A 111,129-nucleotide genomic window follows, 5' to 3' on the forward strand; every position below is an offset into this window, starting at 1 on the left:
TGGAAAATATTGAATATCAGCATCCTACTAAGAACAAAAATTGCAGAATTGTACTTGGGGGAGATTACATCACAACAGAATCAGGTACTGGTATTGTTCATACTGCACCAGGTCATGGCATGGATGATTTTAATGTGGGGCAAAAATACAATCTACCCACAACTTGCGTTGTTGATGAAAAAGGAAACTTAAATGAAGATGCAGGACAATTCAAAGGATCTAACGTTCTTAAGGATGCCAATGATTTAATTATTGAACATTTAAAGGGAAATAATATGCTTTTATTAAAGGAAAATTATAAGCATAGATATCCTTATGATTGGCGAACCAAAAAACCAACTATTTTTAGAGCAACAGAACAATGGTTTGCATCTGTAAATGGCTTTAGATCATCTGCATTAAAGGCAATAGAAGATGTTGAATGGATGCCAAACACAGGAAAGAAAAGAATTTTTTCTATGGTGGTTGGTAGAGGAGATTGGTGTATTTCTAGGCAAAGGTCGTGGGGGGTACCAATACCAGTTTTTTATAAAAAAAATGGTAATGAAATTCTTTTAAATAGTGAGATAATTAATCATATTCAAGAACTTTTTAGTGAACACGGAGCAGATATTTGGTGGGATTGGGATGTGAAGAATCTATTACCAGAAAAATATTCAAAAGAATCTGATCTATGGGAAAAAGGAACTGATACAATGGATGTTTGGTTCGATTCGGGATCTAGCTGGGCAGCAGTATGTGAAAAAAGAAGTGAATTAAAGTATCCAGCCGATCTTTACTTAGAGGGTTCAGATCAACATCGAGGTTGGTTCCAGTCTTCTTTACTGACATCTGTTGCAGTTAATAATAAACCTCCATATAAGAAAGTTTTAACTCATGGTTTTGCGCTTGATGAAAATGGAAGAAAAATGAGTAAATCATTAGGTAACGTTGTCGATCCAAATATAATTATTAATGGAGGTAATAATAAGAAAGCTGAACCTGCTTATGGCGCTGATGTTTTAAGGCTATGGGTCAGCTCCGTAGATTATTCTGTAGATGTTCCAATAGGTTCAAATATACTTAAGCAATTATCAGATGTTTACAGAAAAGTTCGAAATACTGCAAGATATCTTCTAGGAAATATTCATGATTATGACCCTAGTGTTGATAGCTTTGAGATAGATCAATTACCGCTTTTAGATCAATGGATGTTGAGCAGATTAGTTGAGGTTACAGATCAAATATCAAATGCTTATGAGAATTATGAATTTTCAAAATTTTTTCAAATCTTACAAAGTTTTTGCGTTGTAGATCTATCAAATTTCTATCTAGATATTGCAAAGGATAGGTTATATGTAAGTTCTAAATCACAATTCAGGAGAAGATCATGTCAGTTTGTCATGTCTAAAGTTGTTGAAAATTTAGCTGTTCTTATTTCTCCAGTACTTTGTCATATGGCTGAAGATATTTGGCAAAATATTCCATATCCAATTAAGGAGAAATCAGTATTTCAAAGAGGATGGCCAATCTTTTCACAGTCATGGAAAAATGAAAGTCTTAATGAGCACATTGCAAATTTAAGAAAATTGCGAGTTGAAATTAATAAAGCTATAGAAGTATGTAGAAATAAACAAATAGTTGGAGCAGCTTTAGAGACAGAAGTGAATTATTTACCTGAAGATAAAGTTGTAAAAGATTCTCTAATTTGGCTTAAAAATTTTGGTAATGAAGACGTAGATTTATTTAGGGATTGGCTTATAGTTTCACAGTTTGAAGTAGTATCCAATTTGGTGGAAGATTCTCTAATTAGTGAAAAAAATGAACTTGGTCAAATTCAAATTCTTAAAGCTCATGGTCAAAAATGCGATAGATGTTGGCATTATCAAAAAGAAACTTTTAGTGGAATTCAAAATACAAAATTATGCAAAAGATGTTTAACTATTATCAATCATGAATTTATTTAAATCCAGTTTTCTTGATTTAAAAAGAAAACTGAGTTTTGATTCTCTCTTATAAAATTATCTTTGGTTTCTGTTAAGGGAGACTTGTAAAGTTTAAATTTTTTAATTATATAACTAAATTCTATAACTTTTTTTTCTAAATCTATTTCAATTGGATGTGTAGTAGAGCTACTGAAACCTTTGAAAATTATTATTTCTAGTTTTTCTTTTTGGTTATTTTTTAGAATATAACCTTCTAGTTTAAGAATCCTATTAGGAATCTTGGAACTTATTTTTTCTAAGTTATTTATTAAATCAATTTCTGCCATTTTCGGAGAAGCATGAATTTCTTCCATTTTTAGGTAATTTAATTATTGACCATTGAATTAAGCCTAAAATATAAATTAGTAATGAAAATAATCCTAAAAACTTTGCGATGGGTTGAGTAAAGTTAGCTCCGAAGAAAAAATTAAATAAATTTTTGATAATAATAAATAAATTTGAAGAGGGCTGAAGCCAAATTGCACATGCTTCCGAATTAATAAAAGAAAAACAGCTAAGGTTTTGTAAACTTTGAATTAAGAAATTTAGAGATATAAAAGTTAGTGACCATCGCCATACTTTTGTAGTTGTGGTAAGTGAGTATGATAAATCATATTCTTTTAGTTCATCATTAATATCATTCCAAAACCAGACTGAAATTGTCATCAATAATGTTGAAATATTTGTAACAAGCAGAGCATAATTATATTTGCCTATCAAAAGTAAAAGGCTTATAAAAAACAAAAGGGATATTTTCCAATAAATAGATAAAAGTTTATTAACAGCTTTGTTGTTTTTTTTAATTGACCAAAAGAATAATGAAAGAGGAATACCTATAAGGAAAATTATTGAAAGTTGAAAAGATAGCCAAACAGAAAGTTGATTAATAAAGTTCAAAACTTTTTCTTTTTACATACATAATAATTAAACATCAAACTTTTACTTTTTAACTTATTATTGTCATAGTTATGAATATTATGCATCTTTCTACTATTGCGAAGAAATAAATTTATAATTTTATGAGACAGCATGTTAATCCTTTAAGTAAAAATTTTGATGAAGTTAAGATAATTCCTTCTTTGTCTCAAATGTTTGATAATACTAAATTGAATCTTCATTTGGATATAGGTTGTGCTGCTGGTCAATTTTTATTCGATCTAGCCTTAGCTAACCATAATTGGAATTATTTGGGAATCGAAATCCGTGAGAGATTAGTTATGGTTGCTAAATCAAAAGTGCAAGAAAGTGAAATTAAAAATTTGTATTTTATATTTAGTAATGCCAACAACTTTGTGAATGATTTCCAAAGTAAATTTATATTAAGTAATCTAAAAAGCATTTCTTTTAATTTTCCAGATCCATGGTTTAAAAAAAGACATTATAAAAGGCGTGTAATTCAACCAGAGTTTATTAATAATCTTTCAAATTCAATGCAAAAAGGATCCCTAATTTTTATTAAGACGGATGTAAAGGATTTATTTGATTATATGGATCGCACCATATTAAGTAATTTAAATTTTAAAAAAATAGATAAAAAGGATTTTAATTATTCCGAAAGTTTCAATCCAAATAGATTTCAAACTAGTAGGGAAAAGTATGTTATTGATAATGAACTTGATGTATTTGAGAGGATTTATATAAAATTTGATTTATGATTAATTCAGTATTTTATTAATTTCTAAACAAATTTTGCTTGTTATTTCGCTTGATAAACAATCAACATTTTTCTGATTCTTGGCCTCCACAAGTACTCTAATAAGAGGTTCTGTGCCGCTAGGTCTTATGTAGACTCTACAATTATCGGAATAAATTGAGTGATATTTTTCTATGGTTTGATTAATTAAGTCTCTAGATTTTTGATTTATTTTATTAATATTGCAATCTAAATTAATGTTGGTTAATTTCTGTGGAAAAGGTTCGAAACTACTTTTAAGCCATTCATTTAAAGTGATTTTTTTCTTTTTACAGTATTTAGAAATTTGAATTGCAGTCAATATCCCGTCTCCAGAAAAGTTATTAATTTCTGAGAGTATATGACCGGACTGTTCACCTCCTAAGACAGCATTTTGTTCCTTAATTGCGTCATAAACAAATTTATCTCCCACATCAGTTCTATATAAAATTCCACCAATTTTGTTCCAAGCTTTTTCAAAACCCATATTTGCCATTTCAGTTGAGATTATTAAATTATTTGTAAGAACTTTTTGTTCCTTAAGTTCTCTACCCCACAGAAAGAGGATATGATCTCCATTCAATTCATTGCCCATAGAATCTAATCCAATTACTCTATCGGCATCCCCATCGAAACTAAATCCCATATCTGCAGGATTATCTATTAGTGTTTTTTTTAATGGTAAGAGGTTAGTAGAACCACAATTAAGATTAATTTTTAATCCATTTTTAGAGTTATTAATAACTCTTACATCTGCACCAAGATTTTGAAAAATATTTTTTGCGCAGGTGGTCGCTGATCCATAGCATGTATCTAAAATAATTTTCATGCCGCTTAAATCCTCTCCTCCCATTGTTTGGATTAAGCTTTGCACATAACTATCAATAAGCTCTTTATGAGGTTTTAAAGAGATCTCATTTGTAGTATCTGATAAATTTTGATTTGAATCTTTAATTAATTTTTGAATTTTATTTTCATGGTTTTTGGTAATTTTATGACCATTTTGATCAAAGATTTTTATGCCATTGTATTCGGGCGGATTATGACTGGCAGATATCATTATTCCGCTACCCATTTTCTCTTGTTTTATTAAAAAAGGAATTGCTGGGGTAGGGCAGATTCCAACATTAATAAATTTTTTGCCACTCGCATTTATTCCTCTTCCTATTGCCTGAAGCAGAATATTTCCACTAATCCTGGTATCTCTTCCAATTAATATTGGATTATTATTTTCTAAAGACAAACCGAGAGCATATCCAACTTTATATGCTAAGGAATAGGTAATCTCTTTATTAAATCTTCCCCTTATTCCATCAGTTCCAAAGATTGATTGCATAATGATATTTCAGGAATTAAATATACTTTTCATATTATTTAGTTCACATTTTATCAGTTGATTAAAAGTTAAGAGATTAAAATTCTCTTTATTTGTTTAACTTATATAAGATGTTTTTAGATATCAAGTACTTATAGTGCAATCTGAGGGTAGAGAAACATTTGTAAATCTAAACTTAAAAGCGATCATCATTTTGCTTGTTTCTATTTTAATTGTTTTTTTGATTTTATTTAGAAACCTTTTTTTTCAAGCTAATTACCTTCTTAAGAGTTTTGGGGAATTATCTATTGATCCTGAAATAGCTTTTAATAACAATAAGCCTACTTTTCTTGAATTTTATGCTGAGTGGTGTGAAGTTTGCAAAGAAATGGCTCCCAAAGTATCTTCTTTGAAAGATGAATATGAAAAAGATATTAATTTTGTTTTTTTAAATGTTGATAATCAAAAATGGGATAATTACATCCGAAGATTTAAGGTAAATGGAATACCTCAAGTTAACCTCTTTGATAAAAAAGGTAATTTACAATCAACTTTTATTGGTAAACAAGAAGAAATTACAATAAAAGATTCTATTGATAATCTTAAGAGAGATGCTAAACATCAAGAAGAAATTTTTAATTCTGAATTTTCAGTTATCAAGGAAAATAAAATTCATCAAGTCGACCCTCGAAGTCATGGATAATTTCACCACTCTAGAGATTTTGATACAATTGGAAAACTTTTTTTAAAAATAGACTTACAGGCTTGAGCAATTGATTTATGCTCTTTTTGAGTACCATGAGCTGATCTTAAATTAATGTAATGTATCCATGATCTGCATGATCCCGACATGTAAATTCTTGTTGGAGTTGCTAATGGTAAAACAAATCTCGCACATTCTTTAGCTATACCTTCAGCAAGTAATTCTTCATATAATTCTGAAGCGGCTTGAAAATGTGAAGAAATTTTTTGATTGAATCTTTTTTTTAACTCATAAGGAAGGTCAGGAATGGAATTCTGTCTATTTTTAAAATCTTGTCTTCTCAAATCTGGCAGTGGGATATCTCCTAATTGCGAGCTATCAGCATATCTCTGGGAAAATTCCTGGAAAGTAAATGATCTATGCCTCAAAATTTGAGCTGCAATTCCTCTATTTGTTTCTATTTGTAATGTCATAAATGACTGTTCAAAGACACTCCAATGTTCATTTTTAATGCAATAACTCAATAGCTTAGAATAGTCTTCATTTTTCTGATTTTTTGGATTACTAACTCGTGCAATATAAGCCATTGTTTTTTCTGCATCAGGAGTTAGCGAAATTAGCTCAACTTTACTCATTTTAGATCTTTGCGAGAGTTACCTTTTCTGGTTGATTTTGATATTTGCCTTTTCTATCTTCATAAGTTGTAGAGCAAGGATCACCTTCAAAAAAGAGTAATTGGCAGATTCCTTCATTAGCATAAATCCTGCAATCTGCACCTGAACTATTACTAAACTCTAAAGTGAGGTGACCTTCCCATCCTGCTTCTGCGGGGGTTGTATTAACAATAATTCCTAGTCGTGCATAAGTACTTTTGCCGATACAAATTACAGTTATATTTTCAGGTACTTTCATCTTTTCTAAAGCCACTCCTAATCCATAGGAGTGAGCAGGAAGAATGAAAAACTCTCCATCTTCATCATGATGAAGAATAGTTTTTTCTAGGTTATCAGGATTAAATTTTTTAGGATTCATCACTGTTCCTGGGACATGTCTAAAAATTAAAAATTCTTTTGATGAAAGTCTTAAGTCATATCCATAAGAAGAACATCCGTAACTCAAAACTGGCTTTTGTTGATTATTAGGCTCAAGATGCCTAACTAAATTAGATTGGAAGGGATTTATCATTCCTTCCGAAGCTTTTTGATTTATCCAGAGATCATTTTTAAGCATTGTTTTATGAGCGAAGTTCAGTGATTTGGTTAGCCATTAATAATAAATCTTTAGGAATGCTTGTACCTGTAAGGATTACATCTCCAGATATAAATCGGTTTTCAAGTGTTGAAATCAAATCATCCTTATCTATAATTTTCATCTCAATTGCAAGAAAAATTTCATCAAGAATGATTTGATCATATTTGCCAGAAAGTAACTCTTTTTTGCAAAAAATCCATAATTCATAAATAGATTCATGAATAATTTCTTTTAAATTTTTATTTTTTTCAATTTCTTCAGAATTAAATTCATCGTAGGATTGTGATGCTCTGATCCAAGTTAAATTTCCACAAAGCTTAACAGCATTAGCAAGCCCTTGTTTAACCCCTCCCTTCATAATTTGTACTAAAAGTACTTTTCTACCGAGAGCAGCATTTCTTAGAGAGTCTCTAATAATAGAGGAATAATTTCCTCTATAAGAAGATTGATAGATTTGTATTTGCCCATTCTGTTTAAGTTTTTTGACATTTGTTTTATTGGGAGCACTTATTTCTACAACATCAAGATTACTTTCGGAATAATTATGAGCTGAACTAATGACCATTATTTTAGATTTTTTTCTACATGCAGTATAATTTGAATTTGATTACACTGCATATAGTGTAATTTTACTTAAAAAAGCGTTGGTAAACTTGGAGACATTGGCAGAGAAATTTATAAAAATTAAAAAATGTTACTGTTGATACAAGATATTTTTAGGTGACTTCTTAAGTTTTTTAATAGTTAGAATATTTATGATACCTTCTTCTCGAGGATTCAGCAGATTTAGTTCGCAACTGTCCGGCCAAAGTAAAATCAACTCAGTTGGAGAACGTTTTCCAATAAATAGAACTTTAATGGAAGTAATTAAAGGTCTTGATGGTGCAAGCACAGAAATGGTTGAAAGATCGAAAACAATATTTTTCCCAGGTGATCCTGCAGAGAGGGTTTATCTAATAAGAAGAGGAGCAGTAAGACTATCAAGAGTTTATGAGTCAGGTGAAGAGATAACTGTAGCTCTTTTAAGAGAGAACAGTCTTTTTGGTGTTTTATCTCTTCTAACAGGCCATAGATCTGATCGGTTTTATCATGCCATAGCTTTTACAAGAGTTGAAATGATAACAGCACCTGCGAACTCAGTGTTAAGAGCGATAGAGGAAGACGCGTCAGTAGGATTATTATTGTTGCAAGGCCTTTCAAGTAGGATCCTTCAAACAGAAACAATGATAGAAACTCTTACTCATAGAGATATGTCTTCTCGTCTTGTAAGCTTCTTAATGGTTCTTTGCAGAGACTTTGGAGTTGCAAGTGAAAAAGGAATTACAATAGATTTAAAGCTTTCTCATCAAGCTATCGCTGAAGCTATTGGATCAACCCGAGTTACGATAACAAGATTATTAGGAGATTTAAAGGATTCTGGTCTACTCACTATTGAAAGAAAAAAGATTACAGTATTTGATCCTATAGCTCTTGCAAAAAGATTTAATTGATACATCATTAAATTATGATGTATCCAGAATATGCTATTAAGTGGCTTGGATTTTAATTGTTTTTTTAATATTGCTTGGAGGTTTAATTGCGCCATTTGGTGACCTGCTTGGGACAAAAATTGGTAAATCAAGATTTAGTATATTTAAATTAAGACCAAAGAAAACAGCTACAATTGTCACTGTAATAACTGGAGGGTTTATTAGTTCAATATCAATAGGGCTATTGATTTTGGTTAGTGAAGAATTTAGGCAAAGACTTTTTGTCGATATTCCTTTTTTGCAAAAAACTTTAGATGAAAGTAAAAAGGCTCTTATACCACTGCAAGAAGAACGAGAAAAACTTGAAGATAAAATTATTAAGAAAGAAAAGGAATTAAATTTACTAAAAAATAGTATTAGTGAATTTAGAAGAGGGAATATTGTTATTAAAAGAGGTCAAACTTTATTTATCGCTGAGGTTAGTTCAAGTTCTAACATAAAATTAGACTTAGCAAAAATTTATAATGAAGCTGATAAATTTGTTCGAAGAATTGTTGTGCCAAGTAATAAAGAAGCAAAAAATATTCTTTTGTGGAAACCTAGTGATATTACAAAAATCGAGACTGTAGCTGCCCAAGGGGGTAATTGGATCTTATCAATTAAATCGGCAACAAATGTCTTAAGAGGGGATAATTATGTTTTTGTATCACCTGATTTGTTAGAGAATAAATTTATAGTCAAAAAAGGAGAGGTTATTAAAAGCTCCATTCTGGGGAAAAGTGATTTTAATCGTAAATCTATAAACTTAAAAATTAAGTCATTATTAAGAGAAACAAGAGATGAAATAAAATCTAAAGGCTCACAAGCTAATGAAATTAAAACTAGTGGAAATTTTGTAAAAAAAATCACAGACTTCCTCAAAGACAATCAAAATGTAAAATTTAAGTTAGAAGTAGTCTCTTTGAGGGATAGTAAAACCGCAGAACCCATAGTTGTTGAAATTAATATTTTAAAGGTATTGCCTTGAATGCCTAAAGTAATAACTATTGATCCCGGGAAAAGTAAATGTGGCTTAGTTTTAGCTGAAATAAGTGAAAAAAAAATTTATAAAGCCATCATTCTTAAAAGTGAGCTAATTGAAGATTATGTAAAAAATTTAATTAAAGTTGAAGACATATCTAAAATTATTATTGGTAACGGCACGACCAGTGGAGATATCATAAAAAAAATAAATCTTTTTACAAAAGAAATAATAACTTTTGAAGAAAAAAATACTACTTATAGAGCCAAAGAAAGATATTTTGAACTGTTCCCAATTAGAGGTTTGATGTTTTTGATACCTAGGGAGGTTTTTATTCTTAATAAAAATCTTGATGCGATATCAGCATTAATTATTCTAGAAGATTATTACAAAATAAAGTTTACTTTTAATCAAAATATAGACTTTAAAACTTGGCTGAAATAAGGAACTTATATTCATTGCCTGCTTCAAGTTCATAATCTTTTTTCAATAAAAATCTTAATAGGGAGTCCTCAATTAATGCTCTTCCCAAAGGAGGATTTACTAACAATACGCCTTTATAAAAAGACCATGTAAAATCCCATTTAAATTGACTGGCCTGTACAACACCCTTAATTTGCTTTTTTGTAAAGCAATATTCTTTAATACTTACATGGGCAATTGTTTCTGGTTTGGATCGCATTTTTTATAATTGGTCTTGATTAAAAGAATTTAATTCGTTTATTATCAATTCTTCATTTTTAGTGTTTAATTGCTCTAGTGATTCAATTACCTTTTTATATACTTTATCGAGGATTGATTTTTCTTCTAGCGAAATATTCCCTAATACATGAGAAATAGTATTGAAATTATTTGTACTGCTAATTAATGGAGGTGAACCAATACCAATTCTTATTCTATTAAAGTTTTGAGTATGCAATTTTTCAATTATGCTTTTGAGACCATTATGACCACCTGAGCTGCCTTTCTTCCTAAATCTTATTTTTCCAATTGGAAGATCCTTATCATCTACTACTATAAATATCTTATCTAAGTTAATTTTGTACCAATCTACTATTGCTTTGACAGCATCACCACTATTGTTCATAAACGTATTTGGTAAAAATAACCTGTAAGTGGAATTATCGATTTTGAATTCAGAGCATGAACTTTTAAGTTTATCCTTTAAAATAAAATTTGAATTATATTTTTTTGCGAGACTTTCAAGTATCAAAAAACCAATATTATGTCTATTTTTAGAATATTTTTTTCCAGGATTACCCAATCCTATTAAATATATATCATTCATGATGTATTTCTAAATCTCTTTTCATTGAGAATAATATATAAGCAAACTATAACTAAGTAAATTTAAACCTTAATCCCAAAGAGTTAGTTTAAAAATTTTTAGATTGATAAAGTAGCTCCTCGAGAGAGTCTCAGTCGTTTAGTTTCCGTTCCAATCTACTGAGAAACCTTGTAGTAGTAGAGATTGGTTATAAATTTGTAGAAGAATAACTAAAAAGACTAAAAGTAAAAGACCTATAACTGTCATAACTGGAACAGCTCCCCAACCAGGAACAACTTTACCTTGACCAGAATTGCCAATTGCTTTTAAAAGGCTTCCTAAAGCAGTTTTTTGACCCATGATGAATTCACAAAATCGAATATTATTTCGTTATTGTATAAGAACTAATACATAATTTGTTTACAAACTTATCAAAATTGATGCAAACTTTATCATCAGCTCCAGATCCCGCTGTTTCTATAGCAGTTACAATACTGGCAATATTACTGGCTTTAACAGGCTTTGGTCTTTGGACTGCTTTCGGACCCAAAGCAGCCAAGCTTTCAGATCCTTGGGATGATCATGATGATTGAACCAGTAATACTCTGATAACTGCAGAAAAAAGTATTTCAAAATTTACCAAAAATACAAAAAGTAAACCTTTTACCATAATTTAAATATAAATTTAATAGGATATAAATCTATTTAGCCTAATTAATTAGTTTCATGCTCGCTCTTAAAATTTCTGTTTACACGATTGTTTTTTTCTTTGTAGGAATATTTCTTTTCGGATTTTTGGCAAGTGATCCAACAAGAACCCCTAATAGAAAAGATCTAGAAAGTCCTCAAGATTAAACTTTTAATTTTTATAAATTGACTTTAGGAATAGCAAAAAAGTTTATTTTTACATCTTTTTTATTTATTAATTTTATACAGCCAACAAAATCTGCTGATTTACAAAAAATTAATAATGGTTCTACTAAAGGGAATTTATCAAAAAAGGTAGATATTAAAAAATCATTTAATTTCTCAAATTCATTTTCTAATACTTTTCATATAATATCTTCTAATCATAAACTGTTAAATAAAAATTCTGGGCCATTAAAAGCTGATATTCAAGACAATTACAATCAGATATTAATCCAATCCGATCAACAATCTGAATTAAATGGTATTATTTATGCAGAGGGTAACGTAATCGTTGAATACCGAGGAAAAATTCTTAAAGCTGATAATTTAATTTATGATAAGTCGTTAAAAAAAATTAGTGCGAATGGCAATATTGCTTTAGTAATTGAGGATCAAGTTTTTAAAACTTCCGAGCTAGAATACAGCTTTATTGATGAAAAAGGTTATTTGTTAGACGTTAAGGGATCTTTTAATACTGATACCTTAATGGATGACTTATCCGCAAATTTTAGTTCATCAGATCTTAACAAGATAAAAACTTTACTGGAATTTAAAAAATCGGAAGTATTAAATACCCCTGGAAAGGTTGTAAATTGGTTGTTTTCCACAGATAAAATAACTATAGATGGTGAAAAATGGAGAAGTAAAAAGGCTGTATTTAGTAATGATTTACTTGAATTTAAACAAGTTAGAATAGTAATCAATTCATTAGAAGTGATTCCTGAGGCAGAGAAATTACGATTTAAGTCATCTATAAATCATTTAATTTTTGATGAAAAATTATCAATTCCATTTTGGGTTGGAGATAGAACTTTAAGTAGGGCTGGAGGAATCTCTAACGTTGATAACAGATGGAATTTAGGATATGAAAATTTAGATAAGGATGGGTATTTTATAGGGAGAAAATTTAACCCTATAGATATATCTGATGATTTTACTCTTGATTTAGAGCCGCAATTCCTAATTCAACGCTCACTAAAGGGTTATACAAAAAGCTTTGTAAATAATGGCGAATCAATAACTTCAGAGAGGGTGAAGAGAAATGCAAATTTAGAAGATTATTTCGCCCTAAAATCTAAAATAAAAGGCAGAATAAATAATTGGGACTTAGAAATAGACAAGAATTTGAGTTCTTTTAGTTTTGAAAAATTTTCAGATGCTTTTAGGTTAAAAACTAAATTTAGTAAAGAAATAAATTTTTTAGATTCAAATTGGGATAAAAGCCTTTACGGAATTTATAGAGAAAGGGTTTGGAATGGTTCACTGGGTGAAGCTGAAATTTACTCAGGTTATGGTTCAAAATTACAAAAAGAAAATAGTTGGGTGGTTAATGGCATTAAAAAGAGAGAAACTTTTTCTTTAGGTTTGGCAGATATAACAGCAGAGGCTTTAAATACAAAAATTCTTGTAACAAACCTAAAAGGTAATGTATTTTATGCTTTAGACCAAGAATTCCCTTTGAGTATCAAAGATCCGAAAAGTAAATCTGTAGATGTTTCATATAAGTATATTTCTGAACCAATCACAAAAGGATTAACTCTTAATACAAGATTAGAAGCTTCTTATTCTTTCTATGAAAATGGAGAACATCAAGACTATTTAGGTTTAGGTATGGGCCCAGAATTAACATTGGGAAATTTTAAAAATAAAACTTTCGACTATACTCGTATTAGCCTTTTTCCTTTTTATAGATTTAACAGTGGAGAGAGTGTTTTTAAATTCGATCAAAATAATGATAATTTCACTTTAAATATTGCTTATGATCAGCAATTATTTGGACCAATTATTCTAAAAAGTGAAGGTACTTTGAACTTAACAAGTGATGCAGAAAATTACGGTGAGTTTATAAATTCGAAAATATCATTAAATTGGAAAAAAAGAAGCTATGAATTAGGCATTTACTATCAACCTCACAACCAAGCAGGTGGTGTTTCTTTTAATCTTTTTGGATTTAGATAGCTAAAAGAGATGAGCATTAAATTTTAAATAGGGCAAATTATTATATTTATTTTCAATAAGATTTTCATTCTCAAGGAGTGTTGAAGTTGCGTCCCATTCTCCTGATAAAAACATTTTTTTTGTGCTTTCCTTAATATCAAGGTCAAAATTTAAATATTTTGATTTTGCTAATGAATTTTTAAGATCAATTTCGAAAAACAAACTTTTATTATAGTTATATTTTTGAATATCTTGTATTGATTTTTTTGAAAGTGTGAAACAAGGAATTCCAATAGCAATACAATTGCTATAAAAAATTTCGGCAAAACTCTCTCCTATAATCGCTTTTATACCCCATCTAATGAGTGCTTGGGGGGCATGTTCCCTGCTGGAACCGCATCCAAAATTGCTATTAACAATAAGTATTGAGGCATTCTTATTTTTATCTAGGTCGAATGGATGCTCTCCCTTTAAATTTTTTCTATCATCCGCAAAAACTGATTTCCCCAGTGAATCAAAATTAACACACTTTAAGAAACGGGCAGGTATTATTCGATCCGTATCAATGTCGTTACCAATCAATGAAATGCATTTCCCTTTTATTTGTGAAATTTTTCCAATTGGTGAGCTAAATTGCGAATTCATTTGTTTATAAATTCCCTAACGTCACTTACTTTGCCATTAATTGCAGCAGCGGCAACCATTGCTGGACTCATTAGAAGTGTTCTTCCGCTTGGAGATCCTTGTCTGCCTTTGAAATTTCTATTACTCGAACTAGCACTAACTTGATTACCTACTAGCTTATCTGAATTCATTGCTAAACACATTGAGCAGCCTGGCTCTCTCCATTGAAATCCAGAATCCTCAAAGATCTTATCAAGACCTTCTTTTTTTGCCTCAATAGCTACTTTTTCCGAACCGGGCACTACAAATGCTTTTACTTTCTTAGATACTTTTTTGTGTTTCAAAATCTTAGCAGCAACTCTTAAATCGCTTATTCTACCGTTGGTGCAACTACCTATAAAACAAACATCAACTGGAGTATCTTTTATTGATTGGCCTGGCTTGAAACCCATATATTCATATGCCTCTTCAGCAATAAATTGGTCATTTGAGGATAAATCATCGATAAGAGGTATCTGTTGATTAATGCCTATACTTTGACCGGGAGTAATCCCCCAAGTTACGGTTGGTTCTACTTTCGAAGCATCTAATTTAACTACATCATCATAAATAGAATTTTCATTGCTTTTTAATGATTTCCACCACAAGAGTGCTTTGTTCCAATTTTCATTTTTGGGAGCACATAATTTATTTTGAATATAATTGAAGGTTTTTTCATCAGGATTTATATAACCGCATCTCGCTCCCCCTTCAATTGACATATTGCATATAGTCATCCTCTCTTCCATTGATAAAGCATCAATAGCAGGTCCTGCAAATTCGTATGCAAAACCTACACCAGCCTTTACACCGAGTTCATTAATAATATGAAGCACTAGATCCTTAGCATAAACCCCATGAGATAGTTTATTTTCACACCAAATTTGCCTTACCTTCAATTTGTTCATCGCGATGGTTTGGGTAGCAAGAACATCTCTCACTTGGCTTGTACCTATGCCAAAAGCAATTGAGCCAAAAGCTCCATGAGTTGAAGTATGAGAATCTCCACAAGCTATTGTCATACCAGGCTGTGTCAATCCCAATTCTGGAGCCACTACATGAACTATTCCTTGATTTCCACTACCAATATTAAAAAATTTTATTTTATGTTGTAAGCAGTTCTTTTCAAGTGTTTCAATCATTTGCTCTGCAAGATTATCTTTGAAAGGTCTGCTTTGATTATCTGTTGGCACAATATGATCAACTGTAGCAACAGTTCTACTAGGGAATTTTACTTTTAAATTTTTGTCTTTTAAAGCGCCAAATGCTTGAGGACTTGTTACTTCGTGGATGAGGTGAAGACCAATAAAAATTTGGTCCGAGCCGCCAGGAAGACTGGAGACTTTGTGTAAATCCCAAACTTTATCAAATAATGTATCTCGACTCAATTTGTAAAAAAAGCTACTTACTATTCGATAATAGGATTAATCTTAAGCTGTTCAAACACACATTTACACTTAGTGTTTGAATTTCAATTCTATTTCGGGTTGCGTTAAATATTTTTTTGATATTGGTAATATGGTTATTTGGTCCTGCAATCGAAATATATACTAGTCCAATAGGTTTCTCTTGAGTTCCTCCATTTGGACCAGCAATTCCACTGATAGCAATTGCCCAGTCTGCTTTTAATGTATTTTTGACATTAATTGCCATAGCCTCACAAACCTCTTCAGAAACAGCTCCATATTTATTAAGCTTTTCTTCCGAAATATTTAATAATGAATTTTTTAGCTCATTACTGTAGGAAACAATGCTCCCTTTAAAAACTTGAGACGAGCCTGATATTGATGTTAGTGATGATGATAGGAGGCCTCCCGTACAGGATTCGGCAAAAACAATAGTTTGGTTCCTCTTGGTTAATTCTTTTATTAAAACGCTAGGAAGCGTATCATTATCTTCTCCAAAAATAAACTTTGAAAACTTTTTTTTTAATTTTTCCTTTATGGGTTTAATAATATTCTTTGCTTCCACTTCATTCTTTGCTTTAGCAGTGATTCTTAGTTTAACTTCCCCCAAATTTGCGTATGGAGCTACAGTAGGATTTTTAAGATTTAATAGATCATTAATTTTTTCTGCAACACTAGATTCTCCAATACCTGCAAATTTAAGAGTATTTGAAAAAAAGGAAGAATTATCTGAGAATTTGGTTTTAATGAAATCACACGCCGTCTCTTCCCACATAGTTTTCATTTCACTTGGTACTCCAGGGAAAGTAAGAATAGTAAATCCTTTTATTGGTTCCCATATCATTCCTGGGGCAGTACCCCTTGGATTATTAATTATTTGAGCATTTTTTGGGAAGAGACATTGTTTCCTTAAGCTAGATGAATCGTCCTGGAGTTTTGAGGTTGGCATTTTTTGTTTTATTTCATCCCATAAGTGCGGTCTTTCAAAAAGAGTTACATTAAAAGATTTGGCTATTGCTTCAGTAGTTAAGTCATCTGGGGTGGGTCCCAAGCCACCAGTTGTAATTAGAAGATTACTTCTTTTCGATATTTCTTGAATTACTTTTATAATTCGATCATAATTATCGCCTACAGTTGATTGCCTAAAGTGATTTAAGCCTAATTGAGATAACTGTTCAGAAATCCATTGAGCATTGGTATTGATAATATTTCCTAAGAGTAGCTCTGTTCCAATAGAAAGAATTTCAACTCCTTTGGAGTTAGGACTCATTTAATTGATGCTTCAAGTTTGCCTTCATAAAGAGGAAAACGATTACATAAGGTTAATACTCTTTCTTTACATTGACTTTCAATGAGTGAATCGTCTGGGTTTAGTAATCTATCAGCAATAATTTCGCCAACTTCAGCAAAAGCATTCTCATTAAAGCCTCTAGTAGTTAAGGCGGCAGTTCCCAACCTTAGTCCGCTGGTTACAAAAGGTGATTCAGGGTCAAATGGAACAGTATTTTTATTTGCAGTAATATTCACTTCACTTACAAGCAAGTCAGCAATTTTACCAGTCATATTTATACTTCTTAAATCGAGTAAAACAATATGGTTGTCAGTTCCTCCACTCACGATATTGATACCTCTATTCATTAAAGTTGAAGCTAGAACTTTTGCATTTTTTATTACTTGTTGGGAATAATTAACGAAATCTGGCTGCAAGGCTTCTCCAAATGCAACTGCTTTAGCTGCAATTATATGTTCGAGGGGACCACCCTGAGTTCCAGGGAAAACAGATTTATCAAATTTCTTTCCAAATTCTGCATCTTTACATAAGATAAGTCCCCCTCTAGGACCTCTTAATGTTTTATGAGTAGTTGTAGTTACTACATCACAATAAGGGATCGGATTTGGGTGAAGTTTACTTGCTACAAGACCGGCAATATGTGCAATATCAGCCATTAAGAAAGCACCAACTTCATCTGCAATATTTCTAAATGATTCAAAATCGATTTTTCTTGGATAAGCAGAATATCCGCAAATGATCAATTTTGGTTTTGTTTCAAGTGCTATATCTCTTATTTCATCAAAATTTAATTCACTAGTTTCTTTATTTACACCATAGTGAACTGCATTGAACCACTTACCACTCATATTTACTGGAGACCCATGAGTTAGGTGTCCACCATGAGATAAATCCATCCCCATGATTGTGTCACCAGGTTTAAGTAGACTTAGGAAAACAGCAGCATTTGCCTGTGCTCCACTATGGGGTTGAACATTAGCCCAATTTGCATTAAATAATTTTTTCGCTCTCTGAATCGCTAATTCTTCGATTTCATCAACAAATTCACATCCTCCGTAGTATCTTTTTTGAGGTAATCCCTCGGCGTATTTATTTGTAAGGACGGAACCTTGAGCCTGCATAACGGCAATTGATGCGAAATTTTCGCTTGCGATTAACTCAAGATGAGTTTCCTGCCTATTTTTTTCAGAGTTGATAAAATTTGATATTACTGGATCACTTTCTTTAAGATTTTGAAGAATATTCATTGAATTTGATAAGTAATACCCATAATATAGACGATATTTTTTAGAAAAATATAAAAAGAATATTTCATAATTTTAAACGCGCCTGGAGAGATTCGAACTCCCGACACCCTGATCCGTAGTCAGGTGCTCTAATCCACTGAGCTACAGGCGCATAATTATGTAATATCTCTGTTTCAGGGTCTCTTAGTCAACTAGATTTCAGGTAAAATATCTATTATTAACAATCTTATTATTAATATGCCTATAAAGTGGTACGGAAATGGTGATTTAGAAGATCCCATCTATAAACATTTTTCTCGAATAGTAAATTTTGTTATTCACTGCATGATATTTACTGCGATAGTAAGCGGCACTTGGCTTTTAAAAGAAATTAAATATGAAATAGCTTTTTTTAATAATTTTGCAATTTTCTGGTCAATTCTTTTAGCCTCCCATTTACTATTTGTAATTATGAAAAAACCTAAAGATACTTCAAAACAATCAATTTAATTAATTTTTAATTTATGGACTATCAGGTACGAATAAGTGATCTAGAAAATATTATTTCAGAAAAGGTTTTTATAAAAATAGAAAAGTGGAATTTATATCTTGGAGATGCTGGCCTAGCAAGAAATCTCGCTATTGAATGTATAAGCAATAAAGATCAAGGGCCATTGGAGGCTGCGAAAATAAGTTTGAAAGCAATAAATGTAAAAGTAGGGGATGGTGTTAACAGTATTCCACTGATAAATTTAATAACTAACTCACAAATTCTAGAATTAGAGGAGATTTTGGAAAGTTTTTTTGCAAACTAAATCTTTTTTTTATAAACTTTAAATTTATTTACTTTCAGGAATTTTGTAAGAAAAAAATAGATTACAAAAAAAGTTAGAGATCCAAATATTAATAATAAAAATTCTCCGAGATTTGAATTGAAGTTATTTGTAGTTTTAAGAATACTAAAACAAAGGGAGCTGTCTATAAATGCCGCTAATGTCATGAGGGTAATTTTCTTAAATAAATCCAAGTTAGGCAAGTGGATATTTTCATTTCTCAGATTAAAAGAAAGCAAAACACAAACTATAAAGTTGACTATTACTGAAGATAAAATTATTCCTATTACTCCGAAATTATATGGAGAAAGATTTCCAAAATTATTAATTGGGGCACCGATTAACAACCAATCAAAAAAAATATTTAACACTATACCTGCAAATGATGACTTGAAAGGGAAGGTTGTTTTTTCTATTGAATAGTAAGTTCTTACTAATAAATCTCTATAAAGATAAAAAGGTATGCCAACTCCATAAGCAATTAATATATTCTTTACTTTTAAAGCCGCTGAATAATCAAAAGATCCTCTCTGAAAAACTAACTGTACTATTTGATTATTAAATGTTATGAAAAATGCGGCTAAAAAAATAGTGGTCAAGAAACAGTACTCTATTCCAGAGATCAATTTTTTTTGTAGGCCTATATAGTCTTTATCACTTCTGAATTTTGAGAATTTTGGAAGTAATGGCAAAATCAAAGAGTTAGATAATATGCCTAATGGGGCTTGTATCAGAAAGTTTCCGTAAGCTAGTCCCGATGCTGCTCCTTGAAAACTTGAAGCGAAAAACATATCTATAAAAACATTAATTTGACTGAGACCAGATGAGATAGATGCTGGAATAATTAGTTTGAAAATCCTCCTTTCTTCATCATTTAATAATTGGAATTTTGACTTTAACCTCAAAAGACCAATTTTATTTATTTCCGAAATTTGAACAACAAACTGAATTAACGTTCCGGTCAAAGTTGCAAAAGCTAGTAATCCCGTGTACCTAAAGAAATGAGAATATGCATTTTCTTTATTGATAATCCAACTTAATAAAATAAAAAAAATAGTAGTTAGGCTTGTTATTGCTGGACTTATACTTGATAAAAAGAATTTTCTTTGGGAATTTAAGGCGCCAAAGCTTAAACCTATGAATCCGGACAAAGGGATACAAGGTGTAAGTATTTTTAATTGGTAAGTGGCAATTGATTTAGCTTCGTAACTTAAATTGGGGGCTAATAATTCAATTAGTAAACTGGAATTAATATATATCAATATAGCTAACCCAATTAATAATATTGAAAGTTTTATACTTACTTGAGTTAAAACAATTCCGCCATTTTTCTTGTTAAGGGGAGTTAGAACTGCAACGACTGCGTTATGTAGGGGACCATTAATCCCTCCAATGATTATTAGCAAAAAACCTGGAATTATATAGGCATAATTAAATGCGTCGTATGTTACCCCAACTCCAAAAGCAGCAGCTATAAATATTTGTCTTATACATCCAACTAATTTACTAAGACTAGTACCAAATGAAATTGAAAAAACATTATTTTTTAAAAATGAATGCATTTGGATTTGCCTAAATTTTTCAAGAAGTTTAAGTTTCAATTATATTTGATTTTTAACTAACGACATATTTATGAATGATCGGATAATTGAATTTGATCCATTAATCGAAGGAGTTTTAATCAAGAGGTATAAAAGGTTTCTTGCAGATATAAAATTAGAGAGCGGAGAGGTAGTAACTGCTCATTGCGCCAACACAGGCCCAATGAAGGGACTTTTGAGTGAGGGAGCAAAGGTGAGAATAAGTGTTTCCCCTTCTCCAAAAAGAAAATTACCTTTTACTTGGGAACAGATATGTGTTTCAGATTCAAAAAATGAGGAGGTATGGGTTGGAGTTAATACTCTATTTGCAAATAAGTTAATCAAAAAGGTTATTGAGAAAAATTTGCTTGACGAAATAATAGGAGAAATAGAAACAATAAAATCTGAAGTTCCCTATGGAAAAGATAAAAAAAGCAGAATTGACTTTTTTTTAACTCCAAAATCTTCAAATCCTGATAAACGTAACATTTACTTAGAAGTTAAAAATACGACTTGGATCAGAGAAAATGTTGCTCTATTCCCTGATACAGTAACGAAAAGAGGCCAAAAACACCTCATAGAATTAAAGGAATTAATTCCTGAAAGTAAAAGTATATTAGTACTTTGTATTACAAGAAAAGACGCTTGTTTTTTCGCCCCTGGAGATGAGGCAGATCCCTTGTACGGCAATCTTTTTAGAGAATCTTTAAGTGCAGGAATGATAACCATTCCTTGTTCCTTTGAATTTCATAAAGACCACATATCATGGAGAGGAATTAAACCTTTGAAATAAATAAAATCTTGATATTTTGAAACTTCTAAAAATCAAATTTTTTAATTTAACAAATATTTTTTTAAGGTGCAACTATAAAAATGGTATCAACAACTACTAGACACCGATAAGTTTTTTGAATAAATTTAAATTTGAAAGGAAACAGTAAAACTGTTTTTTTGCAGATCTAATTTTTTTTTATGACCACTGCTTTGCAAACGCCTCAAAGGCGCTCTAGGTCCAAACTCCAAGATGCAAGTCTTGTGAATGGACCTATGCTCCTTTTGAGGAGTATTCGAGGATTTAGTTCAAACCGCTCCATGTTGTGGCTTGCAACTGTTCCCCTAGCTTTGTTTGGTTTAGGTATTTTTAATCTTTCAGCTCACGCAGCTGATTTACCTGAGTTGAATGCAGCTTTTCTTGCTAACAATTTATGGCTTTTGATCGCTACTATTCTAGTGATCTTTATGAACGCCGGTTTCGCTATGGTTGAGGCAGGTATGTGCCGTTCTAAGAACGCTGTTAACATTCTTGCTAAAAACCTCTTTGTATTTGCTCTAGCTGTAACTTCTTATTGGTTTATCGGCTATTCATTAATGTACGGAGGTAGTGTTGCCGACGGTTGGCTTTATTTTGGCGGCTTATTTTTTGATCCAACAGTTACTGCAGATATGGTAACTGATGCTGGATTAGTCCCAACTGTTGATTTCTTGTTCCAGTCTGCTTTTGCAGGAACTGCAGCAACTATCGTTTCCGGTCTTGTTGCTGAAAGAGTTAAATTTGGAGAATTTGTTGTTTTTGCGATTGTATTAACTGCATTTATTTATCCAATTGCTGGTAGCTGGAAATGGAATGGTGGCTGGCTTGATTCTTTAGGTTTTGTTGATTTTGCTGGTTCTTCAATTGTTCACTCTGTTGGAGCATGGGCAGGTCTTGTAGGAGCAATGCTTCTTGGACCAAGAATTGGCAAATACTCTGATGGAAAACCACAGGCAATGCCAGGACATAATATGGCTATAGCTACTTTGGGTGCATTAGTTCTATGGATAGGTTGGTATGGATTTAACCCTGGTTCTCAACTTGCTATGGACCAATGGGTTCCATATGTTGCTGTAACAACTACTTTGGCAGCAGCAGCTGGTGCTATTGGAGCAACTATTGTTTCAACATTAACTTCTGGTAAGCCTGACCTTACAATGATTATTAACGGAATCCTTGCAGGATTAGTTAGTATCACAGCTGGTTGTGGCGATATGACACTTGCTGGGGCCTGGTTTGCAGGACTAGTTGGTGGAATTATCGTTGTATTCTCTGTTGCAGCTCTTGATGCTGCTGAGATCGATGATCCTGTAGGTGCATTCTCTGTTCACGGAGTTTGTGGTGTATGGGGTACTGTAGTTATCGGTCTATGGGGTACAGCTGTACAAGGTGATGGCGCTGGTATGGGATTGTTTAATGGTGGAGGTATTAGCCTTCTTCTAATTCAAGCCCTTGGTGCTGCAGCTTATGCTATCTGGACACTAGTTACTTGCTGGATCGCTTGGTCTGTAATTGGAGGATTATTCGGTGGAATCCGAGTATCTGAAGAGGAAGAGACTCAAGGCCTAGATATAGGAGAGCACGGAATGGAAGCATATCCAGACTTTGCATCTGCTAAATAATCAAATCTAAAATTAACTTTAGAAGCCTGACTTATGTCAGGTTTCTTTTTTTTTGCGAAAAATTATTTGAAATGTTGTACTATCAAAGGATGGACACACAAGCTTTTAGAAGGTCTCTTCATCATTCTGATCGATATAATAGAAGGGGCTTTGATTCTCCAACAAAAAGAGCTCAAGCTTTAGAGGAGGCTTATCAAAGTGATTTGATAAGTTCTATAAGAGATAATGGTTTTACTTACACTAAAGGTAGACTTAATATTAAGTTAGCTCAAGCATTTGGTTTCTGTTGGGGGGTTGAAAGAGCGGTAGCGATGGCTTATGAGACTAGAAGACATTATCCTAATGAGAATATTTGGATAACAAACGAAATAATTCATAATCCCTCGGTTAATGATCACTTAAGAAAAATGAATGTAAAATTCATTTCAGCTAAAAATGGAATTAAAGATTTTTCGTTAGTTTCTAATGGTGATGTAGTTATACTTCCTGCTTTCGGAGCCACTGTTCAAGAAATGAAGCTCCTTCATGAGAAAGGTTGCCATATCATTGATACAACTTGTCCATGGGTTTCTAAAGTTTGGCATACAGTCGAAAAACATAAGAAACATGTTTTTACATCAATTATTCATGGAAAATTCAAGCATGAAGAAACTCTGGCCACTAGCTCATTCGCAGGTAAATATTTAGTTGTACTTGATCTTGAAGAAGCAAATTATGTATCTGAATACATTATGGGTAGAGGTAATAGAAATGAATTTATGAATAAATTTGCTAAAGCTTGTTCTGATGGATTTGATCCTGATAAAGATTTAGATAGAGTCGGAGTTGCTAACCAGACAACTATGCTAAAAAGTGAAACCGAAGAAATTGGAAAAGTTTTTGAAAGAACTATGTTAAAAAAATTTGGCCCAGAAAACTTAAATAGCCACTTTTTAGCTTTTAATACTATCTGTGATGCAACCGAAGAGAGACAAGATGCTATGTTCTCATTAGTTGATGAAGACCTAGATATTCTTGTCGTTATAGGAGGCTTTAATTCTTCAAATACTACTCACTTACAAGAAATAGCAATTACAAAAAATATCTCTTCTTTTCACATAGATACACCAGAGAGAATATCAGTTGAAGAAAATTCAATATTACATAAGCCACTAGGATCAGATTTACAACTTAAAAATAATTTTTTACCTAGTGGGAAAATTAATGTTGGAATTACTTCAGGTGCATCAACTCCTGATAGGGTTGTTGCAGATGTTATTGAGAAGTTAGTTGATATTACTTCTTAAATTTGTCATCTAATTTATAACTTTACTTAGTTTTTTAAATTTATTAGTTAGATAATTCCAAAATATCTACTTTATTATTTAGAATATAAAAAATAATTTATGAAGTATGGAAGACAAAGCACAATCTAATCAGGTTCAATCAGCCAGTATGAATAGAAATAAAGCACCCCAAAAAGTTGAAGTTGTAGTTGCTAATCCATCTTCAGGTTCTGAGGTAAATATTCTTGGGGAACTATCTATTTTTGTTTTAAGAATTGGTTTTTGTGCTTTGATGATCCATCATGGCTTAGAGAAACTTCAGGATCCACAAGGATTTGCTGAGTTTGTAGTTGGTAAATACTTCCCATTTTTGCCAGGTGATCCTGTTATTTGGACATTTGGAGCAGCGATCACTCAATTAGTATGCCCATTAGGGTTGGCTTTAGGGATATTTGCAAGGCTTTCTTCTCTAGGATTATTCTCTACAATGGCATTTGCTGTTTATTTTCATCTATTAGATACCGGCCTAGAAGGTTTTCCTCTTGCAGTAGTTGAAGGACATAATTACGCATTCGAGTTGTCTTTTATATATGGAGCTATTTCTTTATATTTTTTATGTGCAGGTCCTGGCAGACTCTCTTTATTTAGAAAGACTAACAAAATTACATATTATCCAAAATCAACTTAACTTAATGCAAAAAATGCCTTTTTTGCGTAAATACCATTGAGATTCCTTTTGTATCACACATATCGATACTTTCTTGGTCTCTTAGACTTCCTCCAGGTTGTACAATAGCCCTTATACCATACTCATTAGCAAGTTCTACAGTATCTGCAAAAGGAAAAAATCCATCGCTTGCCAATACTGCATCAGAACATAAACTTCCCGCAGCTTTTAATGCAATTTTTGCGGCTCCAACTCTATTCATTTGTCCAGCTCCAATACCAATAGTTTTTTGGTCTTTTGCAATAACAATTGCATTTGATTTCACGTGTTTACAAATTTTCCATGCAAAATTTAGATCTAAAGCCATTTGATTATTAGGAATTTTTCTAGTTACTGAAATCCAACTTTCAGTTTGTTCTTCACTATCATCAGTGTCTTGAACTAGTAATCCTCCCATTATTGATTTAGTAGAAGTTTGGTTCTTTTTTGAAAGGTTATCTTTTGATAACTTTAAAATTCTTAAATTCTTTTTGATTTTTAAAATTTCTAAAGCTTCTGCATCAAAAGATGGGGCAACGACACACTCTAAGAAAATATCTTTGAGGTTATTTGCGGTATCAGTATCCACATTTGCATTAAAAGCAACTATTCCTCCAAATGCACTAACTGTGTCGCATTTTAAAGCATTCAAAAATGCTTGAGAGGTTGAATTGCTTATAGAGGCACCACAAGGGTTATTGTGTTTTAGGATTACAGAAGCAAAGGTGTCTGTTGTAAGCTTGCTTTTTTCTTCTTCGTAGCCAAATTCTAAAACTGTAGAAAGTGCCGACTCAAGATCTAATAGATTGTTATAACTTAATTCTTTACCTTGTAGCTGTTCTGCTGAGTTCCATCCAATATTACTTAAACCATACCAAAAAGCTTTTTGATGAGGATTCTCCCCATATCTTAAGGTTTTGATTAGTGGATAAGATTCAATATATTTGGAATGTTGTAGACCCTTTTCTTTACTTATCCAATTAGAAATTGCGGTGTCATAGTCAGCTGTATGTTGAAAAGCTTCAAAGGCTAATTTTGCTTTATATGAGTCCTTTAATTCCCCTTTTTTACTTTCTTCAAGAAAATTTTGATATTGACCAGGATCTACTAAAACGGAAACGTCTTTATGATTTTTAGCTGCAGAACGAATCATTGATGGCCCTCCAATATCTATATTTTCAATAGCATCTTCCCATTTAGCTCCTTGATCTACAGTTTTTTTAAAAGGATATAAATTGACAACTACTAAGTCAATTAACTCAATATTGTTAGCTTCTATGTCTTCTTTGTGTTCCTTGTCATTTCTTTTGGCTAATATTCCCCCGTGAATTTTTGGATGTAAAGTTTTAACTCTTCCTCCAAGAATTTCTGGAGAATTAGTAAAATCTGCAACTTTAATAACTGGAATTTTTGCTTCTATAAGATGTTTAGCAGTTCCTCCACTTGATAGAATTTTATAATTAAATTGCTCTACCAATTCTTTACAAAATGGGATTATATTTCTTTTATCAGAGACACTTACTAAAGCTAATGGAGACATTATGGGAAAGTTTACTTACTTAAGAATATAAACATGAAATATGCTATCAATCATGAATTTGTCTCGATTAGCTCTCAAACTGCAACTCATAGAATTATTTTGATGCATGGTTGGGGAGCTGATTCAGATGACCTTTTAACATTTGGAAAAGAGATGTCTGAAAAAATAAATCTTGATTTTGAGGTAATTTCTTTGAGAGCTCCTGGATTACATCCAAGTGGTCAGGGAAGGCAGTGGTATGGATTATACCCACATGATTGGAATGGAGCTGAGATTGAAGTTAATAAACTTTTAGCTACATTAAAAAATTTTGATACTGATCAAATTCCACTAAAAAAAACAATTTTGTTGGGTTTCTCTCAGGGGGCGGCAATGGCAATTGATGCAGGATTTAAATTAAATTTTGGACTAATTGTTGCTTGTAGTGGTTATCCTCACCCTAACTGGTCCCCGGGTGAAAAATGCTCCCCAATGATTATTAGTCATGGTTTATTTGATGACGTCGTGCCTATAGACGCTTCTAGGAATATTTATGAAAAGGTAAAGAATAAGTCTTCTAAATTATGTGAATTATTAGAATTCGATGGATTTCATCAAATTGATTCAAATTTAATTAATTTTATAAGTCTAAATATAAGTAATATTTTTTAAACAAAAGCATATTCGTATTCTTCAATCTCTTCCCAATCATCTGCAGTAAGTTCTAGACCCTCAAATATTTTTTCTTCACCAATTCCTTCAACTACAACTTTTAGTGATGGAAATAGAAAATGATTTTCTTCAGCATACTGGGCGCTAAATAACCCTTTTTCACCCCAAAAAAACCTATCGGTGGTATGTTCATTTCTTCTGACATTGAAAACTGAAGGCGCAGATAGAGCATTTTCTGCTATGAATCTTCTTGCTGCTGTAACTGGTTTATGTTTGCCAGTTTCGATATGATAGATAGGAACATGTGCCATTACTCTTTGGCCAGCCAATCTTCTTCTGCTGATTCTTTTCCTTTTTTTTGACATTGATTGGTACTCCAGAAATTATTTATCAGATTAGTCTTATTTATTTTTACTAATCTTATATATGTGATTTTAAATTCACTTCAAATTACATAGAGGACCCATCAACCCCTTATGTAGCTTAAAATATGATTAAATATTCATATTTAAGGCTGGCTAAAGTCAGACCTCTTTATATATCTTAATACTTTTTTCATATTTTACAAGCCCTTTTTCAAGTTTTTTTTTAAAAAAATTTCTCAAAATTTCATTAATTATGAATCTTTCAAAAAAATTTGAAGAATTAATTATAAAGCAGCTAGAGAGTTTTGGTTGCTCAATGGGTGTGACTAATTTAGTTATGTATCTTGCTTCAGCTAAGCAAGGAAGTAAAGCATCTTTTGAAATGATTGGTCAATGGCCACAAATTGATAGGCTACTTGCGTCAATAGAAGATGATCCTTCACTAAAAGTTTCATCTCCTAATAGAAGATGGTACCCTCTACAAGAAAACGATATTCTACTTGGTGTCCTAAGGGTAGAAACTAATTTAAAAGGAGGGAATTGGCCAGTATCTCTTGATTCTAGATTAAAAGCGCTTTCAATATCTTTAGCTAAATGCGTTTCTATCGAATTAGAACGTCAAAATAAAAATGAAGAAATCAATTATTTAAAAAATCAGGTCAATGTCATAATCCATCAATTAAGAAATCCATTGGCTGCTATTAGAACATATGCAAAATTACTAATAAAAAGACTTGGTTCAGATGATGACTCTATTGAAATAGTCGAACGCATGATAACAGAGCAAAAACAAATTAATCAATATATGGATTCTTTCGCAGAATTAAATTCAGCTATTCAACTGCCTCTAGAAATTGGAGAGGAAAGATTATTATTACCACCAAATTTAGATAATAAAAAGGTAATAACTGTTCAAAGTTTATTGAGGCCAATATTAGAGAGGGGTAAAGCTAATGCGGACTTAGAGAATAGAGATTGGACTGAACCTTCTATTTGGCCAGATTGGACTATTTCACCATTAAAGGCAAAATATGCTGTAATCGCGGAAATTGTGGCAAATTTATTAGAAAATGCCTTTAAATATGCCCAAAAAGATGCTGAGATTGGACTCGCAATTACAAGTAATGGACTTTGTATATTTGATGATGGTAAAAAAATTACTAAAAACGAGAACGAAAAAATTTTTGAAAAAGGTTTTAGAGGATCTGCCGCTAAGAAGAAGGACGGCACTGGTGTGGGACTTTTTTTGGCGAGAAAATTAGCTAAACAAATTGGGGGAGATTTGAGATTGCTGGAAAATAATACTATTGATAATACTGAAAAATTAAAAAATCTTAAGAAGAGAAATATTTTCTATTTAGAACTACCTATAAAAGAATTGCATGCATAAACAACATTGCAGTTTCAACTAGTACAACACTAGCACCACAGGCATCCCCATTGAAGCCTCCAATTTTATTACCCAGTATGTTTGGGATAGAATAGCTTAGAAAAAGACCAATCAAAATAAGAATTAAACATTTAATTAATATTGCTTGGGATGTAATTGAAAATAATTGGAATGCAATGAAAATTAAAAGAAAAATAAAGGAGATCAAAGATTCTTTTTTAAATCCATTCCAAAACTTTTTATGGCTAATAGATTTTTTCTTATGACTAATATATTTAAATTTTTCTATAAAAAATAAATTTGAAAATCTTCCCCAAAATAAGCATATAGGTAAAACAAAAATTATTAGGTTTTGAATTTTCAGTATACAAGCAATCTGCATTAAAGTGATAAAAACTAAAGCTTGAACGCCAAAGGAACCAACTTTACTGTCTTTCATGGCTTTTAAACGTTTCTTTTTGCCCGCAAAAATACCATCGAAAGTATCCATTAAGCCATCAATGTGTAGACCACCAGTAATTAAATATCCTGAAGCTAAACAAATTAATGCTGATGAATAAATAGACCAAGAGTTTTCTCTAAAAAATATAAAAATATAACTCTGTATTGTTCCAATAAAAAATCCCAAAAGCGGAGCAAATTGTGCAATATTTTTAAATTCGGGATTAATAAAAGGTATCTTTGGAAATGTCGTATAGAAAATCCAAGACCCTGCTAAATTTTTTATTAAATATTTTTTGATGAGATAAAAATAGATTCAGTATTAAATAATAGGGTACATTAATAAAAAAGGATAAAAAAATTTTATAATTAATCGTGTTTGAATTTAAGATTACATCTAATTGCATTAATACTGAGGCAAGAACTGGTATATTTCATACTCCAAATGGTCAAGTAAATACTCCAAGATTTATGCCTGTGGGTACTTTGGCCACGGTTAAAGGAATTTCATCTAATCAGTTAACCTCCACAGGATCAGAAATGATTCTTACAAATACCTTCCATCTTCATCTACAACCTGGAGAAAAACTAGTTAAAGAATCTGGAGGGATACATAAGTTTATGAATTGGCATAAACCTATCCTTACTGATTCAGGAGGATATCAAGTTTTTAGTTTGGCTAAATTAAATAATATTTCTGATAAAGGTGTGGAATTTAAAAATCCAAGAGATGGTCGTTATGTATTTTTAACACCTGAAAAAGTAATGCAGATTCAAATGGATCTTGGCTCTGATGTCGCGATGGCTTTTGATCATTGTCCTCCGCATACAGCTAACGAAAATGATATTGAGGACTCTTTACAAAGAACTCATTCATGGTTGCAAAAATGTGTTGAGACTCATCAGAAATCAGATCAAGCATTATTCGGAATAGTTCAAGGTGGTAAGTATCAGAAATTAAGAGAATATAGTGCAAAATTCACAAGTTCTTTTGATCTCCCTGGAATAGCGGTAGGAGGAGTCAGTGTTGGTGAAGCAGTCGAAGAAATACATGGTGTAATTAATTACATCCCGAAATTCTTACCAATAAATAAACCAAGATATTTAATGGGAATTGGCTCTTTAAGAGAAATTTCTTTAGCTGTTGCTAAAGGATTTGATATGTTTGACTGCGTTTTACCTACAAGACTTGGAAGACATGGGACTGCATTCTTTAATGATGAAAGATTGAATTTACGTAATGCTCGATTTAGAAATGACTTTTCTCCGATTGACAAAACTTGTACATGCGAAACATGTAAGTCCTATTCTCGTGCATATTTGCATCATCTAATTAGAAATGATGAAATATTAGGTCTCACCTTGATTAGTTTGCATAATATTGCTCATTTAATAAGATTTACAAATGCAATTTCTAATGCAATAAAAGATAATTGTTTTACAATTGATTTCGCTCCTTGGAAAACATCCTCTATTGCTCACCATACGTGGTAACGTCTTATCATAATTAATTAAATTATTAAAAAGGTGCTCATTCTATTTAATACATTCGCTGAATTGCCTGAAGCATACAAGGCTTTTGCTCCAACTGTTGATGTTCTTCCACTTATACCGTTATTTTTCTTTTTATTGGTTTTTGTCTGGCAAGCTGCAGTTGGATTTAAATAAAATTCTTTTTTTTTAAAATAATTTGTATTAGAAGGGGTTTTCAAGTAAAATCGCATCTCCAGAATTTTCTACAGCACTCTCTATAAAATCAGCTATTTTTAAAGCTCTTGAGGCTTGCTCACCATCTACCTCAGGTATTTCTTTGCCCTGAACGCATTTAAGAAAATGCTCCAATTCTGCATAAAGAGGTTCAATAGAAGTTGTGCTAACTTCTTCGACATATCCATCATTCCTATAAACTAACTCACCATGCTCTGCTGTGTAGGATTCATGAGACTTTCGATGGATTTGAAGAGAGTGATTTAAGAAATCAGTTTCTACTAGACTATTTTGGCAGTGAGCACTTAAGCTTCTAATCTTTTTGTGACTCATTTTGCTGGCAGTTAAGCTAGCTATAACATTATTTTTAAAAACTAAAGTAGCATTCACGTAATCTATTAATCCTTCGCTATTTCTGCCCCCAACAGCTGCTAATTTTTGTATTTTCGAGTTTACAAGCTCTAAAACAAGATCAATGTCATGGATCATTAAGTCCATCACTACAGAAACATCATTTGCTCTATCTGCATGAGGACTATGCCTCCTTGCTTCTAAAACAACAATTTCTTCATTATTTATTATTTTATTTAATTCTCTAAAAGCAGGATTAAATCTTTCAATATGACCAACTTGTAATAGACAATTACTTGCATTCGCTGCCTCTATTAAAGATTTTGCTTCTAACTCATTTGCTGCAATTGGTTTTTCAATTAGAACATTGATACCTTTTTTAAGACAATCTAGTCCTACTTTTTGATGAAGTAGTGTAGGGACAGCTATACAAATAGCATCAACTTTCGGAATTAAGTCCTTAAAGTCTTTGAACCATTCGCATTGAAATTGCTCAATAGCTAACTTACCTCTCTCTTCGTTTGGGTCTGCAACTCCAATGAGATTAGCATCTTTGAGTAAACTGAGAACTCGAGCATGATGCCATCCCATATTTCCAATACCTATGACTCCAACCTTTACGGGTGATGAGGTTGGTTGCATAACTTTAAATCCTTATTGTTTAAGTATCATTATCCTCTATAAGAAGCCAAATTTAGCTTTTAGGAAGAATTATTTTAACACGATCAATTTTAGGGCCTGACATAGAAATAACTTCAAATTTAATATTATCAAAATCTAAAACGTCGCCAATTTTTGGAACCATTTGAAATTTTTCTAGCAGAAATCCAGCAAGGGTATAGTAGTCTGCACCTTCTGGAATTGAACAATTTAACTTTTTATTAATATCTATAATTTCTGATTTTCCAGCTATTGACCATTTTCTAGAGAAATTATCTAACATTTTCATATCTGCATAGATTCTACTATTGAGCATTTCCTCTCCAACTATTTCTCCATTTAGATCAGCTGCAGTTATGAGACCTTCTGTTCCACCATGTTCATCAACTACTAGTAAGAAAGGATTGTATTCCCTGACAATTGGTAATATTTCTGCTAAGGAACTTGTTTCTATTATTTTTGTCACTGGCAAAAGAAAAGGCTCCAATAATGTATGGGCATCCATTTCTCCCTTAGATATTGGCTTAGCTAAATAACGCAAATCTAATACACCTAATACATCATCTAGAGACTCGTCAATTACAAAGAAGCGTGCATGTCTAGTTTCGTCTACTTTTTTCATGAGTTCTGAAAAAGTTATGTTCTTGGGTAAAGTTACCATTTCAGATCTTGGAATCATTACTTCTTTTACTTGTGTATCTTTTAAAGCAAAAACTCCTTCAAGAATATTCTTCTCATCTGGCTTTAAACCTGTAACATTATCTGTTTCTATAAGAGTCTCTAATTCGCTTGCTGATAAACCTGAATTTAAAGAATCCCATTTGTTATTTAAATTGAATAAACCCAAACAGGCGCTGGCAAAGAATTCGATTATCGTAATTATAGGTTGCATACCTTTTCTTACGGCATTGAATATTGTGGTTAACCTTAATGCAGCAGATTCTGGATTATTAATTACTAGGGCCTTAGGAATTAGTCCAGAGATAAGAGTAACTACTAAAACAACAAATAAAAATAGCAGAAGATCATAAAATCTATTTGGCAATATATTTATTTTCCAGTAATCATTCGCAATGCTATTGCTGAGCCATCCGATAGCAATTAATGAAATTGTTACTCCAAATTGTGAAGCAATTAAGGAAGATCTAAATCTTTTTTGAATTTTAAGAATTGCAAATGCTCCTTTCTTTTTTTCTTCTATTAGCCTTAAAACTTTGCTTGGCCTTATTAACAAAAAAGAGAGTTCACTTGCTGCGAAAAAAGCTGGGAAAAATAAAATAAATAAAAGTAGTGTTATTTTCATTCAATGACAAATGAATAATGGGGGTGGCGAGGATCGAACTCGCCTTAGCCAAATTATGAGTTTGGTGCATTCACCAGATTGCTACACCCCCCAAGGAGTTTCTGTAAGTTTAATTACATTGAATTTAAATATACAATATAAAAATAATATTTCAAAAACCACCTCATTTGGAAGTTTTTGTGAGATTTCTTTTTTTTCTTCTAATCTTTAAATATAAATTTAACTTTTACTAATGGGCAAATTTTCGGATAAGTATGATTTAAATAAAGCAAAATTGTTAAAACAGTTAATTGAAAAATCTTATAAGAAAGGAAACTTCACTTTATCTTCAGGAAAAAAAAGCAGTCATTACTTGAACTGTAAACCAGTGTCATTAAATGGCGAAGGCTTAAACTTAATAAGTGATTTATTTCTAGAGTTAAAGGACTCAAGGTCAAAAGCTGTAGCAGGATTGACATTAGGTGCAGACCCTATAGTAAGTGGATTAATTGTCAAAGCAGCTTTGCATGGCCTAGACCTTGATGGTTTAATAATTCGAAAAGAAATAAAGAAATACGGTACCAAAGCTGGAATAGAGGGCCCTACATTAGAAGAAGGAACTTTGGTAACTGTTTTAGAGGATGTCGTTACAACTGCTGGTTCAGTGATAAAAGCTATAAAAAAGTTACGTGAAAATAATTATGTTGTTGAGGAAGTTTTATCTATAGTTGATAGGCAAGAAGGGGGATTAGAAGCCCTTGAAGATGAAAATATTAAATTAAAGAGTCTTTTTACAATAAAAGACTTTTTATAATCATTTAAAAATGCAAGATATAAAAAAAAAGTTTTGGCTTGAAAAATTTGATTGTTTTTCTATTACTGGAAAAGATGCCAGAAAATTTTTGAATGGGATAACAACTAGTAATATTCTTAATTCACAAAATGAAGTTATCAAAACTTGTTGGTTAACTCCAAATGGAGTTTTAAGGTCATTAATTGAAATTATTTTTTTAGAAAGAAATTTAGAAGTAATTATCTTGGCGGGTAACACTAATGAAATAATTGATTACTTTAATCAAATTATTTTTCCAGCGGACGATGTACTTCTAAGTAAACCCTTCTTGATAAATAGAATTCAGGAAATTGATGAATTTAGTTCATGGAGAACTTACCAGCCTATTTTCTTCAAAACAGAAGATAAAGAATTTGAAATATATAAAAATAAACTAAATTTACTAAATCCCAATGATTTAAAAATTTGGAAGATTAATCAGGCAATACCCTCATTAGAAATCGAAATAAACGGAAAAAATAATCCTCTTGAGCTTGGTTTAAAAGATCTTATAGATTTTGATAAAGGTTGTTATTTAGGACAAGAAACAATGTCAAAAATAAAAAATGTTTCTTCTTTAAAACAGGAAATAAGAATTTGGAATTCAATTGAATCTAATTTGAATTTAGACGTAGAAGATAAAAATTTATATATAAATTCTGCAAAGGATATTTCTGTAGGGAAAATCACTAGTTTTTTTAAATCAGATTCTCAAATAAAAGGTTTAGCAATGATAAAAAGAAAATATTTAGAGGAAGGAAGTTATTTTTTTTCAGAAATTTTTGGAAAAATTATTATTAATAAATCTGTAGGATCAATTTTTCTTTAATTGATTTTTGATTAAATATTCTGCAATTTGTAGAGTAGCCAAACAATCATCTTTGTTATATTGGATAATTTTTTTTAAAAATATTTCGTTTTCTGTAATTTGATATTGAATCCACCAATAAAGGGCTTTCGAGCCACTTACATTCTTCTGCATCCATTCAAATCCAAGCCAATTAGAAACAGTTTTTAGGCCATAGTTTTTTAGTGGTAATATCCAAGACTTTCGTATTAAGGTATGTAAGTCTATAAATCTTGAGGCAAGTGAATCAATTTCTTCAAAACTAAAATTTAGGTTTTTAGCAATATTAATTATTGCTATCTTTTCAGTTTCTCCGTAATGTAAAACTGGCAATTCCTTCTGTAAAAAAAGTATTTCAATAATTTTCCTGTAAGATTCTCCTTTATTGTTTTTGAGATTCAAAATTGGTTTATAATTATGATCTTCTTTTTTTGTATACAAATTATTTATTTTTAAAAAACCATATAAAAAGTCATGCTTATCATCTGGATTTGACTCAATATCAAATATATAAAATCCCGAACATGTTTTTTCTAGTAGATCGCTGGTAGCATTTTTATTGGAAATGCGATATGGTTCCCCAGAAATATAAGCTTGTGCTTGCTTTATAAATACGGACGCTTTTTCATAATTTTGATCATTGAATTTAGATAATTTTTCTCCAAGTTTTTTTTCGCTATACGAAGCTAATGTTTGGGTATTAGATATTCCATTTGTTATAAGTAATGATGCCGTTTTGGAGCCTATTCCATCTATATCTGTTAGATATCCATTTTCTTTTGCTTCTTTGTCACAAAATTTTTGCCATGAACAAATAGTACATTTTTTTCTATCTTGAGTTATTTCTGGCATGAATCCCTCCAAGCATTCATTCAAACTTAATAAAACATTTAAAACTTTTTTTCTTAATTTTTTATTTAAATAAATTTCTTCAACATTAACTTTTTTATCAAAACTTGAAATTACTAATCCTTTCTCAATTTTAGATTCTTGAAAAGATTCCAACAGCATAGAACTAAAAGCTAAGTCGAATAAATGTTCTTTAGTGGTTTTCTTGCCTAACTTATAAACAGCAGGTAAATATTTATATTGTCCCCATTTACTTTTACCTTTAGTCTTTACAAGTAATTGTGGACGTATCTCTGCGTTAATATTTTGGAAAAGATCCCCTTTTACTTTTAATCCAATTACCCCTTGATAACCATTTTCACAGCCTTTTAATCCTGTATATATTTCACTATTACAAAATTCAGAGAAAATTTGAAACTGATTAATTTTATCTATAGCTTTATGGGGAGACCAAACTTCATAAGATTTTTTACCCTTATAATCTAGCCATGCTTTTCTTTTACATCTTGTAAAACTTTTTAAATGAAGAGAATTCAAATTATTATTTAAGAGCGGTTTTAAAATTTACTCATATAAATTAGTATAGATAATTAGAAGAAATCAAGGAAATTTTAAATTTGACAGCTGATAAATTAGATAAGATAAAATTTGGAACTGATGGGTGGAGAGGAATTATTGGATTTGATTTTAATTTATCCAATCTTTCAAGAGTTGTAGTTGCTGCATGCCAGGAATTACATTATCAATACTATAAAGAAGTTAATTCAAAGAAAATTATTATTGGATATGACCGTAGATTTATGGCTTGTGAATTTGCCAAGCAAATAGTGCCTTTTGTAAGAGGATGTGGTTTCGAACCGATCTTATCTGATAGCTTTGTTACAACACCCTCTTGTAGTTTCTATGCCAAAGAAGTCGGTTGTCTTGGAGCGTTAGTTATTACAGCAAGTCATAATCCATATAATTGGCTAGGTCTAAAAATAAAGAGCTTTAATGGATGTTCTGTTGATGAATCTTTTACAAGTGAAGTTGAAAAAAGATTAATGTTTGGAAATTCAATTGAAAAAATAGATGGTGTTAATCAATTGGTAGATATTAAGAAATTTCATTTAGATAGAATTAAATCCCTTTTTGATATTGACTTTATTTCCAATAGATTGAAAAAAATGAAATTGAGAATTTTTGTTGATTCTATGCATGGTTCAGCTGCAAATTGTATGGCTGATATTTTTGCTTCTAATGATTTAAAAGTTATTTCTGAAATTAGGAAAGATGCTGATCCTTTTTTTGGAGGAAAACCTCCTGAACCTCTTTTAAATTATGCAGATGATCTAAATCAAATACTAATGAAAAATTCAACAAATGAAGTGAAAACTCTAGGAATTATATTTGATGGTGATGGTGATAGAATCGCGGCAATTGATGAAAAAGGAAGATACTCTAGTACTCAAGATTTACTCCCATACTTTATTAGCTATTTGGGCGAAATTAAAAATAATTCTTATCCAGTTTTAAAGACTGTTAGTGGTTCAGATATTATTAAAAATATATCAGAGAGTCAAAATAGAGAAGTTTTTGAACTTCCAGTTGGCTTTAAATATATTGCTGAAAAAATGATTAAAGAGAAAATATTTATTGGAGGAGAGGAATCTGGGGGTGTTGGTTTTGGTGACTTTATGCCTGAAAGAGATGCTATATATGCAGCGATGGTTTTATTAAATGGAATTGCTGAAAAATCTCAATATTTATATGAAACCTTAGATGAAATTCAAGCAGATTTTGGGCCAAGTTTTTATAAAAGAATTGATATTAAATTTCCAAATCAGTCAGAAAAAAATAATGTAAAAGAATTTATCATAGATAATATTCCTGAGAATATTAATAATCACAAGTTAAAAAGTTTCTCAAAGATTGATGGAATAAAGTTGAGAATTGATAAAAATTTTTGGCTCCTTTTTAGGTTTTCAGGAACGGAACCTCTTTTAAGGTTATATTGTGAAGCACCAAAAGAATCTTATTTAGATGAATTATTAGAATGGGGTCAATTATTTATAAATTTGGCAGGAAAATAAGGATGAAAAAATTATATTTAGCGAGTAAGAATAAAGGTAAAATTGAAGAATATAAGAAATTGCTTGCTGGAGTTACTTGTAAATTATTACTCCAGCCAGAATCATTAGAAGTTGAAGAGGATGGACTGACATTTAGAGATAATGCAATTAAAAAAGCGAGTGTAGTTTCGAGAAAAACAAATAATTTCTCAATAGCAGATGATTCAGGAATTTGTATTGAAGCACTAGATGGTAAGCCTGGCATTTACTCATCTAGATATGCAGAAAATGATCAGAAGAGAATTGAACGAGTTTTAAAAGAACTTGATGGAGTTCAAAATAGAAGTGCTTTCTTTATTGCCAATATTTGTGTTTGTTCTCCAAATGGTGAAGTGATTATTGAATCTGAAGCCAAATGTCATGGCAAAATTATTTTAAACCCGAGAGGAAAAGGTGGTTTTGGATATGACCCAATTTTTGAGGAGAGTTCTACCAGATTAACTTTCGCAGAAATGAATAATGATATTAAAGACTCTTGTAGTCATAGAGGTAAAGCATTAAAAAAAATTATTCCAGATTTAATTGAAATTTTTTCTTAAATGCAATTAACCCAAGATCCATGAAGGCCATGAGGAATTGAAATGGGTAATTCATAAACAGCTAATTCTTTTAAGTCTTTTGCGTCTAATATCGCTAAATCGCTTCCTCTTCTTTCTCCGTTCCATATAAGTATAAATAAAAATCCCTCATCTTCTTTTGAAGAGTTTTCTGATGGAACCATAATTGGTTCACTTACGAATCCACTTGGACCAGCTGACCAAAAAATCTCTTCTTTGGAAGTTAAATTTATTTTTTTTATTGCTTGAAGTGGAGCGTTCCCCAGCTTTTGAGAGGTGCTTGCCATCCAACTAAAAGTTGCTGTTAATCCTAAGTTTTTAGGATTAACAACAGCAAATTCACAACATTGTTCACTTAAAGTTTCGAGTACACTAGTTTTTTTCTTTAAATCGATAATTGATCTTTTCAGTTTTCCTTCTGGATATTTATCAAAGTCGATATCCCTAAAATTTTCGTCTGGACCAACTGATGGGAAATCATCATAAAAAATACTATCTAATATGATTTTGGAATCTTTTTCAAATGCATTTACATGATGAAAAACGAATCCTTCTGGAGCATCTATTGTTAACGGTGGCTGACCTCTAAATAATCCACTTTCTCTGGGAATGATAAAAAACTTTGCCTTTTTATTTGGGTTTGACTTTAGACATTGTGCTGCTCCTCTTTGACCCATTACAAATGGAAGAGGATTGAAATCAATAGCATTCTGTAGAAATATTGCCCAATTAGTTGTAATTGCGAAATCATGAAGGAATGCAAAGCCATTAAAAGTATCTTTTCTGTCGAAAATGAGCTCTCCAGAATTTCTACCAGCATTATTAAATTCCATTAATCTAATAGTACTTTTTGGGCCGGTTTGAACTCCAAAAGTGACTAAAAGTTCTGAAGATGCATTTGAGTTTAGGTCTGTTTTGGGATGTGCACTGAATGCTTCGTTAGGCCTGAGTACCCCTTTTAATGTTGTTAAACCAATAGTGTCAAGACTATCAGGATCCATTGCATGTGGACCGGCTGCTTCCCATAACGCGAGAATTTCATCTCCTAATTTAACAACATGAGTATTAGCGATATTCTTGAATTTTAGATCTAATGCATTATTTAAAATCCCTCCATTTTTTTGAGTCCCAAAAACACCTCTATAAATAAACTGATTTATTTTTTCTTCTTCCAAATATCCTTTAGTTTTAACAAATCTATTTGTTAAGAATGGCTGACCATTTTCGAATTTTATGGATGTTATCATTCCATCTCCATCAAATGGATGATGAACCCATTGTCCACCTCTCTCTAATATTCCTGGTCCATTTCTTAATAATGTTCCATTCAAATTTTTAATATTATTACCTTTGCTAATTTTTAGAGGTTCCTTGGTTAGCTCCTTTTCTACATTTTGATACGCACTTGACCAATCTTCTTTTTTAAAACTTTTAAATTTATCAATTTTTTTATCTTGTAAATTAGTCACAACAAAATAACAACTTTTTCTATCTTCGCCAAAAATCAACTAAATTGTGGCTAATTAGAAAAAATTCCTATTTATTGATTTTCCAGCATTCCTTTACTGCTTGGAATTGAATTAGATCTTCTTAGATCTATTTCGGTAGCCATTCTCATTGCTCGTGAAAAAGCTTTAAAGCAAGCCTCAACTATATGATGTGAATTGCTACCTCTTATTTGATTAATATGCAGAGTAATACCACTGTTATTTACAAATGCGATAAAAAACTCTTTTACTAGTTCAGTATCATAATTGCCAATTCTAGGAGCTTTTAATTGAAGATCGTAAGATAGATGTGGTCTGCCGGAACAGTCCAAAGTAACTTGAACTAATGCTTCATCTAATGGGGCAAAGAAATGTCCAAATCTACTGATTCCTTTTCTTTCTCCCAAGGCTTTTGAAAATGCTTTGCCTAACGCGATTCCTACATCTTCATTTGTATGATGATCATCAATATGGGTATCTCCAATTGCTTTTATTTTTAAATCGAATAAACCATGACTGGATATTTGATGAAGCATATGATCTAAGAATGGTATCCCGGTTTCAATTTCGGAAATCCCATTCCCATCTAAGTTTATAAATACAGAAATATCTGTTTCATTCGTTTTTCTTTTTATTTCAGATTGCCTTAGAGATGACATTTTTATGCAAAAAATTTAGTTTACATTCCATTAATGCAGTAACCCGCATCAACATAAATTGTTTGGCCTGAAATGCCGCTAGAGAGATCACTTAATAAAAAAGCAGCAGTATTACCTACTTCCGTTTGAGTGACTGTTCTGCGTAAAGGAGCCTTTTCTTCAACATTGTGAATCATATCTAAAATGCCACCTATGGCAGAACTAGCAAGTGTTCTTATAGGTCCAGCACTTATTGCATTGACTCGGACTTGTTTTTCGGGCCCAAGTTCTGCAGAAAGATATCTTACTGAAGCTTCTAAAGCTGCTTTTGCAACTCCCATTACGTTGTAGTTAGGGATCGCCCTCTCTGATCCTAAATAAGTTAATGAGACAACGCCAGCACCATCACTAAAAAGTGGCTTTGCTGCTTTACATAAAGGTGCTAACGAATACGCACTTATATTAAGAGCCCTATCAAAACCCTCTGAAGTGGTAGCACTATAATCTCCAATCAATTCATCGCGTCCTGCAAATGCAAGGCAGTGAACTAATCCGTCAATTTGCCCCCAATTGTCTTTTATATTTTTAAAGATTTCTTCAATTTGAGCTGGATTTTGAACATCAAGAGGCAAAAATAAGGATGGGTTTAACGGTTCAGTTAGTTCTCTAACTTTAGATTCGAATCTTCCCTTATCATCAGGCAAATATGTGATTCCAAGTTCTGCGCCAGCTTTTGATAGTTGTTGAGCAATACCCCATGCTATTGAACGGTTATTGGCAATTCCTGTAACAAGAATTCTTTTGCCAGATAGATTTAGAAGCATTTTGTTTATTATTTCTATATATTCTCCTATATCAAAGTACCTATCTTTACGGATTACTGCAAAATATACAATAATTTTCAAATATCAAAAAATATTTAACTTAAATATGGTCAAAACAAATTCTATGGTTTTGGAATTAGGTTTTCAATTACCTAATTTCGAAATGTTAAATGCTAATTCTTCTAATAATCAATATTTTAATTCTCATAATCTAGATAATCGGCATTTACTTTTAATGTTTATTTGTGCCCATTGTCCATTTGTTAAATATATTGAGAATCAAATTTTCACCTTAAGTAAAGAAATTGAAAATACAGTTCAAACAGTTGCAATTTCTAGTAATGATATTGTCACACATCCTTCAGATTCTCCTGAAAATTTGAGATTACAAGCACAATCACAGGGATGGAGTTTTCCTTATCTATATGATGAAAATCAAAATTTTGCTAAGGAATTAAAAGCGGCTTGCACCCCTGATTTTTATCTTTTCTCAAATGAAGGAGATGGTGATTTTTTATTGTTTTATCATGGCCAATTAGACGATAGTAGACCAGGTAATAATATCCCTATGTCTGGAAAAGATTTGCGCTCTGCTATAAAAGATTTGAATCAAGATAATTCTTATCCTTCAAATCAGATGCCTTCTTTAGGTTGTAATATAAAATGGACTCCTGGTAAAGAACCGAGTTGGTTTAAATGAATTAAATTTTTTTTACCCATAGAAATATAGTTTAGGGTTAATATATTCACTATGCAGATACCTCCATTTACTTTAAATAGGCAGTACCAAGAGATTGGCACAGAAATTGAGAGTGAGGTTTCTAAAGTTTTAAAAGGGGGGCAGTATATTGGAGGACAAGAAATTGCAAAATTTGAGGAGAGTTTTTCTAGTCTGATTGGTGTTGAGAGTACTATTGGATGTAATAGTGGAACTGATGCTTTAGTATTAGCTTTGCGCGCATTAGATATTGGTGTGGGTGATGAAGTTATTACCTCATCTTTTAGCTTTTTTGCGACTGCAGAGGCTATTAGTGCAGTTGGTGCTAATCCTATTTTGGTAGATATAGATCCAGAAACTTATCTCATTAATACTGAACTAATAGAACAAGAAATAAATTCTAATACCAAGGCAATTATGCCAGTTCATTTATTTGGGAATGCAGTGAATATGACCTTAATAAAATCTTTGGCCAATAAATATGACTTAAAAGTAATCGAAGATTGTGCTCAGGCAACATGCACAATGTGGGAAAATTCCAAAGTTGGTAGTATCGGTGATATAGGTTGTTTTAGCTTTTTCCCTACTAAAAATTTAGGAGCTGCTGGAGATGGTGGAGCAGTAACAACTTCAGATCAGAAGATTGCCAAAAAAATTAGAGAACTGGCTGTTCATGGCAGTCCAATAAGATATCACCATACCCGAATTGGATATAACAGCAGACTTGATACCATTCAAGCTGCAATATTAAACATTAAAATTAAATATATTTCTAAGTGGATTAATAATCGCCAAAAAATTGCTAATAATTACCTTAATTTATTACAAAAAAATCCATTTATTAGTTTTCCAAAAATTAGCTCTGATTCAATTTCCCATTCTTGGAACCAATTTGTCATTAAATTAAGAAACGATAAATATTTTTTAAATGAAGATTTTTCAAATTTATTTGATACTGATTGCAAAAAATACTATTCCTTAAGGAATTTGGTGAAACAACAACTTTTTGAAAAAGGTATTAATTCAATTATTTATTATCCAATTCCAATACATGCACAAATAGCTTATAAAAATAAAAATTTTTCTAGAACAAAACTCATAAATACAGAGAGAATTTGTACAGAAGTTCTTAGTCTCCCAATGTTTCCTGAAATTTCTTATGAAGAGCAAGTTTATGTAGCAGAAAATTTAAATAAAGTTTTAAAGAATTGTATAGAGGAAATTCAAATTTCAGCATAAAGAGATTTAAATAATCTTTGTTGTATGTTGTGATTGACAATAGGGCTTGAATAATTAATTTTTTCTAAATTAGATATATCCCCATTTAATAATTCTGAATTTGACACTTTAGATAATTCTGGAATCCAATATTTTATATATTCGCAAATAGGATCAAATTTTTTTGCTTGGGTATATGGATTAAAAATTCTAAGTGGTTTTGGATCCATACCGCTACTGGCGCTCCACTGCCATCCCCCATTATTTGCAGCTAAGTCTCCATCAACCAACGTCTCCATAAATTTTTTCTCACCCATTTGCCAACTGCATATAAGGTCTTTTACCAGAAATGAAGCGACTATCATCCTACATCTGTTATGCATCCAGCCAGTACTATTAAGTTGACGCATTGCAGCATCAACTATAGGTACTCCGGTCTCTCCGTTGCTCCAATGTTGAAACCATTCATAATTGTTTTGCCATGGAAAGTGATCCCATTTTTTTCTATATGGACCTTTCTCAAGCTCTGGGAAATGGAATAAGCAATGTTGATAAAATTCACGCCAAACAAGTTCTTTTTGCCAAGTTTCAATTGATAGGTAATTTTCTTGATTTGAGAAATCTGAAGTTAACTTTAATGTGGCGTTCCAAACTTTTCTAATACTTATGGTGCCGAATCTGAGAGATGCACTTAGAAATGATGTCCCATTATGGGAAGGAAAATCTCTAGCAGAATTATAAGAATATATTTTTTTTTCGTTAATGAAGTTTTCTAATAATGTTTGCGCAGCATTCTCTCCAGGTCTACATGGACAAATATTCGAACCAGGAAATTTGATATTTTTGATAAATTTTTCTAGGACCGAATCAGATGAATTTATTGTCTTATTTTCTTTAAGTTTATTATCTATATCTTTAAACTGGAAAACAACTTTATCTTGTTCAAATGAACCTAATAAATTCATTTTTGATTTAAGGTTTTTGTAAAAAGGTCCATAAACTGAATAAGGATTATTATTCCCTGAAAATATTTTTAAAGGTTCTACTATTAAATGATCCCAAGTTTCAATAACTTGAATATTTTGTTCTTTTAAATTATTTTTTATTTCTGAATCTCGATTAATCTCATAAGGTTCAATTGATCTATTCCAAAAAACAAATTTAGCATCTATTTTATTTGCTAATTGAGGAATTATTAATATCGGATCTCCTTCTTCCATAACTAATCTACTACCCATTTTTTTCCAATTATTTCCTAATTCTTGAAGCGAATTTCCTAGAAACCAAGCTCTTGAACTTGCATTGAAATCGTGTGAGTAATTTTTATCAAATATATAAGTTGAAGTAATAGCATTTGATAATGAAAATGCTTTGATTAAAGCTTGATTATCAAATATTCTCAAATCCTTTCTATGCCAAAAAAGTATTCTAGGTTTATTCATAATTTATCTAAAAATTGTTTAGCTCTAAACCAAGCAGTAACGGTTTTTGCGTCAAGAATTTCATCCCCACTAGAAATAAGATTATCTAGTTTGTCGGGATCTAAAATTAATACTTCTATATCTTCATCTAAATCTCCTTTAACCTCGGAATTGAGTTTGTTTAAATCACGAGCTAAAAATAAATAAATTTCTTCATCTGCATAGCCAGGAGCAGGAACAAGAGTTCCTAATTCATCCCATTTGTTTGCACTGAATCCAGTTTCTTCTTGTATTTCTCTTTTAATTGAATTGATAGGTGTTTCACCTATTTCTAATGTACCTGCTGGAAATTCTAATAAATACCTTGAAACAGCAAATCTATATTGCCGAAGAATGATAACTTTATTGTCTTTTGTAATAGGTACGGCTAATGCTGCCCCAGGATGCTTAATGTATCCATATTCACCTTCATGTCCATTTGGAAGCTCAATTCTATTGATTTCGAAACTAAATTTTTTTGACTTTAACTCAGATATTTTTTCTTTAAAAATGGATCTTCTTATAAAGTTTTTGTTGCCCATAATTTTTAAATAATGACAGCCTAACAGTTATTTTTTGGTTTTGTAAATCATTTATATAGACCATTTTGGGACATCAAACTTTTTGATTTTTTGGCTTCTGCTTAAGATTTCAGATAGTGGTGTAATAACGAAATTCCGATTCATGAATCTAGGGTGAGGTAATGTTAATTCCTCGTCAACCGTACGAAAATCTTCCCACCAAAGAATATCTAAATCGAGACATCTTGATAGCCATTTCTTACCCTTTGGCGTCTCTTCTCGTCCGAAAAATCTCTCTAACTTTTTTAGCTCTTTTAAAAGTAATTTCGCGTTTTTATTTGATGGTTTAGGAAAAGAATTACTTTTTATAAGCAATAAAGTATTTAAATAATTTGGCTGCTCATTTTTAACTCCATGAGGTAATGTCTCATAAATTGAAGACCAAAAAAAGTTTGCATGAAATTTTCTTTTCTCTCCTTTTTTGTTGTTGTAAAGATCTCCCCACTCATTTATTAATTCTTCTATTTTTGGTTTGCAAATTAATAGTGACTCAAGAGGGCTTCCGAATTTACTATCAATATTTGCTCCAAGGGATATACATAGTCCATTTTTGATATTAAGATTTGATAATTCCACTACAAAAAACAAAGTTATTGGGTAAATTCTATATCAGGCATTTTTAAAGTGATTTTGAATTCCGATTTAAAAGAAAAAGGAGAAATAAAAGATTTAATGAAATCAAAGGATTCTTTTAGAGCTTTCCCTCTGGCGGCAATTACAGGTCATAGCTTATTGAAATTATCTTTGCTTTTGGCAGCAGTCGATCCCAGTTTAGGAGGAGTGATTATCGCTGGCGGAAGAGGTACTGGAAAGTCCGTATTAGCAAGAGGTTTGCATACTTTACTCCCTCCTATAGAGGTATTAGATAACGAATCAATACTGGAAAGGCTAATTAAGATAAATAGTAATACTTCATTAAGACCTATTGGTAGAAACCTAGATCCAGATAAACCAGAGGAATGGGATATTAGTACAAATAAATTGTTAGAGGAGGCAATTGGAAGTGATTATTTGAATCAAATTGAAGAAATTCCAAAAAAAGTAAGAGAGGCACCATTTATTCAAGTCCCAATTGGAATAACTGAAGACAGACTTGTTGGATCTATTGATGTCGCTGCCTCATTAAGTACGGGGGAACAAGTTTTTCAGCCTGGAATTTTGGCAGAGGCTCATAGGGGTGTTCTATATGTAGATGATATAAATTTATTGGATGATGGTATTGTAAATTTAATTCTTGAAGCTACAGGAAGAGAGAAAAATAATATTGAAAGAGATGGTTTAAGCCTTTCTCATCCTTGTAAGTCACTCTTAATAGCAACTTATAATCCTGAAGAAGGTACTTTAAGAGATCATGTTTTAGATCGTTTTGCGATTGTGCTTTCCGCAGATCAATCTATTGATAATGCTCAAAGGGTTGAGATTACAAAATCTGTTTTATCACATGCAGAAAATAATATTAAATTTTCAGAAAAATGGTCGGAAGAATCTGATAATTTATCCACTCAATTAATTTTGGCAAGGCAATGGTTAAAGGATGTCAAGATAACAAAGGAGCAAATAACCTATTTAGTGAATGAAGCTCTTAGAGGAGGAGTAGAAGGTCATAGATCAGAATTGTTTGCGGTGAAAGTGGCTAAGGCGAATGCAGCTCTTCGAGGCGATGAAAATGTAAATTCTGAAGACCTAAAAGTTGCAGTAAGGTTAGTTATTCTTCCACGAGCAATGCAATTACCTCCAGAAGATGATGATATTCAACCACCCCCTCCAGAGGATCAGAGTCCACCCCCTCCACCTCAATCAAACAATGAAGAGTCTGAACCTGAGAATAATGAAACTAATAATGAGCAAGAGCAAGAACAAGAAGAAGATAATTCTGATGGAGAAGAAGAATCTACTCCCGAAATACCTGAAGAATTCATATTAGATCCTGAGGCATGTATGGTTGATCCTGATTTATTACTTTTTTCATCAGCTAAAGCTAAAGCGGGAAATAGTGGTAGTAGATCCGTGATATTTAGTGACAGTAGAGGAAGATATGTAAAACCTATTATTCCAAGAGGTAAATTAAAAAGAATTGCAGTAGATGCAACTCTTCGAGCTGCAGCCCCTTATCAAAAATCTAGAAGATCAAGGAACCCTAACAAATCAATAATTATTGAAGAAAATGATTTTAGGGCCAAACTTCTTCAAAAAAAGGCAGGCGCCTTAGTCATTTTTCTTGTTGATGCTAGTGGCTCTATGGCTCTAAATAGAATGCAAAGTGCTAAGGGCGCAGTAATAAGACTTTTAACAGAGGCATATGAAAATAGAGATGAAGTAGCTCTTATTCCTTTTAGAGGTAATCAAGCCGAAGTTCTTTTACCTCCAACAAGATCTATAACTGCAGCAAAAAGAAGGTTAGAAACAATGCCTTGCGGTGGAGGATCCCCCTTGGCACATGGACTAACACAATCAGCGAAAGTAGCAAAAAATGCTCTTTCAACAGGAGATATTGGCCAAGTTATTGTTGTGGGTATTACTGATGGAAGAGGAAATGTGCCATTAGGATTATCTCTAGGACAAAATGATTCTGAAGCAAAAGATAATGAAAATGAAAATGAAAATGTAGATTTAAAACAAGAGGTTCTTGATATCGCTTCAAAATATCCGATGCTTGGTATAAAACTTCTAGTAATTGATACTGAAAGAAAATTTATTGCAAGCGGCTTTGGTAAAGAATTAGCAGAGGCAGCTCAAGGAAAATATGTTCAACTCCCAAAAGCTACAGATAAAGCAATCGCAGCAATGGCCTTAAATGCTATAAATGAATTCTAAATATTTCTTATGGATAAATTTCGTTAAGGAATTTTGAAAGTCCAATTGTTAAATCTCTTAAAGATTTAGTGAATTCTTTATCTTGAGTTAATTTTTCAAAATCATCACTCATATCATCTATTTTGCTGGAGATAGATCTTGCAGCATTGATTGTCAGTTTAATGTCATTAAGGGTTTCTTTGTCATCGATAGTAGACAAAATGTTATTTAAATGATTAGCAGCAATTGTAATTTCTTTTATTAAAGGCTTAACTCTTTTTATTTCTTGTTTTGATAAAAAAATTAATTCATCAAGATTTTCTTGTGTTCGATCAAATTGGTCAATAGAGGTAACAATGTTCTCAATTAAATTCTCTTGATTTGATTCTTTTAAAAGTTGACTTAGCGTATTGGTTATATTCGAAAGACTTGATAATTGTTTTCCAGTGATAATGTCTCCCTGACAAACAATTAATTTTGAATTACATTTTTCAGAAATAGGTTTTGCAATATTTTTTGGAATTGTTTTCCCACTAGTTTCTATAGCGACTTGTACATCTCCTCCAAGGAAAGAATTAGTTACTACTCTCGCAAATGCTGGCCTTGGAAGAATAATATCTGTATTGTTTAAAACTATTTTTGCTTTAATTGATTCATTGGTAAATATTATGTCCTCTATTGAACCTACTAAAATTCCTCTGTAAGTAACTGGAGACTTTTTTGATAATCCGCTTGCGTTATTAAATTCAGCAAAGAGGTGCCAATTTTTTGAGGATAATCTTACTCCTCTTAGCCAAAAAGAAAAAAATGTGAATATTAAAATTCCTCCTAATAAGGAAAATCCAACTATTGAATCTCGTAAGCTTCTACGCATAATTTTTAAATGTCTTTGGGTTGCATTGGGCCATCAAGTTTCCCATGCCTAAATTGAAATACGAAGGGATCATTGCTCTCTTTAAATTCATCAATAGAACCTGCCCATCTAAATTTGCCCCCGTAAAGCATTAAAACTTTATCTGAAGTCCTTTCTATAGTACTAAGAACATGGCTAACAACAATAGATGATCCGTTGGCTTTATTATTTGTTTTATTAATTAAATCTTCAATTCTTGATGAAGCTATTGGATCAAGACCTGCAGTTGGTTCATCAAAAAGTAATAAAGGCTTAGTATTTGCATTAAGAGTTTGATCCGTTATTAAAGCTCTAGCAAAACTCACTCTTTTTTGCATTCCTCCGCTTAATTCATTTGGAAGTTTGTTCTCAATATTGAATAATCCCACCTCTGCTAAACATTCACATACTATTTCATGAATTAATTTTTTATTTAGGTTTTTATTCCTCCTAAGAAGAAAACCTACATTTTCTTCAATAGTTAAAGATCCTAATAATGCTGGGTTCTGAAAAACTAGTCTTACATCAGGAGGATTATTTTGATCTAATCTTAAATAAGATTGCTTCTCACCAAAAATTCTTAATTCTCCTTTGGTAGGTAAAATTAGACCCGCCAATATTTTTAGGATAGTTGATTTACCAGAACCTGACGGGCCAACAATTGCTAATTTTTCTCCATCATTAAGTTTAAAGTTAAGTTGATTCAGTACATTAACTTCACCCCAGCTTATTGAGAGGTTTTTTGTTTCAACTGCGTGCTTTGATTTTTTCAAAATTTATATAACGAAAAAATTCCCTTTCTATTACATTTTGCCTATTAATTAAAATAAAAAAAGGATGTATGAATTTGATTTATAATAAATTTATTAAGTTTTTTATTTGTGAAAAATAATTAAAGAGGTTTTTAATGAATAAGCGTAAAAAAAGAGTAAGGAGATATTTTAAATATTTTAAAAAGTCTAATTTTGAACTTATAAATAAAATTTTAAGAATTTTGAGTTGGCTTTTACCAGGACTGGTAATAAAAAGATGGATGATGACATCTGCAATAGGATTTTTGACCACATTATTAGGCCTTGCGATATGGACAAATTTAAGGCCACTTTATTGGCTTATTGAAGTATTCTTTTCTGTAATAACTGGTTTAACTAGTATCTTGCCCGTTTCATTATTGGGCCCATTAATTTTTGTAATTGGACTTTTATTAATCGGGATTGGACAAAATAGAAGCATTAACTCTATACAAAAAGCACTTGTTCCTGAAAAAAATACATTTTTAGTTGATGCATTGAGAGTTAAGAGTAAATTAAACAGAGGCCCTAATATTGTTGCAATTGGTGGAGGTACAGGACTATCTACTTTATTAAAAGGTTTAAAAAATTACAGTAGCAATATTACAGCAATAGTTACTGTTTCTGATGATGGAGGAAGTAGTGGAATTCTTCGAAAACAATTAGGTGTGCAACCTCCTGGAGATATTAGAAATTGTTTAGCTGCTTTATCTAATGAGGAGCCAATATTAACAAGATTATTTCAATATAGATTTTCAGGAGGAAGTGGTCTAGAGGGCCATAGTTTTGGAAATCTATTTTTGTCAGCTTTAACTACCATTACAGGGAGTTTAGAAAAAGCAGTTCAAGCCTCTAGTAAGGTTTTAGCAGTTCAAGGTCAAGTTTTGCCTGCAACAAATATTGATGTTATGTTATGGGCCGAATTAGAGAATGGTGAGAAAATTTTCGGAGAAAGTAATATCAGCAAATCTCAAAAATCAATTTCAAGGATCGGTTACCTGCCAGAAAACCCTTCTGCTCTTCCAAGTGCTCTCGAATCTATAAAAGAAGCTGACTTAATTGTTCTTGGTCCAGGCAGTTTATACACTTCTTTATTGCCAAACTTATTAGTGCCAGAAATAGTAGATGCTTTATTGCAGAGTAATGCTCCCAAAATATATATAAGTAATTTAATGACTCAACCTGGAGAAACTGATGGACTTGATGTATTTCAGCATATCAAATCAATTGAAAAACAATTATCAAATTTTGGGGTTAACACTAGAATTTTTAACGCCGTCTTATCACAGATTCATTTTGAAAAGTCTCCATTATTAGACTATTACAAAAGTAGAGGAGCAGAACCTGTCCAATGTCATAAAGAAAAATTATTATCTGAGGGTTATTATGTGTTGCAGGCACCATTATATTCAAAAAGAATTACTCCAACCTTGAGGCATGATCCTAGAAGGCTCGCAAGAGCAGTTATGTTTATGTACCGTAAATTAAAGAAATTAAATTAATATGCATCTTGAAGTTCATAAAAATCTGGCTGAATATAGTCTTTTCGTAATGGCCATCCTCTCCAATCTTCAGGCATTAAAAGTCTTTTGGGATTTGGATGATCAATAAAATTGATTCCATACATGTCATATGTTTCTCTTTCTTGCCAATCACTTCCTTTAAAAATTTTATACAAACTAGGGATTGATAAATCAGAATCTCTTTTTAAGAAGACTTTTAATCTTACTTCTTTAATCTTTTTGAGTTTTTGTAAGTCATCAACAGTTATAAAATGATAAAAACTAACAAGGTTTTTGCCTGGCCCCTCATCATAGCCACCTTGACATTGAAGATAGTTGAAACCGTAATTTCTCAAAGCCGATACTGCTTCATACAATTTATTAGGTTCCACAGAGATGTTTTCAATTCCTATATGGTCATCAGATAAAGATTGATTTGGAATTCCATCTTTAGACAAAGATTGGCTTATGAACCCTTCTTTTTCTATTGAAGTATCTGAGGATTTAGCTAAACCGTCTTTTTCCATTAAACTTCTTCAGTATTAATAATTTCAGTTTTTTCGTTATTTTCAGGTAATTCAGTTATTTTCTCTTTTTTTGAGGAGGGAATGACGTTAGCTGAAGTTTTGTTTAGATATTCACCTGTATTTTCTGAGAAAACAAGATTCATTTCGTGATCAGATGTTATGTATCTGTGAGTTTGTTCTGTTTTTGTGCGCTCTAAAATTGATTCATTACCAACTTTTTTTCTTAATTTAATTACAGCATCAAAAATTGCTTCTGGTCTTGGTGGGCATCCTGGAAGGTACAAATCAACTGGTATTAATTTGTCAACGCCTCTTACAGCAGTTGTAGAATCTGCGCTAAACATTCCTCCTGTGATTGTGCAAGCACCCATGGCAATAACATATTTTGGTTCAGGCATTTGTTCATAAAGCCTTACTAGGGCAGGAGCCATCTTCATAGTCACTGTGCCAGCTACAATTAACAAATCTGCTTGTCTAGGGGAACTTCTTGGAACTAAGCCAAATCTGTCAAAATCAAATCTTGAACCGATTAATGCTGCAAACTCAATAAAACAGCAAGCTGTTCCGTAAAGAAGTGGCCATAGACTGCTTAATCTTGCCCAGTTATGAAGATCATCCAAACTAGTCAATATTATGTTTTCACTGAGATCAGTAGTCACTTGAGGAGCTCCAAGAGGGTTACAGGTGCCTTCTCTAATCTCTCTAACTGCTTTGGGGGATAATGGTTGGTTCAATTTTTTAACTCCATTCTAAAGCTCCTTTTCTCCAAGCATAGGCCAAAGCAATAACTAGTATTGCTATAAATATTAAAGCTTCTATAAATGCAAGTAAGCCTAACCTATTGAATGCGACAGCCCAAGGATATAAGAATACTGTCTCAACATCAAATATAACGAAAACTAACGCGAACATGTAATAACGAATATTAAATTGAATCCAAGCACCTCCAATTGGTTCCATGCCTGATTCGTAAGTTAATTTCCTTTCTCCAGTTCTGCCTTTAGGGGCAACTATTAGATTAGTAACTAAAGCTAATATTGGAACAGCAGCAGCTATTAAAAGAAAACCTAAGAAATATTCATAGCCAGTTAAAACAAACATCTTAAAAAATTAATTTTGGATAAAATTCGCTTAATTAAGCAAAATCTTTTAAAGTTCTTAAAGAACAATAATAAACCGTGAGTGAAAACATTCAACCAGCCTCTGAGGAAAACAAAATAGTTGAAAAACTTGAGAAAGAAAATCTTTCTGAAAACTCCTCAGCAGTAAATGTTGAGAAATCCTCTATTAATTTAGAACAAAATAGATTTGAATGTAGAAGTTGTGGATACATTTATGATCCGTCCGAAGGAAATAAAAAATTAAATATACCTAAAAATACACCTTTTTCAGAGTTGGATGGCAATACTTTTGCTTGCCCTGTTTGTAGAGCCGGTAAAAACTTTTATAAGGATATTGGACCCAGAGCAAAACCTAGTGGATTTGAAGAGAATTTAGTTTATGGATTTGGATTTAATAGTTTACCTCCTGGACAAAAAAATATATTGATTTTTGGAGGGTTGGCGTTTGCTGCTGCTATGTTCCTTTCTTTGTACTCTTTGCATTAATATAATTAAATGAAAAAATTTTTTACCAGTATTCCTAATCTTCTTTTATCTGTAGTTCTCTGTTTTGTTTTAAGCAGTTGTTCATCCACAGGTGTCAAGATGAATGAAAGCAGCCCTTGGAAAACAATTCAGTTTGAAGATCAGGCTAATGCTTTAGATGTTGATTTCATAGATGATAATCATGGGTTTTTAGTAGGCTCAAACAGATTGATTATGGAATCAACTGATGGTGGTGAAACATGGGAAAAAAGATCATTAGATATTTCTGCTGAAGAGAACTTTCGCCTTCTTGATATTGACTTCAAGGGTTCTGAAGGTTGGTTAATAGGACAACCCTCTTTAGTTATGCATACTGTTGATGAAGGTAAAAATTGGACTAGGCTTTCACTTGGGAAGTTACCAGGCCAGCCTTTTTTAGTTACTACTATTGATGAAGGAGTTGCTCAATTGGCGACAACCTCTGCAGCTATTTATGAAACTTCCAATAGTGGTGAAACATGGGAGGCAAAAGTATCAGACCCTTCGGAACAGGGAGGTATAAGAGATTTAAGAAGAACATCTAGCGGCGATTATGTGAGCGTAAGCAGTCTTGGAAATTTCTTCTCTACTCTTGATGGAGATAGCAATACTTGGATTGCTCACCAAAGAGCAAGTAGTAAGAGAGTGCAAAGCATTGGTTTCAATCCAGAAGGAAGTTTATGGATGCTTTCAAGAGGTGCGGAAATTAGATTTAATGAAGATTCTGATAATCTAGAAAGTTGGACAAAGCCCATAATACCTATTCTTAATGGTTACAATTATTTAGATATGGGCTGGGATCCAAATGGTGACATATGGGCAGGCGGTGGTAATGGCACCTTAATAGTAAGTAAAGATCAAGGTGAAACTTGGAATTCAGATCCTCTTGCTTCTGCATTGCCCACTAACTATATAAAAATAATTTTTCTTGATAAGGAATCTTTAGATAATCAGAAAGGATTCATACTTGGTGAGCGTGGTTACATTCTTAAATGGAATGGCTAAATCTGTAATAACTTTAGTAAATAATAAAAAAAATCTTAATTTTGGATGAATTTAACAACTGTCTGTAACCAAGCTGTTAATTTCTTCACGAACTTATGATTTTACACTGTAAGATCATATGGTAAACATTTGTGATTATGGCCGCAGGTTCAACGGGTGAACGCCCATTCTTTGAAATAATCACCAGTATTAGGTACTGGATTATTCATGCAGTAACATTACCAGCTATTTTTATAGCAGGCTTCTTATTCGTATACACAGGTCTGGCTTACGACGCTTTCGGTACTCCTCGTCCGGATAGTTATTTTCAGGCATCTGAAGCAAAAGCTCCTGTTGTAACACAAAGATTTGATGCTAAGTCTCAACTTGATTTAAGAACAAAATAACTATGTCTAATTCTCAAGCTCCAATGCAGGCTGCGGAAGTCCGCGTTTATCCTATATTTACTGTTCGTTGGCTAGCAGTTCACGCTTTAGCTATCCCATCAGTATTCTTTTTGGGTTCTATTGCTGCAATGCAATTCGTAGCCCGATAAATTTAACAATCATGCAAGTAAACGAAAATCCTAACAAAGTTCCAGTTGAACTTAATCGTACAAGCCTTTATTTAGGCTTATTATCAGTTTTTGTATTGGGAATTTTATTTTCCAGTTACTTTTTCAATTAAATTAAAACTATGAGTAAATTAAAAGGACCTGATGGAAGAATTCCAGATAGACTTCCCGACGGTAGACCAGCAGTTGCATGGGAAAGAAGATGGACTGAAGGAACTCTTCCTCTATGGCTTGTTGCTACAGCAGGTGGAATTGCAGTTATCTTCGTTTTAGGAATCTTCTTCTATGGCTCGTACCAAGGAGTTGGAGCTGGAGGCTAACAAAATCATTACCTTGGCCTCATAATCACTTAAATCTAACAAGTCTAATAAGAATCAGTAAATATCTTTAGTTTCTCTTTTGTGAAACTGGGGATATTTTCTTTTTGGGTTATCAATCCATCTTTTAATGAAAAATGAGATTTACTTTTTGGCCTTTCTTTTTCAATTAATTTAGCTACTTCGAAGATTATTTTATTAGCTACTTCAGTATTCGATCTAAGATTATCTAAAACCATCTCTACAGAAACTTCTTGATGCGTTTGATGCCAGCAATCATAATCAGTAACCATAGACAATGAGGAGTAAGCTATCTCAGCCTCTTTAGCTAATCTTGCTTCTGTATGGTTCGTCATTCCTATTATTGAACATCCCCAACTTCTATATAAATTAGATTCTGCTCTAGTTGAGAAAGCGGGTCCTTCCATTGCTAGATAGGTACCCCCTCTATGTAATTGTCTACCACCAGGAATATTTTTTTCTCCGATTTCACTTAATATACGAGATAAATTTGTGCAGAAGGGATCTCCCATCGTTACGTGTGCTACAGCCCCCTCGTTAAAGAATGTTGCTGGTCTATTTTTTGTCCGGTCTATAAATTGATCTGGCACCACTATATCAAGTGGCCTTATTTGTTCTTGTAATGAACCAACTGCTGATGGAGCAATAATCCATCTTACTCCTATTGACCTTAGAGCCCAAATATTAGCTTTGTAGGGGATTTCAGTAGGATTTAGTCTATGTGTTCTGCCATGTCTAGGAATGAATGCTATCTCTAGATTTCCAAGATTATATACTCTTATTGAATCAGAAGGTTTACCATAGGGAGTATTGATTTCAATTTCTCTTAAGTATTCCATCTGATCCATTGAATAAAATCCACTCCCACCAATTATTCCTAATCTTGATTTTTCAATTGGTAATAAATGTTCTTTATTCATGATGATGTAAATGACTTTTAATCATCTAGTACTAATTGGAGGAGGACACACAAATGTTCTTTTATTGAAGAAATGGTTAATGTTTCCGAAATTAATGCCAGAAATTCCTGTTTCAATTATATCTAGGGATTCTCATTTGGTTTATTCGGCGCTATTCCCATCGGTGATTTCAAAATCAATCGCTTTAGAAGAGAGTTTAATTGATATAAAATCTTTAGCAAAAAATGCAAAAGTATCTTTTATAGAAGAAGAAGTAAAGGATATTGATTTCAATTTAAAGAAAATTGTTTTAAGTAATAGACCTTCAATTAATTATTCGAAGTTGGTGCTTAATTATGGTAGTCAAACAATAATTCCAAAAGAATTTGAATTACTAGTTAAAAATCGAGATGCTTTTTCAATTAAACCTTTTTTAAGGGCTTATGACTCAATACTAAAAGAGGATATTTTTGATTCAGTTAATGAACTTCCATTTGTAATTGTTGGGAGTGGCCTTGCTGCAATTGAAGTATCATATGCTTTGAGAAAAAGATGGAGAGATAGACATTTAAAACTATTATGTGATTCAAGAAAAATTAATAATACAATTCTAAAAAGTTTACGGAATTCCAATATTGATTTAGTTGAAAAACTTAATTTTGATCATGGCAAGATTCTTTTATGTACTGGAAATACATCTCCGTTATGGGCACAAAAAAAATTATTAGATTCGGATTCTCATGGCAGAATAATCACAAATCAGAATTTGCAGATAAAAAGTTTCTCGGGAATCTTTGCTGTCGGTGATTGCGCAGTTGTAGGTTCAGCAAAAAGACCAGCATCAGGAGTTTTTGCAGTAAAAGTTGTAAATACATTAGTCCAAAATCTAAAAAAAGATATAGAAGGGAGATCATTAAAAAAGTGGTTTCCTCAAAAGATCGGATTGCAAATAGTAAATATATTTCCAAGCCATCATCCAAAGGCTTTTGCTATTTATCGCAATTTTGCTTTCGGCCCTTCTTTTCTTTTTTGGATTTTAAAATATAAGATTGATCTCAACTTTATTAAAAAGTTCAGATCAAAAAGGCTAATTATGAAAAGTAGTGAAAAAAATATTTCATTGAATGACTGCAGAGGATGTGCAGCTAAAATTCCTCAGTTTGTTTTGAATAAATCATTAATAAAATCTAATTTAAATTCTTTTGCTTCATCACCTGAAGATTCAGTTGAGATATATCAAAATGGTCAAGATATCATCTTGCAAAGTGTAGATGGATTTCCTGCTTTGGTAAGTGATCCTTGGCTTAATTCAAAAATTACTACTTTGCATGCTTTCTCAGATTTGTGGGCATGCGGAGCAAAACTTTCATCCGCTCAGGCTTTAATTTCATTACCAAAAGTTGAAAGGGAATATCAGATTTACCTTTTTTCTCAATCCCTTCAAGGTATTAAATCAACAGTTGAGGATCATGGAGGTGAATTACTTGGAGGCCATACTTTCGAGGCAAGAAGTTTAGTAAATAAACCTTATGCATTAGGAATAGATATTTCTTTAACAGTTCAAGGTATTTTAAAAAATGGAGTAAAACCATGGCTTAAATCTGGAATGAATAATGGAGATATTCTCATGATGTCTAGACCTCTAGGCGTTGGGATTTACTTTGCCAGTCAAATGCAAAATATTAATATGCTAGGTAGTTCTTCTGAAATAATTAATAATTTACTAAAGAGTCAGCAATATTTGATTGATGAAATTTATCTTTTTCAAAATCAATTTAAAGAATCATTAGTCAATGCTGCGACTGATATTACTGGATATGGATTTATTGGACATCTTAAAGAGATGGTTGAATCATCTAATTTATATAGGCAAAGAAATAATCTTGAGCCAATAAAAGTTATATTGGATTTATTTGCATTTAAAGCTTATCCTGGAGTATTTGATTTAATAAGAAAAGATGTTAAGAGTACTTTCTTTGAATCTAATAAAGAAATTTTTGACAAAATTTATAAAGTAAATAAGAAAAAAAGAATAATTAATTTTTTAAACGAAAATTCATTAGATCAAGAGACTTTTAACGATAAAATATCATTACTATTAGATCCTCAAACATGTGGCCCCTTGTTGATTAGTTGCAATAGTAAATATGAAAATGTTCTAAAGGATAAATGGTACAAGGTTGGAGAAGTTGTAAAAATGTAATTAAGTTCTATTTAATTTGTCAATTTCCAAATATCTTAATCTTTTGATTTCTTTTCCCATCTCCTTCCCTTGATCCCATCCTTCTTTTTTTAATGTTTCTCCATCTTTTTTTGATTTTATGAATTTGTAAATAAATAACCACTTAAACAATTTACGCCAGTAAGGTCCTCCATCACAAATTAATAATTTGACTGTCTCATCATTAAGGTTTCTATTCTCAATAAATTCTGCCCAACTTGAAGGAGAAAAGTTATTGAAATTTTTTTGGTTTGTTTTTAATATCTTTTTGATATTTAAATAATCTTCTAATATTTTTATCTCACTTTTATTTACTAAAAATCTTTGACATGCTGTTTCTAAATCTTCTGAATCTTTTAATAAGTAAAGCATATGATTTCCCTTTAACTTCTTAATCCAATTTAGTCCTCTTAAAAACCTTTTATCGACTTTAATATTTTCATTTAAGATTGAGATAACTTCCCATTTATGAATTATCGAAATTACATTAGTCAAATTATCGTGTTTGCATATTTCAGCTAGTTCCATCCTTATCCGTATGCCTAGTGCAGGAGGGTAAATCATTGTCTGATTAGTCTCTGAACTTTTCCATGGCCATTGTCTAACTGTTTTTTGAGATTGTTTGAGAGAATTATTTGAAATATTGAAACCTAACCTTGAAGCATATTTTGCACATCTAATTAATCTACTTGGATCATCTGAAATACTATTGCTGTGAAGTAAGTTCAATCTTTTACTTTTTATATCAGATATTCCTCCATAAAGATCATAGATTTTCCTTGTCGAGACCTCGAAGGCTATAGAATTTATAGTGAAATCTCTCCTCTTAAGATCCTCCTCAATAGTACTTTTATTTACTGTGGGATTTAAGCCTGGGGAAGGATAAATTTCTTTTCTTGCAGAAGCAATATCAATTTTATAGTCATTAATATTTATTTCTACAGTGTTGTATAAATTAAATTCCTTGATTAAACATAAATCTACATTTACAATATTTTTTTTTATAAATTTTGCCAGAGAAATAGAGGAGCCTTCAATAACAAGATCAATATCTACAGGTTTAGAAAAAGATTTTTTATGGAATTTACTAATTAATAAATCTCTTAAATAACCGCCAACAAAAGCAACTTTAGTTTTGTTATTAGATTCTATGTATTTAGCAATTAGGTTATATAGATTAAAAGGAGTTTTAATTAATTCCCCTTGAATGTAATCAGAGATATCGTTCATGAGTTTTAACTTACATAACGAATTGGAGCTAATCTGGGATCTAGAATTTTACTTCCTTTATCACCAAATTTTACTGCTAAAGATATTTTTTCCCCACTCCCAAAAATATGTATGATTTCACCTTTCCCAAATTTTGAGTGAATTAGCTTATCTCCAACTATCCAGCTTTTTCCTTTACTGGGCCCTGAATATAATTTCCTCACTCCATTTATTGGTTGGTTAACAAATTCATTTGGATTGTTTCGATCCACTCTAGTTAAACGATCAAGATGCCAATCTCTTCTAATTGAAGCACCACCAGTTTGTGGTAATTCGCCATCCATTAAATCTTCAGGTATTTCTGAAAGAAATATTGAAGGAATTGTTGCTTCACGCATTCCACCCCATAATCTTCTTTCCCTGGCATGACTTAAGAAAACTCTTTCTTTAGCTCTAGTAATACCTACATAGCATAATCTTCTTTCCTCTTCAAGAAGTGAGGGAGTATCAATTGATCTATGGCTTGGGAAGAGACCTTGTTCTAGCCCAGTGATAAAAACATTTTGAAATTCTAAACCTTTACTATTGTGCAGAGTCATGAGAGTTACAGAGTTGGGATTATTTTTCTTCGTATCATTATCAGTTGTTAAGGCTGCTGTAGAAAGAAATCCCTCTACATCTCCACTTTCTGTTTCTTCTTCATATTGAGTAGCTGCATTAATTAGTTCTTGTAAGTTATTTCTTCTATCTTCAGATTCTTCAGTCCCGCTAGAGAGTAAGTCACTCAAATAACCACTTTTTTCTAATATAAGTTGAAGTAGTTGAGCAGGACCTGAATTTTCTAAGTAACACAGTAGATCATTCATAACTTCGGTAAATTTATTAATTCCTTTTGATGATCGGCCTATTGTTTCTTCAAGACTTTGCTTATCATTAAGAACCTCCCATAATGGGATATTTAACCTATTAGATAGTTCATTAAGTTTTTGAATAGTAGTCTTACCAATCCCTCTTCTAGGAACATTTATGATTCGTAAAAGACTAACGTTATCTGAAGAATTAACCAGAACTTTCAAATATGCTATTGCATCTTTAATTTCTCTTCTATCATAAAAACGCAATCCTCCGAAAATTGTATAAGGAATGCGCCACCTCACAAGAGATTCTTCTAATACTCTTGACTGAGCTCTGGTTCGATATAATATTGCAAAATTTTTCCATATTGGTTTCTGATTTTTATTGTTTAGTGATTTAATTTTATTTGTAATTGCTTCTGCCTCGGAAATTTCATCATCACAGCTTAGTAATGTTAAAAGTTCCCCTTTTTCTTTAGTAGCCTTTAAAACTTTGTCAATTCTTTCAGAGTTGTTTTCAATTAGTGAGTTTGCAGCATCAAGGATATTAGAAGATGACCTATAATTTTCTTCTAATTTAATTAAAGATGATTTTTTATCGTCGTTGAAAGAAGTTTTAAAATCTTCTTGAAAACCAATTAGAATTCTGAAATCAGCTGCTCTGAAACTATAAATACTTTGATCAGCATCCCCAACTACAAAAATTGAGCGATCTTCCCAATCAAAGAATTTTTTTGGTTCAGTATTTCCGGCCGTAATTAATTTTATAAGTTCATATTGTGTTCTATTTGTATCTTGATATTCGTCAACTAAAATATGTTTAAATCTTTTGTGCCAGTAATCTCTGACTATATCATTTTGCCTCAATAAGAAAACAGGTAAAAGTAGAAGATCATCAAAGTCTAAAGAATTATTTTTTGAGAGTGAAATTCTATATCTCTTGTAGGCTTCTGCAACTGTTTTATCAAAATTATTATCTGCTTTTTCTAAAAGATCATTAGAAGTTAAACATTGATTTTTAGCATTACTTATTAATCTTTTAATCTTTTTGGGATCATATCTTTTCGGGTCAAGATTCATATCTTGACTGATAATTTCTTTTACTAATGTTTGCGAATCTGTTTCATCGTAAATTGAAAATTGCTTTGTCCAGGTTAAGCCTTCTGGATCAGTATATTTTTCAATATCGTATCTCAGAAGTCTTGAAAATAAAGAATGGAAAGTACCTATCCAAAGGTTCTGAAGCCTCTCTTGGTGAACGTTTGTTCTTAATTGATTTTGATCAATTTCTTTGAGAGTTGTCCAAGGCTGACCAAATTGATTAAAAGCTAATTCTTGGGCTAGAAGAACCTCTAATCTTGCTTTCATTTCTTTAGCAGCTTTGTTAGTAAAAGTGACTGCGAGGATGTTATAGGGATCTATAGAATTATTTTCAATAAGATTTGCAATTCTGTGCGTAAGAGCCTTAGTTTTTCCGCTACCAGCACCTGCTACAACTAATAGTGGCCCATAAACATGTCTTACTGCTTGAAGTTGCTCATTATTTAAAGATTGAAAAAGAAAATTGTTGGTTTGAGGCACTTTTGGATGGGTTTTCAAAAATCAGACTTTGCTATGAGGTTCAGATTCGGTTTCAAGGTCTTCTAACGCTTTTTTTAAATTTATGAGTTCATTGTTATTATCAATTATTTCTTCAAATTTATTTTGAGGCATCCTTAATTTCATACTTCGGTTAAGAATTTCTTTTTCCAATCTCTTTTTATATGAGGAGATAAGTTTCTTTGATAATTTTAAATCCTGTTGATCCAAAACTTTAGTTAAAAGTAGTTTCATATTAGCGGAAAAAAAATTTTTATTTGAATTATTTCAACTATCACTTTGGAATGAAGTTATTAATTAAGAAGCGTTGCGTTAATTTTAAAATTTTATTTTTTTTACTTGCTTTGTACTATTCTGAGATTCAATCTTTAATTTTTTTAATTTAATAATGTCAGTTTTAAAGAATAATCCACTATTTTCCACTGATAAGAAATTAAATGAATTAAGCAATATAAAAGATTTCATTAATAGTGCAAACTCAAGATTAGATGCAATATGCTCAATTACCAATAATTCACATGCAATTGCAGCAGACGCTGTAACAGCAATGATTTGCGAAAATCAAGATTCAGTTAATTCAAAAATATCTTTAAATACAACTAACAAGATGTCCGTTTGTTTAAGAGATGGAGAAATAATCCTCAGGATTGTTGCTTATCTTTTAATTTCTAATGACGAATCAGTTTTAGAAAAAAGTTGTTTGAGGGATCTTAAAAATACTTATTTTGCTCTTGGGGTACCTTTAAGAAATGCAAGAAGGGTTATTGAATTAATGCGAGATTCAACAATCTCTGATTTAAATTCTACAGTTAATAATATGAAGGGAAACACAGGCTTCCTTCCTGATTTAATTTCTGATACAGAGCTTCAATTTGAAAGAATAATTAATCTTTTAAACTAGCTAAATTTCTTATTTCAGAAGTATGGGAAGTCTGTATTACTGAGTTATTCCCAAGATTTCTTATAGTAGAAAATCTGGATCTTACGTGAGCGGATAAAAAGGAAATTTTTTCTTCAGAAACTGTTGACTTGTAAAAAGTTTTAATATGTAAATTATTCTGTTCGTCAACGAAATAATTCGATGATGAAATAAAAGATTCCGTATAACCTTTATTTCGTAAAACAATTCCTGAATTTTCATCCTTGGGTAAAAATATCAAAACTGTTTCATCTCCCTCACTCAAATCATCATCATCCCAATCACTAATAGCTTGCCATTTTATAGAAATGGCTATGCTTTCTAATTTTGTACTATATTGGTAATTTTTAAAAATTTCAATAACTTTTTTATTTTTAGAGTTGATATGTTTTATATATATTTTACTTGTTGAGTTTTCAAATTCCTGAAAAGCTAAAGTATGAGAGCTTCTTATCGATTTCCACTCTCCTAAACTTTTATCGATAAATTGATTAATTGTTGTTAGATTCTTCGTCAAGTTTATCTTCTGCTGAATGATTTTCTGCTTTTTGAATCATTCTTACCATTGAATCCACCATTAATCTCTTCGCAGAAGTTACTTTTAATCCAGAAGGAGTGGTTGATATTTGTTCTCCAGGGCGATCATATGAAGTTGGTCTAAATGGAGTCATCTAATAACTTTAAAAATCAGTCGTTTTACATTCTTGCATGAATTCTTATTTATATAGTTAATGTTTGCAAAAATGTTATATCTTGTCTTTATGATTGGTAAATGCTTATTTCTAATAATTTTGGGATTTGCCTTTGGTTAAAGAGTATAAAAACCGAGATATATATTCGTTGATATAGCTAAGCAAATAAATGAACCATATAGGGGATCTGCCTTTAGTTAAAGAGTATAAAAACCGAGATAAATATTCGTTGATATAGCTAAGCAAATAAATGAACCATTGAGGTGGATTTTTTGATAGGCCTGATATGGTAGCAAGAGCAAACATACCTAAAAGTGCTATTCCAAGAAATAATCCAGCTCCCTGACTAACTCCGGCCCCAACAGCTACAAGAATGGAATCGCTGATTAAGAGACTTATTAATAAAGCTGGAGTGAATATTTTCCATCTAGTTCCCCCAATTCCAATTGCATAGCTTAGAAAATCAAAAAGACCAGTCATCAAAAGACCAGTCATAAGAAAGAAATTTTCCTCTAATTGATTTTGATTAAAGCTTTCAATCTTTTTCATTGCTTTTGTTCCGACTAAACGACGAACAGGTTTGCGGCCAAAGTACCTTGCTATGAAAAAGGCTATTTGGCAAAAAACTATATCAGAAAAAATAATGGTTATGTAACCTTTCTGAAAACCTAATAGTGATCCAGCAAGTAATGAGTAAGCCGAACTTGGTAGGGCAGGAAGAATTATACTTATTCCTCTAAGTATAAATATTCCTAGAGGGGCCCAAAAGCCCATACTCTCGACTTTGCTCCTTAAGGGTTCGATGCCATAGTTTTGTACTAAATAGATTAATCCAACCAATATCGCGACAAAGAAAACTATTGAAAGTAGCTTCTGTATTTTATTCATTATTTTCTAGTAGATTTATTGGGAGAAAATTCTTAATTTAATATTTGATTGTATCTATAATAGAAATACTAATCAATAAAAATTTTTACAAATTTTTAATCTTATATTTACTCCTTAAAATAGATTTTTGTATTTCAAAAGTATTCATGGTTGATTCTAAAAATAAAGTTAATTTAATATTTTTCAGAAATAGCATTGGTTTAGTCCTTTCCATGATCGTTTCAATTTGTATTTCAATAAAACAAGCAAATGCTTTGCCTCATGAATGGGTTGGAGTCCCTAAAAGTGAATATGGAGAACAGTTGTGGGATAGACAAAGTATTAAAAGAAATAAGGATGGTTCTGTGAGAGTATTGAGTAAATTTATTCCCAAAACAAAAAGTGAAATTACTAAGGATATTCTCTATACAATGGATATAAATTGTTTTGAGAAATCATTTAGAGACGTTGATGTATCTATAGATGAAGTAAATACTAATTTTAATGATTTAGCTGATTGGCAAGATCCAAATGGAGATAAACTGATTTTGGGTGTTATTGGTCAAGTTTGCAGAGTTGAAAACTGAAAATTGAGAATTGAAAAAAAAATAAAAGAAAAAATTTAGTTTCTAAATGCCTAGAAAATATAAAACCCCGCCAAAGACAGGGTTTTAAAGGTGCCAGGACCCAGATTTGAACTGGGGACACGGCGATTTTCAGTCGCCTGCTCTACCAACTGAGCTATCCCGGCTCTAACCTATATACTTTAAATTACGATGTGTAGTTTGTGAAACCCTATTATTAAAAATTTTATATCTTCATCAAATATTCAAAAAACTATTATTTTGCATTAACCGCTAATAAGGCAGTACCAAATGAAGAAGTTTTTTTACATGAAACTATTGGTATATTGATAATTTTTTCTCTTATTTTTCTCCATTGTGGGTTTTGTGAACCTCCACCAATAGTGATAATTTTTTTTGGAAGAGAACCTGTTAGTTCGCTTAGTTTTTCCCATCCTTTTAATTCGATCCTAGCTAGCCCTTCAAATAATGCATGTAAATAAAGTGAGTCGCTTACTGGTCTAGGACCAAGTATAGGCTCTAAATTAGAATTGTTAACAGGAAATCTTTCTCCTTTACTATTAAGAGGTAAAAGATTCAAAGAAGTGTTTTTCGATGGATTAATTTGTCGACTAAGTTCCTTTATTTCTAAATCAGAAAAGAATTTAGACAAGATACCGCATCCCGCATTTGATGCTCCTCCGCATATCCAATCACCGTTTATTCTATGTATTGTAATTCCCTTTTTTTTTATAGGATCATCAATAATTTTTTTTACCACAATTGTTGTTCCTAAAACTGTGAGACCATCTTGTTTACCTAATTCAGCAGCTATTAAACTTGCATTCGAGTCAGTGGTGCCAGAGATTAATAGTAATTTCTTGTTCAAGTTAAATCTCTCTGCCAAATCAAGATTTACTTGTCCAATAATTTTTCCACTTTTTATTATATGAGGTAGGCATTTTTGCCATGAAGTATCGAGATAACTTTTTGGCCACGATTCTTTTTTTAGATCCCAACCAAGTTTTAGATTATTGCCTTCTTCTCCAAGAGTCCAATCTTTTAAAAACCAACCGGTGATCCAATCAGATTGGTGTCGTAAAAGTATATTTGTCCCATATTTATCTATTAGTTTCAATGCTTTAGCAAGACTACTGTATGGAGTTCGCAGATGATCTTCTCCAGAAGTTAATGATTCAATAAGGATCTTATGTTCATTACATGCTTGGTCATAAGGTATTGCTTCCCCTATAGACTCTCCTTGCAAGTTGGATGCTATTAAAGTTCCTGAGGTGCCAGAGATAGCCAATTTATCAAGATTAATTTTTATCTCAATAGGTAAACTAACTAAGAGATTTTCACAAGAATTGATCCAAGAATTTGGATTTTTAAAGCTGTATAAATAAGGTGCAGAATTTGAATATACTAATTTCTTATGAAAATTAATTATTGATATTCTTGCACCACTGGTTCCGAAATCTAAACCGCCATAAAAATTATCAGGCATAGAATATATATTTTATAAAAATACCTTGGAAGCCTCCGCTAATTCGGCTGCTTTTTCTTCTACATTTTCCCAAGGAAGTTCAAGATCTCTTCTGCCAAAATGTCCATAGGATGCAGTCTTTCTGAAAAATTTACCACCCATTTTTTTTGGTAGATTTCTTAAGTTAAACTCTTTTATAATTGCTGCAGGTCTTAAATCAAAGTACTGTTTAATAAGCTCAGTCAAATTAGCTTGTGAAATAATACCAGTATCAAAAGTTTCAACAAGAATTGAAATCGGTTTCGCAACTCCAATTGCATAACTTAATTGTACTTCTGCTCTTTTTGCTAACTTTGCCTTAACTATACTTTTAGCTACATACCGTGCTGCATAAGCGGCTGATCTATCCACTTTTGTGGGATCTTTACCTGAGAATGCCCCTCCTCCGTGTCTTGCATATCCACCATAAGTATCTACAATAATTTTTCTGCCAGTAAGTCCTGCATCTCCTTGAGGACCTCCTACGACAAATTTTCCAGTTGGGTTTACCAGAAATCTTGTTTCGTTAATGCTTGGTTTGATTTCTAAATCTTCTGTAGCTGGAATTACAACATTCTTCCATAGATCTTCTTTGATTTTTTGACGAATTTCTTCTTCATTAGTGGTCCCATCTATTTCAGGGTTATGTTGAGTTGAAATTAAAATGGTATTAATCGAAACTGGCACCCCTTTTTTGTAATCAATACTTACTTGAGTTTTACCATCAGGGAGGAGATAATTGAGGACTTCTTCGTGTCTTACTTTGGCAAGTTGAATGGCTAATCTATGCGCTAAGCTAATCGGTAATGGCATTAACTCAGGTGTTTCATCGCATGCATAACCAAACATTATGCCTTGGTCACCAGCTCCAGTATTATCTTCCAAATCATCATTAATATCATCTGCATTGTTTACTCCTTGAGAAATATCTGGCGATTGCTCGTCAAGCGCTACTAAAACAGAGCAACTATTTGCATCAAAACCACCTGCTTTATAGCCTTCATATCCAATTTCTTTAATTACATTCCTTACAAGTTTTATATAATCAATTTTTGCTTTAGAAGTTATTTCTCCAGTAAGTAAACAAAGACCTGTATTGACAACAGTTTCGCATGCAACTCTGCTTTCTGGATCTTCTGTTAATAAGGCATCTAAAACAGCGTCGCTTATTTGATCACATATTTTGTCAGGATGGCCTTCAGTAACGGATTCAGAAGTGAAGATGAAATCACTCATTTATACATAATTTTAAGTTAATCTTCATCCTAAATTAGACTATCGTTACTAATCAATATTTGTAAATTTAAAAAATACTTGTTCAAGCATAAAAAACCATTTGTTTCTACATATTCCTACTTAACGTAAATAAGTGTATTTATATTGTTTCACCTGTCGCAGTGGTACTTTCTTCGATGTCGTCAGTTTGTTCAAATAACATTTGCTTGTATTTAGCAGCCATTTCTTCGGCTTTATTAAAAACTTTTTGAGGGTCAGTTAGCATATCGCCTGGTTCGGGTTCAAGTGCTTTAGTAGATAAGGAAATTCTTCCTCTTTCAGAATCAAGGTCAATTATCATGACTTTCATTTGATCATTAACATTTAAAATATTATGAGGTGTCTCGATATGTTCATGACTGATCTCGGAAATGTGCAATAGACCACTAACTCCTCCAATATCAATAAATGCTCCATAAGGTTTAATACCTTTTACAGAACCTACAACAACTTCTCCTACCTCAAGTCTATTCATTTTTTTCTCAACTAAGGCTCTCCTATGACTTAGAACTAATCTGTTTCTCTCTTCATCAACTTCAAGAAATTTTAAAGGTAAATATTCACCTTCTAAGTCATCTTTGATTTTCCGTGCACTAATATGCGAGCCTGGGATAAAACCTCTCAAGCCTTCAACTCTCACAAGAGCACCTCCTCTGTTTGTTGCAAAAACTTCGGAATATATAGTTGCATCTTCTTTTTGAAGCTGTCTAACCCTTTCCCATGCTCTTTGATATTCAATTCTTCTAATGGAGAGGGCTAATTGGCCATCTTCATTTTCTTCACTCATTATAAAAAATTCTCTGCTTTCAGAAGGTTGTAAAACATCATTAAGTCCTTCAACTCTATTTATTGAAACTTCTTGAACAGGCATAAAAGCGGCTGTTTTTGCGCCTATATCTATCATGGCCCCTTTGGGCTCTAAAGCGAAAACGGTACCTTTTACTAAATCACCAGGCTTGAAATTATAGTCATACTTTCCCAAAAGTGATGCGAATTCTTCTTGAGTGAACCCTGCGTTGTCAAAATCTGTATTTCTTCTGCTAGAAGAAGAATCTGCTGAAGGGATATCATTCTTTTCAAATGATAAATCTTCCTCATTTAGGGATGGTGATTCGTTATCTAATGAAGAAGAATTTTTAACTTTTTTATCCTCAGAAAGTTCTTTAATAGTTTGGGAAGAATTTTCGTTCATTTGTTATATCGCAGACTACCTAAGGTAGTTAGAAAGGAATGCTACTAGCCTGCAAACTGATAGCAAAAATAGTTGTGTTAAGTATTCTACACTTTAAGATGCTGAATTTTATAAAATTGAAGCTAATTGGTTTTTTGAACTTCCTTTTAGAGACTCAAGAGTAGAAACAAAATCTTTTACTCCATTAAATTTTCTGTAAACTGAAGCGTATCTTATATAAGCAACCTCGTTTTCTTTCCTTAGACCTTTAAGTATTAATTCCCCAATTTGTGAAGATTTTATATCTTTATTAGAGTCTTGAACGATTTGTGATTCAATTCCATCTACAAAGTTTATAATTGCTTCACTAGTGAAGGTAGTTTTTTCGCAAGCTCTTGATATGCCCGTAAATAATTTTTGTTTATCAAATAATTCTCTGCTCCCATCTTTTTTAACAACTGAAACTGGCATTGTTTCAACCCTTTCATAGGTTGTAAACCTGAAGCTGCAATTTAAGCACTCTCTTCTTCTTCGAACGCTTTTACCACTATCAGCAGATCTTGATTCCAAAACTCTGCTATCTGTGTTTTGACAGGTTGGACACTGCATGTGGCGAAATAAGGTGCACTCAACTCTAATAGTAGAGTAATATTTTAATTATGAAAAGTAAAAAAAAACCTCTTTAACAAGAGGTTTTTTTTCTGAGTTCATTTTTTATCAAATTTAGGTGGGTCTCTAAAAGCGACAGCAAAGAATAAGGTTACAACTGCGAGAGTTAAAATTAGTACGTAGGCAAAAGCTTCCATAATATTAAGTAATAAAGTTTAGTTTAAACCCTTCCTGGGATTCTTCTTGTGGTTTCGTCACCAAGTTTCTTGAATAAACCAAATTCAACTTGGTCTCCAATCTCAGCGTCAATACCAGCGAAGGAATTTCTGTAAAGAGTTCTTGAGGCATGCCACCAGTGGCCAAACAAGAATAGCAATCCGAAACATAAATGCGCATATGTAAACCACGCTCTTGGAGAACTTCGGAATACACCGTCAGATTTATAAGTCTCTCTATCAAACTTGAATGCTTCACCAAGTTGAGCCTTTCTGGCTAATCTTTTAACTACTGCAGGATCTGTAAATGTTTGACCATTTAAGTCTCCTCCATAGATAGTTGCAGTAATGCCAGTTTGTTCAAATGAATACTTTGCTTCAGCTCTTCTAAATGGAATATCTGCCCTTACATTACCTTCTTTGTCTTCAAGAATGACAGGAAAATTTTCAAAGAAATTAGGTATTCTTCTAACTTCTAGTTCGTTACCTTCTTTGTCTTGAAAAGCAATGTGACCTTGCCAACCAGTTGGTAAGCCATCACCATTAACAAGAGCTCCAACCCTGAACAATCCTCCTTTGGCAGGACTATTTCCAACATAATCGTAGAATGCTAATTTCTCTGGAATCGACGCATATGCCTCTTCTTTAGTGGCACCATTGTCTATAGCAGCTTGAACCCTTCTATTAATTTCAGTTTTGAAATAGCCTGAGTCCCATTGATATCTAGTAGGACCAAATAACTCGACCGGAGTTGTTGCTGAACCGTACCACATTGTTCCGGAAACAACAAAAGAAACAAACAGTACTGCTGCTAAAGCACTAGCTAGAACTCCTTCAAGACTTCCAAGTTTTAATGCTCTATAAAGTCTTTCTCCAGGTCTATTGGTAATGTGAAAAATACCTCCAATGATCCCCATAAGTCCAGCTGCAATATGATTAGCAACTATGCCTCCTGGATTAAAAGGATTAAATCCTTCTACCCCCCAAGAAGGAGCTACTGGTTCAACATGACCAGATAATCCATAAGGATCAGAAACCCAAATACCAACGTTAGCGCAATGAAATGCTCCAAAACCAAAACATGTGATTCCAGCTAACAGGAGGTGAATGCCGAATATTCTAGGCAAGTCAAGAGCAGGCTCACCCGTTCTTGAATCTTCCCATAAATCTAAATCCCAGTATGTCCAGTGCCAAATAGAGGCCAACATCAATAGTCCACTAAACACTATGTGTGCAGCTGCGACTCCTTCAAAACTCCAAAATCCAGGATCAACTCCTGTAGCACCCGTAATATCCCATCCGTTCCAACTACTTGTGATACCTAGTCTTGCCATGAAAGGCATAACGTACATTCCCTGTCTCCACATTGGATTGAGAACAGCATCAGAAGGATCAAAAATGGCTAATTCATAAAGAGCCATTGAACCGGCCCAGCCGGCTAATAATGCAGTATGCATAAGATGCACAGCAAGTAGTCGACCTGGGTCATTAATAACTACTGTGTGAACTCGATACCAAGGCAATCCCATCGGTTAATTTCTAGTAACTATGCTGAATAAACAGCTAAACATCACGATAGTAAGGGTTTTTTAGTATTAAAGGGATTATTGTAAATAAATTTATTTTCTTGCAAAAATTGGGCAAATCAATTTGTAGAACTGACTTTACAAGGAATTTCAAGCTAAAAATTGTTAATATTTTGGTCACAATTCTCAAAGTAAAACGCCAAAATAAGAAAAATAACAAAAAAAATGGCAACTATCAGATTTATCCGAGAGGATTTAGAAGTTCAATGCAATTCAGGTGAAAACTTAAGAGAATTAGTAATGAAAGAGAACTTACAGCTTTATGGTTTAAAAGGTATTCTAGGTAATTGTGGAGGAGCAGGTCAATGTAGTACTTGTTTTGTTTCAGTTGAAGGAGGAAATAAAAATTCTTTAAGCCCTCTTACTTCCGTTGAAGAAGAAAAACTTAAAAATAGACCAGAAAATTGGCGACTTGCATGCCAAACATTAATAAAATCATCTGCAGTAATTTTAACAAAACCACAATCCCCTCCCTCAAATTTGGAGGAACTAAAAAAAATCAGCGAAAATAAAAAATTATCTCGCTAAATTGTTTAAGACTGTTAATCAGTTGATAAAATTTGTTTATTTTTCCACTTTATTTCAAGTTATATGTTTATAGTCTTAATTAACTAATAGAACTGTCAACTTAAATGGAAACAACCAATTTTGGATTCGTAGCTAGTCTTTTATTTGTAGGAGTTCCAACAATATTCCTCATAGGTCTATTTATCTCTACTCAAGATGGCGAAAAATCTAGCTTCTACTCTGATTCTAGTAAAGGTAAACTTGGTCCAAAACGCTAAACTTCTTTAGATGCTTAGCATTCCTGCAAAAGAATTTTTATTTTGGAAAAAAAAACAACTTTTAAAAGGAGGCAATCAACAATCATTTGATGTTTTACTTGATTGTATTGGCGGTATTTCGACTAGTGATCTAAATTTATTAAGCATAAATCCTGAAGGAAATTTAAATTTAAAAAAAACTTTAGACTTTTTAGAATCTGTTTGGGAAGATCATTTATTTAATTATTCCCCCATTCAATACCTTTGTGGAATAACTTTTTGGAGAAACTTAAAATTAAAAGTTACAAATAAAGTACTTATCCCTAGGCCAGAGACCGAAATGATAGTTGATATTGTCTGCAAGATATTTGGAAAGAAATCACAAAAATTATTATTTGCTGAATTAGGAACTGGATCAGGAGCTATAAGTATTGCATTAGCATTAGCCTATCCATTGTGGGATGGAATAGCGACTGATATAGATGAAGATGCTTTAGAAATAGCAACTGAAAATTATAGAAATTCTTCTACACAAACAAATTTGAAATTTTATTGTGGAAATTGGTGGAACCCTCTTGAAAAGTTTAAAGGAAAATTAGATCTGGCTATTTCAAACCCGCCATATATTCCTATAGACACTTATGAAATATTACCCAAAGAAGTAAAAAATTTCGAACCAAAAATTGCTTTATTAGGAGGTGAAGATGGTTTAGAACATATTACGGAAATAATTGAAAAAGCACCATTATTTTTAAAAGACAAGGGATGGTTGATTTTAGAGAATCATTTTGATCAAGGTGAAAAAGTAAAACAACTTCTTATTAAAAATAGATTTACATCAATAGAAATCGTGAATGATTTTTCAGGTATTGGTAGGTTTACTATTGGAAGATATAAATAGATTATTGGATTCTAATTTAATGAATTTAGTAGACTGCAAAACAGCTTTGAAGACTCTCAATAGTGGTTTACCTATAATTTTCCCAACAGACACCTTGCCTGCAATAGGATGCTTGCCAAAATTTTCAAATATTATTTATGAATTTAAAAAAAGAGATAGAAATAAACCATTAATTCTTATGGGATCAGAACTCAAGCAATTAATAGATTATGTTCACGAATCAGCTAAAGAAGATTGTGAAAATATAGCTTCTAAATATTGGCCTGGCGCTCTGACTATGGTTATTCCTGCTTCAGAAAAGCAGACTGCAATCCTTACAAGCAATGATCTTACTCTTGGGTTGAGAATCCCAAATTCACTTATTGCTCAATCTCTCATTAGAGAAACAGGCCCATTATTAACTTCAAGTGCAAATATTTCTGGGTTTACCGGATCAATAACAGTTGAGGGTATTACTTTAGACTTTCCTTCTTTAAACATTCTAGGCCCTATTCCATGGGAAAAAATTAGTGGAAAAGCCAGTACTATTATAGTTTGGAAGAAAAGTGGCGATTGGAGGATTATTAGAGAGGGAGAGGTATTAGTTAGGGAATTGTATTAATGCTTATATTATTATTTTTTGTTTTATTAATTCAATTTTTTACATATTGGATATTTCAACCCCTAGTATCTTCTTTAGAGTATGTTCTCGAAATAAGAATATTTCCTATACTTACTCTAATAAGTTTGATTTTGTTATTTTCGGCAAAAAATGTTGAGGAAAATTAAATAAATTTACTAAAATGCCGGCTAACAGATTTGAACTGATGACCTTCGCTTTACAAAAGCGCTGCTCTACCGCTGAGCTAAGCCGGCACTATTAATATCTTACAATTAAGGCGAGCAATTATTTAGTATTTTTGCAGGTTTTTAAAATTTATTACTTTTTGATATCCTTATCTCTTTTAACATTTTTATCATTTTTTTTAAACTTTATCTCTCCTGAAAGAGTTCTCTTGATAGGTAAGTTGGCTACTAATGCAGTCATTCTATCTTCAGTCTCTAAACTAACTGCTACCTCTTCAAAATCAATCTCCACATATTTAGCTACAACATCAAGAATTTCTTTCCTCATTTTATCTAAAAGATCAGTTGTTAGAGAACTCATATCAACCCTGTCATGGGCAAGCACAAGTTGTAATCTTTCTCTAGCCGTATTTGCACTAGCCGTTTCTCTGCCAAGTAATTTGTTTATAAGGTCTCGAAGAGTCATCATTTTAAAAAACCTTTGTTTGCATTAATCTCATGAATTTATCTTTAAGACTTTTACCTTCATTTTTGGGGTCAATAATTGGAACATCTTTTCCTGTAAGTCTTTGAGAAACATTCAAATAGCATTTTTTCGCAGGAGATCTACTATCTGTTAATGTTAGAGGCTCTCCTCTGTTAGTACTTATTATTACTTGTTCATCCTCTAAAACAATACCTAATAAAGGTAAAGAAAGGATCCCTTGAACATCTTCTATAGATAACATTTCTTGACTAGCCATCATGTTAGGGCGAACTCTATTTATGACAAGTTGAATAGGTTCAATCTCAGAGGTGTTAAGAATACCTATTACTCTATCGGCATCACGAACTGCAGATAATTCCGGGTTGGTAACTACAATGGCTTCTTTACAGGCGGCAAGAGCATTTTTAAAACCATCTTCTACTCCAGCAGGACAGTCTACTAGAACAAAATCAAATTTTTCACTAAGCATCCCACTAATTTTTTTCATATCTTCAGGCTTCATCCAGTCCAACATTCTAGGATCTCCAGCTGGTAAAAGAGCTAGATTAGGCTCCTTTTTGTGCCTGACCAATGCTTGTTCAAGACGACAATTTTTGTCAAGAACATCTTGAGCTGTGTAGATAATGCGATTTTCTAATCCTAGAAGAAGATCTAAATTTCTTAACCCGAAATCAGCATCTAAAACTGCAGTTGTTGCTCCGCTATTAGCAAGTGCTATGCCTAAATTAGCAGTTAGAGTGGTTTTACCAACTCCACCTTTTCCTGAGCAAATTAGAATTGTGCGAGTATTTTCCGCCAAGAATTTAATAATTTTTTAAATAATAAGGCTACTTTCAAAAAGTTAAATATTTTAAAGGTTAAGTAATTCTTAAATTTAAAATTTTGAATTAATTTATTTCAAAAGATTGATAAATTTTAAGTTTCAACTAGGTAAGGTTTAATGTTAATTGTTTGTTTTTCTATTACAGCAATTTCAGGATAATAATTTTTGGGTTTATCTTTTGGCCCAATAGCTATTACATCCGCAATTCTTAACTGTAATGGGCTTAAATAAAGTGATGTTATGGAAGCATTATTATTCCCACCTTTGCCAGCGATAGCGATACCTAGTAGTTTGCCCCAAACATAAATATTTTTCTTGGCGGATACTATTCCACCTGGATTAACATCTCCAATAATACATAAGTTTCCATTCGAAGATATTCTATCTCCTGATCTTATTGTTCCTTGATGAAGAATATCGTCTTTATTTTTTGACTCGAGTAGAATTAACTTGTTTTTAACCTCTTTTTCTTTAACAAAAGTTGAATCTATTTTTAAAGACTTTCCGGCTAATATTGTGTCTCTATTATTTGAGTAAATGCACAGAGAACAAATATTAATATTGTCAAAAATTTTTTTGAATTTTAATAATTGATGAGAACTTATTGACTCATTGATTGCGAAAATTTTTGCTTTTAGAGGTACTTTTATATCAGAAAATTTTTTGAATATTTCATACGTTTTGTCCAGCTTTTCAAGAGATATAGTTTCTACATAATTACTAATAATGCTATTTATAACGATTTTCATTGAATTAAACTATGAATTTATTTCTAATTAATGAAATTTGTTTGTTAATTTTATCTTTAATCACATTCGGGTAAATAATAAAGGCGCTTTCCTGAGATTTCATTAAAGTTTTTATTAATTCAGAACTATTTTCTAATGAACTTTGATAGATGCCATCCCATATTTTTAATGCATTGTTAGATTCAAAACCTTTAAATGATCTTTCCTTTATTCCGCAAAATATTTCTGAATCATAATTATTTTCTTCACATAATTTTCTAGCAAATGCAAGGATATTTAGTCTATCAATCTTATTTAAAAAACTTATATCTGATGCTTTCAACAAATCTCTATCAATAAACATTTTACATAGGGTAGATAGCGGTTTAAAAGATTCATCTTTCCATCTAATCAAGTGGTAGTAAAAGGTTATATCGTCATTTCTTATGAAATCATCAAAATTAATCTCAGTAGGAGAAAATATCCATTTAGAAAGAGATTTATCTAACCAAATTTTCTTCTCGGATTTATTTTTTATTGTGTAAATTATTTTTTCTAAAATCCATGTTGATATTTCATTTATTCTGTGGTTATAAATAGTTCTATACATCAAGTTTCTTAGTACTAAGAAATGTTCAATAGCAATCATTCCTTTTGGTTTGATTGCAATATTGCCATCAGGTGAAAAAGTAAGAGCTGAAATAATTCTTTCTAAATCTACCAAGCCATATTTGGTACCTGTGTTGTAACTATCGCGTAAAAGGTAATCGAGACGATCGCAATCTATTTCACTGCTTATCAAGGTTTTTAAAGGTTTAGAAAATAGTTGTTTTGTTTGAAATAATTCACCGATTTGTCTAGGTAATTCGTTGTCATACTTTTTAAGAATTGAATTTATTGGAGAATAATTTTCAACTAAATTTCTAGACCATTGTTCATGGTTGTGATCGAATATTGCTTCACTGGTATGACTTAAAGGTCCATGTCCTAAATCATGTAATAGAGCTGCTCCATAAAGAATGAATTTATTTTCACAAAATGAAGATTTACTCTCAATTAATCTGTTATAAATTTTTCTTGCGATACAGAAAACACCAATTGAGTGGGTAAATCTACTTGATTCTGCACCATGAAATAGTAATGATGCGGCCCCTAATTGTTTTATTCTTCTTAGTCTTTGAAAAGCAATTGTATCAATTAATTCCATAATCATTAATTCTTCTGGCTTCCCTGAATCAAATACTATTTCTTTGTGAATTGGATCATGAAAAATTCCTTTAATACTCATAGCGTTTGGTATTTATATCAATCTTTTACTACTTCAGGTTTTATTACCTCACTACTAAATTCATTAGTTTCAATTGGAACTTCTTCTTTTTCTAGAAGTGACTCTAAGAATAGTTCTGCATTTCTAACCCATTTATCTTCAGAACTCCCGTATTCACTTGCATCGGGAAGATCAAGTAACTTATCAGGTGTAATACCTTGACCCTGAATATTATTGCCTTTGGGAGTTAAATAACTTGCCACTGTTATTGCTATTCCACTATCTTCTCCCAAACTTTTTAGTGATTGAATTAAACCTTTGCCATAAGTTTTTTCTCCCATTAAAGTTGACCTATCATTATCTTGTAATGAACCTGCAAGGATTTCGCTTGCACTTGCGGTGCCTTTATTCACCAAAGTTACCATTGGGCCATTAAAAGAAGTTTCTTTTTGGGAGATTATTGAATCTTTTATACCATTTCTGTTCTTTGTTTCAACGACGGGTCTTTCACTCAATAATGAATCTGCAACTGCTATTCCGGAGCTTACTAGCCCACCTGAATTATTTCTGAGATCTAATATTAATCCTTCAACATTCTTTTCTTTTAACTCTTGAAGAGCCTCCTCAACTTTTTTGGGCACACTTTCGCTAAATTGAGTAATCCTTAAATATCCTATTGTGTGAGAGTCATCTCTTAATCTTTTTGTTCTGACTGGCCTTAGATCTACAGATCTCCTTTCTAAATCGACCTCTCTAATTTCTCCTGATTTCGAAGAAATTTCAACTAAAACTTTTGTCCCTGATTCACCTCTCAACTTAGAGGCAGTATTTGCAAGGCCTAATTCTTCAGATGAAATTCCATCTACTGTCTCTACAAGGTCCCCGCTGAGTATTCCAGCTTCTTCTGCTGGTGATCCCCCAAGAGTGGAAACAACCTTTACTTTTTTGGTTTCTTCATCTTCTCCTAATTGGAGCCCAACACCATTAATCTCACTACCAAAATTGCTTGATTTAAGGAGTTCATAATCTTTTGGGCGTAAAATTCTTGTATAAGGATCTTCTAGAGGTTTCAACATATTTTCAATTGCTGAATAAGCCTCTTCACTTGTTTCAATTTGTTTCTGTAGGGTTTTTTGTCTAATTCTTTTCCATTGTATTTCATCAAACTTTTCTGGGTCATAAAAACCCTCATTAACCAAGGTCCAAGCGTCAAGGACTAATTGCTTGCTATCACTGAGTGCATCTACGCTTTCAATTAATAAGAAATTGGTAGAAAAAACAACGATCATTAATGCAGTGATCAATGTTTTGAATGTTAAAAGTTTGTTAAAAGATGAATTCATTGGGTTAAGTGTTAACACCAAGTATAAGAATTTTAAGTAAGCTCTTTATATCAAAGCTAATTTTTTTTTGGATGGCGAATTCTTCATCTGTTTATGACTGGTTTCAAGAAAGGCTTGAAATTCAAGACATAACTGACGACGTAACTTCCAAGTACGTACCCCCTCACGTTAATATTTTTTATTGTTTAGGAGGCATAACTTTAGTATGCTTCCTAATTCAATTTGCAACAGGTTTTGCAATGACTTTTTACTATAAGCCAACAGTTACTCAGGCTTATAACTCAGTAAGTTATTTGATGACTGATGTAAGTTTTGGATGGTTAATACGATCTGTTCATAGATGGAGTGCATCTATGATGGTATTGATGTTAATTCTTCATGTTTTTAGAGTTTATCTTACGGGTGGTTTTAAAAGGCCAAGAGAACTAACTTGGGTTACAGGCGTTGTAATGGCAGTCATAACTGTTGCTTTTGGTGTAACAGGTTACTCTTTACCTTGGGATCAAGTTGGCTATTGGGCAGTTAAAATTGTTTCAGGAGTACCTGCTGCAATACCAGTAATTGGTGACTTTATGGTTGAACTACTTAGAGGTGGAGAAAGTGTTGGACAATCTACTCTTACAAGATTTTATAGTTTACATACTTTTGTCTTGCCATGGTCATTAGCAGTATTCATGTTGATGCATTTTCTAATGATTCGTAAACAAGGTATTTCAGGCCCTTTATAAGTCCCTATAATAAAACTATCACCGCAATCAAATGTCTACCTTAAAAAAACCAGATTTATCTGATCCAAAGTTAAGAGCAAAATTAGCTAAAGGTATGGGTCATAACTACTACGGGGAACCAGCTTGGCCAAATGATCTTTTATATATTTTTCCAGTAGTAATTTTAGGTACGATAGCCTGTGTTGTCGGACTAGCAGTTCTCGATCCTGCAATGTTAGGAGATAAAGCAAATCCTTTCGCAACGCCTTTAGAAATTCTTCCTGAATGGTATCTTTATCCGGTTTTTCAAATCCTTAGGGTAGTTCCTAATAAACTTTTGGGTATTGCGCTTCAAACATTAATTCCTCTCGGTTTAATGATTCTACCTTTTATTGAAAACGTTAATAAATTCTCTAACCCTTTTCGGAGACCAATAGCTATGTCACTCTTCTTATTTGGCACTTTTTTAACAATATACCTCGGGATAGGGGCTTGTTTACCTATTGATAAATCTCTTACTCTAGGTTTATTTTAATATCAAATTTTAAACATATCTAAATCATCATTCTCTTCTCTTAGAAAGTGATTCATCAATAAAAAACCAACAATAGTCCAAGTTTGGTATGTCCTTGATTGTTGCCCAACCCAAGTACCTGTAGGACCATCAAAATATTCTGCCCATTCTTGCTTAGGTAATTGATTAAGCTGACACCAATAAGATTCCTCGATTAAAGATTTCATTTCTTCCATAAGAATTACATCATCAGAAGGAAACTGTTTTTGGTGTAAAAGCACAGCTGTTCCAAAAAACCAAAGTAAGCTAGGCCAGTGACCACCATTGTGGTAACTCCAAGGCCAATTCTTAGGATCAGATCCAGTTTTATTTTGCCATTCTTCGACATCCATATGAGGATGACAAATGCGCATAGGCATTTGAGCCATCAAATCCTGCCTATTGTGTAAAACTAACCTAAATAAAGCTCTTTGTTCAGAAGGTGGAAGTACTCCAAACATACAAGCTAAAGAATTTCCTAAACTGTAAAATCGAAAATCAGGCCTTCCTGTTCTAATATTTCCTATTAAATAACCACCTCTATTTTCTAACCAATCTTGAAGCCATGAAGGTACTACTTGAGGTTGAACATTAAATTCATTGAAGTGCTGATCATCTCCATACTGCTCAGTTGGCCTTCTCCTTAAGATTTGCATCGTTTGGCTGGTAACCCAATAATGTTTTAAAAGAAAACTTCCTAAATCCTTAACCCATTGTTTTGTAAGAATAAGCCTTTGATCTAATAATCTACTTACATGATCTGCTCGACTTAATTCCATTAAGTTTATACAGCTCTTCAAACATCCATGAAGTAAAACTTCAACTTCCAAAGGCGCTCCCCATACATCCATAGGTCTATCAATCATAAATGAGCAATCCGGAACGAAAAGTACTGGAGTTCCCTCAAATGTTGGATGTAGAACTAGATCTAATAAAAGTTGAATACCTCTTTGAACACTTTGACTTTTCCCAAATTCATAATCACCACTTTTATTGACATAATACCAACATAAAATTGGCCACCATAAGCTTGCATCAGCGGACGTAATCCTGCCAATTGATCTTTGACCATAGTCTCCAATAAGCTTTCCATTTTCTTCAACGAAACTTGTAGGAAATACTCCACGCGTTTGATAATTAGTGCTTTGTAATTCAAGACATACACCTAGGAACCTTTTCACAATTTCATAACGTTTTTGGGTTATGAGATAAATCATTACTGGAACATTATCTCTTAAAAATATTTCTCCGTAATTTAATTTATTATTTTTTGTCGGATGTTCTAGTGCTGCAACACTCCCTACTATCTCGCCTGATATTTCAACTAAAGTTTTTTCGAAGTGTATTTTTGCATTTGTAACAATTTTCTCCTCCTCTGAACTTGGCCTAACTCTTAAATTTTTTTGACTAAATCTTTCTGCCATTTCATTTATATCCTTACTATTTAAGCCTAGTTGTTTAATGAGACTTTGAACAAATAAAAAATTAATAAAAAATTTTTGTATAAAAGGTTGCACAATTACAGTTGGATGGTTTAGTATTTTCTTCTGGGCAGAAATATTCTTTTTGCATTATTCAAACAATTATCTTAAATCTGATTTTTGGTAACTGAATGAATATTTTGGAAATTTGATTCCGGTCAGTATTTTCAGCCAGAAGGAGGGTTTTCCTTCCAAATTGAGTTATCCAATACTTGTTTAACTCGGCACCTAGAAAATTTAAAAACTTAGGAACTGATGCTTTTATTGCGTCAAGACTTTATCAAATTTAGATTTGATAATTTTGAGATGTATTTGCAATAAAGGTGTGAGGTCCCGTCAAGAATATATAAATTGTTTTCAATTGCTAACTTTTAGTTTTTGGAAACCAACGGATCTGAGATCTTGGAAAGTCACTTTAGAAATATTTTTAATGTGCACTCAAAGTAATCCTTAATTATTTAAGGAGGCTGAACCTAAATAACTTAAGTCAATCTTAATTTTTATTTGGAGAATGCAATTCATATTGAGTAGATTTATCTACAAAAGGATTTGAACACAACGGAGAGTTTGATCCTGGCTCAGGATGAACGCTGGCGGCGTGCTTAACACATGCAAGTCGAACGAACCTTCGGGTTAGTGGCGGACGGGTGAGTAACGCGTGAGAATCTGCCCTCAGGAGGGGGATAACGGTTGGAAACGACCGCTAATACCCCATATGCCTATTGGTGAAATGAATTTCGCCTGAGGATGAGCTCGCGTCTGATTAGCTTGTTGGTGAGGTAATGGCTCACCAAGGCTTCGATCAGTAGCTGGTCTGAGAGGATGATCAGCCACACTGGGACTGAGACACGGCCCAGACTCCTACGGGAGGCAGCAGTGGGGAATTTTCCGCAATGGGCGAAAGCCTGACGGAGCAACGCCGCGTGAGGGACGAAGGCCTCTGGGCTGTAAACCTCTTTTCTCAAGGAAGAAGATATGACGGTACTTGAGGAATAAGCCACGGCTAATTCCGTGCCAGCAGCCGCGGTAATACGGGAGTGGCAAGCGTTATCCGGAATTATTGGGCGTAAAGCGTCCGCAGGCGGCTCTTCAAGTCTGCTGTTAAAACGTGGAGCTTAACTCCATCATGGCAGTGGAAACTGAAGGGCTTGAGTATGGTAGGGGCAGAGGGAATTCCCGGTGTAGCGGTGAAATGCGTAGATATCGGGAAGAACACCAGTGGCGAAGGCGCTCTGCTGGGCCATTACTGACGCTCATGGACGAAAGCCAGGGGAGCGAAAGGGATTAGATACCCCTGTAGTCCTGGCCGTAAACGATGAACACTAGGTGTCGGGGGAATCGACCCCTTCGGTGTCGTAGCTAACGCGTTAAGTGTTCCGCCTGGGGAGTACGCACGCAAGTGTGAAACTCAAAGGAATTGACGGGGGCCCGCACAAGCGGTGGAGTATGTGGTTTAATTCGATGCAACGCGAAGAACCTTACCAGGGTTTGACATCCTGCGAACCTCTTAGAAATTTGAGGGTGCCTTCGGGAATGCAGTGACAGGTGGTGCATGGCTGTCGTCAGCTCGTGTCGTGAGATGTTGGGTTAAGTCCCGCAACGAGCGCAACCCACGTTTTTAGTTGCCAGCATTTAGTTGGGCACTCTAGAAAGACCGCCGGTGATAAACCGGAGGAAGGTGTGGATGACGTCAAGTCATCATGCCCCTTACACCCTGGGCTACACACGTACTACAATGCTACGGACAAAGGGCAGCAAACTCGCGAGAGCTAGCAAATCCCATAAACCGTGGCTCAGTTCAGATCGTAGGCTGCAACTCGCCTACGTGAAGTAGGAATCGCTAGTAATCGCAGGTCAGCATACTGCGGTGAATACGTTCCCGGGCCTTGTACACACCGCCCGTCACACCATGGAAGTTGGCCATGCCCGAAGTCGTTACTCCAACCCTTGTGGAGGAGGACGCCGAAGGTGGGGCTAATGACTGGGGTGAAGTCGTAACAAGGTAGCCGTACCGGAAGGTGCGGCTGGATCACCTCCTAACAGGGAGACAACAAAATGTTTATATTAATTTTGTCACCTTAGGTCGATCGGTATCTCACATTCTTAAATCATTTAAGAATTTCTTTTCCTAAGTTTTTCTAGGTCACACCCATTACTTTTCCTGGGCCATTAGCTCAGGTGGTTAGAGCGCACCCCTGATAAGGGTGAGGTCCCTGGTTCAAGTCCAGGATGGCCCATATCTCTATGTTGGGGGTATAGCTCAGTTGGTAGAGCGCCTGCTTTGCAAGCAGGATGTCAGCGGTTCGAGTCCGCTTACCTCCACTGATTACCACCTCTTGCATAAATTCTGAGGAAATCTTTTGAGATGTGATCAAATTCTGAACGAATCTAGCTTCCTAATAAAATCATTAAGATGCTGGACTCATTGAAGTAATTTCATTGTTTTCAGAGAACCTTGACAACTGCATAGATTTTATAAAGACAATAAGCATCTTTAATGATGCAGATTTATTATTTTTGCAACTGCATTAATAACAATTCTATTAAGCTGATGCTTCAATTTTTGAAGTTATTGGTCAAGCTACAAAGGGCTCACGGAGGATACCTAGGCACACAGAGGCGATGAAGGACGTGGTTACCTGCGATAAGTCTCGGGGAGTTGGAAGCACACTTTGATCCGGGAATTTCCGAATGGGGCAACCCCATGTACGGCCAACTGAATATATAGGTTGGTGCGAGCTAACCCAGCGAACTGAAACATCTTAGTAGCTGGAGGAAGAGAAAGTAAATAACGACTCCCTCAGTAGCGGCGAGCGAACGGGGAAAAGCCCAAACCGATAGTCTTGACTATCGGGGTTGTGGGACAGCAATATGTATCAACAAGTCTAGAAGAAACGTTTGAATGGCGTGCCACAGAGGGTGAAAGCCCCGTAATCGAAAGGTAAGTTGAACTAGCTGTATCCCGAGTAGCACGGAGCACGTGGAATTCCGTGTGAATCTGCGAGGACCACCTCGTAAGGCTAAGTACTACTGTGTGACCGATAGTGAAACAGTACCGCGAGGGAAAGGTGAAAAGAACCCCGGGAGGGGAGTGAAATAGAACATGAAACCGTGAGCTTACAAGCAATGGGAGCCCGACTAATCGGGTGACCGTGTGCCTGTTGAAGAATGAGCCGGCGACTTATAGGCACTGGCGGGTTAAACCGGAAATGGTGGAGCCACAGCGAAAGCGAGTCTTAATAGGGCGTTTGTCAGTGTTTATAGACCCGAACCCTGGTGATCTAACCATGGCCAGGATGAAGCTTGGGTGATACCAAGTGGAGGTCCGAACCGACTGAAGTTGAAAATTCAGCGGATGAGCTGTGGTTAGGGGTGAAATGCCAATCGAACCAGGAGCTAGCTGGTTCTCCCCGAAATACGTTTGGGCGTAGCGTCTAGTGCTCCAGCAGGGGGGTAAAGCAACCATTTCGGTGCGGGCTGCGAAAGCGGTACCAAATCGATATGAACTCTGAATACCCTGTGTGTAACTAGGCAGTCAGACTGTGGGGGATAAGCTCCATAGTCAAGAGGGAAACAGCCCAGACCGCCAGCTAAGGTCCCAAAATTAACGCTAAGTGATAAAGGAGGTGGGATTGCCCAGACAACCAGGAGGTTTGCCTAGAAGCAGCCATCCTCAAAGGAGTGCGTAATAGCTCACTGGTCGAGCGATCCTGCGCCGAAAATGAACGGGGCTAAGCGTTATACCGAAGCTGCGGATAAATTTATTTATGGTAGGGGAGCGTTCTATGTAGGGTGAAGCGTTAGCGTAAGCGGACGTGGACAGCATAGAAGTGAGAATGTCGGCTTGAGTAGCGAAAACATGGGTGAGAATCCCATGCCCCGAAACCCTAAGGGTTCCTCCGGCAGGCTCGTCCGCGGAGGGTTAGTCTGGACCTAAGGCGAGGCCGAAAGGCGTAGTCGATGGATAACAGGTCAATATTCCTGTACCAGTTGTGTTTTGGGAAGGGGGACGGAGAAGGCTAGCCAGGCCAGATGTTGGTTACTGGTTCAAGCGTTCAAGGCTTTGAGAGATGGAGAAAACATCTTGAGCTAAGGCGTGAGTACGAGCTGCTACGGCAGCGAAGTTGGTGATGTCATACTTCCAAGAAAAGCCCTATACCCGTTAAGACACAAATGCCAGTACCCGAAACCGACACAGGTGGGGTGGTAGAGAATACCGAGGGGCGCGAGATAACTCTCTCTAAGGAACTCGGCAAAATGGCCCCGTAACTTCGGGAGAAGGGGTGCCAGCGAGAGCTGGTCGCAGTGAAGAGGCGCAAGCGACTGTTTACCAAAAACACAGGTCTCCGCTAAGTCGCAAGACGATGTATGGGGGCTGACACCTGCCCAGTGCCGGAAGGTTAAGGAAGCCGGTTAGCTTTTAGTGAAGCTGGCGACTGAAGCCCCGGTGAACGGCGGCCGTAACTATAACGGTCCTAAGGTAGCGAAATTCCTTGTCGGGTAAGTTCCGACCCGCACGAAAGGTGTAACGATTTGCGCGCTGTCTCGGAGAGAGGCTCGGCGAAATAGAATTGTCTGTGAAGATGCGGACTACATACACCCGGACAGAAAGACCCTATGAAGCTTTACTGTAGTTTGATATTGTGCTCGGGCTCTGAATGCGCAGAATAGGTGGGAGACGTTGAAATAGTGCTTGTGGGTACTATTGAGTCATCGGTGAGATACCACTCTTTTAGAGCTAGGGTTCTAACGCTTACCCGTTATCCGGGAAGCGGACAGTATCTGATGGGCAGTTTGACTGGGGCGGTCGCCTCCTAAAAGGTAACGGAGGCGCACAAAGGTTCCCTCAGGCTGGTTGGAAATCAGTCGTTGAGTGCAAAAGCAGAAGGGAGCTTGACTGTGAGACCTACAAGTCGAACAGGGACGAAAGTCGGTTTTAGTGATCCGACGGTTCTGCGTGGAAGGGCCGTCGCTCAACGGATAAAAGTTACTCTAGGGATAACAGGCTGATCTCCCCCAAGAGTTCACATCGACGGGGAGGTTTGGCACCTCGATGTCGGCTCATCGCAACCTGGGGCTGAAGTCGGTCCCAAGGGTTGGGCTGTTCGCCCATTAAAGCGGTACGCGAGCTGGGTTCAGAACGTCGTGAGACAGTTCGGTCCATATCCGGTGTATGCGCAGGAATATTGAGAGGATTTCTCCCTAGTACGAGAGGACCGGGAGGAACGCACCTCTGGTGTGCCAGTTATCGTGCCAACGGTAAACGCTGGGTAGCCATGTGCGGAGTGGATAACCGCTGAAAGCATCTAAGTGGGAAGCCCACCTCAAGATGAGTATTGCCATGGCTTAAGCCAGTAAGGTCACGGGAAGAACACCCGTTGATAGGCTCTACGTGGAAGCTTGGTAACAAGTGCAGCGGAGGAGTACTAATAGACCGAGGGCTTGACCAAATAAACTTAATTTATTGTTTTTATATACTATTTCTATGCAGTTCTCAAGGTTCACACTATCCTGGTGTTCATGGCGATGTGGAACCACTCCGATCCATCTCGAACTCGGTTGTGAAACGCATCAGCGGCGAAAATATTTAGGGGGTAGCCCCTTGAGAAAATAGCTCAATGCCAGGTAAAAATATTTAAAAGGGTTTACTCTGCTTGAGTAAGCCCTTTTTTATTTTTGGCATTTAGGACACCAATGTGTACTTCTTCCAGTAATTTTTTGCCTTTCAATTAAATTTCCACATTTACGGCATTCTTTACCTGTTCTCCTATAAACATTTGTCTGTAAACCAAAATTCCCATTCTCTCCTTCCAAGTCTCTAAAATCACTGAAAGTTGTTCCCCCAGAACCTATACTTTTTTTTAATACAGTTACGATTGATTCTTTGAGCTTTATTAACTCATTCTTCTTTATTGTTCGAGCTTCCCTAAAAGGTGAGATGCCAGCGGTGTATAAACTTTCATCAGCATAAATATTACCTATACCTGCCACTATTGTTTGATCTAATAAAATAGCTTTTATAGATTTTGTTCTTTTTGAAATAATTTTCTTAAGGTATTTTGTATCAAATTCATCAGAAAATGGTTCTGGTCCTAATGAGCCTAATCCTTTGATTATTTTATTGGGCGATAACCCTTGCTTAATCCACCACATTTGGCCAAAACTTCTTACGTCAATGTATCTAAGCTCATTATTGTTTTTATCGAAAAATCTTATTCTTGTATGCTTACAAGCCATAGTAGAAGTATTTATAAATTTGAAATATCCAGTCATTCTTAGATGAACTACAAGAAATCCATTATGTTTTAATGTTATTTTTTCATTAAATTGAATATTCTCATTTTCAATTTTTTTTAGTTCAGCAATTAAATATTTTCCTCTCCTATTCCAATTCTGCAAAAGCGAATTATGAAGTCCATTAATAAATTCTTCCTTTTGAGGAGGAAAAGCTACAGTTGAATCCCTATAGACTTCTACTTTTTTAATAATAAAGTTATTAAGTTTTTGCTCTAAACCTCTGCGAACTGTCTCTACTTCAGGTAATTCAGGCAATTATTTAAGCTTTCTCTAATTCACTTTCAGCGAAATTATTTGTATTTGCTCCACCTTCAGTTCCGCTAATCCCAGCGTAATTTACTTTATCGAATCTGACTACACAGTTGTATTTAATACCTGAGGTATCAACTGAAGCAACTTTACCTATTTCATTGTACCAATATGATTCTGGTCTTTTTACTCTTACGAGATCTCCTCTTGAAATAGCCATTACTATTAATTTAACTTTTTTTAGAATAACCCATCATTAATATTCTTAGACAAATTATTCACACATATTAATTAAAAGTTTTCACAAAAATCATTTATTAAATTATTTTCGAATTCTTCTTTAGCAGGCTTACTTCCCATCCATTTCCTGCCAGGTATTCTTACATCTAATTCATTTGTATCACAATTGATTGAAATAATCAGTTTTTTATTTTCTTGATTTAGTACGTTTAAAACTTTTCTACCTTTAATATCTTTATATGATTTACTTTGGATAATTAAAGGGCCATAAATTTTTTTATCTAACTCAAATAATTCATTATTTTTTTTATTTTCAGTTGTTTCATGATTTTCTGAATTAATTATGTTTTTTTTTCTTATTATGAGTTTCTGACCAACTTTTATTGAATCAGGATTATTGAGATTATTAATCTCTATCAGATCGATTACTTTTAAATCATATTTGTTTGATATCTCAGTCAGATTCTCACCAGTTTGAACAATATGATAATTATTTATTAAATCTGATTGTTTTGTAAGATTTTCTCTAGATTTGGAGATAATAAGATTTTGGCCAACAAATATATAATTTTCGTCTTTTAAGTTATTCAATTTAATAATTAAATCTTTATTTATTGAATAGAATTTTGAAATACTCGATATTGTATCTCCACTTTTTACAATATGAATTTTTTTTATTTCAGTTTTTTCTTCAGTAATTGATTCTTTTCTAGCAATATTCTCAATTTTATTTTTTTCTGAAAATATCTTTTCTTCTGATTTTATCGATGATTGATTAAAAAAACTAATAAATATGGCAATTACTAAAAATGCAAATTTCATAAAACTCACTATTTATTTAAAGATAATCTTTAAATTTAAAATCGCTAGGTTTTTGAAAACAATTTAAGTAATTTAAACCTGAAAAATAAACTTTAAAAATTTCTTTACTCTTTCGTAGGGGGGATACCTCAGATTTGAATCAAATAAAAAACCTTTAAAAGTAATAGATTTTTGATTTGAAAAATTTCGAAACCCTTCTTCTCCATGAAATTTACCAATACCACTTTGCCCAACGCCTCCAAACGGTAAATTTGGAATAAGGACTGGTAACATCACATCATTTATACAAATTGTTCCTGAGCTGGTTATTTTTGAAATATGATTATGAATTTTTTTATTTCCTCCAAATAAGTAGATTGCTAATGGTTTTGATGTTTGACTAATCTGTTTTAAAGCTGATTCCTTATCATTGATTCCAATTACTGGAAGTAGTGAACTGAATAGTTCTTTCTGCAGGATATCTGTTTCATTTAATTTAGATCTCAAAATTGTAGGAGATATTTTCAACTTTTTTTTACTAAAAGTCCCCCCAAATAAAATTCTTTTTTCTTTTTTATATTTTCTTAGAATTTCTATAGTTGATGTAAATTGCTTTTTCTCTAATTTTGATAAGTTTTCGGAAATAATTGGATTATCTCCGTAAAAACTTACTATGTATTTCTTTAATTTTTCTATAAAAATAGTTTCAATTTCTTTATCTACAAAGATATGATTAGGAGCCATGCACGATTGACCAGAATTAAAAAATTTTCCCCAAACAATTCTTTTAGCTGCCACTTCTAAATTTGCATTTTTGAAAATAATTACAGGATTTGTTCCGCTTAACTCAAGAGTTAGTGGGGTTAAGTTTTTTGAAGCTAATTTCATTATAGATTTTCCAGTTTCAGTACTTCCTGTAAAAAATATGTGGTCAAAATTTTGTTCAATTAATTTTCTGGATTGCTTATAATCACCCTCTACTGTTATTAGAACATCTTTACGGAAATATTTGATAGTAAGCTTTTTAATAAGTTTTGAGGTCGCAGGACATTTCTCTGATGGTTTTATAACTGCAGTATTTCCTGCTGAGAAAATATTTACTAATGGCTTTAAAATATAAAGTAATGGATAATTATAAGGACCAAGAATTAAGACACACCCAAGAGGTTCATAAATAACTTTGGAGGATGATGGAAATAGATAAAAAGGTGTATCAATCTTTTTTGGTCGCATCCAAGAATTGAGTTTCTTTTTTATGAGTGAAATTTCTTCTTTCACTAAAAGGATTTCTGAAAGCCCTTCAATTTCTGATTTACCTAGATCAATAAAAAGTGATTTTATTATCTCTTTTTTATTTTCATCCAAAAGTTTAGAAACTATATCGATATGTTGGATCCGCCATTTTATATCTTCAGTTTCACCAGCGAGAACTGTATTTTTTAATTTATAAATGTCTTCTAAATGAAATTTATCAGAATTATTCATTTTTTTCATTTGAATAGTATTAAATATATCAGAGAATAAATTGTAAATAACTAATGTTTTTAGCCAATTAAATCAAAGTGAATGATTTATGAGAAATAATCAAATTTATTAATATGGTCTTTAAAAATTCAAATTTTTCTTGGTTAGTATATTTCTATGAGGGAAAAATTTTCAATTAGATTGATATCTAAAAATGAAATACCAGAAGTCACAAACTGGGCAAGGTTAGAAGGGTTTTCTCCTGGAATGGATGATGTATCAATTTATAGAAATACAGATAAACAAGGTTTGTGGGTAGCTTGTCTCGACAATAATCCTATAGGTTCTATTGCGTGTATAAAATATAATTCCTCGTATGGTTTTATAGGTTTATTTATCGTTAAAAAAGAATTCCGAAATAATGGCTATGGAGTGAGATTATGGAAACATGCTCTCGAATATTTGAAAAATGTTGAATGTATTGGTCTTGAGGCTGCCCCAGATAGATTGAATGATTACGCAAAGTGGGGGTTTAGAAAATCTTCCATTACAAATCGATGGAAATTAAATGGTTCTCAAGATTTGCCATTGAGAAATTTCTATAAAGATCAATTTCATTCTTTTAAAGTTGTCCCGGGTAATAAAATTTCCTCTGAAGCAGTCTTAATTTATGATGATCAAAGAGAACCTAGTCCAAGGCCACATTTTCTAAATGACTGGTTGAAAAATTCTCATGGTAATGTCAGTGCAATTGTCGATAATAATCGGATGTGCCATGGATTTGGAAGAATCAGACCTTGTGTATTGGAGGATAATGAACAAGGCTGGAGAATCGGACCTCTTTTAGCGGATACTCCACCACTTGCTGAACTATTAATAAGGGAGTTAGTCGGTGATTTAGATGGCCAAATCTTATTGGATTGCTCCAATCTGAATCCTTATGCAAATTATCTTTTGTCAAGCTTGGGATTTGAGGAAATATCAAAAACTTACAGAATGTATAAAGGCATTCAACCTCCCTGCCCAATGAATCAAGTATACGGACTTGCCTGCTTGGAACTGGGGTGATTTCCTTTAAAGCGTTCAATTTACCTTTTGTTTCTGTAATACTGAAAGAAGTTTGTTTGATTATCCATAAGCTTAACTTTCAGAAGGTTTCAAAATTTTTTCTACAATATCCGCGTTGATTATAGTGATCTCTCCATTATCAATATTGGCAATTTGAAACAAGGTCCATGAATTTGGATTCCTAGCTCCCCCAATACAGTCGATAACTTGACCGACCCAATAATTTTTATTCTTTTCATTAATATTTTCGCAATTTTCTTTTTTAATTGCGACATAATCACCAGGCCTAACGAAAAGAAACTCAGGAGTTGCTGAGCCCACAATAAATAGTTTATAGTATATATGTACTATAGTAAGTTATTAGTTTTGTTGCCGAGCTTTGAGTTATTTAGCAAACTAGGGGTAATTCACAAATAAAATGGAATCAGCTGAAATTGCTATATTTTCAACATTATTGGGGTTAATTTTAGCTTTAACTGACGCTTATATAGAAAGAAATATTCCTGGATAATACTTCCAATTCATTTCTTAAATCAAATAAGATTTAAGCTGGTCTAATATGTCGGCACGGTTGGAAACTAATTTTGTAAAAACTAAATATATCAACCCTCCCATTGCAAGTCTTCCATTAATTTTCTCTAATTGCTTTAGTTTTCTCAACAGATTAATTTGCAGTTAAACAAAACTTAAAGGGTATAGAAAATAAAAAAGTATTGATTACTTCAAAATTAAAAAAAATTTACAAATTTATAGAAATATTATTTCAAACACGAATTATATTTAAAGCCAAGCCTCTTTCATTTCAAGATATAGCCTCTCGCTCTCTGCAGAATTAATTTTGCTGTCTGAGTAGGATTGCTGCTGCTGCTGTTGCTGCTGCTGAGTTGAGTTAGAATTAGAATTTTGGACTTCGCTCATTAGAGGGGCCTGGATATTTGTGTTTATTCTCTCATATATAGAGCTTTTTTTGTCAACTTAAATTCTTAAATTTTATTTAAATTTTCTGTGTTTTTAATTTTCCTGTTTTGAGTTAAGTTATTTAGCTACAGTAGTTTTGGTATATAGAAATTTAACTTCCCAATATACAATTCCTAGGAAGATAGCACTTGCAATAATAATTTCAGAAATGGCTAACATTTTTATTTTTCAATACTAATTGAATTTTGGTATCAATTTACACAGAATGCAATAGGTACTAATTACATTTAAAATTTTAAAAAATCTTATTTAATAAAATAACGCGTCGAAATAATATAAAATTTTAAGTTAGATACATATTATTTTCGTGGGAAATTTCATAAATTCAACAACTCTTATACCTTTAATACCTTTAGTAACCTCTTTATTTATTTTTATTTTATTGGTAAGTTTTAACAGAACACTTAACAGGTTAACAAAGCCAGTTACTGCACTAGTTGCATTATCTTTATTAAGTTCTTCTTTTATAAGCTTATTTGACTATTTTAAGAAAATAGAAGAAGAATTAGTTTTACCAGAATTTCTCAAATTTTTTGAAGAAAAAAATTTAGTTATACATCTCAATTTAGTAAATGAAAAAATTATAATTTTTTTCTCATTAATAATGATATTAATTATTGGAATATCTTTTTATAAATTGCCTAGAAAAAAAGGATATGTTTCATTGATGATTAGCCTAGGATTAATATCTTCTTCGGTGATGCTCTCAATATTGCTGATAGATTTCTCAGAACTAATCTAAACTGTAGTAAGCATTGATAAAGCATCGTTAAGTTCTTGGACGTGATTTAATTCATCTTGAGCAATTTCTTTTATTTTTTGATCATTTGGATTATCTATTAAATATTTGGAATAGGTTTCAAATGCATGTTCTTCAATTTTTATGTTGACATCATAAGCATTGGCTGGAGAGAAGAAATAATAAAAAACCATGATCCAGTAATAGACAAGCACAAGGTGTCTCGCAAGAAATCTATCAATCCAGAACCTATCTCCTCCTCTTTTCTCCATTTCTTTAAGATGCTCAGTTTCGTTAATAGCTTGATAAAAATGTTCTTTCATTAAAATCATTGTTTTTTCATTTTTAATTCCTAGGGATTCTTTAAAATGAAGAACTGAAAGAAATGCAAAATAAGGTGATCTAGCTATTACTTCTAAAACCCAAAATCTTTGTAAAGATCTACCAGAGTATATGAAGTCTAAGAGTTTAACAGTACTATTCAAAATCAAAGAATTTAATTTCTTCATAAATTTCTTTTTTCTTTAAGTATAATTACTCAGCTGCTCGAGGACTATATTGTATTTAATTAATTAACTAAAAATTAATATTTATAGTCTAAAAATTGTTACTTCCATTGAAATATTTTTTTTTCATGCATTAATTGGATAGATAAAAATTTTATATGACAACTACTGAAAAAATTGCAAATGCCAAAAAGAGGATTGAAGAATTAGAAAGACTTATAAAATATTGGAATGATTTAGACAATGATGAGGCAAAAATAGTAAATTTTACAAGGAGCATTGAAAATAAAGTTGCTTAGATTGTGATTATCAAGGCTGATTAACTTTATCTACTTAAAGTGATTTAATATCTTTGAGGTTTCGAATATTGTTTAATTCTTAAATAGAGCAATTAAACCTATTCTCAAAAACAGTAAGGAAGAAATAATCTAAAAGAAAAATCTATATGAAAACCTTTACAAAAAAATATTTAGTCCCCATTAAATTTATACCATGGGTTTTTTGGGTATTTATATCTTTGGTGAGTATGTATTTGTGTAAGATAGCCTGGGTAAGTTGAATAATTAATGAATCTAGCTTCTCCTTAGCCAACCAGGAGCACCGCCAAACCAATCCGATATCTCATCTTCATTTGGGTTGAAATGATTTTCTTTATCTATTCCATCTATCCCAAATGATTGTAAGAAGTTATCAATCCCTCCATCATTTTTTGTGCCATTCCTTCTAAAGCTGTTGGCTTTTTTCAGCCAAAGAGAAATTGTCGAATTATGGTGTGCAAATTTCTCAACATATATCCTTTCTTCTAATGTAATTGATTTATCTTGAGCAATTCTTTTAATTATTCCTTGGATCTTTAGTCTTTTAGCATTACTAAGAAGCATTGTTTGATCAAATCACTATTCTTTTATAGGAAGGATTACTAAATATATCTTGTCAATGTTAATTTCAACAAAATCACTATTCTAAAAGGTTTTTAAGCAAGAAAAGTCTTAAGACGCTAAAAAACGGGATCAATAAGTTACTTATGATACTTTTATTCATTTATCAAACTTATAATTCCTGCAAGTTAGATAAAAAAAATCAATCTATTCATAAGGATACTTTGAAATTCAGATAAGTGGGCGCAGTTGTTGCGCTATAGTAAAATTGTACTAATATTAGTACAGATGTATTATTAAGATATGAAAGTGATTTCATCTTCTCCTTATGCCCCTTTTAATATAAAAGAGTGGAATTCTCTAATTAGCAAAAATGCAAAGTTCGAAAATACTCCAATAAAGATTCAAAAAAAATTTTATAGAACTTTTACTCTAAAAAAGATTGAAAAAGATCAAATTTTGCAACAGAAGAATGAATTACATCAACAAATGCAACTTGTATTTGGATAGAAAAATATTAACTAACAATCTTTTTATTGAATATTATTTTATGAGAACCAATTTTTTGTTAGATTAGTAGAAATACAAGAAGGATTTAATTTGGCTGTAGATCGAGAACTTTTAAAAGAAGTTACCCAAGAACTTTGGAATACTGTAAAAAAACTAAGACCTGAAATAGATCGGCAAACTCGACTTCAATTAGTTTTAAAGGCTTTATTAACCATTGGAGATTTACCAGATCAAATGCAAGCTGCAATGGTAGTAGGTGTTTGCGCTGAAATGGATAAGAGTGATGTTGATAATGATGAAACTAATTCACAAACTAAAGATTCAAGCGGAGTTGATACTTCTACAGGCAGAAAAGTAGTTAGAAGAAGTTCAGCTAAATAAACCTTAAACGATCATCCTTTAATTTTCCTTGATTCGTTTTTATTAATTCTATTGAATAGATAATAGGAAATTACAAGTAAGAGAGGAACGAATATTGAATGTAAAGTCATCATTAATTCTGTTTGGCCCATTCCTATAAGATTTGACTCGCTTGGAAGTTGTTCTGACCAAGTGCCAACTAGATGCCAGGCTTGAGGAATTGATAAGAAAAACATATAAGAGCTATAAGTTAAGTTTATGTTCAGCTAAAGATTATCATTATTGAACGTTTTTGCTTTCTTTATTCTTATTTCTTAACTAAGTATTTGTAGAGTTATAAAAAAAAACTTAATTCATAAATTTATCTTCTTAAGAAGAGTTTTAAATTCTTTTTTACCAATAATTTTTTCAGCTGCGTAAGCACCACTTGCTGAAACGGCAGGAATTCCAATACCTGGAAATGTACTTGCACCGCAAGTAAATAAATTTTTCACTGGAGTTTTGCAGCCTGGGAAAACACCTTTTGCTGCAGATAATGCAGGTCCGTAACTACCGCAATAGGTATTGGTAAATTTTTTATGCGTGATTGGGGTCCCTAGCATCTTTAAATCAATCCTTTCATCTATGTCAGGGATGAATTTTCGCACTGCATTAAGGAATATTGAACATCTTTCTTCTTTCAAATTTCTATATTCTAATTCCTTTGGATTTAAGTTTTCCCAAATTTCCCAAGGTTCATTTGCGGGAGTATATCCATGAAGAACATGTTTCCCTTTAGGGGCCATATTTTTATCTAAAACAGATGGGATTGAAAAAACAGCTATATTTCTTTCTGCGGTTATACCTTTTGCCCACTCATCAACATGTATCGCATGTATTGGCAAATCTTCAAGACCATCAGCATCAAAACCTAGATGTATATGAAGGAAAGAATCACATTTATTAGGGTTCAAAACTTTTGTATTCCATTTTTTTGAAATTTCATTTGGAATTAACTTTTTTAAATTCCAAACATCAGTATTCGTCACAACAGATTCGCAACTATAACTAGAACCATTCTTAAGAGTTATACCTGTTGCTAAATTTTTATTGAAGTTAATTGTCTCTACTCTCGAAGAGAGAATTAGTTCTCCTCCATTTTTTTTAAGTCCATTAATTAAGGCTTTTACGATAGATTCACTACCTCCTTTAGGGTATTCAAGGTATGAATTTGGTTCAAACCATTCGTTAAATAAAGTAGCCATCGCAGCTGTATTTGTATCATGCATTGACATACCGCTTATCAAAAAGCTCAATAAATCAACCCAATTCCTGAGAAAAGGATCCTCTAGATGATTATTTACTAAATTCCCAAAGCCCTTATTAATTTTTGGTATTTGCTTGATATTAGGTAAAAATTTTGAGGTTAAATTTATTAGATCCAAGAAATTTATTGATTCGGGAGAAAATGAGAGTAACGGTATTTCATTTATTATTTGGCTAAGAGGTTTTATTCCGGAAATAAATGATTCCCATTCTTTAACAGATTTCTCACCTCTTAAAGTTTTAATTGTTTGTTTAAAAGGTTCTTCCCCAACATCAAGATTAAAATTGCCTTCTGGGACAATTACTTGCCAACCTTTGTATTGAAATAGTTCAACTTCTTCATCAAGTAATTTAAGAATTTGCCCTAAGGGATTAGTAGTTGGCCATTTACCTATTCCACTCCACAATGAAGGACCTGATTCGAATGTGTAACCTTTTCTTTTGAAACTGTGAGCAACACCTCCGGGCTGGGTATGTGCTTCACAGATAAGAACTTTTTTGCCTGATAAAGCTAAAATTGAGCCACAACATAAACCGCCTATTCCACTACCAACAACTACAACATCATATTTCTGCATTAATTATTAACTTTATTCTCCCTTGAATCTAAATAGTCTTAAACAAAGGTATTTGTTGAAGTTGTTATACTTAATACAACTGCTAGGAAAAATATGTAAGGAACTGCTTTTAAAGGTATGTATCCTTGACTTTTAGAAATAAAATCCATTGATTTAGTTACTTTATGTAAATAATAACGATATTTTGTTCCTTATGTGTGCCAAAAAAAATATTTTTTAGAAATATATTGAAACAAAGAAATTTTTTTGGGGCTCTTGTTAACTAAGAACATTTTTTATGAAGTTATCTTAGTATTGAATTCTTAGATTATAGTCTCTTATGAAAGACTTACCTGATATCAAAAAGATAAAACTATTAGAAAAAAATTCTCAAAAAAATGGTAGCGGAATAGTATATAAAGACTTGTTGGGAATATGGAAGTTTAAGTATGTATGGGGAAAGGATTCAGATGGAATCAAAAATATACCCAGTTCGATTCTCCAAGTTTTGTCAGCAAGACTAGAATTAAAAGAAAAAAGCAAAGAGGATGAACCGAATTTCGAAATAAAAAATTCAATTAATTTAGGCTTATTAAACATTATATTTATAGGTAGCGCAGAACTAAAAGGGCTTAGACCTTTATTGATTTTTTATTTTGAAGAATTGAAAGTTAGTATTAGTAATTTTCCAATATTCAAAAAGGAATTAAAAAAACCTGAAGATAAAAAAATGCCATTTTTCTCACTTGTAGGAATCAGCACTAATGATAAATGGTTGTGTGCACGAGGCAGGGGCGGCGGTCTTGCAATATGGGTTAAGTCCTAAATTAATGATATTCCCCAGGATGATCCATCTTCCTTACGGTAACTTTATCAACTTTTTGTCCATTAAATCTTAAGAGATCATCTCCTGAAAAGTTATATCCCAAGCGTTGACCTATTAGTGCTATATCATCCGCTGTGGAGGATGATGTAACCTGCTTTTTTAAGTCTTCATCAGATTGCATCTTAATTAAAAAATTTCTTATTTCAGAAAAACTCATTACTAGAATTTGATTAATTGATTTTAAAAAATTTATAAAAATCTGTTTCTTATTAAGAACAAGATAAATTGATAATCATTATAATATGCCTATGAATTACTTATTCCTCTATGTTGTTGGCATAATCTTAATATGGTGGACATATCGTGTTGGTTGGCTTGAAGCGCTCAAAACAGTAGTTAAAGTCATAGTTCCTTCAGCTCTTATTATTTTATTTAATATTAAAGCTGGAAGATTACTTTTTAAAAGTCCCGTCTTTGGTCTATTAAGCGCTTTGCCTACTTCTATTTTGATTTTTAGAGGATCATTGCCCTTAGTTAGTTATATAAATAATTGGATTGAAAATAAAATAAATAATTATGATGATTCTGAAGTTATAGATACTGATTCTGTGCCTTTAGATGATTAATTTAGTTTAATCAAAGCCTAGAAATAATTCTTTGTGTACAACAAGAACATCAAATAAAGTTGTTCCATGCATAGGACTTAATGGGATTTTGTCTATATTCAATGCTTCTGCGCAAATTAAATGAGCATCCCATTTTGTATCGTGATCACTAATTTCAATTGACCACGCAATTACATTTTTGAAATGATCTGGCATCTCTGAACCAATTTTTCTACAAATTTGACATAGAACTGATAAAAGAGGCGGCTTTGATGGCCTTTTTAAATCTTTAATTAGACTTGACTGTGTAAAAACGCTTGTATAGCGGATATAGTCAATTAATTCATATTCTTCTTTAGTAAGAGCTGCCTTATCTAATGCTCTTTCAAATTCGTCTATGGGGGTAATGGGCCTATCCAAGATATTAGCTGTTGCTGTTTTCTTTATTTGACACATTCTTGTTTTCTGAATCTATTTTTTCTTGATTAATTTCATTTGTTTGATTGTTTTCTGTTGATTTAGGAGATTCCTCTTTATCATCTTCGTTCATAACTTGATCGATTTCATTTTGAAATTCATTCGAAGCTTTTTTAAGACTTTTCAAAGTTTTGCCAAGCTGTTTTCCTAATTCTGGAAGCTTTTTTGGACCAAAAATTAAAAGAGCTAATATAAGTATTACAGTAACTTCAGGCAAACCTACACCAAAAATATTCATAGCTGATAAATATTAAACCAATGAGGAAATCTAATACTAAATATAGTCAAATCATGTAAAAATTTCATTCTTGGAATAGCTTTATTAATATTAAAAAATTTTGATAAATATTATTGTTATTAATACCCCTTTAAAGAAAACTATCCAAAGTAATTGATAATCACTCAATTTAAATTTTTTTTGGTACCAATTTATAAGAGTTTTATGTTTATCTATTAATTTTCTCATTTTCATGGAGATTATTTTTACGATCACTAATTTATCTTAATTTCTTTTATTATTATTTCTAGAGTATACCTAGATTCAATTCAAAATAGATTATTCTATTAAATTTTAATTTTTTTCCTAAATTATTGAAACTATTCCCTAAATATCTAATTTCTTAAAAAAGATGAAATACTTATTTTTTGTTTTTTACCTATTTTTTCTAGTTTATCCAGCTGAAGCAGTTACCACAAAAATGTTTAAAGTATTGGATACTTGTGCAAGATATCGACTTGGTGAGATTAATGCTAATGAAGCTATAGAAAAACTAAAATTAATCAACTCTTCTTCCAATGAGCCAAAGGTCTTAGTAAAAAAATATTGCTCAGTATTTACTCCAAATGAAAAAATTGAATTTTAATCTTAGTAATATATTTAATTATTATTTTTTGAATTATCCTTAGCTTTGTTTCGAATTTCTTTGACTTTTTTAAAATTAGTTATTTTTAAATTAAAAATAATTCCCAAAAAAAGAATCATAAATAAAAAAATATAAATTATTAATTCCATAATGTTGAATTAATAAATTCACATTAGTTTATTTCAATAATTTTTTAGTATCAATTAAAACAAAAAAACTGACTTTAATAATAGTTATTTACTTTGCAGGCCACAAAAAAAACATATTAACCTCTAATATGAAGTTTTATAAGAACTATTTTGCAGATCGGAGATAAAATTCCAGAATTTTCTTTACTGGATCAAAATGGAATTAAAAGATCAAATAAGGGATTAAAAAATCCCCTTGTGTTGTTTTTTTATCCAAAAGATGATACCCCTGGTTGTACCATAGAAGTTTGCGGATTTAGAGATAAATATGACTTATTTAAAGTATTAGGTGCGCAAGTTTGGGGAGTAAGTAATGGAAGTACCTCAAGTCATTTAGCATTTGCCAATAAAAATAAATTACAATATCCACTACTTTGCGATACGAATGACTCTCTTCGGAAAACTTTTAAAGTTCCCAAAGTATTAGGTATTATGGATGGTAGAGTAACTTACGTTATCGATCGCAAAGGCACAGTTAGGCATATTTTTAGAGATTTATTGAATGGTCCAGAACACATTAAAGAGGCTATTAGAGTACTTAAGGAAATTCAAAATCAATAAATTATTATTCACAGAAATATAGATGAATAAGTTTTGTTATATTATAGTTTTAGCTTTTTTTTAGTATATGAAGAGAACGGGAATGCAGGCTGTTGATCGTGCTATTCAAAATGGAGTGGATCTTGACGGTACTCCAATCCCTCCAAAAATGCTAGATCTATATAACAGAATTATGGATGAGGAGAATAAAAGACAAAGGAGTGGTGTAAAAAAATCAATGAGGAATAGATGCGTCAAAACTGGTTCTAAGCATTTTGATAAAGAAACATTAAATCAATTATTAATTGACTCAGGATGGGAAGGTCTTAAAGAAAAGGAAATTATATTTTTTTATAACTAAAAAAAATAAAATAATTTTTAAAATCTATCTTGAACAATATTTATGGTAATTTTTTACTTAAATTAAGAAACTGAGAATTAATTAAATTTTTTCTTAGATCTAATTATTTGTATTAATTAAACCATCCTTTTTTATCAGAGGATAGTATTTTTTCTTTTTCAGCTTTTGTTTTATTACTTGCTTTTTTGAATGCCAAGTTTGCTTCTATAACCGTAACTATTGATATGAAAAAAAGACCAGAAATTCCAATTATTTGTTCACTTTGAGAAGGTTCGGAATCTCCTTGTAAAAAAAAACCTAAAGCAAACCATGCAGTACTAGCAGTAATGGTAAAAAAATAGGGTTTCCATCTTCTTTGATATAAGTAACCCGATCCTAAACCAGGAAGAAAATTTAAAAAAGATGCTACCCAGCCTTTTGAGGATGCAAGTATTTCGTCTCTTGAGGGATAAGACATTTATGTTATGTATTTATTAAATGTGAATTTATATATGCAAAAGATATTACTGCACAAATTACCCAACTAAAGGGTAGGAACATTCTTATTTTTTCTTTATTTTTATTCATTTTTTAATTATGGAAAATATTTTTAAAATCTGTGGATTTAATGGATACTTTAAAACTAGAAGAATTAAAAAAGACGGTTTAAAACCGTCTTTAAAAAAAGTAATTTTTCTAAAAATAAATTATTTATTTTTTGAGGTTGAGAGTACTTTAAGTTCTTTCTGTACTTCTTTTTCTCTCTGTTCAAGATGTTTTAATTGGGCTTTAAAAGCATCTTCAAGTCTTACTTTTTGTGTTTTAATTTCATCAAGTTCTTCTTGATGTTGGTTTTTCTTTAGCTCCTTCATTTCACTATCAGAAATAACATATACTGGGCGATATGAAGGTGTTTCAAAAAGAAGATCAAACATTGAATACATAACTGACCTTTGTATTAGTACAAATTCAGTATCTAATAATTTTTTTAAATATGAAAGGATATAAACCGAAGATATTGATACGGCAAATACACCGAATTTCGGTTTACCTAACATAACCGCCCAGTATTTACCGATCAAATTTTAAGGTTTGTTTTAAAGTGTTAGAGAGATCATTCTAAAAATCAAATTTAAAAAGAACTAAAAATGGATTTAAAAATTACTAAAACATTAGTAATACCATCAAATGAAATTAAGTGGAGATTTTCCAGATCCTCGGGTCCTGGAGGTCAGAATGTAAATAAAATTGAAAGCAGAGTGGAGATTATTTTTAATTTAGAAGATTCAAAAGTCCTAAATGATTATCAGAAAGCAATTCTTAAGATTAATTTGAAAAACAAATTAGTGAAAAATAGTTTATGTTTAGCGGTTCAAGAACATAGAAATCAATTACTAAATAGGCAGCTAGCCTTAATGAAATTTAGTTCAATCATAAAAGATGGTTTAAATAAATCATTTAAATTTAGAAAATCTACAAAACCTACTAAAGCATCGCAAAAGAAAAGAATTAAGTTTAAGAAAAAACGTGGCGAATTGAAAAAATGTAGACAAAAGGAAAAAATATATCAAGTATTAGAAAAATAAATAAATATTTCCCTTGCAAATTGAAATGAAAGCATATGATTAATTTAATTTCATTTTGGTTTATTGAATTCAAATAAAGATTTTTGGTTAATTGACTCCAATTTTGTGGGGGTGATGCGTTTTTATAAAGATAAAGAGTATTCTGATAAATCTATCGTTTATATGTTTATTGAAGAAGGGATTATTATGGGAATTCATGGGGAAAATCCTCCATTAATGAAAACTAGAAAAAAAATTGTTATTGAAGAAGCAAGATTATTATGGCAAAAATTGTTAAATGAAGGTTGGCAAAAAACTAGTAAAAAATGGTGAAGAAATTCAAAACTAAATTTTTTTAATTTCAGAAAATAAATGAATATTTAGGCTATAGCCTGGAAATTTTTTTTATGTTGTAAAAATTTCTTATTTTTGATGTCATATTCATATCTTCTCAACATCATTAAATAGTTTGTAACTCCAAAGAGTACTAAAAAGACAATAAATCTTATTCCTGCCTCAAAGTTTATATGATTATTAAGCTTTATTTTAGTCTGACAATTATTAATCAAAAATCAATCAGTATTTATATTTAATTAAGAAGGTCTAGAAAAAATATTTTTTGATTTTATGGCATAAAAAATACATAATAATAGTAATATTAAAATCGCAGTAAAGCTGCCTATTGGGTTTGGGATATTTTGTGTAAAAGGCCCTGCTAAAAAAGAAGGTGTATTTTCTTTAAATTCTATTAATCCGTTGTTTATAAAGAACCAAATACCCACAAGTCCTCCATGAATTCCTATGCAATTCCACAAAGAACCTTTATCTCTGATTCTTACAAAAGATAGAAATATCCCAAGTAAAATAAATCCTAAACGCAATCCAATTATGTTCCAAAAGATCTCAGTGGATATATTATGAACGAAGCTAAAAACTATAGCTTGTAAAGCGATTGATATTTTTATACTATATTCAAATTTTAATTCTTCTAGTAACCAGCCCCTAAAAATTATTTCCTCTGCGAATCCAACCCCTAATCCAAGTGCAATAGAATTTAACAATATGATAGGCGAGAATTCACCTGTCCAAGAAATATAGTTTTTTTGCAATAGTGGAAATAGAATTAGAATTATTAAAACTAAAGCAAATAAAATACCTTGAGAAAAATTGACAAAGTTTTTTAAGAATTTGTGTTTAGTTATCCCAATAAGTACCCATGCACTTTTTATATTCCATCTGATATAAAACCAATTTGAGAGTAAAAAGATAAAAAGTAAGAAAGCTATAATAGTACCAATTAATGATAATTGTTCTTCTTTAAAATTAAACAATAATAATGGCTGAGATAAAGCCCAGCCAATGCCGTAAAGAATTGGAATAAAAAATAAAGTGGATAAGAATCTTGGCCTTAAAAGAAAAAAACTTTTAATTAATATCATTATATTTTTCATTTTAGTTTTAATATTAATTACCCCACCCTTTGCCTTTTATTATGCTAAATAATTGTTCAAAAACATTCAGCTTTTTCTTTTTAGTAAAATTTATTTTTTTTGAAAGATGAGATAAATCTTTATAAAATTGGCGAGTTATTTTATCTTCTTTATCACTAGGCCATAGTAATTCTGAGCCCTCTTCATATTCTTCTTTATATCTTTTTTTATTCAAATTTTTATTTATATCGTAATAATTTAAATTTTACTTATTGCAAATGCCTAAAAGTGATGTTTATTAAATTTGTGTATTTATTTTAAATTTATGCTTATTAATCTTTCAACTTTAATTTTTACATTATTATCTCCATTTCTTATTTTTGCAGTAATAGTATCTGTTTTCTTATTTCATTAGGAAGTATTTATCAAAAAATTTAACTAATTTAAGGATGTATTATGCCTGCTTTTTCTAATGCAAATGATAAAACTGCAACTGCCGCCATTAGAGTTAAGATCTTGTTCTTTTTAATGAAATCCATAATGCATATCAATAATCTATTTATAAAATTCTTATATAAGATAATAAGTAATTAAAAATATTATAGCAATTCAGATGGAAGCCATATATTTAGGAGATTTATTTCCCTCAGTAGTATCTTATAAAAAGGTTATTGAAAAATATGATAAAGGTATAAAAGAAGGTGAATTTTATGAAGAACCTCTTGGAGGAGATTTTAATTACCCTTATTGCTAAATATGCTTACTACAAAAATAACTTTTGCTTTAGCAGATTGGATTAGAGAGTGGCGAAAGTGCCAGGATAAGAATCCTTCTCTTGATGAATGTGTTAAGTTTGTTCAGTGGAAATTGGGAGATTATAAACTTTTTGATAGTGATAAAAGAGTAATAGAATCTATCTTGCTTTATGAATCAGAATAAGGAGAAATTATAGACTTTAATTTTTATATTTTTCTATAAAAAACAAAACGTCATTAAAATTCTCTTACAGATTAAGAAAAAAGTAAATCAGCATATTTACGGATTTACTGAAAATATAAAAAGGAGTAATTTATAAATGTTGAATTCGGAGGCAATCTAAATGATTGATAGTCCGCCTGAAATTTAGTAAATTCCAAAATATAGGAAGCGTATTCCTGAGAATGGGATTATTCGAAAATTAAAGTTCAATCAATTAGTCTGATAAGACTTCGCTTTATAATTACTAGCGACAATAGGGACTGAAATTATCGAGAGAAATCCCCTAATTCACGTATTCTAGGTTTATGAGTAAATAGACTAAAAATATGTAACTTTAATCCTGTAAGAAGGAAATGAGATATTAAAAAGGACTGCTCAAACAGTCCTTTTTTATTTTTGGAAATTATTCCAAAACTATACTTATTTTTGGATAAAATAGATAAAAAGTGATTAAAAATATTTCAAAATGAAAAATCAAGTCTTGTTTCCTAAAATTGAAGTGCGGGAAAAGGGTTTTTTACAAGTTAGTGAAATTCACACTATATATTGGGAAAGATCTGGTAATCCAAATGGCAAAAAAATACTTGTTATTCATGGAGGTCCAGGAGGAGGAAGTCAACCAAGATATAGAAGATACTTTGATCCAGATAAATTCGATATTATTCAATTTGACCAGAGAGGCTGCGGTTATTCAACTCCTTTCTCCGAATTAAATGAAAATACGACTAATCATTTAGTTGATGATATTGAGAAATTAAGGATGCTATTAAAAATAGATAGTTGGCATTTGTTTGGTGGATCTTGGGGTTCAACACTTTCACTTATATATGCAATTAAAAATCCCTCAAGAGTTATGAGCTTAACTTTGCGAGGAATATTTTTATGTAGAAAGTTTGAATTATTATGGTTCTATCAATATGGTGCAAGTGAGATATTCCCTGATGAATTTGAAGAATATATTTCTGTAATACCAAAAGAAGAAAGAAATGATTTGATAAGTTCTTTTTATAAATATCTAACATCTTCAGATGCCAATCTTAGATCAAAAGCAGCAGCAGCTTGGACAAAATGGGAACTCTCAACTAGTCATTTAATAAATAAAAAATTCGATTTTGATAAGTCCAAAGTTAATTCTTTTTCAGATGCCTTTGCAAGGATAGAATGTCATTATTTTATTAATAATATTTTCTTAGAAGATGATTTTATTTTGAAATATATAAAAACAATAGAATCGATTCCAACAAAAATAATTCAAGGTAGGTATGACGTTGTATGTCCTGTTAGGAGTGCGTGGGATCTGAATAAGAAATTAAAGAATTCTGAATTAATTATTGTTAATGATGCTGGTCATTCTATGAGTGAAAAAGGTATCAGTATCGAATTAATAAAAGCTGTAAAAGGAATTCAAAATCTTTAAAAGAGAGAATATTCCTTTAACAATTAAAGGCCATTATCTTCAATATTTTGTGCAATACTCCTAAGAAGTTCGACGATATCAGAATCTTCGCATTGCGTATCTTCTTTAAGCAAAATGCACTCGTCTCTAATACTTACATTAGTACTCCACCATATACCTGAACTATTGGTATCGTCCCATTCAAATCTTTCAGACATAATTAATAAATCCTAATAAATACATTAAAGCTTGCATTACTTCATCGTGGATTTATATATTGAATTACAAAATTTTAAAAACCTTACAAAGCACTAAAAGTAATCTGGGTATTTCTGATAATAAAATTTAGATATCTAATTTCAGTTCGTATTGTATTTCCTTTTTCTTAAAAACAATTTTTTTATTATTTATATTTTTTCTATGCCTTTTCCTAGAGCCATGTTTTAAATAAATTTCTTTTGAGATATCCCAATATCCTTCCTTTTTAGTGATTTCCTGAATTTTTTTCTTTGCAGTTTTAGTGCTATTTCGGATATCAATTATTGGTCTTATGTAGTTAATTTGTTCATATTCTTCTTTATTAAATCTAGATAATAGCCATGGTTCATGAATGAAATTATGTGAAATATCCTTTAATTCTGGTATCCATTTTTTTATAAATTTTCCTTGAGGATCATGATCTTTTCCCTGCTTAATGGGATTATAAATTCTATTGGTATTTATAGATGTAGTCCCAGATTGCATTTGGCATTGATTCCAATGTATTCCAGGCTCATAATCTATAAATTTTTTTGCTAATTCTGAACCTGAATCTTGCCATGGTAACCATAAATTATAGCTAGCAAAAGACATTAACATAGCTCGCATCCTGAAGTTAATCCATCCATTGAAATTTAATGAGCGCATACATGCATCTATAAAAGGAAAGCCTGTATTACCTAAACTCCATAAATAGAGTAATTCATTATTTTTTTCTCTAATATTTTTAAAAAAAGGATGGTATTCCCTAAACTCTAGTTCTGGTTCACTTTCAAGTTTCTGAATAAAATGACAATGCCAAGTTAATCTACTTTTTAACATCCTGGAATTATTGTTTTTTGATATATTTGCCTGATTAAAAATTTCTTTCAATGAAATGCATCCCCAACAAATATATGGGGATAGTCTTGAACAACTATCAAATGATTTTTCTGGGCTAGAAATATCTTTTGAATAAGAATCTAATTTATTACTAAAGAAGTATTGCATTCTCTCTAAACCTTTCTTTCTTCCACCTTGCATTCTTCCTGGACAAGTTTCTCTTTTAAAGGTAAAAATTCCGTCTGAGGGTATTTCTCCAATATCAAAGTTAATAGTAGTAATTTTTAATGGAGCTTTAAGTAAGTTTTTTTCGGAATTTTTTAGCCAATTTTTAGACCAATTATTCCTATCTAAATTTCCTCTAAAAACTGAAAATTGTAGAAATTCCTTCCAAATAATATTTTTGCTTAAAGCCCATTCTCTTACTTTTTGATCTCTTTTATAAGTAAGCCAATCTCCGGTTTCTTGATGGCTATATATGCCCTTGATTTTAAATTTTAAACTAATTTCATCAAAAATATTAGTAACATTTCCAGTCCTAACAATTAATGGTTGTCCAATCTCAGCAAGTTCATTTCTTAAATCTATTAGACTTTCTTTGCAAAATTGCCATTGTCTATATGAATGAGTATTTTGGGTCCAAATATCTAACTCAATAATATAAATAGGTAAAATATCATTATCTTTTATAGCCTCACAAAGAGCTTCGTTGTCAAAAATTCTTAAATCTTTCTTAAACCATAAGATATTTATTTCTTTCATAATTTTTTGTTTTAATCCTAGAAAAATAAGATTAAGTTTGTAGGTATAAAATATAAAAATTTTAGAATAACTAAAAAAACAAAAATGAAAATAACAAAAAAACTTTGGGAGGATAATTATGAAATTGCTTTACTAAGTTTAAATACAAAATTTGTTCAAGGTTTAAAGAATGGAATTCTACCTAAAAATATATTTCAAGAATATTTAGCTCAAGATTATTTCTTTTTAGAGACTTTTGCTAAGGCATATGGTCTTGCCGTTTCTAAATCAAAAGATAAGTACTCTATAAGGAAGTTGAGTGAACTGTTAATGGGCGTTTCAGAGGAGTTAATACTACATGAAACTTATGCAAAAGAATGGGATATTGATTTGTCTAACAACTATATAAAAAAAGCTACTAAAAATTATACAGATTTCCTTGATGATACTTCCAAAAGACTTAGCTCTGTTGAAATAATGTTTGCGATGACGCCATGTATGCGACTTTATTCTTGGATAGGTAAAAGTTTGTACAAGCAGGATTTTGACATTAAATATAAAGAATGGATAATTACTTACTCTGATGAGAGCTTTGAAAAGCTAGCAAATTCACTTGAAAATCTTATTGAGACTAATAAAGAAACATATGATATTGATCAGGCCAAATATTTATACAGGAGAGCTATGGAATTGGAGTTAGATTTTTTTAATGCATATTCAGATTTCTAATTTAAATTTAGAATATTTTTATGATATTTAAAAATCCTAGTTTGTTAAACTATGTATTCTAAAATTGCACTTTCAATAGGAGGCAGTGACTCCGGGGGTGGAGCAGGTATACAGGCTGACTTGAGAACTTTTATGGCCCTTAAAGTACATGGCTGTTCTGTCATTACATGTATTACTGCACAAAATAGTAAGGAGGTGACATGTGTTGAACCAGTAGATAAGAATACTTTATTAAGTCAGTTCGATACTTTATTTGCTGATTTTGGTATTGATACCTTAAAAACTGGAATGTTGTTAAATGAAAAGATAATTAATGATACTGCTTCAAAATTAAATACATATAAAATAACCAAAATTATTGACCCAGTAATGGTTTCAAGAACTGGTTCTAAATTACTGGAAGATTCTGCAATTAATGCTTATAAAAAACTCTTATTACCAATTGCGGATTTGGTAACTCCAAATATTTATGAAGCAAATCTACTTTCTGGTTTAGAAATAAGGAGTAAAGAAGATATTGAAAATTCTGCAAGAAATATTATTGGTCTTGGAGCAAAAGCCGTACTTATAAAAGGTGGCGGTTTGAAAGATATGAAAGGGAAGGATTTTTTTCTTGACTTAAATGGTAGAAAAGAGTGGCTCTTTAATAATTTTATAAATACAAAAAATACCCACGGTAGCGGCTGTACTTTGAGTGCTGCTATTTGTGGTTATAAGGCTTTAGGTTTTGGTCTACTTGATTCCATAGAAAAAGCGAAATTATTTGTTGAGAAATCTTTAGAAAATTCTTATAAAATAGGATCTGGCCCTGGTCCCTTAGGCCATCATTAATTATTTATAGAAGTGGAGCTAAAACCACCATTTTCTGTAGGGCTTTTTTAAAAATAAGATTTCTTCTGTCTCCCATCCTCCCTCCAACCACTCAAGATGCTCAAGCAATAAAGACTCACTTTCCCTTTTGCTTAATTGCCCAATTCTATTAGCAATACCATCCAACCTTACTTTCATCAATTCCTCAATCTTGATGTTATTCATAGGTTAAATAATAAATTTGTTCTACTCTTACTTGTATACATTTTCTTGTCAACGATTTAATTTTATTTGTTTACTAGTAGTTCTTAAATATGTATTAAATACAACTTTTTGAAATAGATAGTAATTAAGACTTATTCACATAGATTTAATTAAAGATTAATTTATAAAAAAATACTTTAACCATGAATAAAGAAGAAACAGCAAAGCAAAAAACTATTTTAAATGTAGGCTATTGTGAAACGACTTCTGAATGGCTCAATAGAATCATTACTGAACTGGCAGATGAAAATAAAAATTTCGTAGATTTGTCAGTTATTTGTGCTTAATTTTTTAGAAAATAAATTTTGATTTTTTTTCAGGCAGCTTTTAACAATAAGAGAAATTTAAAAGATAATTTTTTGATGTGAATCCTAATAAAAAAAACCTAGAAATAATTAAACATTTTAATTTATCTCCTCATCCTGAAGGTGGATGGTATAGAGAGATAGTAAGGAGCGAAAATTATCTAATAAGGGAAGACGGCCAAAGTAGAAACTTTATTACGGGAATTTATTATCTTTTAGAGAGAGATGCGAAAAGTGCTTGGCACAGAGTAAAAAATGCAGATGAAATTTGGATTTATCTAAGGGGCGATCCTCTGAATTTATGGTGCTTAGATAATGATAATAAGTTAATAAGAAATTTAATTTTAGATTCTAATAATCCAGTAGAAATGATCCCATCTGGATACTGGCAAGCAGCAAAAAGTAAAGGAGAATTTACTTTGGTCAGTTGTTGTGTTGGTCCTGGATTTGATTTTAAGGATTTTGAATTGCTAAGAAATACAAATCATACTTCTAGATTAGATAAAGCAATTAATGATCTTATTTAAAACATTTTTTAGTTTATAGTTT

The 111,129-nt window shown here is 32.1% G+C and carries 130 protein-coding genes, 6 tRNA genes, 3 rRNA genes and 1 pseudogene (1 of these 140 running past the window's edge); 66 read left to right on the forward strand and 74 right to left on the reverse strand.

The genetic code is table 11. The annotated features are described in order from the left end of the window. A protein-coding gene (ileS, locus tag HA144_RS01235; RefSeq protein ID WP_209041733.1) for an isoleucine--tRNA ligase crosses the window boundary here: on the forward strand, positions 1 to 1,946 show its 3' portion. It extends 961 nt beyond the left edge of the window; only the last 1,946 of its 2,907 coding nucleotides appear in the window; the start codon falls outside the window, past its left edge; it ends in the stop codon at positions 1,944 to 1,946. Here the strand turns inward: ileS and HA144_RS01240 are convergent. After that, positions 1,943 to 2,278, reverse strand: a complete 336-nt coding sequence (locus tag HA144_RS01240; RefSeq protein WP_209041735.1) for a hypothetical protein — start codon at positions 2,276 to 2,278, stop codon at positions 1,943 to 1,945. The two genes, ileS and HA144_RS01240, sit on opposite strands and share 4 nt — an antisense overlap. Then, on the reverse strand, positions 2,238 to 2,861 hold the full coding sequence (locus HA144_RS01245; RefSeq protein WP_209041737.1) for a DUF3177 family protein: 624 nt from the start codon (positions 2,859 to 2,861) through the stop codon (positions 2,238 to 2,240). Before HA144_RS01245 ends, HA144_RS01240 begins: the two co-directional genes overlap by 41 nt. 122 nt (positions 2,862 to 2,983) lie before the next feature. On the opposite strand from HA144_RS01245, the gene trmB reads away from it, so the two are divergent. Further along, entirely contained in the window at positions 2,984 to 3,619 is a 636-nt protein-coding gene (gene trmB, locus HA144_RS01250) for a tRNA (guanosine(46)-N7)-methyltransferase TrmB (RefSeq protein WP_209041739.1), read from the forward strand. Here the strand turns inward: trmB and HA144_RS01255 are convergent, their stop codons facing one another. Further along, positions 3,620 to 4,972, reverse strand: a complete 1,353-nt coding sequence (locus tag HA144_RS01255; RefSeq protein ID WP_209041741.1) for a phosphoglucosamine mutase — start codon at positions 4,970 to 4,972, stop codon at positions 3,620 to 3,622. It abuts the gene before it with no gap. Positions 4,973 to 5,108: 136 nt separating this feature from the next. Between HA144_RS01255 and HA144_RS01260 the strand changes: the two genes are divergently transcribed. Continuing rightward, the gene (locus HA144_RS01260; RefSeq protein WP_209041743.1) at positions 5,109 to 5,654 is read left to right on the forward strand and encodes a thioredoxin domain-containing protein; all 546 of its coding nucleotides are present in this window, start codon (positions 5,109 to 5,111) and stop codon (positions 5,652 to 5,654) included. A gap of 2 nt (positions 5,655 to 5,656) precedes the next feature. Here the strand turns inward: HA144_RS01260 and thyX are convergent, their stop codons facing one another. The 3 genes from thyX to HA144_RS01275 are packed head-to-tail and all read right to left on the reverse strand — an operon-like array spanning position 5,657 to position 7,470. Next, on the reverse strand, positions 5,657 to 6,289 hold the full coding sequence (gene thyX / locus HA144_RS01265; RefSeq protein ID WP_209041745.1) for an FAD-dependent thymidylate synthase: 633 nt from the start codon (positions 6,287 to 6,289) through the stop codon (positions 5,657 to 5,659). A gap of 1 nt (position 6,290) precedes the next feature. Next, positions 6,291 to 6,884, reverse strand: coding sequence for a dCTP deaminase (gene dcd / locus HA144_RS01270; RefSeq protein WP_209041747.1), 594 nt, complete (start codon positions 6,882 to 6,884; stop codon positions 6,291 to 6,293). A 4-nt stretch (positions 6,885 to 6,888) separates the two neighbouring features. Continuing rightward, complete coding sequence (locus HA144_RS01275) at positions 6,889 to 7,470, reverse strand: cob(I)yrinic acid a,c-diamide adenosyltransferase (RefSeq protein WP_209041749.1); 582 nt, start codon at positions 7,468 to 7,470, stop codon at positions 6,889 to 6,891. A 190-nt stretch (positions 7,471 to 7,660) separates the two neighbouring features. On the opposite strand from HA144_RS01275, the gene ntcA reads away from it, so the two are divergent. From ntcA to HA144_RS01290, 3 genes are read left to right on the forward strand one after another with little or no spacing between them, the layout of a single operon-like run. Beyond that, positions 7,661 to 8,395: a global nitrogen regulator NtcA gene (ntcA, locus tag HA144_RS01280; RefSeq protein WP_209041751.1), complete on the forward strand. Its 735-nt coding sequence runs from the start codon at positions 7,661 to 7,663 to the stop codon at positions 8,393 to 8,395. A gap of 40 nt (positions 8,396 to 8,435) precedes the next feature. Next, positions 8,436 to 9,401, forward strand: coding sequence for a DUF3084 domain-containing protein (locus HA144_RS01285; RefSeq protein WP_209041753.1), 966 nt, complete (start codon positions 8,436 to 8,438; stop codon positions 9,399 to 9,401). After that, positions 9,402 to 9,839 (forward strand): hypothetical protein, encoded by a 438-nt coding sequence (locus HA144_RS01290; RefSeq protein ID WP_209041755.1) that lies wholly within the window; start codon positions 9,402 to 9,404, stop codon positions 9,837 to 9,839. It begins immediately after the preceding gene. Here the strand turns inward: HA144_RS01290 and HA144_RS01295 are convergent. The 3 genes from HA144_RS01295 to psbH all read right to left on the reverse strand — a co-directional run bounded on the left by HA144_RS01295 (position 9,820) and on the right by psbH (position 11,022). Continuing rightward, a complete protein-coding gene (locus HA144_RS01295; RefSeq protein ID WP_209041757.1) occupies positions 9,820 to 10,077 on the reverse strand; it encodes a DUF3146 family protein in 258 nt (85 codons plus the stop codon). The genes HA144_RS01290 and HA144_RS01295 overlap by 20 nt on opposite strands. Before the next feature lie 3 nt (positions 10,078 to 10,080). Then, entirely contained in the window at positions 10,081 to 10,683 is a 603-nt protein-coding gene (gene pth / locus HA144_RS01300) for an aminoacyl-tRNA hydrolase (protein ID WP_209041759.1), read from the reverse strand. A 138-nt stretch (positions 10,684 to 10,821) separates the two neighbouring features. Further along, complete coding sequence (gene psbH, locus HA144_RS01305; RefSeq protein WP_002805661.1) at positions 10,822 to 11,022, reverse strand: photosystem II reaction center phosphoprotein PsbH; 201 nt, start codon at positions 11,020 to 11,022, stop codon at positions 10,822 to 10,824. An 80-nt stretch (positions 11,023 to 11,102) separates the two neighbouring features. Between psbH and psbN the strand changes: the two genes are divergently transcribed. The 3 genes from psbN (at position 11,103) to HA144_RS01320 (ending at position 13,530) form a co-directional block, all read left to right on the forward strand. Then, positions 11,103 to 11,255 carry a photosystem II reaction center protein PsbN gene (psbN, locus tag HA144_RS01310; protein WP_209042526.1) on the forward strand — a complete coding sequence of 51 codons (153 nt, stop codon included), beginning with the start codon at positions 11,103 to 11,105 and terminating at the stop codon, positions 11,253 to 11,255. 133 nt (positions 11,256 to 11,388) lie between these two features. Beyond that, a complete protein-coding gene (locus tag HA144_RS01315) occupies positions 11,389 to 11,517 on the forward strand; it encodes a photosystem II reaction center protein I (RefSeq protein ID WP_002805124.1) in 129 nt (42 codons plus the stop codon). Between the two features lie 18 nt (positions 11,518 to 11,535). Next, positions 11,536 to 13,530, forward strand: a complete 1,995-nt coding sequence (locus HA144_RS01320; protein WP_209041761.1) for a DUF3769 domain-containing protein — start codon at positions 11,536 to 11,538, stop codon at positions 13,528 to 13,530. Here HA144_RS01320 and leuD read toward each other — a convergent pair whose 3' ends face one another. The 5 genes from leuD to HA144_RS01345 form a co-directional block, all read right to left on the reverse strand. Further along, complete coding sequence (gene leuD, locus HA144_RS01325) at positions 13,531 to 14,154, reverse strand: 3-isopropylmalate dehydratase small subunit (RefSeq protein WP_209041763.1); 624 nt, start codon at positions 14,152 to 14,154, stop codon at positions 13,531 to 13,533. Further along, positions 14,151 to 15,560: a 3-isopropylmalate dehydratase large subunit gene (gene leuC / locus HA144_RS01330; protein WP_209041765.1), complete on the reverse strand. Its 1,410-nt coding sequence runs from the start codon at positions 15,558 to 15,560 to the stop codon at positions 14,151 to 14,153. The genes leuD and leuC overlap by 4 nt, the downstream gene beginning before the upstream one ends. A gap of 13 nt (positions 15,561 to 15,573) precedes the next feature. Beyond that, complete coding sequence (locus tag HA144_RS01335) at positions 15,574 to 16,848, reverse strand: competence/damage-inducible protein A (RefSeq protein WP_209041768.1); 1,275 nt, start codon at positions 16,846 to 16,848, stop codon at positions 15,574 to 15,576. Beyond that, positions 16,845 to 18,116: a serine hydroxymethyltransferase gene (gene glyA / locus HA144_RS01340; protein WP_209041770.1), complete on the reverse strand. Its 1,272-nt coding sequence runs from the start codon at positions 18,114 to 18,116 to the stop codon at positions 16,845 to 16,847. Before glyA ends, HA144_RS01335 begins: the two co-directional genes overlap by 4 nt. Positions 18,117 to 18,193: 77 nt before the next feature. Then, a tRNA-Arg gene (locus tag HA144_RS01345) sits at positions 18,194 to 18,267 on the reverse strand. Positions 18,268 to 18,353: 86 nt separating this feature from the next. On the opposite strand from HA144_RS01345, the gene HA144_RS01350 reads away from it, so the two are divergent. Together HA144_RS01350 and HA144_RS01355 are read left to right on the forward strand one after the other, a co-directional pair. Further along, positions 18,354 to 18,605: a hypothetical protein gene (locus tag HA144_RS01350; RefSeq protein ID WP_209041773.1), complete on the forward strand. Its 252-nt coding sequence runs from the start codon at positions 18,354 to 18,356 to the stop codon at positions 18,603 to 18,605. A gap of 14 nt (positions 18,606 to 18,619) precedes the next feature. Further along, on the forward strand, positions 18,620 to 18,910 hold the full coding sequence (locus HA144_RS01355) for a DUF3181 family protein (RefSeq protein WP_209041775.1): 291 nt from the start codon (positions 18,620 to 18,622) through the stop codon (positions 18,908 to 18,910). On the opposite strand, the gene murJ is transcribed toward HA144_RS01355, so the two are convergent. Next, the gene (murJ, locus tag HA144_RS01360) at positions 18,907 to 20,490 is read right to left on the reverse strand and encodes a murein biosynthesis integral membrane protein MurJ (RefSeq protein ID WP_209041777.1); all 1,584 of its coding nucleotides are present in this window, start codon (positions 20,488 to 20,490) and stop codon (positions 18,907 to 18,909) included. The two genes, HA144_RS01355 and murJ, sit on opposite strands and share 4 nt — an antisense overlap. A 70-nt stretch (positions 20,491 to 20,560) precedes the next feature. Between murJ and sfsA the strand changes: the two genes are divergently transcribed. The 4 genes from sfsA to HA144_RS01380 all read left to right on the forward strand — a co-directional run bounded on the left by sfsA (position 20,561) and on the right by HA144_RS01380 (position 24,894). Continuing rightward, positions 20,561 to 21,301, forward strand: coding sequence for a DNA/RNA nuclease SfsA (sfsA, locus tag HA144_RS01365; RefSeq protein WP_209041779.1), 741 nt, complete (start codon positions 20,561 to 20,563; stop codon positions 21,299 to 21,301). Positions 21,302 to 21,480: 179 nt separating this feature from the next. Continuing rightward, the gene (locus tag HA144_RS01370; RefSeq protein ID WP_209041781.1) at positions 21,481 to 22,941 is read left to right on the forward strand and encodes an ammonium transporter; all 1,461 of its coding nucleotides are present in this window, start codon (positions 21,481 to 21,483) and stop codon (positions 22,939 to 22,941) included. An 89-nt stretch (positions 22,942 to 23,030) separates the two neighbouring features. Continuing rightward, on the forward strand, positions 23,031 to 24,227 hold the full coding sequence (locus HA144_RS01375; protein WP_209041783.1) for a 4-hydroxy-3-methylbut-2-enyl diphosphate reductase: 1,197 nt from the start codon (positions 23,031 to 23,033) through the stop codon (positions 24,225 to 24,227). Positions 24,228 to 24,333: 106 nt separating this feature from the next. Further along, positions 24,334 to 24,894, forward strand: a complete 561-nt coding sequence (locus HA144_RS01380) for a DoxX family protein (RefSeq protein ID WP_209041785.1) — start codon at positions 24,334 to 24,336, stop codon at positions 24,892 to 24,894. 1 nt (position 24,895) lies between these two features. Here the strand turns inward: HA144_RS01380 and purH are convergent, their stop codons facing one another. Next, positions 24,896 to 26,452, reverse strand: a complete 1,557-nt coding sequence (gene purH / locus HA144_RS01385; protein ID WP_209041787.1) for a bifunctional phosphoribosylaminoimidazolecarboxamide formyltransferase/IMP cyclohydrolase — start codon at positions 26,450 to 26,452, stop codon at positions 24,896 to 24,898. 33 nt (positions 26,453 to 26,485) lie between these two features. Between purH and HA144_RS01390 the strand changes: the two genes are divergently transcribed. Beyond that, positions 26,486 to 27,103 carry an alpha/beta hydrolase gene (locus tag HA144_RS01390; RefSeq protein WP_209041789.1) on the forward strand — a complete coding sequence of 206 codons (618 nt, stop codon included), beginning with the start codon at positions 26,486 to 26,488 and terminating at the stop codon, positions 27,101 to 27,103. Here HA144_RS01390 and HA144_RS01395 read toward each other — a convergent pair. Then, positions 27,100 to 27,468: a DUF3155 domain-containing protein gene (locus HA144_RS01395; protein ID WP_011819620.1), complete on the reverse strand. Its 369-nt coding sequence runs from the start codon at positions 27,466 to 27,468 to the stop codon at positions 27,100 to 27,102. The two genes, HA144_RS01390 and HA144_RS01395, sit on opposite strands and share 4 nt — an antisense overlap. 253 nt (positions 27,469 to 27,721) lie before the next feature. On the opposite strand from HA144_RS01395, the gene HA144_RS01400 reads away from it, so the two are divergent. Beyond that, a complete protein-coding gene (locus HA144_RS01400; protein ID WP_209041791.1) occupies positions 27,722 to 28,858 on the forward strand; it encodes a sensor histidine kinase in 1,137 nt (378 codons plus the stop codon). Here HA144_RS01400 and HA144_RS01405 read toward each other — a convergent pair. Beyond that, positions 28,836 to 29,585, reverse strand: a complete 750-nt coding sequence (locus tag HA144_RS01405) for an adenosylcobinamide-GDP ribazoletransferase (protein ID WP_209042528.1) — start codon at positions 29,583 to 29,585, stop codon at positions 28,836 to 28,838. The genes HA144_RS01400 and HA144_RS01405 overlap by 23 nt on opposite strands. Positions 29,586 to 29,674: 89 nt before the next feature. Here HA144_RS01405 and tgt point away from each other — a divergent pair, with 89 nt between their 5' ends. After that, the gene (gene tgt, locus HA144_RS01410) at positions 29,675 to 30,793 is read left to right on the forward strand and encodes a tRNA guanosine(34) transglycosylase Tgt (protein WP_209041793.1); all 1,119 of its coding nucleotides are present in this window, start codon (positions 29,675 to 29,677) and stop codon (positions 30,791 to 30,793) included. 33 nt (positions 30,794 to 30,826) lie between these two features. Next, the gene (locus tag HA144_RS01415; protein ID WP_011375837.1) at positions 30,827 to 30,967 is read left to right on the forward strand and encodes a photosystem II reaction center protein K; all 141 of its coding nucleotides are present in this window, start codon (positions 30,827 to 30,829) and stop codon (positions 30,965 to 30,967) included. Positions 30,968 to 30,994: 27 nt separating this feature from the next. Here the strand turns inward: HA144_RS01415 and HA144_RS01420 are convergent, their stop codons facing one another. From HA144_RS01420 to HA144_RS01430, 3 genes are all read right to left on the reverse strand, one after another. Then, complete coding sequence (locus HA144_RS01420) at positions 30,995 to 31,999, reverse strand: Gfo/Idh/MocA family protein (protein WP_209041794.1); 1,005 nt, start codon at positions 31,997 to 31,999, stop codon at positions 30,995 to 30,997. 52 nt (positions 32,000 to 32,051) lie between these two features. Beyond that, positions 32,052 to 33,320 (reverse strand): hemolysin family protein, encoded by a 1,269-nt coding sequence (locus tag HA144_RS01425; protein WP_209041796.1) that lies wholly within the window; start codon positions 33,318 to 33,320, stop codon positions 32,052 to 32,054. Positions 33,321 to 33,338: 18 nt separating this feature from the next. Beyond that, positions 33,339 to 33,411 (reverse strand) — tRNA-Ile (locus tag HA144_RS01430). 141 nt (positions 33,412 to 33,552) lie between these two features. Here HA144_RS01430 and pyrE point away from each other — a divergent pair. Together pyrE and HA144_RS01440 are read left to right on the forward strand one after the other, a co-directional pair. Continuing rightward, on the forward strand, positions 33,553 to 34,113 hold the full coding sequence (gene pyrE / locus HA144_RS01435; protein ID WP_209041798.1) for an orotate phosphoribosyltransferase: 561 nt from the start codon (positions 33,553 to 33,555) through the stop codon (positions 34,111 to 34,113). A gap of 10 nt (positions 34,114 to 34,123) precedes the next feature. Further along, positions 34,124 to 34,960, forward strand: a complete 837-nt coding sequence (locus HA144_RS01440; RefSeq protein ID WP_209041800.1) for a folate-binding protein YgfZ — start codon at positions 34,124 to 34,126, stop codon at positions 34,958 to 34,960. Here HA144_RS01440 and HA144_RS01445 read toward each other — a convergent pair. After that, a complete protein-coding gene (locus HA144_RS01445) occupies positions 34,946 to 36,364 on the reverse strand; it encodes a TM0106 family RecB-like putative nuclease (RefSeq protein ID WP_209041802.1) in 1,419 nt (472 codons plus the stop codon). The genes HA144_RS01440 and HA144_RS01445 overlap by 15 nt on opposite strands. A gap of 80 nt (positions 36,365 to 36,444) precedes the next feature. Between HA144_RS01445 and HA144_RS01450 the strand changes: the two genes are divergently transcribed. Together HA144_RS01450 and rdgB are read left to right on the forward strand one after the other, a co-directional pair. Next, on the forward strand, positions 36,445 to 37,899 hold the full coding sequence (locus HA144_RS01450; RefSeq protein ID WP_209041804.1) for a phosphoglucomutase/phosphomannomutase family protein: 1,455 nt from the start codon (positions 36,445 to 36,447) through the stop codon (positions 37,897 to 37,899). Between the two features lie 2 nt (positions 37,900 to 37,901). Beyond that, positions 37,902 to 38,477 (forward strand): RdgB/HAM1 family non-canonical purine NTP pyrophosphatase, encoded by a 576-nt coding sequence (gene rdgB / locus HA144_RS01455; protein WP_209041806.1) that lies wholly within the window; start codon positions 37,902 to 37,904, stop codon positions 38,475 to 38,477. Here rdgB and HA144_RS01460 read toward each other — a convergent pair. The 3 genes from HA144_RS01460 to fabI all read right to left on the reverse strand — a co-directional run bounded on the left by HA144_RS01460 (position 38,474) and on the right by fabI (position 41,444). Next, positions 38,474 to 39,964 (reverse strand): carotenoid oxygenase family protein, encoded by a 1,491-nt coding sequence (locus HA144_RS01460; RefSeq protein WP_209041808.1) that lies wholly within the window; start codon positions 39,962 to 39,964, stop codon positions 38,474 to 38,476. The genes rdgB and HA144_RS01460 overlap by 4 nt on opposite strands. A 71-nt stretch (positions 39,965 to 40,035) precedes the next feature. After that, positions 40,036 to 40,641 carry an imidazoleglycerol-phosphate dehydratase HisB gene (hisB, locus tag HA144_RS01465; RefSeq protein WP_209041810.1) on the reverse strand — a complete coding sequence of 202 codons (606 nt, stop codon included), beginning with the start codon at positions 40,639 to 40,641 and terminating at the stop codon, positions 40,036 to 40,038. Positions 40,642 to 40,661: 20 nt separating this feature from the next. Beyond that, complete coding sequence (gene fabI, locus HA144_RS01470; RefSeq protein ID WP_209042530.1) at positions 40,662 to 41,444, reverse strand: enoyl-ACP reductase FabI; 783 nt, start codon at positions 41,442 to 41,444, stop codon at positions 40,662 to 40,664. 106 nt (positions 41,445 to 41,550) lie between these two features. Between fabI and HA144_RS01475 the strand changes: the two genes are divergently transcribed. Both HA144_RS01475 and HA144_RS01480 read left to right on the forward strand, forming a co-directional pair. After that, positions 41,551 to 42,144: a thioredoxin family protein gene (locus tag HA144_RS01475; protein ID WP_209041812.1), complete on the forward strand. Its 594-nt coding sequence runs from the start codon at positions 41,551 to 41,553 to the stop codon at positions 42,142 to 42,144. Positions 42,145 to 42,195: 51 nt separating this feature from the next. Continuing rightward, positions 42,196 to 43,401, forward strand: a complete 1,206-nt coding sequence (locus HA144_RS01480) for a DegT/DnrJ/EryC1/StrS family aminotransferase (RefSeq protein ID WP_209041814.1) — start codon at positions 42,196 to 42,198, stop codon at positions 43,399 to 43,401. Here HA144_RS01480 and HA144_RS01485 read toward each other — a convergent pair. The 3 genes from HA144_RS01485 to folK are packed head-to-tail and all read right to left on the reverse strand — an operon-like array spanning position 43,386 to position 45,997. Next, positions 43,386 to 44,822, reverse strand: coding sequence for a cryptochrome/photolyase family protein (locus tag HA144_RS01485; protein ID WP_209041815.1), 1,437 nt, complete (start codon positions 44,820 to 44,822; stop codon positions 43,386 to 43,388). The two genes, HA144_RS01480 and HA144_RS01485, sit on opposite strands and share 16 nt — an antisense overlap. Beyond that, positions 44,819 to 45,382, reverse strand: coding sequence for an NUDIX hydrolase (locus HA144_RS01490; protein ID WP_209041817.1), 564 nt, complete (start codon positions 45,380 to 45,382; stop codon positions 44,819 to 44,821). Before HA144_RS01490 ends, HA144_RS01485 begins: the two co-directional genes overlap by 4 nt. Positions 45,383 to 45,433: 51 nt before the next feature. Continuing rightward, positions 45,434 to 45,997: a 2-amino-4-hydroxy-6-hydroxymethyldihydropteridine diphosphokinase gene (gene folK / locus HA144_RS01495; RefSeq protein ID WP_209041819.1), complete on the reverse strand. Its 564-nt coding sequence runs from the start codon at positions 45,995 to 45,997 to the stop codon at positions 45,434 to 45,436. Positions 45,998 to 46,093: 96 nt separating this feature from the next. On the opposite strand from folK, the gene bchD reads away from it, so the two are divergent. Then, positions 46,094 to 48,235 (forward strand): magnesium chelatase ATPase subunit D, encoded by a 2,142-nt coding sequence (gene bchD / locus HA144_RS01500; protein WP_245152818.1) that lies wholly within the window; start codon positions 46,094 to 46,096, stop codon positions 48,233 to 48,235. A 7-nt stretch (positions 48,236 to 48,242) separates the two neighbouring features. On the opposite strand, the gene HA144_RS01505 is transcribed toward bchD, so the two are convergent. Together HA144_RS01505 and HA144_RS01510 are read right to left on the reverse strand one after the other, a co-directional pair. Then, on the reverse strand, positions 48,243 to 49,088 hold the full coding sequence (locus HA144_RS01505; protein ID WP_209041823.1) for an MlaD family protein: 846 nt from the start codon (positions 49,086 to 49,088) through the stop codon (positions 48,243 to 48,245). A 5-nt stretch (positions 49,089 to 49,093) separates the two neighbouring features. Continuing rightward, complete coding sequence (locus HA144_RS01510; protein ID WP_209041826.1) at positions 49,094 to 49,879, reverse strand: ABC transporter ATP-binding protein; 786 nt, start codon at positions 49,877 to 49,879, stop codon at positions 49,094 to 49,096. Between the two features lie 134 nt (positions 49,880 to 50,013). On the opposite strand from HA144_RS01510, the gene HA144_RS01515 reads away from it, so the two are divergent. Further along, positions 50,014 to 51,399 carry a gluconeogenesis factor YvcK family protein gene (locus HA144_RS01515; RefSeq protein ID WP_209041828.1) on the forward strand — a complete coding sequence of 462 codons (1,386 nt, stop codon included), beginning with the start codon at positions 50,014 to 50,016 and terminating at the stop codon, positions 51,397 to 51,399. Here HA144_RS01515 and HA144_RS01520 read toward each other — a convergent pair. Genes HA144_RS01520 through HA144_RS01530 form a run of 3 tightly spaced genes read right to left on the reverse strand, consistent with a single transcriptional unit; the run spans position 51,396 to position 53,027 of the window. After that, positions 51,396 to 51,926, reverse strand: a complete 531-nt coding sequence (locus tag HA144_RS01520; protein WP_209041830.1) for an NAD(P)H-quinone oxidoreductase subunit J — start codon at positions 51,924 to 51,926, stop codon at positions 51,396 to 51,398. The two genes, HA144_RS01515 and HA144_RS01520, sit on opposite strands and share 4 nt — an antisense overlap. Next, the gene (locus HA144_RS01525; protein WP_209041832.1) at positions 51,926 to 52,660 is read right to left on the reverse strand and encodes an NADH dehydrogenase subunit K; all 735 of its coding nucleotides are present in this window, start codon (positions 52,658 to 52,660) and stop codon (positions 51,926 to 51,928) included. The genes HA144_RS01520 and HA144_RS01525 overlap by 1 nt, the downstream gene beginning before the upstream one ends. Before the next feature lie 4 nt (positions 52,661 to 52,664). After that, positions 52,665 to 53,027, reverse strand: a complete 363-nt coding sequence (locus HA144_RS01530) for an NAD(P)H-quinone oxidoreductase subunit 3 (protein WP_032514519.1) — start codon at positions 53,025 to 53,027, stop codon at positions 52,665 to 52,667. Between the two features lie 77 nt (positions 53,028 to 53,104). Here HA144_RS01530 and HA144_RS01535 point away from each other — a divergent pair, with 77 nt between their 5' ends. From HA144_RS01535 to HA144_RS01560, 6 genes are all read left to right on the forward strand, one after another. Further along, positions 53,105 to 53,533, forward strand: coding sequence for a rubredoxin (locus tag HA144_RS01535; RefSeq protein WP_209041835.1), 429 nt, complete (start codon positions 53,105 to 53,107; stop codon positions 53,531 to 53,533). Positions 53,534 to 53,542: 9 nt separating this feature from the next. Then, positions 53,543 to 54,556 (forward strand): photosynthesis system II assembly factor Ycf48, encoded by a 1,014-nt coding sequence (locus HA144_RS01540; RefSeq protein ID WP_209041837.1) that lies wholly within the window; start codon positions 53,543 to 53,545, stop codon positions 54,554 to 54,556. Between the two features lie 137 nt (positions 54,557 to 54,693). Continuing rightward, complete coding sequence (gene psbE / locus HA144_RS01545) at positions 54,694 to 54,942, forward strand: cytochrome b559 subunit alpha (protein WP_025880392.1); 249 nt, start codon at positions 54,694 to 54,696, stop codon at positions 54,940 to 54,942. A gap of 2 nt (positions 54,943 to 54,944) precedes the next feature. Continuing rightward, positions 54,945 to 55,091, forward strand: a complete 147-nt coding sequence (gene psbF, locus HA144_RS01550; RefSeq protein ID WP_025880394.1) for a cytochrome b559 subunit beta — start codon at positions 54,945 to 54,947, stop codon at positions 55,089 to 55,091. 11 nt (positions 55,092 to 55,102) lie between these two features. Then, the gene (locus tag HA144_RS01555) at positions 55,103 to 55,222 is read left to right on the forward strand and encodes a photosystem II reaction center protein L (RefSeq protein ID WP_002806119.1); all 120 of its coding nucleotides are present in this window, start codon (positions 55,103 to 55,105) and stop codon (positions 55,220 to 55,222) included. A gap of 9 nt (positions 55,223 to 55,231) precedes the next feature. Next, positions 55,232 to 55,429 (forward strand): photosystem II reaction center protein J, encoded by a 198-nt coding sequence (locus HA144_RS01560; protein WP_011375864.1) that lies wholly within the window; start codon positions 55,232 to 55,234, stop codon positions 55,427 to 55,429. 44 nt (positions 55,430 to 55,473) lie between these two features. Here HA144_RS01560 and mtnP read toward each other — a convergent pair whose 3' ends face one another. Further along, positions 55,474 to 56,367 (reverse strand): S-methyl-5'-thioadenosine phosphorylase, encoded by an 894-nt coding sequence (mtnP, locus tag HA144_RS01565; RefSeq protein WP_209041839.1) that lies wholly within the window; start codon positions 56,365 to 56,367, stop codon positions 55,474 to 55,476. A 10-nt stretch (positions 56,368 to 56,377) separates the two neighbouring features. Between mtnP and selD the strand changes: the two genes are divergently transcribed. Further along, complete coding sequence (selD, locus tag HA144_RS01570) at positions 56,378 to 58,549, forward strand: selenide, water dikinase SelD (RefSeq protein WP_209041841.1); 2,172 nt, start codon at positions 56,378 to 56,380, stop codon at positions 58,547 to 58,549. Here selD and HA144_RS01575 read toward each other — a convergent pair whose 3' ends face one another. Genes HA144_RS01575 through HA144_RS01585 form a run of 3 tightly spaced genes read right to left on the reverse strand, consistent with a single transcriptional unit; the run spans position 58,550 to position 62,463 of the window. Further along, entirely contained in the window at positions 58,550 to 59,797 is a 1,248-nt protein-coding gene (locus HA144_RS01575) for a CCA tRNA nucleotidyltransferase (protein ID WP_209041842.1), read from the reverse strand. It lies immediately after the preceding gene. A gap of 5 nt (positions 59,798 to 59,802) precedes the next feature. Continuing rightward, the gene (locus HA144_RS01580) at positions 59,803 to 62,211 is read right to left on the reverse strand and encodes a UvrD-helicase domain-containing protein (protein WP_209042532.1); all 2,409 of its coding nucleotides are present in this window, start codon (positions 62,209 to 62,211) and stop codon (positions 59,803 to 59,805) included. Between the two features lie 21 nt (positions 62,212 to 62,232). Continuing rightward, positions 62,233 to 62,463, reverse strand: a complete 231-nt coding sequence (locus HA144_RS01585; RefSeq protein WP_245152792.1) for a hypothetical protein — start codon at positions 62,461 to 62,463, stop codon at positions 62,233 to 62,235. Between the two features lie 154 nt (positions 62,464 to 62,617). On the opposite strand from HA144_RS01585, the gene HA144_RS01590 reads away from it, so the two are divergent. Beyond that, positions 62,618 to 63,130, forward strand: a complete 513-nt coding sequence (locus HA144_RS01590; protein ID WP_209041844.1) for an R-phycoerythrin subunit beta — start codon at positions 62,618 to 62,620, stop codon at positions 63,128 to 63,130. Here the strand turns inward: HA144_RS01590 and HA144_RS01595 are convergent. From HA144_RS01595 to HA144_RS01605, 3 genes and pseudogenes are all read right to left on the reverse strand, one after another. After that, positions 63,114 to 63,665 (reverse strand): phycobiliprotein lyase, encoded by a 552-nt coding sequence (locus tag HA144_RS01595; RefSeq protein ID WP_209041846.1) that lies wholly within the window; start codon positions 63,663 to 63,665, stop codon positions 63,114 to 63,116. The genes HA144_RS01590 and HA144_RS01595 overlap by 17 nt on opposite strands. Continuing rightward, entirely contained in the window at positions 63,640 to 63,819 is a 180-nt protein-coding gene (locus HA144_RS01600; RefSeq protein ID WP_209041848.1) for a hypothetical protein, read from the reverse strand. The genes HA144_RS01595 and HA144_RS01600 overlap by 26 nt, the downstream gene beginning before the upstream one ends. 288 nt (positions 63,820 to 64,107) lie before the next feature. Beyond that, positions 64,108 to 64,728: pseudogene (locus HA144_RS01605) on the reverse strand (TVP38/TMEM64 family protein); the annotation flags it as partial. A gap of 146 nt (positions 64,729 to 64,874) precedes the next feature. Between HA144_RS01605 and HA144_RS01610 the strand changes: the two are divergent. Next, entirely contained in the window at positions 64,875 to 65,294 is a 420-nt protein-coding gene (locus HA144_RS01610) for a hypothetical protein (protein ID WP_209041852.1), read from the forward strand. Between the two features lie 91 nt (positions 65,295 to 65,385). Here HA144_RS01610 and HA144_RS01615 read toward each other — a convergent pair. From HA144_RS01615 to psbB, 7 genes are all read right to left on the reverse strand, one after another. Beyond that, positions 65,386 to 65,458 (reverse strand) — tRNA-Phe (locus HA144_RS01615). An 89-nt stretch (positions 65,459 to 65,547) separates the two neighbouring features. Further along, positions 65,548 to 66,777 carry an FGGY-family carbohydrate kinase gene (locus tag HA144_RS01620; RefSeq protein WP_209041854.1) on the reverse strand — a complete coding sequence of 410 codons (1,230 nt, stop codon included), beginning with the start codon at positions 66,775 to 66,777 and terminating at the stop codon, positions 65,548 to 65,550. A gap of 12 nt (positions 66,778 to 66,789) precedes the next feature. After that, on the reverse strand, positions 66,790 to 68,031 hold the full coding sequence (metK, locus tag HA144_RS01625) for a methionine adenosyltransferase (RefSeq protein ID WP_209041856.1): 1,242 nt from the start codon (positions 68,029 to 68,031) through the stop codon (positions 66,790 to 66,792). Between the two features lie 139 nt (positions 68,032 to 68,170). Continuing rightward, on the reverse strand, positions 68,171 to 69,262 hold the full coding sequence (locus HA144_RS01630; RefSeq protein ID WP_209041858.1) for a 30S ribosomal protein S1: 1,092 nt from the start codon (positions 69,260 to 69,262) through the stop codon (positions 68,171 to 68,173). 108 nt (positions 69,263 to 69,370) lie between these two features. Beyond that, positions 69,371 to 69,850 (reverse strand): transcriptional regulator NrdR, encoded by a 480-nt coding sequence (gene nrdR, locus HA144_RS01635; RefSeq protein WP_209041860.1) that lies wholly within the window; start codon positions 69,848 to 69,850, stop codon positions 69,371 to 69,373. A 98-nt stretch (positions 69,851 to 69,948) separates the two neighbouring features. Continuing rightward, entirely contained in the window at positions 69,949 to 70,047 is a 99-nt protein-coding gene (locus HA144_RS01640; RefSeq protein ID WP_032527597.1) for a photosystem II reaction center protein T, read from the reverse strand. A 23-nt stretch (positions 70,048 to 70,070) separates the two neighbouring features. Next, positions 70,071 to 71,594, reverse strand: a complete 1,524-nt coding sequence (gene psbB / locus HA144_RS01645; RefSeq protein ID WP_209041862.1) for a photosystem II chlorophyll-binding protein CP47 — start codon at positions 71,592 to 71,594, stop codon at positions 70,071 to 70,073. 222 nt (positions 71,595 to 71,816) lie between these two features. On the opposite strand from psbB, the gene HA144_RS01650 reads away from it, so the two are divergent. The 4 genes from HA144_RS01650 to HA144_RS01665 all read left to right on the forward strand — a co-directional run bounded on the left by HA144_RS01650 (position 71,817) and on the right by HA144_RS01665 (position 73,917). Next, positions 71,817 to 72,179 (forward strand): 2Fe-2S iron-sulfur cluster-binding protein, encoded by a 363-nt coding sequence (locus HA144_RS01650; protein WP_209041864.1) that lies wholly within the window; start codon positions 71,817 to 71,819, stop codon positions 72,177 to 72,179. 104 nt (positions 72,180 to 72,283) lie between these two features. Beyond that, positions 72,284 to 72,436, forward strand: coding sequence for a photosystem II reaction center protein PsbM (gene psbM, locus HA144_RS01655; protein ID WP_025893997.1), 153 nt, complete (start codon positions 72,284 to 72,286; stop codon positions 72,434 to 72,436). A gap of 10 nt (positions 72,437 to 72,446) precedes the next feature. Further along, a complete protein-coding gene (prmC, locus tag HA144_RS01660; RefSeq protein ID WP_209041866.1) occupies positions 72,447 to 73,316 on the forward strand; it encodes a peptide chain release factor N(5)-glutamine methyltransferase in 870 nt (289 codons plus the stop codon). Between the two features lie 19 nt (positions 73,317 to 73,335). Next, on the forward strand, positions 73,336 to 73,917 hold the full coding sequence (locus HA144_RS01665) for an L-threonylcarbamoyladenylate synthase (protein ID WP_209042536.1): 582 nt from the start codon (positions 73,336 to 73,338) through the stop codon (positions 73,915 to 73,917). Between the two features lie 182 nt (positions 73,918 to 74,099). Here the strand turns inward: HA144_RS01665 and HA144_RS01670 are convergent. From HA144_RS01670 to ctpZ, 6 genes are all read right to left on the reverse strand, one after another. Continuing rightward, positions 74,100 to 74,171, reverse strand: a tRNA-Thr gene (locus tag HA144_RS01670). A 64-nt stretch (positions 74,172 to 74,235) separates the two neighbouring features. Beyond that, positions 74,236 to 74,571 (reverse strand): cell division topological specificity factor MinE, encoded by a 336-nt coding sequence (gene minE, locus HA144_RS01675; RefSeq protein ID WP_209041867.1) that lies wholly within the window; start codon positions 74,569 to 74,571, stop codon positions 74,236 to 74,238. Position 74,572: 1 nt separating this feature from the next. After that, positions 74,573 to 75,388: a septum site-determining protein MinD gene (gene minD / locus HA144_RS01680; RefSeq protein ID WP_209041869.1), complete on the reverse strand. Its 816-nt coding sequence runs from the start codon at positions 75,386 to 75,388 to the stop codon at positions 74,573 to 74,575. Between the two features lie 116 nt (positions 75,389 to 75,504). After that, complete coding sequence (locus HA144_RS01685; RefSeq protein ID WP_209041871.1) at positions 75,505 to 76,161, reverse strand: septum site-determining protein MinC; 657 nt, start codon at positions 76,159 to 76,161, stop codon at positions 75,505 to 75,507. Positions 76,162 to 76,165: 4 nt separating this feature from the next. After that, complete coding sequence (locus HA144_RS01690) at positions 76,166 to 77,428, reverse strand: HD domain-containing protein (RefSeq protein WP_209041873.1); 1,263 nt, start codon at positions 77,426 to 77,428, stop codon at positions 76,166 to 76,168. Between the two features lie 17 nt (positions 77,429 to 77,445). After that, positions 77,446 to 78,750, reverse strand: a complete 1,305-nt coding sequence (gene ctpZ / locus HA144_RS01695; RefSeq protein WP_209041875.1) for a carboxyl-terminal processing protease CtpZ — start codon at positions 78,748 to 78,750, stop codon at positions 77,446 to 77,448. A 71-nt stretch (positions 78,751 to 78,821) separates the two neighbouring features. On the opposite strand from ctpZ, the gene petB reads away from it, so the two are divergent. Both petB and petD read left to right on the forward strand, forming a co-directional pair. Continuing rightward, positions 78,822 to 79,478: a cytochrome b6 gene (gene petB / locus HA144_RS01700; protein WP_011375892.1), complete on the forward strand. Its 657-nt coding sequence runs from the start codon at positions 78,822 to 78,824 to the stop codon at positions 79,476 to 79,478. 31 nt (positions 79,479 to 79,509) lie between these two features. Beyond that, entirely contained in the window at positions 79,510 to 79,992 is a 483-nt protein-coding gene (gene petD, locus HA144_RS01705; protein ID WP_011375893.1) for a cytochrome b6-f complex subunit IV, read from the forward strand. Between the two features lie 2 nt (positions 79,993 to 79,994). On the opposite strand, the gene HA144_RS01710 is transcribed toward petD, so the two are convergent. Further along, a complete protein-coding gene (locus HA144_RS01710; protein WP_209041877.1) occupies positions 79,995 to 81,434 on the reverse strand; it encodes a glycoside hydrolase 100 family protein in 1,440 nt (479 codons plus the stop codon). Between the two features lie 612 nt (positions 81,435 to 82,046). On the opposite strand from HA144_RS01710, the gene HA144_RS01715 reads away from it, so the two are divergent. The 5 genes from HA144_RS01715 to rrf all read left to right on the forward strand — a co-directional run bounded on the left by HA144_RS01715 (position 82,047) and on the right by rrf (position 87,118). Continuing rightward, positions 82,047 to 83,531: ribosomal RNA gene (locus HA144_RS01715) — 16S ribosomal RNA — on the forward strand. A 123-nt stretch (positions 83,532 to 83,654) separates the two neighbouring features. Beyond that, positions 83,655 to 83,728: transfer RNA gene (locus HA144_RS01720), tRNA-Ile, on the forward strand. 12 nt (positions 83,729 to 83,740) lie between these two features. Continuing rightward, positions 83,741 to 83,813, forward strand: a tRNA-Ala gene (locus tag HA144_RS01725). A gap of 252 nt (positions 83,814 to 84,065) precedes the next feature. After that, a 23S ribosomal RNA gene (locus HA144_RS01730) occupies positions 84,066 to 86,941 on the forward strand. A 60-nt stretch (positions 86,942 to 87,001) separates the two neighbouring features. Continuing rightward, a 5S ribosomal RNA gene (gene rrf, locus HA144_RS01735) occupies positions 87,002 to 87,118 on the forward strand. Together the 16S, 23S and 5S rRNA genes with 2 tRNA genes alongside form the textbook arrangement of a ribosomal RNA operon. A 43-nt stretch (positions 87,119 to 87,161) precedes the next feature. Here rrf and HA144_RS01740 read toward each other — a convergent pair. The 4 genes from HA144_RS01740 to HA144_RS01755 form a co-directional block, all read right to left on the reverse strand. Continuing rightward, positions 87,162 to 88,043, reverse strand: coding sequence for a DNA-formamidopyrimidine glycosylase (locus HA144_RS01740; protein WP_209041879.1), 882 nt, complete (start codon positions 88,041 to 88,043; stop codon positions 87,162 to 87,164). Between the two features lie 4 nt (positions 88,044 to 88,047). Then, on the reverse strand, positions 88,048 to 88,257 hold the full coding sequence (locus tag HA144_RS01745) for a photosystem I reaction center subunit IV (protein ID WP_011375896.1): 210 nt from the start codon (positions 88,255 to 88,257) through the stop codon (positions 88,048 to 88,050). 71 nt (positions 88,258 to 88,328) lie between these two features. After that, complete coding sequence (locus HA144_RS01750) at positions 88,329 to 89,099, reverse strand: LysM peptidoglycan-binding domain-containing protein (RefSeq protein ID WP_209041881.1); 771 nt, start codon at positions 89,097 to 89,099, stop codon at positions 88,329 to 88,331. 72 nt (positions 89,100 to 89,171) lie between these two features. Continuing rightward, a complete protein-coding gene (locus HA144_RS01755) occupies positions 89,172 to 90,563 on the reverse strand; it encodes an aldehyde dehydrogenase family protein (RefSeq protein WP_209041883.1) in 1,392 nt (463 codons plus the stop codon). A 156-nt stretch (positions 90,564 to 90,719) separates the two neighbouring features. On the opposite strand from HA144_RS01755, the gene HA144_RS01760 reads away from it, so the two are divergent. Next, positions 90,720 to 91,610: a GNAT family N-acetyltransferase gene (locus tag HA144_RS01760; RefSeq protein WP_209041885.1), complete on the forward strand. Its 891-nt coding sequence runs from the start codon at positions 90,720 to 90,722 to the stop codon at positions 91,608 to 91,610. A 72-nt stretch (positions 91,611 to 91,682) separates the two neighbouring features. Here HA144_RS01760 and HA144_RS01765 read toward each other — a convergent pair whose 3' ends face one another. Further along, positions 91,683 to 91,931: a DUF3104 domain-containing protein gene (locus tag HA144_RS01765; protein WP_209041887.1), complete on the reverse strand. Its 249-nt coding sequence runs from the start codon at positions 91,929 to 91,931 to the stop codon at positions 91,683 to 91,685. 459 nt (positions 91,932 to 92,390) lie between these two features. Next, the gene (locus HA144_RS01770; RefSeq protein ID WP_193741755.1) at positions 92,391 to 92,528 is read right to left on the reverse strand and encodes a hypothetical protein; all 138 of its coding nucleotides are present in this window, start codon (positions 92,526 to 92,528) and stop codon (positions 92,391 to 92,393) included. Between the two features lie 367 nt (positions 92,529 to 92,895). On the opposite strand from HA144_RS01770, the gene HA144_RS01775 reads away from it, so the two are divergent. Continuing rightward, positions 92,896 to 93,330, forward strand: coding sequence for an NADH-quinone oxidoreductase (locus HA144_RS01775; RefSeq protein WP_209041888.1), 435 nt, complete (start codon positions 92,896 to 92,898; stop codon positions 93,328 to 93,330). Here the strand turns inward: HA144_RS01775 and HA144_RS01780 are convergent. Then, positions 93,327 to 93,836: an alternative oxidase gene (locus HA144_RS01780; RefSeq protein ID WP_209041890.1), complete on the reverse strand. Its 510-nt coding sequence runs from the start codon at positions 93,834 to 93,836 to the stop codon at positions 93,327 to 93,329. The genes HA144_RS01775 and HA144_RS01780 overlap by 4 nt on opposite strands. Positions 93,837 to 93,991: 155 nt before the next feature. On the opposite strand from HA144_RS01780, the gene HA144_RS01785 reads away from it, so the two are divergent. Next, on the forward strand, positions 93,992 to 94,132 hold the full coding sequence (locus HA144_RS01785) for a hypothetical protein (RefSeq protein ID WP_209041892.1): 141 nt from the start codon (positions 93,992 to 93,994) through the stop codon (positions 94,130 to 94,132). Between the two features lie 273 nt (positions 94,133 to 94,405). On the opposite strand, the gene HA144_RS01790 is transcribed toward HA144_RS01785, so the two are convergent. Further along, a complete protein-coding gene (locus tag HA144_RS01790) occupies positions 94,406 to 94,714 on the reverse strand; it encodes a hypothetical protein (RefSeq protein ID WP_209041893.1) in 309 nt (102 codons plus the stop codon). 300 nt (positions 94,715 to 95,014) lie between these two features. Here HA144_RS01790 and HA144_RS01795 point away from each other — a divergent pair, with 300 nt between their 5' ends. Both HA144_RS01795 and HA144_RS01800 read left to right on the forward strand, forming a co-directional pair. Further along, a complete protein-coding gene (locus tag HA144_RS01795) occupies positions 95,015 to 95,221 on the forward strand; it encodes a hypothetical protein (RefSeq protein ID WP_209041895.1) in 207 nt (68 codons plus the stop codon). A gap of 90 nt (positions 95,222 to 95,311) precedes the next feature. Continuing rightward, positions 95,312 to 95,602: a TIGR03894 family protein gene (locus tag HA144_RS01800; protein ID WP_209041897.1), complete on the forward strand. Its 291-nt coding sequence runs from the start codon at positions 95,312 to 95,314 to the stop codon at positions 95,600 to 95,602. A gap of 11 nt (positions 95,603 to 95,613) precedes the next feature. Here the strand turns inward: HA144_RS01800 and HA144_RS01805 are convergent, their stop codons facing one another. Next, on the reverse strand, positions 95,614 to 95,817 hold the full coding sequence (locus HA144_RS01805; protein WP_209041899.1) for a hypothetical protein: 204 nt from the start codon (positions 95,815 to 95,817) through the stop codon (positions 95,614 to 95,616). Positions 95,818 to 95,934: 117 nt separating this feature from the next. Continuing rightward, the gene (locus HA144_RS01810) at positions 95,935 to 97,464 is read right to left on the reverse strand and encodes a phytoene desaturase family protein (protein WP_209041901.1); all 1,530 of its coding nucleotides are present in this window, start codon (positions 97,462 to 97,464) and stop codon (positions 95,935 to 95,937) included. A gap of 319 nt (positions 97,465 to 97,783) precedes the next feature. Between HA144_RS01810 and HA144_RS01815 the strand changes: the two genes are divergently transcribed. Continuing rightward, the gene (locus HA144_RS01815) at positions 97,784 to 98,269 is read left to right on the forward strand and encodes a hypothetical protein (protein ID WP_209041903.1); all 486 of its coding nucleotides are present in this window, start codon (positions 97,784 to 97,786) and stop codon (positions 98,267 to 98,269) included. A 1-nt stretch (position 98,270) separates the two neighbouring features. Here the strand turns inward: HA144_RS01815 and HA144_RS01820 are convergent, their stop codons facing one another. Further along, positions 98,271 to 98,486 (reverse strand): Nif11-like leader peptide family natural product precursor, encoded by a 216-nt coding sequence (locus HA144_RS01820; RefSeq protein ID WP_209041905.1) that lies wholly within the window; start codon positions 98,484 to 98,486, stop codon positions 98,271 to 98,273. A gap of 91 nt (positions 98,487 to 98,577) precedes the next feature. On the opposite strand from HA144_RS01820, the gene HA144_RS01825 reads away from it, so the two are divergent. Next, positions 98,578 to 98,895 carry a hypothetical protein gene (locus tag HA144_RS01825; protein WP_209041907.1) on the forward strand — a complete coding sequence of 106 codons (318 nt, stop codon included), beginning with the start codon at positions 98,578 to 98,580 and terminating at the stop codon, positions 98,893 to 98,895. A 6-nt stretch (positions 98,896 to 98,901) separates the two neighbouring features. Here the strand turns inward: HA144_RS01825 and HA144_RS01830 are convergent, their stop codons facing one another. Then, on the reverse strand, positions 98,902 to 99,294 hold the full coding sequence (locus HA144_RS01830; RefSeq protein ID WP_209042538.1) for a hypothetical protein: 393 nt from the start codon (positions 99,292 to 99,294) through the stop codon (positions 98,902 to 98,904). 4 nt (positions 99,295 to 99,298) lie between these two features. Beyond that, positions 99,299 to 99,589 (reverse strand): TatA/E family twin arginine-targeting protein translocase, encoded by a 291-nt coding sequence (locus HA144_RS01835; RefSeq protein ID WP_209041909.1) that lies wholly within the window; start codon positions 99,587 to 99,589, stop codon positions 99,299 to 99,301. A 460-nt stretch (positions 99,590 to 100,049) separates the two neighbouring features. Here HA144_RS01835 and HA144_RS01840 point away from each other — a divergent pair, with 460 nt between their 5' ends. The 3 genes from HA144_RS01840 (at position 100,050) to HA144_RS01850 (ending at position 101,303) form a co-directional block, all read left to right on the forward strand. Next, positions 100,050 to 100,214, forward strand: coding sequence for a hypothetical protein (locus tag HA144_RS01840; RefSeq protein WP_245152793.1), 165 nt, complete (start codon positions 100,050 to 100,052; stop codon positions 100,212 to 100,214). Between the two features lie 299 nt (positions 100,215 to 100,513). After that, positions 100,514 to 100,963 carry a peroxiredoxin gene (locus tag HA144_RS01845; protein WP_209041912.1) on the forward strand — a complete coding sequence of 150 codons (450 nt, stop codon included), beginning with the start codon at positions 100,514 to 100,516 and terminating at the stop codon, positions 100,961 to 100,963. A gap of 67 nt (positions 100,964 to 101,030) precedes the next feature. Further along, complete coding sequence (locus tag HA144_RS01850; RefSeq protein ID WP_209041914.1) at positions 101,031 to 101,303, forward strand: small RNA NsiR4-regulated ssr1528 family protein; 273 nt, start codon at positions 101,031 to 101,033, stop codon at positions 101,301 to 101,303. A 112-nt stretch (positions 101,304 to 101,415) separates the two neighbouring features. Here HA144_RS01850 and HA144_RS01855 read toward each other — a convergent pair whose 3' ends face one another. Together HA144_RS01855 and HA144_RS01860 are read right to left on the reverse strand one after the other, a co-directional pair. After that, a complete protein-coding gene (locus tag HA144_RS01855) occupies positions 101,416 to 101,760 on the reverse strand; it encodes a hypothetical protein (RefSeq protein ID WP_209041916.1) in 345 nt (114 codons plus the stop codon). A 229-nt stretch (positions 101,761 to 101,989) separates the two neighbouring features. Further along, entirely contained in the window at positions 101,990 to 102,340 is a 351-nt protein-coding gene (locus HA144_RS01860) for a hypothetical protein (protein WP_245152794.1), read from the reverse strand. 90 nt (positions 102,341 to 102,430) lie between these two features. On the opposite strand from HA144_RS01860, the gene arfB reads away from it, so the two are divergent. Together arfB and HA144_RS01870 are read left to right on the forward strand one after the other, a co-directional pair. Next, entirely contained in the window at positions 102,431 to 102,868 is a 438-nt protein-coding gene (gene arfB, locus HA144_RS01865) for an alternative ribosome rescue aminoacyl-tRNA hydrolase ArfB (protein ID WP_209041918.1), read from the forward strand. A 63-nt stretch (positions 102,869 to 102,931) separates the two neighbouring features. Next, positions 102,932 to 103,180 carry a DUF1651 domain-containing protein gene (locus tag HA144_RS01870; RefSeq protein ID WP_209041920.1) on the forward strand — a complete coding sequence of 83 codons (249 nt, stop codon included), beginning with the start codon at positions 102,932 to 102,934 and terminating at the stop codon, positions 103,178 to 103,180. 260 nt (positions 103,181 to 103,440) lie between these two features. On the opposite strand, the gene HA144_RS01875 is transcribed toward HA144_RS01870, so the two are convergent. After that, positions 103,441 to 104,286, reverse strand: coding sequence for a CPBP family intramembrane glutamic endopeptidase (locus HA144_RS01875; RefSeq protein ID WP_245152795.1), 846 nt, complete (start codon positions 104,284 to 104,286; stop codon positions 103,441 to 103,443). A gap of 25 nt (positions 104,287 to 104,311) precedes the next feature. Beyond that, positions 104,312 to 104,512, reverse strand: coding sequence for a hypothetical protein (locus HA144_RS01880; RefSeq protein WP_209041925.1), 201 nt, complete (start codon positions 104,510 to 104,512; stop codon positions 104,312 to 104,314). Between the two features lie 378 nt (positions 104,513 to 104,890). On the opposite strand from HA144_RS01880, the gene HA144_RS01885 reads away from it, so the two are divergent. The 3 genes from HA144_RS01885 to pip all read left to right on the forward strand — a co-directional run bounded on the left by HA144_RS01885 (position 104,891) and on the right by pip (position 106,672). Next, positions 104,891 to 105,031: a hypothetical protein gene (locus HA144_RS01885; protein WP_209041927.1), complete on the forward strand. Its 141-nt coding sequence runs from the start codon at positions 104,891 to 104,893 to the stop codon at positions 105,029 to 105,031. 2 nt (positions 105,032 to 105,033) lie between these two features. Beyond that, a complete protein-coding gene (locus tag HA144_RS01890) occupies positions 105,034 to 105,216 on the forward strand; it encodes a hypothetical protein (RefSeq protein WP_209041929.1) in 183 nt (60 codons plus the stop codon). A 505-nt stretch (positions 105,217 to 105,721) separates the two neighbouring features. Then, positions 105,722 to 106,672 (forward strand): prolyl aminopeptidase, encoded by a 951-nt coding sequence (gene pip, locus HA144_RS01895; protein ID WP_209041931.1) that lies wholly within the window; start codon positions 105,722 to 105,724, stop codon positions 106,670 to 106,672. A 23-nt stretch (positions 106,673 to 106,695) separates the two neighbouring features. Here pip and HA144_RS01900 read toward each other — a convergent pair whose 3' ends face one another. Beyond that, positions 106,696 to 106,869, reverse strand: coding sequence for a hypothetical protein (locus tag HA144_RS01900; RefSeq protein ID WP_179852285.1), 174 nt, complete (start codon positions 106,867 to 106,869; stop codon positions 106,696 to 106,698). A 127-nt stretch (positions 106,870 to 106,996) separates the two neighbouring features. Beyond that, positions 106,997 to 108,493 (reverse strand): FAD-binding domain-containing protein, encoded by a 1,497-nt coding sequence (locus tag HA144_RS01905; RefSeq protein WP_209041932.1) that lies wholly within the window; start codon positions 108,491 to 108,493, stop codon positions 106,997 to 106,999. A gap of 84 nt (positions 108,494 to 108,577) precedes the next feature. Between HA144_RS01905 and HA144_RS01910 the strand changes: the two genes are divergently transcribed. Both HA144_RS01910 and thiD read left to right on the forward strand, forming a co-directional pair. Next, entirely contained in the window at positions 108,578 to 109,201 is a 624-nt protein-coding gene (locus tag HA144_RS01910) for a TenA family protein (protein ID WP_209041934.1), read from the forward strand. 51 nt (positions 109,202 to 109,252) lie between these two features. Next, entirely contained in the window at positions 109,253 to 110,032 is a 780-nt protein-coding gene (thiD, locus tag HA144_RS01915; RefSeq protein WP_209041936.1) for a bifunctional hydroxymethylpyrimidine kinase/phosphomethylpyrimidine kinase, read from the forward strand. An 18-nt stretch (positions 110,033 to 110,050) separates the two neighbouring features. Here thiD and HA144_RS01920 read toward each other — a convergent pair whose 3' ends face one another. After that, on the reverse strand, positions 110,051 to 110,236 hold the full coding sequence (locus HA144_RS01920; protein ID WP_209042580.1) for a hypothetical protein: 186 nt from the start codon (positions 110,234 to 110,236) through the stop codon (positions 110,051 to 110,053). Positions 110,237 to 110,418: 182 nt separating this feature from the next. On the opposite strand from HA144_RS01920, the gene HA144_RS01925 reads away from it, so the two are divergent. Continuing rightward, positions 110,419 to 110,562: a hypothetical protein gene (locus HA144_RS01925; protein WP_179852286.1), complete on the forward strand. Its 144-nt coding sequence runs from the start codon at positions 110,419 to 110,421 to the stop codon at positions 110,560 to 110,562. A gap of 77 nt (positions 110,563 to 110,639) precedes the next feature. Then, positions 110,640 to 111,107 (forward strand): cupin domain-containing protein, encoded by a 468-nt coding sequence (locus tag HA144_RS01930; protein ID WP_209041938.1) that lies wholly within the window; start codon positions 110,640 to 110,642, stop codon positions 111,105 to 111,107. The last annotated feature ends 22 nt before the right edge of the window (positions 111,108 to 111,129 follow it).

This window comes from Prochlorococcus marinus XMU1404, from assembly GCF_017696175.1.
Taxonomy (GTDB): domain Bacteria; phylum Cyanobacteriota; class Cyanobacteriia; order PCC-6307; family Cyanobiaceae; genus Prochlorococcus_A; species Prochlorococcus_A marinus_X.

Bases quoted from the DNA above. Each gene is read 5' to 3' on its own strand.
- HA144_RS01240 (WP_209041735.1), bottom strand. From the start codon at position 2,278: ATGGAAGAAATTCATGCTTCTCCGAAAATGGCAGAAATTGATTTAATA.
- trmB (WP_209041739.1), top strand. From the start codon at position 2,984: ATGAGACAGCATGTTAATCCTTTAAGTAAAAATTTTGATGAAGTTAAG.
- HA144_RS01255 (WP_209041741.1), bottom strand. From the start codon at position 4,972: ATGCAATCAATCTTTGGAACTGATGGAATAAGGGGAAGATTTAATAAA.
- thyX (WP_209041745.1), bottom strand. From the start codon at position 6,289: ATGAGTAAAGTTGAGCTAATTTCGCTAACTCCTGATGCAGAAAAAACA.
- dcd (WP_209041747.1), bottom strand. From the start codon at position 6,884: ATGCTTAAAAATGATCTCTGGATAAATCAAAAAGCTTCGGAAGGAATG.
- HA144_RS01275 (WP_209041749.1), bottom strand. From the start codon at position 7,470: ATGGTCATTAGTTCAGCTCATAATTATTCCGAAAGTAATCTTGATGTT.
- ntcA (WP_209041751.1), top strand. From the start codon at position 7,661: ATGATACCTTCTTCTCGAGGATTCAGCAGATTTAGTTCGCAACTGTCC.
- HA144_RS01290 (WP_209041755.1), top strand. From the start codon at position 9,402: ATGCCTAAAGTAATAACTATTGATCCCGGGAAAAGTAAATGTGGCTTA.
- HA144_RS01295 (WP_209041757.1), bottom strand. From the start codon at position 10,077: ATGCGATCCAAACCAGAAACAATTGCCCATGTAAGTATTAAAGAATAT.
- pth (WP_209041759.1), bottom strand. From the start codon at position 10,683: ATGAATGATATATATTTAATAGGATTGGGTAATCCTGGAAAAAAATAT.
- psbH (WP_002805661.1), bottom strand. From the start codon at position 11,022: ATGGGTCAAAAAACTGCTTTAGGAAGCCTTTTAAAAGCAATTGGCAAT.
- psbN (WP_209042526.1), top strand. From the start codon at position 11,103: ATGCAAACTTTATCATCAGCTCCAGATCCCGCTGTTTCTATAGCAGTT.
- HA144_RS01315 (WP_002805124.1), top strand. From the start codon at position 11,389: ATGCTCGCTCTTAAAATTTCTGTTTACACGATTGTTTTTTTCTTTGTA.
- leuD (WP_209041763.1), bottom strand. From the start codon at position 14,154: ATGAATTCGCAATTTAGCTCACCAATTGGAAAAATTTCACAAATAAAA.
- HA144_RS01335 (WP_209041768.1), bottom strand. From the start codon at position 16,848: ATGAGTCCTAACTCCAAAGGAGTTGAAATTCTTTCTATTGGAACAGAG.
- glyA (WP_209041770.1), bottom strand. From the start codon at position 18,116: ATGAATATTCTTCAAAATCTTAAAGAAAGTGATCCAGTAATATCAAAT.
- HA144_RS01350 (WP_209041773.1), top strand. From the start codon at position 18,354: ATGCCTATAAAGTGGTACGGAAATGGTGATTTAGAAGATCCCATCTAT.
- HA144_RS01355 (WP_209041775.1), top strand. From the start codon at position 18,620: ATGGACTATCAGGTACGAATAAGTGATCTAGAAAATATTATTTCAGAA.
- murJ (WP_209041777.1), bottom strand. From the start codon at position 20,490: ATGCATTCATTTTTAAAAAATAATGTTTTTTCAATTTCATTTGGTACT.
- sfsA (WP_209041779.1), top strand. From the start codon at position 20,561: ATGAATGATCGGATAATTGAATTTGATCCATTAATCGAAGGAGTTTTA.
- HA144_RS01370 (WP_209041781.1), top strand. From the start codon at position 21,481: ATGACCACTGCTTTGCAAACGCCTCAAAGGCGCTCTAGGTCCAAACTC.
- HA144_RS01375 (WP_209041783.1), top strand. From the start codon at position 23,031: ATGGACACACAAGCTTTTAGAAGGTCTCTTCATCATTCTGATCGATAT.
- HA144_RS01380 (WP_209041785.1), top strand. From the start codon at position 24,334: ATGGAAGACAAAGCACAATCTAATCAGGTTCAATCAGCCAGTATGAAT.
- purH (WP_209041787.1), bottom strand. From the start codon at position 26,452: ATGTCTCCATTAGCTTTAGTAAGTGTCTCTGATAAAAGAAATATAATC.
- HA144_RS01390 (WP_209041789.1), top strand. From the start codon at position 26,486: ATGAAATATGCTATCAATCATGAATTTGTCTCGATTAGCTCTCAAACT.
- HA144_RS01395 (WP_011819620.1), bottom strand. From the start codon at position 27,468: ATGTCAAAAAAAAGGAAAAGAATCAGCAGAAGAAGATTGGCTGGCCAA.
- HA144_RS01400 (WP_209041791.1), top strand. From the start codon at position 27,722: ATGAATCTTTCAAAAAAATTTGAAGAATTAATTATAAAGCAGCTAGAG.
- HA144_RS01420 (WP_209041794.1), bottom strand. From the start codon at position 31,999: ATGCAACCAACCTCATCACCCGTAAAGGTTGGAGTCATAGGTATTGGA.
- HA144_RS01425 (WP_209041796.1), bottom strand. From the start codon at position 33,320: ATGAAAATAACACTACTTTTATTTATTTTATTTTTCCCAGCTTTTTTC.
- pyrE (WP_209041798.1), top strand. From the start codon at position 33,553: ATGGGCAAATTTTCGGATAAGTATGATTTAAATAAAGCAAAATTGTTA.
- HA144_RS01440 (WP_209041800.1), top strand. From the start codon at position 34,124: ATGCAAGATATAAAAAAAAAGTTTTGGCTTGAAAAATTTGATTGTTTT.
- rdgB (WP_209041806.1), top strand. From the start codon at position 37,902: ATGAAAAAATTATATTTAGCGAGTAAGAATAAAGGTAAAATTGAAGAA.
- hisB (WP_209041810.1), bottom strand. From the start codon at position 40,641: ATGTCATCTCTAAGGCAATCTGAAATAAAAAGAAAAACGAATGAAACA.
- fabI (WP_209042530.1), bottom strand. From the start codon at position 41,444: ATGCTTCTAAATCTATCTGGCAAAAGAATTCTTGTTACAGGAATTGCC.
- HA144_RS01475 (WP_209041812.1), top strand. From the start codon at position 41,551: ATGGTCAAAACAAATTCTATGGTTTTGGAATTAGGTTTTCAATTACCT.
- HA144_RS01480 (WP_209041814.1), top strand. From the start codon at position 42,196: ATGCAGATACCTCCATTTACTTTAAATAGGCAGTACCAAGAGATTGGC.
- HA144_RS01485 (WP_209041815.1), bottom strand. From the start codon at position 44,822: ATGAATAAACCTAGAATACTTTTTTGGCATAGAAAGGATTTGAGAATA.
- HA144_RS01490 (WP_209041817.1), bottom strand. From the start codon at position 45,382: ATGGGCAACAAAAACTTTATAAGAAGATCCATTTTTAAAGAAAAAATA.
- bchD (WP_245152818.1), top strand. From the start codon at position 46,094: ATGAAATCAAAGGATTCTTTTAGAGCTTTCCCTCTGGCGGCAATTACA.
- HA144_RS01505 (WP_209041823.1), bottom strand. From the start codon at position 49,088: ATGCGTAGAAGCTTACGAGATTCAATAGTTGGATTTTCCTTATTAGGA.
- HA144_RS01515 (WP_209041828.1), top strand. From the start codon at position 50,014: ATGAATAAGCGTAAAAAAAGAGTAAGGAGATATTTTAAATATTTTAAA.
- HA144_RS01520 (WP_209041830.1), bottom strand. From the start codon at position 51,926: ATGGAAAAAGACGGTTTAGCTAAATCCTCAGATACTTCAATAGAAAAA.
- HA144_RS01530 (WP_032514519.1), bottom strand. From the start codon at position 53,027: ATGTTTGTTTTAACTGGCTATGAATATTTCTTAGGTTTTCTTTTAATA.
- HA144_RS01540 (WP_209041837.1), top strand. From the start codon at position 53,543: ATGAAAAAATTTTTTACCAGTATTCCTAATCTTCTTTTATCTGTAGTT.
- psbE (WP_025880392.1), top strand. From the start codon at position 54,694: ATGGCCGCAGGTTCAACGGGTGAACGCCCATTCTTTGAAATAATCACC.
- psbF (WP_025880394.1), top strand. From the start codon at position 54,945: ATGTCTAATTCTCAAGCTCCAATGCAGGCTGCGGAAGTCCGCGTTTAT.
- HA144_RS01555 (WP_002806119.1), top strand. From the start codon at position 55,103: ATGCAAGTAAACGAAAATCCTAACAAAGTTCCAGTTGAACTTAATCGT.
- HA144_RS01560 (WP_011375864.1), top strand. From the start codon at position 55,232: ATGAGTAAATTAAAAGGACCTGATGGAAGAATTCCAGATAGACTTCCC.
- mtnP (WP_209041839.1), bottom strand. From the start codon at position 56,367: ATGAATAAAGAACATTTATTACCAATTGAAAAATCAAGATTAGGAATA.
- selD (WP_209041841.1), top strand. From the start codon at position 56,378: ATGACTTTTAATCATCTAGTACTAATTGGAGGAGGACACACAAATGTT.
- HA144_RS01575 (WP_209041842.1), bottom strand. From the start codon at position 59,797: ATGAACGATATCTCTGATTACATTCAAGGGGAATTAATTAAAACTCCT.
- HA144_RS01585 (WP_245152792.1), bottom strand. From the start codon at position 62,463: ATGAAACTACTTTTAACTAAAGTTTTGGATCAACAGGATTTAAAATTA.
- HA144_RS01590 (WP_209041844.1), top strand. From the start codon at position 62,618: ATGTCAGTTTTAAAGAATAATCCACTATTTTCCACTGATAAGAAATTA.
- HA144_RS01600 (WP_209041848.1), bottom strand. From the start codon at position 63,819: ATGACTCCATTTAGACCAACTTCATATGATCGCCCTGGAGAACAAATA.
- HA144_RS01610 (WP_209041852.1), top strand. From the start codon at position 64,875: ATGGTTGATTCTAAAAATAAAGTTAATTTAATATTTTTCAGAAATAGC.
- HA144_RS01620 (WP_209041854.1), bottom strand. From the start codon at position 66,777: ATGCCTGATAATTTTTATGGCGGTTTAGATTTCGGAACCAGTGGTGCA.
- metK (WP_209041856.1), bottom strand. From the start codon at position 68,031: ATGAGTGATTTCATCTTCACTTCTGAATCCGTTACTGAAGGCCATCCT.
- HA144_RS01630 (WP_209041858.1), bottom strand. From the start codon at position 69,262: ATGAACGAAAATTCTTCCCAAACTATTAAAGAACTTTCTGAGGATAAA.
- nrdR (WP_209041860.1), bottom strand. From the start codon at position 69,850: ATGCAGTGTCCAACCTGTCAAAACACAGATAGCAGAGTTTTGGAATCA.
- HA144_RS01640 (WP_032527597.1), bottom strand. From the start codon at position 70,047: ATGGAAGCTTTTGCCTACGTACTAATTTTAACTCTCGCAGTTGTAACC.
- psbB (WP_209041862.1), bottom strand. From the start codon at position 71,594: ATGGGATTGCCTTGGTATCGAGTTCACACAGTAGTTATTAATGACCCA.
- HA144_RS01650 (WP_209041864.1), top strand. From the start codon at position 71,817: ATGGCAACTATCAGATTTATCCGAGAGGATTTAGAAGTTCAATGCAAT.
- psbM (WP_025893997.1), top strand. From the start codon at position 72,284: ATGGAAACAACCAATTTTGGATTCGTAGCTAGTCTTTTATTTGTAGGA.
- prmC (WP_209041866.1), top strand. From the start codon at position 72,447: ATGCTTAGCATTCCTGCAAAAGAATTTTTATTTTGGAAAAAAAAACAA.
- HA144_RS01665 (WP_209042536.1), top strand. From the start codon at position 73,336: ATGAATTTAGTAGACTGCAAAACAGCTTTGAAGACTCTCAATAGTGGT.
- minE (WP_209041867.1), bottom strand. From the start codon at position 74,571: ATGATGACTCTTCGAGACCTTATAAACAAATTACTTGGCAGAGAAACG.
- HA144_RS01685 (WP_209041871.1), bottom strand. From the start codon at position 76,161: ATGAAAATCGTTATAAATAGCATTATTAGTAATTATGTAGAAACTATA.
- HA144_RS01690 (WP_209041873.1), bottom strand. From the start codon at position 77,428: ATGAGTATTAAAGGAATTTTTCATGATCCAATTCACAAAGAAATAGTA.
- ctpZ (WP_209041875.1), bottom strand. From the start codon at position 78,750: ATGAATTCATCTTTTAACAAACTTTTAACATTCAAAACATTGATCACT.
- petB (WP_011375892.1), top strand. From the start codon at position 78,822: ATGGCGAATTCTTCATCTGTTTATGACTGGTTTCAAGAAAGGCTTGAA.
- petD (WP_011375893.1), top strand. From the start codon at position 79,510: ATGTCTACCTTAAAAAAACCAGATTTATCTGATCCAAAGTTAAGAGCA.
- HA144_RS01710 (WP_209041877.1), bottom strand. From the start codon at position 81,434: ATGGCAGAAAGATTTAGTCAAAAAAATTTAAGAGTTAGGCCAAGTTCA.
- HA144_RS01745 (WP_011375896.1), bottom strand. From the start codon at position 88,257: ATGGCTATTTCAAGAGGAGATCTCGTAAGAGTAAAAAGACCAGAATCA.
- HA144_RS01750 (WP_209041881.1), bottom strand. From the start codon at position 89,099: ATGAAATTTGCATTTTTAGTAATTGCCATATTTATTAGTTTTTTTAAT.
- HA144_RS01755 (WP_209041883.1), bottom strand. From the start codon at position 90,563: ATGAATAATTCTGATAAATTTCATTTAGAAGACATTTATAAATTAAAA.
- HA144_RS01760 (WP_209041885.1), top strand. From the start codon at position 90,720: ATGAGGGAAAAATTTTCAATTAGATTGATATCTAAAAATGAAATACCA.
- HA144_RS01770 (WP_193741755.1), bottom strand. From the start codon at position 92,528: ATGAGCGAAGTCCAAAATTCTAATTCTAACTCAACTCAGCAGCAGCAA.
- HA144_RS01780 (WP_209041890.1), bottom strand. From the start codon at position 93,836: ATGAAGAAATTAAATTCTTTGATTTTGAATAGTACTGTTAAACTCTTA.
- HA144_RS01785 (WP_209041892.1), top strand. From the start codon at position 93,992: ATGACAACTACTGAAAAAATTGCAAATGCCAAAAAGAGGATTGAAGAA.
- HA144_RS01790 (WP_209041893.1), bottom strand. From the start codon at position 94,714: ATGCTTCTTAGTAATGCTAAAAGACTAAAGATCCAAGGAATAATTAAA.
- HA144_RS01795 (WP_209041895.1), top strand. From the start codon at position 95,015: ATGAAAGTGATTTCATCTTCTCCTTATGCCCCTTTTAATATAAAAGAG.
- HA144_RS01805 (WP_209041899.1), bottom strand. From the start codon at position 95,817: ATGTTTTTCTTATCAATTCCTCAAGCCTGGCATCTAGTTGGCACTTGG.
- HA144_RS01810 (WP_209041901.1), bottom strand. From the start codon at position 97,464: ATGCAGAAATATGATGTTGTAGTTGTTGGTAGTGGAATAGGCGGTTTA.
- HA144_RS01815 (WP_209041903.1), top strand. From the start codon at position 97,784: ATGAAAGACTTACCTGATATCAAAAAGATAAAACTATTAGAAAAAAAT.
- HA144_RS01820 (WP_209041905.1), bottom strand. From the start codon at position 98,486: ATGAGTTTTTCTGAAATAAGAAATTTTTTAATTAAGATGCAATCTGAT.
- HA144_RS01825 (WP_209041907.1), top strand. From the start codon at position 98,578: ATGAATTACTTATTCCTCTATGTTGTTGGCATAATCTTAATATGGTGG.
- HA144_RS01835 (WP_209041909.1), bottom strand. From the start codon at position 99,589: ATGAATATTTTTGGTGTAGGTTTGCCTGAAGTTACTGTAATACTTATA.
- HA144_RS01840 (WP_245152793.1), top strand. From the start codon at position 100,050: ATGTTTAAAGTATTGGATACTTGTGCAAGATATCGACTTGGTGAGATT.
- HA144_RS01850 (WP_209041914.1), top strand. From the start codon at position 101,031: ATGAAGAGAACGGGAATGCAGGCTGTTGATCGTGCTATTCAAAATGGA.
- HA144_RS01855 (WP_209041916.1), bottom strand. From the start codon at position 101,760: ATGTCTTATCCCTCAAGAGACGAAATACTTGCATCCTCAAAAGGCTGG.
- HA144_RS01860 (WP_245152794.1), bottom strand. From the start codon at position 102,340: ATGTTAGGTAAACCGAAATTCGGTGTATTTGCCGTATCAATATCTTCG.
- arfB (WP_209041918.1), top strand. From the start codon at position 102,431: ATGGATTTAAAAATTACTAAAACATTAGTAATACCATCAAATGAAATT.
- HA144_RS01875 (WP_245152795.1), bottom strand. From the start codon at position 104,286: ATGATATTAATTAAAAGTTTTTTTCTTTTAAGGCCAAGATTCTTATCC.
- HA144_RS01885 (WP_209041927.1), top strand. From the start codon at position 104,891: ATGGAAGCCATATATTTAGGAGATTTATTTCCCTCAGTAGTATCTTAT.
- HA144_RS01890 (WP_209041929.1), top strand. From the start codon at position 105,034: ATGCTTACTACAAAAATAACTTTTGCTTTAGCAGATTGGATTAGAGAG.
- pip (WP_209041931.1), top strand. From the start codon at position 105,722: ATGAAAAATCAAGTCTTGTTTCCTAAAATTGAAGTGCGGGAAAAGGGT.
- HA144_RS01900 (WP_179852285.1), bottom strand. From the start codon at position 106,869: ATGTCTGAAAGATTTGAATGGGACGATACCAATAGTTCAGGTATATGG.
- HA144_RS01905 (WP_209041932.1), bottom strand. From the start codon at position 108,493: ATGAAAGAAATAAATATCTTATGGTTTAAGAAAGATTTAAGAATTTTT.
- HA144_RS01910 (WP_209041934.1), top strand. From the start codon at position 108,578: ATGAAAATAACAAAAAAACTTTGGGAGGATAATTATGAAATTGCTTTA.
- thiD (WP_209041936.1), top strand. From the start codon at position 109,253: ATGTATTCTAAAATTGCACTTTCAATAGGAGGCAGTGACTCCGGGGGT.
- HA144_RS01920 (WP_209042580.1), bottom strand. From the start codon at position 110,236: ATGAATAACATCAAGATTGAGGAATTGATGAAAGTAAGGTTGGATGGT.
- HA144_RS01925 (WP_179852286.1), top strand. From the start codon at position 110,419: ATGAATAAAGAAGAAACAGCAAAGCAAAAAACTATTTTAAATGTAGGC.